Here is a 115,343-nt window from a genome sequence, read left to right as displayed (position 1 = left end):
GGGGCCTCGGCCTCGACGGTCACCGTGAGGCGAAGGTCCAGCGCCAGGGCCCGCACCGCGTCGACCAGTCCGCGCTCGGTCAGCACCGGCGGGCTGATCCCCTGGATCAGCCCTCGCAGTTCGGCCAGCGAGGCCTTCGCCCCGGCCTGCGCGTCCCGCATCAGCGCCTTGGCCTGCTCCGGGTCACGCTCCACCAGCCGCTGCGCGGTCGACAGCGAGAGCCCGAGCGCCACCAGCCGGGCCTGCGCCCCGTCGTGCAGGTCCCGCTCGATCCGGCGGATCTCGGCGGCCTGGGCGACCGTCGCGTCCGCGCGCTGGGCGGTCAGCTCCGCCACCCGCTCCGCCAGCGCCATCGCCGCCGTGGGACGCAGGAAGCGCACGGCCACCGGCGTCACCACCCGCCAGGCGTACGGGGCGCAGCCGACGGCGAGCACCGCGCCGAGCGCCCCGACCAGCCGGGCCGCGGGCCCGGGCCGGCCGAGCCCCATCACCGCCGCGGCCACCCCGGCGGGCGGCAGCGCGGCGACCAGGCCCGCGGTGAACGGCGCGATCACGACGAACCGCAGGTCGCGCAGGTTGGCGGGGTCGCGCCAGCGGATCCGCCAGTGCTGGTCCGTCAGGGCGTCGCGGCGGGTCTTCTCGTAGCCGAAGCCGTTCCACCAGAACCCGGTGGACATCCGGACCACCGGCGGGGCCTGCCGGTACCCGGCGTCGAGCACGGTGCCGTCCCACCGCGCGACCAGGGAACGCACGGCCCGGCACACCGGGCGGCCCAGCGCCAGGGTGCCCGCGCACACCAGCACCACCGGCAGCAGCCAGGACCACGGGTTCGCCTGCCCCCAGTGGACCCCGAGCGCCACCGCGCCCGCCCACACCGCCGGGACCGGCAGGGTCACGGCCGCGACCACGCACGCCCGGCCGAACCCCACCGCGGCCCCCGCCGCCCACGCCCCCGCTCGCCCCATGGCCACCCTTCCTCGCCTTCCGTCGGTGCTCCCCACTGTGCACCGCGCGGAGACCGCGTCCGCCCCGTTCGGGCGGGGAGTGTGGCCAGCCCCACCCGACCGTGCGTCCAGCCGGACACCGGCACCCCCGACCCGGCCGCAGCAAGATCCCCGACCGACATCATGACGAGTGCGATCACCGGCGTCGACCCTCACCCGGGCGAACCGGCGGACCGGCGGACCGGCCCTGCCCGACAGACCGGCCGGGCCGGGGCACCGGTTAGGCTCGGGCCGTGTCCGAAGCCCTGACGACCTCCCCCCTGCCGAGCGTCACCGAGCCCGGTCCCGAGCATCCGGCCCGTTCGGCCCGTTCGGCCTGGTGGCGGTTCGGTCTGCTGGTGCTGCTGCTAGGGGCGTGCGCCGGGTCGCTGCTGCTGTGGAGCCCGACGGACCTGCTCTCCGGCGGCCTGGCGGACCGCATGCCCGGCTACTGGTTCGCACCGCTGTTCACCCTCGTCTACGCGGTCGGCACGCTCGCCTTCGTCCCGCGCCCCGCGCTGAACGCCGTCGCCGGACTGCTGCTGGGCATCCAGCAGGGCGTGCTGCTCGCCGTGCTCGGCACCACCCTGGGCGCGGCGATGGCCTTCGCCCTGGGCCGCGGCCTCGGCCGGGAGGCGCTGAAGCCCTACCTGCGCGGCAAGGTGCTGGGCGCCCTCGACCAGCGCTTCACCGAGCAGGGCTTCCGCAGCGTCCTGGTGCTGCGGCTGCTGCCCGGCCTGCCGTTCCAGGCCGGCAACTACGGCGCGGCCTTCTCCGGGGTCCGTTTCCTCCCCTTCCTCCTCGCCACCGCGATCGGCGTGGTGCCCACCACCGCCGTCTACGTCACCGCCGCCGCCAGCGCGGACCAGCCGGGCTCGGCGGCGTTCCTGGTCTCCGCCGGGGTGATCGCCCTGCTGGTGATCGGCAGCCTGGTCGGCCTCTGGCGCGCGGCCGCGGCCCGCCGCCGGGCACTGAGAACCGGTTGACCCAGGGGCCGGCTGACAAATCGGTCGCGCCGCCGCGCCGCCGGGGCCACGATGGCCGGCATGACCGAACTCAACCCGCGGGTGGACCCGCCGATGGCCGCCGACGAGGCCGCCATGCTCACCTCCTGGCTCGACTACCACCGCAGCACCCTCGCCCTCAAGTGCGAGGGCCTGACCGACGACCAGCTGCGACTGCGCTCCGTCCCGCCGTCCACGCTGTCCCTGCTCGGCCTCGTGCGGCACATGGCCGAGGTGGAGCGGCACTGGTTCCAGGGCGTCCTGCGCGGCGAGGAGGTCGCCACCGGCCACTACTGGACCGAGCAGGACCCGGACGGCGACTTCGACAACGTCGACACCGCCGACGTCGCCGCCGACTTCGCCGTCTGGCGCGCCGAGATCGCGGCCGCCCGCGAGGCCTCGGCCGGCCTGCCGCTGGACACCGTCGGCAAGCGGCTGCGCCACGACCGGGAAGTGACGCTCCGCTGGATCCTCGTCCACATGATCGAGGAGTACGCGCGACACAACGGCCACGCGGATCTTCTGCGCGAACTGGTGGACGGCTCCACCGGCGAATGAAATCGTTTCCGCATTGTTGACAGAAGGTCAATTAAGCCGTGACCGCTACCGATATGGTCTACGCGCGCAACCGTACGGAGCTGCGCCGCGTCGCTTCCTTTGCCCGGTCCGCCCGGGTTTCCGGCGCGGCACGACTCGTACGGGGGTCGCGAGCGGGCACGGGACCGGTGAACAGTGCGATACTCGGACAGTTCCGACGAGTGGATGACGTGTCAAGAAGGACACGCGCCCCCGGGGGACCAGGACGGGACGAGGCAGGGAGGCGCGGCATGGGAGCACTTCGCGACGAGCACCACAACGGGTGGCTGATGCCCTCGGGGAACTACCCAGCCGCTGTGTACGACGACGAGTGGGTGGATCAGGAGACGGTTCCCGCCGTCCCCGCGCCCGCGAAGATCGTCTCCCTGCGGCCGACGGGCTTCGAGGCGGCGCGCACGGTCGGCGAGCACATCCGGGCGAGCACCCCGGTGGTCATGGACCTCACCGAGATGGAGGAGGCGGAGGCCAAGCGCATGGTCGACTTCGCCTCCGGTCTGGTCTTCGGCACCCGGGGCGGCATCGAGCGGATCGCCCGCCGGGTCTTCCTGCTCACCCCGGCGGACGTCGAGGTCATGGTGATCGACCGCCCGCTCGACGAGACCGGGTTCTACAACCAGAGCTGAGCCGGCCGTACGGCCACCCAGCGCCCCGACCGGGGACGGCATACCCGCCGTCCCCGGTTTTTGCTGCCCGGGGCCGGGGTGGCGTGGATCATATGAGACGACGGAACTAATTTTGAGACATTGGTGTCTCAAATCGTCTAGACTCGATGCATGGCCACCGACCGCGACACCGTCCTCGAAGCCGCCGTCGGCGTGCTCTCCCGCCGCCCCACCGCCCACATGGACGAGATCGCCCGAGCGGCGGGCATCAGCCGCGCCACCCTGCACCGGCTGTTCCCGGGGCGCGAGGTGCTGATCCGCGAGGTCGGCCGACTCGGCCTGGAGCGCTTCGCCGCCGCCCTGGACACCGCCGCGACCGAGGAGGGCGGCGCCGAGGCCGCGCTGCGCCGCCTGGTGGACGCCTCCGTCCCCGACGCCATGCTCTGCGCCTTCCTGGCCGGCGAGAACCAGCTCTACGACCACGACGACATCAACGACCTCTGGGAGGTCCAGATCGCCCGGCTGCACGCGCTCTTCCTGCGCGGACAGCAGCAGGGCGTCTTCCGGATCGAACTGAGCGCCGCCTGGCTGAGCGAGGCCTTCTTCGACCTCGTCGCCGGCATCGGCTGGGCCATCCAGGACGGCCGGCTCGCCCCGCGCGAGGCCGCCTTCTCCCTCGCCGAACTGTTCCTCGGCGGTGCGCTGCGCCGGCCGGGCACCCCCGCCCCCGCAGCTCCCATCCCCATGGGCCCGACCCACAGCACCTCGGACCGGAAACCGGAAACCGATATCCCATGAGCTCTACAGCTCCCGCCCTTCTGACCGCCCGCCAGCGCTGGACCGGCCTCGCCGTCCTGGTGCTGGCCGTCACCGTGGTCGCCCTGGACGCGACCGTGCTGTCCCTCGCCATCCCGTCCATCAGCGAGACGCTGCGCCCCAGCGGCACCCAGCTGCTCTGGATCGGCGACTCCTACTCCTTCGTGCTGGCCGGCCTGCTGGTCAGCATGGGCGCGCTGAGCGACCGGATCGGCCGCAAGAAGCTGCTGCTGTCCGGCGCCACCGCCTTCGGCGCCGCCTCGCTGCTGGCCGCCTACGCGCCGAGCCCGGGCTGGCTGATCCTGGCCCGCGCGCTGCTCGGCGTCGCCGGGGCGACGATCATGCCCTCCACCCTGTCGCTGATCCGCAGCCTGTTCCCGGACGACCGGGAGCGGGCCACCGCGATCGGCATCTGGGGCGCGGCCGCCACCGCCGGCGCCGCGCTCGGGCCGGTGGTCGGCGGGGTGCTGCTGGAGCACTTCTGGTGGGGTTCGGTGTTCCTGCTGAACATCCCGGTCCTGCTCCTGCTGCTGATGTCCGGCGCCTGGCTGCTGCCGGAGTCCAGGGACCCGAAGCCGGGCCGCTGGGACGTGCTGAGCGTCGCGCTGTCGATGGCCGGTGTGATCGGCGTGGTGTACGCGGTCAAGGAGGGCGCCGCGCACGGCCTCGCCCGCTGGGACGTCCCGGTCACCTTCCTCCTGGGCGCCGCCGCGCTGACCGGCTTCGTCCGCCGCCAGCTGCGGCTGGAGACCCCGCTGCTGGACGTCCGGCTGTTCCGCGACCGGCGGTTCACCGCCGCCGTCACCGCCTCGTTGATCTCCCTGGTGGGCCTGAGCGGCGTGATCTTCGTGGTCTCGCAGTACCTCCAGCTGGTCCGCGGCTACGGACCGCTCCAGGCGGGCCTGGCGGAGCTGCCGGCCTTCGCCGGCTCGGTGGTCGGCGGTCTGCTGACCGCCCGGATCGCCCGGCGCTTCGGCGTCCGCAAGGCACTGGCGGCCAGTCTGCTCGCCATGGGTCTGGCCGCGGGCGTGCTGGGCTGGCTGCAGCAGGACACCACCTACCTGCTGCTGGCCGTCTCGTTCCTGCTGACCGGCACGGCCGAGGGCGTGGTCTACACGCTCGGCGCCGACCTGGTGCTGAGCGCCGCGCCCGCCGACAAGGCCGGGGCCGCCTCGGCGGCCTCCGAGACGGCGTACGAGCTGGGCACCGCGCTCGGCATCGCGCTGGTCGGTTCGGTGGTCGGCTCGATCTACGCGAACGGGCTGTCCGTACCGGCCGGGGCCTCCGCGGAGACGGCGGCCGAGGCCGGTGAGTCGCTCGGTTCGGCCGTGGAGGCGGCGCACGGGCTGCCGGCCGAGGTGGCCGAGCCGCTGCTGGCGAGCGCCAAGGACGCCTTCGTGCACGGCATGAACAGCGCCGGGCTGGTCGCCGGGGTGCTGCTGGTGGGCGCGGCCGTCCTGGCCTGGCGACTGCTGCGCGGGCTGTCCGCCCCGACGGCTGCCGAGCCGGCCGAGCCGGCCGAGGTCGCCGAGCCGCAGAAGATCGACGCGTAGGAACGCGAACGAGAACGGCCGTTTCCATCCGGGAACGGTCGTTCTCGCCTTCGGAACGCCCGTTCCCGAGGGCCTGCGGACACGCCTCAGGACGCCCCGAAGGGCAGCTCCAGCTCGGCCCAGACCACCTTGCCGTCCCGGGTGAGCCGGCTGCCCCAGCGCTGGGCCAGTTCGCTGACCAGGAACATCCCGCGCCCGCCCTCGTCCTGCTCGGCGAAGGGGCGCAGCTGCGGGGTCTGGCCGCCGGCGTCGGAGACCTCGACGGTCAGCACCCGGTCGCGGAACAGCCGCAGTCGGCGCGGTGCCTCGGCGTGCAGCAGGGCGTTCGTGACCAGCTCGCTGACCATGAGTTCGGCGTAGTCGGACAGCGCGCCCAGGCCCCAGCCCTCCAGGGTGGCGCGGGTGAAGCGGCGGGCCCTGCCGGGCAGCGTTCCGCCGCCGGTGAGCGGGAGGGTGGCGATCCGGTCGGCGGCCACCGGCAGCGCCCGCGCCATGATCATCGCGATGTCGTCCTCGGTGCCGTCGGTGACCAGCGCGCCGAGGACGGCGTCGCTGCTCTCCTCCAGCGTCCGGCCGGTCCGGGACAGGGTGCGGGCGAGCAGGTCGATGCCGTCGTCCAGGTCCTGGCCGCGCCGCTCGACCAGGCCGTCGGTGTAGAGGGCGAGCATGCCGCCCTCGGGGAGGCTGAACTCGATCGACTCGAAGGCGACCCCGCCGACGCCCAGCGGCACGCCGGGCGGCACCTCGATCGTGCGGGCGGTGCCGTCGGTGTCGACCCACACCGGCGGCAGGTGCCCGGCCGAGGCGACCTGGACGGTGCGCTCCAGCGGGTCGTAGACCGCGCATATGCAGGTGGCGAACTGGCTCTCGCCGATGCCCGAGGCGGTCTCGTCCAGCCGGGTGAGGACCTGCTCGGGCGGCATGTCCAGGGTGGCCAGGGTGCGGGCGACGGTGCGCAGCTGGCCCATGGTGGCGGCGGCCCGGATGCCGTGGCCCATCACGTCGCCGACAACCAGCGCGACCCGGCCGCAGGACAGCGGCACCACGTCGAACCAGTCGCCGCCGACCTCGCTGACCACGCTGCTGGGCAGGTAGCGGTAGGCGATCTCCAGGCCGAGGGTGCGGTGGATCTCCTGCGGCAGCAGGCTGCGCTGCAGGGTGAGGGCGGTCTCCCGCTCGCGCCGGTAGAGCCGGGCGTTGTCGAGTGCCAGCGCGGTGCGGGCGACCAGTTCCTCGGCGAGCGCGACGTCGGCGTCGGTGAACGGCTCGGGGTTGCGCATCCGGATGAACTCGGAGCCGCCGAGCACCATGCCCCGGGCGGTGATCGGCACCATCAGGTACGAGTGGATGCCGGCCGCCATTCCGGGGGCGACCCGGTCCTCGCTGGACACCAGTCCGCGCAGCACCTCCTCGTCCACGTGGGCGCGCAGCAGCGGCCGCCCGCTGCGCAGGCACTGGGTGTAACTGCGGTCGGGGGCGTACTCGGAGGTCTCGCCGACGACATCCACAGCGTGCGCGAGGCCGGACTCGTAGCTCTCCCCGACGGCGACGGCGCGCAGGGTGACGGGCCGGTCGGAGGGGATCGCGGTGGGCTCGGCGCCGCGCAGGACGGGTTCCAGCAGGTCGACGGTGGCGAAGTCGGCGAACCGGGGGACGACGGCCTCGATCAGTTCCTCTGCGGTGCGCTTGAGGTCGAGGGTGGTGCCGATCCGGGCGGTGGCCTCGGCGATGGTGGCGAGCCGTTCCTGGGCGCGGGAGGCGCGGGCCTCGGCCTGGAAGCGCTCGGTGACGTCGATGATCGAGGAGGCGACGCCGAAGACCTTGCCGGTGGAGTCCTCCAGCCGGAAGTAGGAGGCGGACCAGGCGCGGTCCCGCTTGGGGTCGCCGGGGACGCGGCCGTGCGAGCGGGCGTCCACCACGGGCTTGCCGGTCTTGAGCACCTGTCTCATGATCTGCTCGATCTCGGCGGTGTTGATCCCGGGCAGCACCGCGGATATCCGGCGGCCGAGGTGGGCGGCGACCGGAACACCGTTCATCTTGGCGAGGGCCGCGTTGATCCGGACGAAGCGCAGGTCGGTGTCGTAGACGGCCATGCCGATCGGTGAGCGGCCGAAGATGCCGTCCAGCACGGCCAGGTCGGCCTCGACGGCGTGGAGGGCGCGGGTGTCGGAGGCGGTGGCGAGCAGCAGCAGGGTGCCGTTCGGGCCGGCGATCGGGTAGGTGCGGAACTCCAGTTCGACCCGGTGGCCGTCGCGGTGGCGGACCCGGAAGACGAAGGAGGTACCGGTGCCCGCCATGATCCGCTGGAAGATGCCGAGCACCTCGGGGCGGTCGGTGTCGTCGGTGAGCAGCTGGGCGGCGTAGCTGCCGACGGCCTCCTCGGCGGTGTAGCCGAGCAGGGCCTCGGCATCATCGCTCCAGTGCAGGATCAGGCCGTCGCTCTGGAGCAGGGCCGTCGCGAGCGGGACCAGGCGATGGCCCTCCGGGCGCGCGGAGGCGCCGCCCGGTGCGAGGCCGGCGGCGTCGGTCGCGTCCCACTCGTGTCCGTGCATTCAGGCAGCACCCCGGTTCTGCTCGTGCCCGGCCGGGTGGGCCTCGCGGTCCGTGCCGGCCGTGGTTCTTCTCCAGACTGCACGGACATCGGCCGCCCGGCGACCCCTTGGTGAGGGGTGTCCGGCCGCTCCGGTTGTACGGGCGTCATGGGCGTACCGGGCGCAGCGTACTCTCCAGAAGGCCCGCCCACTGCCGGATCACTCCGGAACGTCGAACACTGTCGTCGGTCAGCAGGTTGGCCAGGCCCAGTCCGCGGGCGAGGTCGAGGGTGGCCTGTACCGATTCGCGCACGCCCGGGCGCGTCTCGTCGGCTCCGAGGAACTCCACGGCGGCCCGGTGGGCCTCCCGGCCGACCCGGCCCTCCAGGGCGACGATCCGCTCGCGCAGGGCCTCCTCGGTGGCGGCGGCGGTCCACAGGTGCAGGGCGGCGCGGAAGTCCGGGCCGGTGTAGAGGCGGACGATCATGTCGACCACGGCCCGGGTGCGGTCGGGGCCGGCGGCCGGCAGGTCGTCCGCGTGGGCGCGGACGGCTGCCAGCCGCTCGGCGGTGACGTACTCGACGGCCGCGGTGAAGAGGTCCTCCCGGGTCGGGAAGTGGTGCTGGGCTGCGCCCCGGGAGACGCCGGCCCGCTCGGCGACCACGGCGACGGTGGAGCCCTGCCAGCCGAGCTCGGCCAGGCAGTCCACGGCGGCCGCGAGCAGCCGGGCCCGGGTCGCGCGGCTGCGGTCCTGCTGGGGGGTGCGGACGGCGGGGTGGCTGGTCATGGCGGGCGGCAGTTCCTGTATCGATGGGGTCTGTTCCGGTCGGGGCGCGGCGGGTCGATCCTCACAGACGAGCCGCGGTCTTCGCCGGTCAGGGCCCCCGTTCAGCTCGCCGCCTCGGTCCGTGCGGCCTCGCGGGCGCGCAGTTCGCGGCGGAGGATCTTGCCGGCTGCGGACTTGGGGACGGCGTCGACGAACTCCACCGCGCGGACCTTCTTGTACGGGGCGACCTGCCCGGCCACGTAGCCGGTGACCTCCTCGGCGGTCAGGGCACTGCCGGGGGCGCGGACCACGAAGGCCTTGGGGCACTCGGTGCCGTCGGCGTCCGGGACGCCGATCACGGCGGCGTCGGTGATCTGCGGGTGGCCGAGCAGCACGGCCTCCAGCTCGGCGGGGGCGACCTGGTACCCCTTGTACTTGATCAGCTCCTTGACCCGGTCGACGATGTGCAGGTAGCCGCGCTCGTCCACGCAGCCGATGTCGCCGGTGTGCAGCCAGCCCTCGGCGTCGATCACGGCGGCGGTGTCGGAGGGGCGGCCGAAGTAGCCCTTCATCACCTGGGGGCCGCGGATCCACAGCTCGCCGCGCTCGCCGGCGCCGAGGTCCCGGCCGCTGCCGTCCAGGGCGGTGACCCGCAGTTCGGTGGAGGGGACCATCCGGCCGACCGAGCCGGGTGAGGGGTCGTGGTCGGTCGGGGAGACCACGTGGGTGACCGGGGACAGCTCGGTCATGCCGTAGCCCTGGAGCAGGTGCGGCAGGCCCAGGCGCCGGGCGCAGGCCTCGGCGAGGGCCTGGTCCAGCGGGGCGGCCGCGCACAGCAGGTACTCGACGGAGGAGAGGTCGAAGCCGTCCACCACCGGGTGTTTGGCCAGGGCGAGGGCGATCGGCGGGGCCACCACCAGGGCCTGTACCCGGTGCTGTTCGATCGCGCGGCAGAACTGCTCCAGGTCGAAGCGGGGCAGGACGACCACGGTGGCGCCGCACCGCAGCGGCTGGTTGAGCAGGGCCGCCAGGCCGTAGATGTGGAAGAACGGCAGCACGGCGAGCACCCGTTCGCCCACGGCGGGGCGGTAGAGGGCGTCGGTCTGGGCGAGGTTGGTGGCGATCGAGCGGTGGGTGAGCATCACGCCCTTGGGCAGGCCGGTGGTGCCGCTGGAGTAGGGCAGCACGGCGATGTCCTCGCCCGGGTCGATCGCGGTCTCGGGGGCGGGGCCGGTGGCGGCGAGCAGGTCGGCGAGCGAGCGGTGGCCGTCGGCGCCGTCCAGCACGATGATCTCGGTCAGCGGGCGGCCGTCGGCGGCGAGCTGTTCGGCGGCCGAACGGGCGGTCGACAGGAACGGGGAGACGGTGATCAGCCAGCGGGCGCCGCTGTCGCGGAGCTGTCCGGCCAGTTCGACGGGGGTGGACAGCGAGGACACCGTGGTGACGGTGGCGCCGGCCCGGGTGGCGCCGTAGTAGGCCATCGGATAGACGATCGAGTTGGGACTGAACAGGGCCACCACGTCGCCCTTGCGCACCCCTGCTCCGGCCAGTCCGGCGGCGACCCGTTCGACCGAGGCGGCGAGCCGCGCGTAGCTGACCTGCTCCCCGGTGAGGCCGTCGATCAGGGCCGGCCGCTCGCCGTACTCGGCGGCGGAGCCGAGCACCGCGTCGTGGATCGGCAGGTCGATCACGGGGACGTCCGGGAATTCACTTCGGAACACCAAGGTGAGCCTCCAGCAAGGAAGTTGATGCAGCAACAAAACCGGTGACGGCGTCGGTACGGGGCGCGCTCAGGAGCATACGGACAGTCAGGGGAGTCGCTGGTCCATTGTGAGGAACCGGGGGTGGAGCGCGCGTGGCAAAGTTGCTACCGGGGGCGCCCTTCCGGACGGGCACTACACGCTCGAATGGACGTTCTCGGGCGAGAACGGCACGGCGACGCAGAAGTTTTCGAGGTCTCCTGCGCCACCTCCTCGCCGCCGCCCTCGCCGTCGCCTTTCGCCCTCCCCCTCCCGCTCGCCCTCGCCGTCCGGTTCACCCTCGCACCCGAGTCCAACACCGTGGTGTTCGCCCGCCTGAGCGCCGTGCGGTGCCCCGGGCCGGGGCGGCGGCGCCTCAGGACGGTCAGTACGACTTGGGCAGGCCCAGGGTGTGCTGGGCCACGTAGTTGAGCACCATCTCCCGGCTGACCGGCGCGACCCGGCCGACCCGGGTGGCCGCGAGCAGCGCGCCCAGCCCGTACTCCTGGGTGAGGCCGTTGCCCCCGAGGGTCTGCACCGCCTGGTCGACGGTACGGGCGGCGGCCTCCCCGGCGGCGTACTTGGCCATGTTGGCGGCCTCCCCGGCGGCCAGGTCCTCCCCCGCGTCGTAGAGCAGCCCGGCCTTCTGGGTCATCAGCCGGGCCAGCTCGATCTCCACCGCGCACTGGGCCAGCGGGTGGGCCAGACCCTGGTGGGCGCCGATCGGGGTGGACCAGACGGTCCGGGTCCTCGCGTACTCGACCGCCTTGCCGAGGGCCTGGCGGGCCAGGCCGAGCGAGAAGGCGGCGGTGAGGATCCGCTCCGGGTTGAGGCCCGCGAACAGCTGGAGCAGGCCGGCGTTCTCGTCACCGACCAGGGCGTCGGCGGGCAGCCGGACGTCGTCCAGGAAGACCTGGAACTGCTTCTCCGGGGCAACGAGCTCCATCGGGATCGCCCGGTACTCGAAGCCGGGGGTGTCCCGCGGGACGACGAACAGGCACGGCTTGAGCTTGCCGGTGCGTGCGTCCTCGGTACGGGCGACGAACAGCACGGCGTCCGAGTGGTCGATGCCGGAGACGAACACCTTGCGGCCGGTCAGCAGCCAGTCCTCGCCGTCCCGGCGGGCGACGGTGGAGATCCGGTGCGAGTTGGAGCCGGCGTCCGGCTCGGTGATGCCGAAGGCCATCTTGCGACTGCCGTCGGCCAGTCCGGGCAGCCAGCGCCGCTTCTGCTCCTCGGTGCCGTAGCGGGCTATCACCGTGCCGCAGATCGCCGGGGAGACGATCAGCAGCAGCAGCGGGCAGCCGGCGGTGCCGAGTTCCTCCAGGACGATGGCGAGGTCGGTGATGCCGCCGCCTCCGCCGCCGTACTCGGCGGGCAGGTTGACGCCCAGGTAGCCGGCCTTGCCGGCCTCCGCCCACAGTTCCTCGGCGGGCTCGCCGGCCCGGGCCTTGGCGAGGTAGTAGGCGGAGCCGTAGCGGCGGCCGAGGTCGCCGACGGCCTGGCGCAGGGCCTTGCGTTCGGGGGTTTCGAGGAGCTGACTGCCGATGGCGGACATACGGGGTCCTTCCTCAGGCTTCGGTGGTCTGGACGACGGCCAGCAGGGTGCCGAGTTCGACCTGCCGGCCGGGGGTGGCGAGGAGTTCGACGAGGATGCCGTCGGCGGGGGCGGTGACGCGGTGCTCCATCTTCATCGCCTCCAGCACGAGCAGCGGTTGCCCGGCGGTGACGGCGTCCCCGACGGCGGCGGTGGTGCGGAGCACGGTGCCGGGCATCGGGGCCAGCAGGGCGCCGGGGTCGGTCTGGGCGGTCGGGTCGGGGAAGCGCGGCAGGGCGGTGAGCGCGGTGCTGCCGGTCGGGGTGTCGACGTACACCTGCTGCGCCCCGTCGCCGTAGCGGGCGACGCGGTACGGGCGTCGGACCTCGCCCTCGCGCAGCACGACGCACTCGGCGGTGGCCTCGACGAGTTCCACGTCCGGGTGGTCCTCGGCCAGCAGGCCGGCCCGGGTGTGGCGGTAGCGGACCTCCGACTCCGTGCCGTCGGCGGCCCGGTAGCGCTTGACCTGCGACTGGGAGGGCAGGTTACGCCAGCCGGAGGGGAGGGCGCCGGCACGGGCGGCGGCGTCGGCGAGGGCGGCGGCCAGCGCGGCGCGGCCGACGCCCTTGGTGTCCGGGGCGGTGAGCTCGGCCGCGTGTTCGGTGAGGAAGCCGGTGTGCAGGCGTTCGGCGAGGAAGGCCGGATGCCGCAGCGCTCGGACCAGCAGCTCCCGGTTGGTGGACGGGCCGTGGATCCTCGCGCGGGCGAGCGCGTCGGCCAGCTTGCGGGCGGCGGCGGCGCGGGTCGGCGCCCAGACGATCACTTTGGCGAGCATCGCGTCGTAGTGCGGGGTGATCTCGCTGCCGGACTCGACGCCGGAGTCCAGGCGCAGGCCGGAGCCGGCGGCGATCCCGGTCCCGGTCCCGACTCCGGCTCCGGCTCCGGCTCCGGCTCCGGCTCCGGTGAACTCCTGGTGGTCGTGGGCGAGTTCGAGAAGGTGCAGGGTGCCGGTGGCGGGCTGCCAGTCCTTGGCCGGGTCCTCGGCGTACAGCCGGGCCTCGATCGCGTGGCCGGTGGTCGGCGGCGGGGTGGGCCCGGGGAGCTCCTCCCCCTCGGCGACGGCGAGTTGGAGCGCCACCAGGTCCAGCCCGGTGACCGCCTCGGTGACCGGGTGCTCGACCTGGAGGCGGGTGTTCATCTCCAGGAAGTAGCACCGGCCGTCCTCGGCGAGCAGGAACTCGGCCGTCCCGGCGCCGACGTAGCCGATCGCCCGGGCGGCGTTCACCGCCGCCCCGTGCAACTCGGCCCGGACGTCCGCCGGGAGACCGGGGGCCGGGGCCTCCTCGACCACCTTCTGGTGCCGCCGCTGGAGCGAGCAGTCGCGGTCGCCGACCGCCCAGACCGTGCCGTGCGCGTCGGCCAGCAGCTGGACCTCGACGTGCCGCCCGGTGGGCAGGTAGCGCTCGCAGAACACCTCGTCCGAGCCGAAGGCCTTGGCCGCCTCGGCCCGGGCCGCCGCCAACTCGGCGGGCAGGTCCGCCAGTCGACGGACCACCCGCATGCCGCGGCCGCCGCCGCCCGCCGCGGCCTTGACCAGCACCGGCAGGTCGGCCTCGGTCGGCTCGGCCAGAGCCCCCAGGACGGGCACCCCGGCCTCGGCCATCAGCCGCTTGGCGGCGGTCTTCGAGCCCATCGCGGCGATCGCGGCCGGCGGCGGGCCGACCCAGACCAGGCCCGCGTCCAGCACGGCCCGCGCGAACTCGGCGCTCTCGGACAGGAATCCGTACCCGGGGTGGACGGCGTCGGCCCCGGCGGCCAGCGCGGCGCGCACGATCAGCTCGCCGCGCAGGTAGGTGTCGGCGGGCGCGGCGCCGGGCAGCCGGACGGCGGCGTCGGCCTCCCGCACGTGCGGGGCGGCGGCGTCCGGGTCGGAGTGCACGGCGGTGGTCGCGATGCCGAGCTCCCGGCAGGTGCGGAACACCCGGCGCGCGATCTCGCCTCGATTGGCGACCAGCAAGTTGGTGATCGGAGTCTTGGAAGTCATCGTCGGTAGCCCTCTCACATCCGGAAGACGCCGTAGCCGCGCGCGCCCTCGACCGGCGCGTTGTGGATCGCGGACAGGCACAGGCCGAGCACCGTACGGGTGTCGCGCGGATCGATCACGCCGTCGTCGTAGAGCCGACCGGACAGGAACACCGGCAGCGACTCGGCCTCGATCTGCTGCTCGACCATCGACCGGATCGCCGCGTCCGCGTCCTCGTCGTACGGCTGCCCCTTGGCCGCGGCCGACTGCCGGGCGACGATCGACAGCACCCCGGCGAGCTGCTGCGGGCCCATCACCGCGGACTTGGCACTCGGCCAGGAGAACAGGAAACGCGGCTCGTAGGCCCGGCCGCACATGCCGTAGTGGCCGGCGCCGTAGGAGGCGCCCATCAGCACGGACAGGTGCGGGACCTTGGAGTTGGCGACGGCGTTGATCATCATCGCGCCGTGCTTGATGATGCCGCCCTGTTCGTAGTCCTTGCCGACCATGTAGCCGGTGGTGTTGTGCAGGAACAGCAGCGGCGTGTCGCGCTGGTTGGCCAACTGGATGAACTGGGCGGCCTTCTGCGACTCCGCGCTGAACAGCACGCCCTGGGCGTTGGCCAGGACGCCGACCGGGTAGCCGTGGAGGCGGGCCCAGCCGGTGGCCAGGCTGGTGCCGTAGAGCGGCTTGAACTCGTCGAAGTCGGAGCCGTCGACGATCCGGGCGATCACCTCGCGCGGGTCGAAGGGCACCTTGAGGTCGCCCGGGACGATGCCGAGCAGTTCCTCCTCGTCGTACTTCGGCGGCTCGGCCAGCGGGTCCGCGCCCGGGCCGGGCTTGCGGTGGTCGAGCCGGGCGACGATCCGGCGGGCGATCCGCAGCGCGTCCGCCTCGTCCACCGCGAAGTGGTCCGCCAGCCCGGAGGCGCGGGCGTGCATCTCGGCGCCGCCCAGCGACTCGTCGTCGGCCTCCTCGCCGGTGGCCATCTTCACCAGCGGCGGTCCGCCGAGGAACACCTTGGCGCGCTCCTTGACGAGCACGGTGTGATCGGACATGCCCGGCACGTAGGCGCCGCCGGCCGTCGAGTTGCCGAACACCACGGCCACGGTGGGGATTCCGGCGGCGGACAGCCGGGTGAGGTCGCGGAAGAGGGCGCCGCCGGGGATGAAGATCTCCTTCTGACTGGGCAGATCGGCGCCGCCGGACTCGACCAGGTTGACCAACGGCAGGCGGTTGTGCAGCGCGATCTCGTTGGCCCGCAGGGCTTTTCGCAGGGTCCACGGGTTGCTGGCGCCGCCACGCACCGTCGGGTCGTTGGCCGTGATCACGCATTCCACGCCCTCGATCACGCCGATGCCGGTGACCAGGGCCGCGCCCACCGGGTAGTCGCTCCCCCAGGCGGCCAACGGGGACAGCTCCAGGAACGGGGAGTCCGGGTCGACCAGCAACTCGATCCGCTCGCGGGCCAGCAGCTTGCCGCGCTTGCGGTGGCGCTCCACGTACTTGGAGCCGCCGCCGGCCAGCGCCTTGGCGTGCTCGGCGTCGAGCTCAGCGAGCTTGGCGACCATCGCGGCGCGGTGCTCGGCGTAGTCGGGCCCGGCCGGGTCGACGCGGGTGGTCAGGACGGTCACAGCGGCGCCTCCGGGCTGTCGAGGAGCGTGGTCGGGATGTCAACGAGCCCGGTCGGGCTGTCGAGGAGGGTGGTCGGGATGTCGAGGTGGCGGGAGCGCAGCCACTCCCCCAGGGCCTTGGCCTGCGGGTCGAAGCGGTGCTGGGCGGCGACGCCCTCGCCGAGCAGGCCGGTGACGGTGAAGTTGACCGCCCTGAGGTTCGGCAGCAGGTGCCGGCTGACGGTCAACCCGGCTGTTTCGGGGAGGAGTTCGCGCAGCCTGTCGACGGTGAGGGTGTGCGCGAGCCAGCGCCAGCCGTCCTCGCCGCGGGCCCAGACACCGAGGTTGGCGTCGCCGCCCTTGTCCCCGCTGCGGGCACCGGCCACCAGGCCGAGCGGGGCGCGGCGGGTCGGCCCGGTCGGGAGCTCTTCGGGCAACTCCGCGGCGGCTTCGGTCGGTTGGGAGGTCACCGGCGCGGGCGGGACGGCGATCCGGCGACCGTCCGACAGGACGGCGGTGTGCTCGACCGCCTTGGCATCGACGTACGCGGCGGTGAACACCCCGTACGGCGCGCCCGGGCCGGGCGGGGCGGTCAGATGGAAGCCCGGGTATCCGGCCAGGCCCAACTCGACGGCGGCTTTGCCGAGCTCGCGGCCGACCTTGGCCGGGTCGGGGTCGCGGGCGGTGAGCCGCAGCAGCGCGGAGGCGGTCTCCTCGGTGGCCGCGTCCGGGTGGTCGGTGCGGGCGAGGGTCCAGCGCAGTTCGGCCGGGCGGGCCTCGGGCGGCAGGGCGGCGGCGAACTGCCGTTGCACCAGGTCGGCCTTGGCCTCGATGTCCAGGCCGGTGAGTACGAAGACCACCTCGTTGCGATGGCCGCCGAGGCGGTTGAGCCCGACCTTCAGGGTGGGCGGCGGGGCCTCGCCGCGCACGCCGTCGATCCGCACCCGGTCCGGGCCCTCCTCGTTGAGCCGGATGGTGTCCAGTCGGGCAGTGACGTCCGGGCCGAGGTAGTGCGATCCGCCGGTCTCGTAAAGGAGTTGGGCGGTGACGGTGCCGACGGTGACGGCGCCGCCGGTGCCGGGGTGCTTGGTGATCACGCTGGAGCCGTCGGCGTGCAGTTCGGCCAGCGGGAAGCCGGGGCGGGTCACGTCGTGCTCGCGGAAGAAGGCGTAGTTGCCGCCGGTGGCCTGCGCTCCGCACTCCAGGACGTGCCCGGCCACCACCGCCCCGGCCAGGGCGTCGAGGTCGGCGGCCGTCCAGCCGAAGTGGGCGATCGCGGGCCCGGCCACCAGCGCGGCATCGGTGACCCGTCCGGTGACCACCACGTCCGCACCCTCGGCCAGGCAGGCGGCGATGCCGAAGCCGCCCAGGTAGGCGTTGGCGGCCAACAGGCCAGCGGGCAGGCCCAGTTCGGACCGGTGCGGCAGCAGGTCGTCACCCTCGACGTGGGCGACGGCCGCCCCGATGCCCAGGCGCTCCGCCAACTCCCGCAGCTCGTCGGCGAGTCGGGCCGGATTGAGACCGCCCGCGTTCACCACGATCTTCACGTCCCGCTCGCGCGCCAGGCCGAGGCACTCCTCCATCTGGCGCAGGAAGGTCCTCGCATACCCGAGCGACGGATCCTTCAGCCGGTCCCGGGCCAGGATCAGCATGGTCAGCTCAGCGAGGTAGTCTCCGGTGAGCACGTCCAGCGGCCCGCCCGTGAGCATCTCCCGCACCGCCGCGAAGCGGTCCCCGTAGAACCCCGAGGCATTGCCGATCCGCAGTACCGAGCGTGCGCGCGCCAATGCGCCTCCCCTGCCGGTGGGTTGACGACACCCCGCACAAGCGCCGCCGGGGCAGCAGCGTGGCACCGGCCGGAGAAAAAAGCAATCACGCCTGCTTGTTTTGCTGCAGTATCAGCCACAGCCCGAGCGAGGAAGATGTGTGTCCGTTCTCGGGCGATGTGGCGGAGTCTCAGATGATCTGGCAAGACATCTGGCGAGTTCTCACCCGATCTGGCGAGCCTGATCGTGAACCAGCACCACCGCACCGCCTTCACCGGTAGATGAGAAGCGAGCACAGGCCGGCTGAGGCGAGTAGGCGAAGCGTGGGCGGAGCGCCAGTTGGTTCCGGCGGCACACCGGAGCACATCAGAGAGTTCGAAGTGGGTTACGTCGATGAGCACGGCGTGGAGCGCAGAGAGCCGCTCGCCCGTGCCTGTGCCGTGCGGTTCGAGGATCGGCGCCCCGTGCGGGCGTTCCCTTCGTATCGCGGGCAGCGAAACTATCCGGGCCTGTACTGGTCGGCCACGGTCGGCGGCCATGTTGGCTTCGAGTCCTGGTTGGAGCGGGATCACGCCGTTGCACTGGACTTCGACCGGTCGGTGATCGGGTACGCGTCGCAACCTCTCTGGTTGTTCTGGGCGGACAAGGACGGGCGGCCCCGCGCACATGCCCCGGACTTCTTCGCACGGCTGGGCGACGGCCGAGCGGTATTGATCGACTCCCGCCCGGTTGACCGCCGATCCGCCGAGCGCGACGTGGAGGCATTCGGTGCTACCAAGAAGGCCTGTACGGCAGTGGGTTGGGAGTATCGGCTATGGGGAGAGGTCGATCAGGTCTGGTCTGCCAACGTTCGCTGGCTGGCCGGCTACCGGCATGCCCGGTGTCATGAGCAGTCCGTAGCGGCGCGGCTGCTGCGGCACTTCTCCCAACCTGGCAGTCTGCTCGATGGGGCCGTGGAGGCCGGCGAGCCTCTCGCCACACTTCCTGTTCTCTACCACCTGCTGTGGCGCCAGGAGTTGGTTGCGGACCTCTCAGTGCTTCTCGGCGACCGCACGGTAGTACAGGCCAGCATGGCTCTGGCAGGCAGCCGATGAGGGCATCGGCCGGGCCTTCCGTGCTGAGGGTAGGGGATCGTGTCGTCTTCGGCGGCCAGGAGCAGACGGTGGTGGCCCTCGCTGGAACCTCAGTGCGGCTGTTGTCCGCTTCCGGGGACCAGAGCGTGGTGCTGCTGTCCTACCTGCAGAGTGCGCCGGACTTCACCGTTGTTGGTTCGGGACCTTCGCCCAGGATCACAGCCTCCGGGCTGCTGGACAGTGTTCCGGCTGAGATAGCGGAGCGAGCCCGCTTCTGGGAACGGCACCTGGTGGAGCTGGAGACAGGTTTCCTGCCCGGCGCTCCCGCCGGCGCGCCGCCACGAGACGCGTACGACCCTGCGCGACTCAGCATCACCGAACGGGAGTTGGCCAAAGCCCGCGAGCTGACCGCTCTCGGCGTTCCGGCCGAACTGCGGACCGTCCAGCGGATGCGGCGCCGGTATCGAGAGCAAGGCGTGTGGGGGTTGGTCGATGGCCGCTTCACGCAGCGGCGCAAGGTCACAGGAAACGTCGATCCCCGGGTGGTCGCCGCTGTCACTGCGGCAGTGGAGCGGCAGACGTCCGCATCCACCGGAACGAAGGCGCGAATCCTGCGCCAGGTGACGGACCAGCTCTCAGCAGAGTACGGACCTGGCACAGTTCCCTTGCCTTCACGTGCCACGTTCTACCGGCTGCTAGAGGCACTGGCTGTGGGGCGCCACACCTTCGGGTCGGCAGCGACTCGTCGGCAGACCGCCAACCGTCCCGAAGGGGTCTTCACGCCAACGATGGCTGCCAGGCCTGGCGAACAGGTACAGATCGATACAACTCCGCTCGATGTCATGGCCGTTATGGACGATGGGGTAGTCGGTCGACCGGAGCTGACAATCGCGCTCGACGTCGCCACCCGGACGATCTGCGCGGCCGTGCTGCATCCCGCACAGGCCAAGGCCGTTGACGCGTCGCTGATGCTTGCCCGGATCGTGGTTCCAGAGCCGATGCGTCCGAACTGGTCGGATGCTCTGCGCATGTCGGCGTCGCGGCTCCCGTATGCCCGGTTGGTCGACATTGACACCCGTCTTGAGCAAGTGGCGGCCAAACCGGTGATCGTCCCGGAGACCATTGTCATCGACCACGGGCGGATCTTCGTCTCGGAGACCTTCGTTCGAGCTTGCCGGACGCTGGAGATCTCAGTACAGCCGGCGCGGCCCAGAACGCCCACGGACAAGGGCGTGGTCGAGCGCACTTTCTCATCGATCAACACACTGTTCTGCCAACACGTCGCCGGCTACACCGGAAGGGACGTGACCAGGCGTGGCGCAAATGTGGAGGAGACGGCAGTGTGGTCCGTCTCCGAACTCCAGGATCTGCTGGACGAGTGGATCGTGGCCGGCTGGCAAACACGGCCGCATGAGGGCCTGCGGCATCCCTACATCTCCGACCGGCCGCTCTCCCCCAACGAAGCGTATGCCGCTATGGTCGCCGCTTGCGGCTACGTTCCGCTGGCGCCCAACGGAGACGACTACATCGAGATGCTTCCTGGTGTCTGGCGGACCGTGAACGATTACGGCATCCGTATCGATCACCGCACCTATAACAGTGCAGATCTCACGCCGTACCGGCGCCAGCACTCTGGCGTAACCGCCAGGAACGGCCAGTGGGAAGTCCACTACGACCCTTACGACCTCAGCCGGGTTTGGGTCCGCGACCACCGCCGAGGCGGCTGGATCACAGCCCAGTGGACCCACCTTCCCATGGTCCAGCAGCCGTTCGCAGAGTTCACCTGGCGCTATGCGCGACGGATCGCGGCCGAACGCGGCATGGACGACAGCAACGAAATGGCCGTGGCTGTGCTGCTGGCCGGCGTGCTCCGACGCGCAGAAACGGGCCCCGGTCCCGAGCGTCGCGCGACCGCCCGCGCCCGGGCGGCCACCGCGATGCCTCGCCGATTCCCGCCCGCGCTCATGCCTACACAGCCACCACCACCGGATGAGCGCTCACCGGCGGACGGCGCCGAGATCGTGGATGCCGAGGTCATCGAAACTGACGACGTCGTGCCCTTTGGGGTCTTCGACCCGTTCGAGGAAGGTGGAGCGTGGTGAACACCGATGACGGTATCGACTTCCAACCGCTGGTCACCCGAGAGGGCTGGAGGGCCTTTGCCGACGCCCCGCGACCTGAGGCACCACCACTGCTACCTCCCGCCGCATGGGAGTGCTTGGACCCGCTTGAGCGTGACGCCTACAACCAAGCGCGGATGACCCACCATATGAAGCTCTTGGTCATCGCCACTCCAGCAATCCGGCACATCACCACCACCGGCCGGAAGTTGCTCGCCTACAACGCGCCCAAGACCACCGGCCGCAGAGGCCTCATCGTGTCCGGCCCAAGCGGCACCGGCAAGTCCACCGCGGTGCAGCAGCTCGGCAAGAAATACCACGCCGACGCCATGCGGCAGGCGAACCCTCACAGCGACCGAATTCCCGTCGTCTATATCGTCGTACCGTCCGGCGCGACATCCAAGACGCTATCCATCGAACTCGCGTCATTTCTCGGCCTCCCGATCCGTGCTCGTGCAAGCCAGCACGAGATCACCAATACGGTTTGTACCGTTCTGCGGAAGGTTCGGTGTGGACTGGTGATTGTGGACGAGATCCACAACCTTGACCTCTCAACGCGGGCCGGGGCCGAAGCCTCCGATCAGCTCAAGTACTTCTACGAGCAGATCCGCGCGACCTTCGTCTATGCGGGGATCGATGTCGCAGATCACGGCCTGTTTTCGGGATTGCGCGGCCGCCAGATCGCAGGGCGATTCCTGACCATCCACACATCGGTGTTCGGTCATTCCACCGTTGAGGAGCGGTCGGATTGGAAGAAGGTCGTGGCCACGATGGAGCAGTCCCTACGCCTCTACCGGCACATTCCGGGAAGTCTCATCCGGCTCGCCGCGTACCTCCATGAGCGATCCGCTGGTTCGATCGGCGCGCTGGACCAGCTGATCTACCAAGCTGCGAACGACGCCATCGCAGACGGCACAGAGCGAATTGCCAAGAAGCACTTGGACGCGATCTTGTTGGACACTGCGTCTCAGGGCGAGCCCTGGGCCCTGCCAACTCCGCGGGGCCGTTCACGAGAGCGGGCCGCGCGATGAGGACCTGGGAACAGCCGCTCCGCCAGCTCCCGCTCACGGTCCGGCCGTTTTACCGCGAGACTGTTGTCTCACTAGTATCCCGGCTGGCGGACACCAACGCGATGCGGTTTACCGATCTGTTCCGGCTGCTGGCACCCTGCACTCCCGGAAGACATGTCTTAAACAAAGACGCGATCCTCTCTCCTGTCTCCCTTTCTCGACTCGCCACACTAATCGACAGGGACACTAAAATCCTTCGCATGGTGCTACCCGGACAAGATCACACACCGCATTCCTGGCTAGATCCCACGCAGCCTGGATTGCGATGGTTCAGGACCAGTCCCCAGCCTCAGCCAGCATGCCGAGAATGCACACTACGCCACGGCTCCATCGAAACAATTTGGATCCGAGTCAACAACTGGCAACGAATCTGCCCCATTCACCGACGTTGGATCGATGGCACGCAGCGCGATCTGCATCGGCTACATGAGGTCACCGTTGCTCATAAACGTTACCGATCCCTGCTCGACGGCCCCCATCAACTTCGCGCATCCGAGGCCGTATTCCAAGCCGAAATAATCGTTCTGGAATGGGCCAAGGACCGCCAACACGCAGCATTGACAAGAAGATGGAACTCGCGGGCACAAGCGTTTCGATCCGGGGGACCAAGCAGCCCAGCAAGTATGAGGCTTATCGGATTCCCCGAAACCGTCGCACTTGCCGAAATCATCGCCGACCCTCATTGGCGTCGCCATATCGGTATGGCACTCGATCTCGACCTCGGCCGCTTCTATAGACACGTGGTTCACAAGGTCGGAACGACACTCATCGACGGCGAGCTCCCTTACGGTGACCCACTCACCCGCTGGGTCCATGGATTTCGGGAACGGCATCGAGGTCGGCGCAACACGTACTGGATCAATCGCGACCGCCTCGATCACGTCGACAACCCGTATCCAGACCGCCGCCACTTCGCCTGAGGATACCGGGGGTCGAGACTGGTGAGCTCGCATGTTGAGGTGTCGCGTGTTCCGGACGGATGCGGGCTGTCGTCACTCTTCGTCCGCCACGGATGCGAGCCCACCAGCGCTGAGGCCGTAGTAGAAGGGCGAGGGCCCTTCGATCCCCGCCCGTTCCAGGAACAGCCCCTCGTAGTGCTGCAGCAGCTCCATGTCGAAGTCGACCTCCGGGGCCGTCCCGTCCTCGTTAGGGCTACCGAGAAGAAGCTGTGTCCAGCGCTGCTCGACAGCCGACCACACGACAAGGTGAAAGGGCGCGAAGAACACCCACATAGCGTCGATCTCGTCTGGCAGCGTCGGGGCGGTCAAGGTGTTCGCGATCACCAGGTCGAGACATTCCACGTAGGGCCGGTCGAGAAAGTGGTACACGATGAACACCACCCGCGCCCTGTCGGGCGAGGACTTGTCTCGCAGCTGCTTCGTGGCCCTGGCGATCACCGGCTGGGCGGCCTCGATGACATCGTTTGCTGACATGAACGTCGCCCAATGAGCGTCTGGGTTCTCACCTCGCTTCAGTGCCCGCGAGACCGCAGCTTCGTGCTCGCGGAAGTCACCAGGTATCGACTTCACTTCGAAGTCGACGAACTCAACACCGTTGCGGCCAAGCAGCGACGACAGTGCGCCACTGTCCGAGTCCGCCACGCGGTAGACGAGATCCACGCCGCCATGGACGTCTACGGCGACCGGCACGATGCGGAGATAGGCGGTTGTCAGCATCGCCGCGAGGTGCTCGCCGGAGGCCAGCTTCAGCTTCTTCAAGTCGTCCGCCGGTACGTGCGCCGGCAGCGCCTCCGTCGCCCAGTCCATCACTTCGTAGGTGATGGCGATGATGTGGGTGCCGATGGCTCCGTCGAGCCTCTTGGCGCTGTCGTCGCTCATGGGGGCGAGTGTGGCAGCACCGTGACGCGGTCGCGACGGGTTTCGGGGCCAACTGGTAGGCCCACGTTGAGGCATCGCGTCTTCCTCCGGGGTGGCAGAAGCCCTGTCAGCGTGTGTGGTCTCCGGGCGCGTATCGGCTCCAGGTGCCGCTGGCTTCGGTGACCAGTCGGGTGGCGAGCTTGTCGTGGTAGCCGAGGGGCTTGGCGATGACGGGTGCGGGGCCTGGAGGACGAGGGGTCGGATGGCGGAGGTGCGGGCTCGTTGATTGGGGATGCCGCGGTTGGGGTCAGCGTGGACGAGAGCAGACCCGCGGTTGAGGTCGCCAACATTGCGAACCCGGTCGTACTCGCCGACTTCCTTGCTACGTTGCGAGCGGATCGTCAGCGTTGCTCGTGACTGGCCCCCTGGAACGGAGAGCTCTACTCAACGTCCCAGAATTCCATGAGCCGCTACGCCGTGGTTGTCGTCCTTCCAAGTCAAGCACGGCACAGACCTGCCTCAAGGTCAGCCCCTGCGCTCGCAGTTCACGGGCTCTGTTCAGTGTGGCCTGTTCTCCGAGGTCCATGACCAGGGCGCCAGCATCCGATCTCCAGCCGAACGGCGGTGCGCCGTAGGCATAGCCACCAGCCGCAGCTTTCTTCTGTCTCGCGACCTGAGACGGCAACTCCCACCGTTTGCCCAGTGCACGCGAGATGATCTCTGCGGCCTCGTCATCTGAGATCCGGTGCCGATCTCGCCAGAACTTGGCCTCAGCTCGACGAGACTGGAACTCGTCCGTCCAGTCACCAACTCCGGGGGCGAAGACACGTACGCCCGCTACGACGCCGCCCACTGCCACGAGGCCGTGGTCGTTGAGCCGACGATCAGCGAGAACGATCCCCTTCGCTCGCCCCACCACGTCAGCGTCTTCAACCCTAATGTCCAGACGGTGGATCGCCACCAACTCGTGGCTGAGCTTCCGCACCCACCTGCGGATTGACCGCTCCTGATCTAGCCCATGTCGACCGAACCCCTGCTGAAGACCTTCAGCAGGGGTAACAATCCCCACGACGCGCATGTGCCCCCGACCTTGCTGCAGTTATTACTGGTGGCGCGAGACTTGTGCTCCGCTTCACGATGGCAAGACCGAAGCCCCCGCGTCGAGTCCCGCCAAGAACTCGCGACGCAGGGGCCTATCGACAATCCCTGGAGGGACCGTCATGTCCAACCGTACGCAATCTCGCACCGGTCGGCCATCCGAGCACCACCCCGACTCATGCAAGTGCTATAGCGGAGGACGGAGCCAGCGGCGTGGACTGCTCCTGCACGTCAACTCACCCTCGTTCTCTGCGTGCACGGCAACCCTCGGAGCAAGCTCCGTCGGAGCCGTCCTCATTGACGGAATCGTGCCCCCGAGTTCGCCGCTGGTGTGGCCGTTGGTGGTCCTGGCGCTCGGGAGCATGGCTTACGACCTTGGCGCACGAGCGTTGAGGCGACGGAACACCTGAGTGGCCACCCGCAGCTCAACCCGGCTATGCCTTGGGCCTGCCAGAGTCTTCCGCGTCGCTGACATGATCCATCGCAGTGCCAGACTTGCGGTACTCACGTGGCAGTCCCAAGGTGGCCAGGCCCATGCTCTGTGCCCGTAGCCGCATACCGAAGTCGTCGGTCAGTACCCGGGCTCCAGCCTGTGGCTGGAGCTGATCGATTGCCACCGCGCACCGAAGGATCTCGACATCGGCCTCACCACGGCGGTGCCCCGGTGGGTCCAGTCGAATCTCAAGAGTCACGCCCTTGCGCAGCGTTACCGCCTCGCCTGGGTTGGCACCGACGAGCTTCCGCTCAAGGTAGCGGATGGCGGTCGCCGCCTTCTTGGCAAGGTCCCCCGCGCCATACTTCTGCTTGTCCAACTCGTCGATCACCACCAGCGGCACCACCAGACGGGCCAACTTGCCCTCAAGGCCCTGATCTATGAGCAGACTTCGCCAGTCGATGTTCTCCGGCTGCTGCCAATGGTTGAGCATGTTGGTGTCATAGACGATCGGAACACCCGGGCGATGCGCGTAGGCACGAAGCTCCCGCAGGTCCGCCTGCGCCTGCTCCAGAACGTTGAGTTGCGCATCCATCTCGCGATAGACCGCCGCAACCACGCCGGGGCCGATGCCACCAGTACCGAAGATCTGCCAGTAGGCCGGCGACTGCAGACTGCCAGCCAGGTCGGGCTCGGCAAAGGCCTGCGCCAAGGTGGGCACGAGATTGTTGACCGTCCGCAGGTAGGTCTCGACGGCGCTTCCGCCGGGCGAGCCGGCCGAGCGGGCATTCGACCACTGGTTGACTGCGTCGGAGAGGTAGCGCTCGGCAGTTTCCAGCGCGATGAGAGGCTTGAGGCGCATAGCGGCGATCCTGGCACAACTGCCGATACGACACTCCTACATGGTTGGCATCACAGTCTTGACCAACTTCTCGCCAGTTGGGCTGAGACACCATGAGGAGCAAACGTCTCAGAGCGAGTGGCGACTCCCAGACCAGAAGCCGGCCGCTCGCCAGTTCTCTTGGGAACGGACAATGTGGCTGGTGTCCGTTCGCTCGTGACGTGGCAGACGCCCCGCTGACCTGTCGAGCGCCGTGGCAGGTTCTCACCCGATCTGACGAGGTTCTGCCCGATTCCCTGCGCCGGTCAGAGCCCTGCCAGTACGGATGACGTGCCTCGGACCCTGCCGGTTCGCCGGCTCCCGCTGACCGTCCGGCCGGTGCCTGATGAGACGGTCGTCTCGTTCAGGCCCATGCCCGCTACCGATCGCTCCTCGACGGCCCGCGCCACCTGCGCGCGCCGAGTGCCCTCCGGTCAGCCGAGCACATCGTCCTCAACTGGTCCTGGGACCGAATGCACCCTGAACTGGACCAGCGCTCATGAGAAGCGCGGAATCGTGACCGCAGACGACCAGACGACCGGACGTCAGAGCCCCCGTGCTTCGCCATCGGTGGACCCGATGCTGATGGGGCTCTTCGAATTTCCCCACCCGCCGCTCAGGTGCTGGCCAGACATGCTCACTTGGATTTCCCATGCTGGAACAGGCGGTGGGTACACCGATGGCGAGAGCGGAGGTCGCCGCTGAGCGGGTTGGGAAGGAGAGCAGCTACCTATGGCTTACCTGACAAATGATCATCTGGCGGGTTCGTGGGACCAGGAGCACGGCCACGGGCGCGACGCAGAACGGCCGGCTCGCTGGATACGGAGAGCGAGCCGGCCTGCGGTTGCCCGGCTATCGATGTACTCGTCTCTGATCGTGCGGGGTCGTGAGTTCGAGCTCTGACCAGGTAGACGGTCCGCTTGGTGACGCCCCGAGGCCGCCTCGCGGGTTTGAGCCCGGTGCCGCGACTGACGAACCTGGCGAAGAGTCGTGTCCTACCGGCTCGAGGCGCGGCCAACCGCCCCCGCTACGTCCTACTTCTCCTCCGGCTCCCAGGCGCGGAGCAGGTCGAGCAGCCCTGCGTCTCCGTCAACGTGCAAGGAGCCGGCCGGGATACGGTCGTACAAGTAGAGGACCAACTCACTGGCCGTGCCATGGACGGAGGCGCCGGCCGCGTCCGAGTCCTCGCCGGTCGCGGCAATGGGTGCGGGGATGCGGGTGACGCGTGCACCGTCGCCGTCGACCGTGAGGCGCCAGGAGCGGCCCTCGGAGGCGTGGAAGTCGAAGGCCGTGGGCTTGTGCGGCCAGGCACTCGGCGTTGCGCAGACGGTGAACAGGAACTCCTCCACACCGTCGAGTGTCACCTCGACCGGCAGCGGCTGCGGGGCGCCCCCGGCGAGTTGGGCGTCGTACGTGTGCACCGCGCTCTCCTGGACCCGGTGCCGGGCGACACCGCCGGAGGTTTGCGGTGACTGCGACGCAGGCCACCACGTCCAGCAACCGCTCTCCGGTCCTGCCTCGCGCAGGGCGCTCAGCAGAAGCTGCGTCGACGCGGCCAGCCAAGCCAGCAGGGCCTCACGCTCCTGCGGCACTTCCAGAGCGGCGCGCGCAGCGGTGGCCTCGGCCGGGGGAGCGTCGGCAGGCCCCGCGCCGACGATGGCGGCCCAGAAACGGTCTCCCCCACCCAGGTGCTTCACCAGATCGAACAGCGTCCACCCGGGGCAGGTCGGCACCTGTGCGTCGAGACTGGGCGCGGCGGCGACCGCGGCGCGGAAGGCGGTCGACCGTTCATCGATCAGTCGCAGCAGGTCGGGGAACTCAAGATTCTTTTCCACGCCGGATGTCTATCACCGTGCTCCAGGCGACCGCACGCGGATTTTCACAGCCGACGCGGCGGGCGCGCGGCACGGCCCGCGCACCCTCGGGTGGCGCGGTGCCCTGTTCTCATGCGCAGCATCGGTCGAAGTCGCCCGATCGGGGATTCCCGTTCGACCAACACCCCTCAACATCGGAACGACAACAGCCACTGATATCTGAGTGGCTGTTGTCTTTCCGGGCTTGAGGGCTGCGTTTCCGCTGGTCAGGAATAGGGTCGGTGGTCTCGGGGAGTGGTGAGGTGTCGAGTCGTCGCTCTGGTGGAGGTCGGGATGCCGTCGGTCGTGGGGCTGCTGGAAGATCGTGAGCTGACCGCTCGTCGTCGTGTGGCCGCGCTGCGGGAGGAGGCGGACCGTATCCAGGCCGAGCTGGTCGCGGCCGAGCGGGAGTGGAACGAGTGGGTCATCGCCCGTTCACGCGTCGGTGAGGTGCTGTCCCCGGGCGAAGGAGACGCCGCCGAGGAGTCGTCGGATCGCGGTGAACCGCCGACACCGCCTGCGTCTTCGGAGGCGGCGAGCCGAAGTCGGTGGTGCCGATGTGGCGTGCGGGGCTGGCCTGGTCGGCACTGTCGGCGGACTATCAGCGCATCGTGCAGGTTCTCGCGGACCGGAACCGTCTGGGTCAAGGCCCGCTGACCTGCCAGGAGATGGCCGCCGGCTTCGGTCTGGACCCGGTGCCCGCGAAGATCGAGGCGTTGCGGTCGAAGGCGAAGCGGCTGACAGCGCGCGGATGGCTGGCCGAGCCTGCGCCGGGCCGGTTCACGCTCGCGAAGGCCGTGGCCGGGCCAGGCGGCGGGTCATGAGCTGCGTCATCGACCAGTGGACCATCGCCTCCGCGCTGCCGGTGGATCGCTCGAAGTCCCGCACGAGGCGGCGGCTTCGCATCAGGTGAGCGAAGAACCGCTCCACGATCCACCGCTTGGGCAGCACGACGAAGCCGCGCATGTCGTCACTGCGCTTGACGATCGCCAGGACCAGCGCGAGGACGGCCAGGCAGTACTCGACGAGGCTGCCGGTGTAGCCGCCGTCGGCCCAGACCAGCGCCAGCCGGTGGTGCGCGGCGGCGACCTGAGTGAGCAGGACCTGGGCTGCGGCGCGGTCTCCGGTGTCGGCGGAGGTGACCATCACGGCCAGCAGCAGGAGGCCGAGGGTGTCGACCACGGCGTGCCGCTTGCGGCCGTTGATCAGCTTGCCGCCGTCGAAGCCGCGGCTGTCATGGCCGACGACGGCGTCCGCCTTGACCGACTGGGAGTCGATCACGCCCGCGCTCGGCTCCGGATCCCGCCCGGCCTGCTCGCGGACCCTGCGGCGGAGCCGGTCGTGGAACTCGCGGACCAGGCCGTGGTCGCGCCAGCGGCGGAAGAAGGCGTAGACCCGGTCCCACGGCGGGAAGTCGGCCGGCATCGCCCGCCACTTCGTGCCGTTGTCGACCAGGTAGCGGATCGCGTCCAGCATTGCGCGGTGGCAGTACGCCTCCGGCTGCCCGCCCCGGCCCCGAAGCCAGCCCGGCACCGGCAACAGCGGCCGCACCACCGCCCACTCCGCCTCGGACATGTCCGTCGGTAGCGGCGCGCACGGACCCCGTGGTCGGCGGCGTTCCCGAACCGGTGTGCCAGGCAGTCACACACGAGAGTGACCGAAGTGGACCCCGCTTCCGCGATGCCGTAGAACTGCGACAACAGGGCCTCCTGGATCGCTCTTTGGCGTAGACACCCTTCGAGCTACCAAGAGGCCCTGCTTTCATGCGCGGCGGTCACCGCACTCACCCGATCGAGACTCCCGTTCGACCAGCACCCCTCAAGATCGGAACGACAACAGCCACTAACAAACCACCGGTAACCGCGATGTCCTGACCGCGCCGCATTGGCCCGGGGGTGTACGCCCCCGGGCCAATGCATGCGCCCTGGATCGATCCGGCGGGCCGATGTGGCGGGAGTGGCGTCCGGGACATCGTTGTCCCCATGGTTCTCCGCACACTGATCTCGCGTCACCGGCCGTCGGGGCGGCTCGGCACCGGACTGGCCGCGCTCTGCCTGGCCTCCGTCGCCGCCACCCTGCTTCCGGGGCAGGCCGTCGCCGCCGGCCAGGACGGCCAACTCGGCGGCCGGGAAGGCTATTCGGCGCAGATCCGGCGCACCGAGTACGGCATCCCACACATCCTCGCGCACGACTTCCGCGGCCTCGGCTACGGCTACGGCTACGCCTTCGCACAGGACGACCTGTGCGAACTCGCTGACCAGGTACTGACGGTACGCGGCGAGCGCGCCCGCTACCTCGGCGCGGACGCGAAGGCGTCGAGCGGGTCCGACAACCTGACGAGCGACGTGTACCACGAGGGCCTTCGGCGCGCCGGTACCGTCCAGCGGCTGATGGCCGAGCCCGCGCCGCTCGGCCCGACCGACGACGTCAAGCGGCTGGTCGAGGGCTACGCGGCCGGGTACAACCGCTACCTGCACGACACCGGGGTGACCAACCTGCCGGACGAGGGCTGCCGGGGCCAGGACTGGGTGCGGCCGATCACCGCCGAGGACGTCTGGGGGCTGGTCTACGAGGTCAACACGTCGGCCGGCCTCGCCGGTGCCCAGGGCGCCATCGCGGCCGCCACCCCGCCGACTCCGGGCACGCCGTCCGCTCCCGCCCCTTCCGCCCCAGCCCCGTCCACCGCCGCCCGTTCCGCTGCCCCTGCCCCTGCCCCTGCCCCGGCGCCCGCGTCTCCGACGGAGGCTCCCGGCCGCGACCCGGAACTCGGCAGCAACGCCTGGGCGCTCGGCCGCGACGTCACCCGCGACCACGACGCGATGCTGCTCGCCAACCCGCACCTGCCGTGGACCGGCTCCGACCGCTTCTACCAGGCGCAACTGACCATCCCCGGCGTCCTGGACGTCTCCGGCGCCGGTCTCTACGGCACCCCGCTGCTCCAGATCGGCCACACCCGGAGCCTGGCGTTCACCGCGACGTCGAGCTTCGCCCAGCACGCGGCGCAGTTCCGTCTGACGCTGGCGCCCGGCGACCCGACCAGCTACCTGGTCGACGGCAAGGCCGAGCCGATGGGCCGCCAGGAGGTCCCGGTCACCGTCCGAGGCGCGGACGGAACGCTCTCCACTGTCACCCGCACCCTGTACACCTCCCGCTACGGCCCGGTGCTGGGCGGCAGTTGGAGCACCGACCACGCCTACGCCCTGCGCGACGCCAACGCCGGAAACCTGCGCTCGATGAACGAGTGGCTCGCGATGGACCTCGCGCAGAGCCTCGCCGAGTTGAAGCAGGCGCAGGACACCTACCAGGGCGACCCGTGGAACTACACGACCGCCACGGACTCCACCGGTGAGACGTACTTCACCGACGCCTCCGCCGTCCCGCACCTCACCGACGCGCAGGTCAAGCACGCACCTGGCCAACCCCGACGCCCCGCTCACCGGCTATCCGGCGGTCTACGGCACCTTCCCCTGGATCGGGACGCGCGCCCAGTTGGGCCTGCGGATGATCGCCGACCGGCGCGACGGCAGTGACGGCCTCGGCGCCCCGGGCTTCACCCTGTCCACCCTGCAGGCCACCATGGTCGGCGACCGCGTCTACAGCGCCGAGCTGGGCCGGGACGACGTGGTCGCGATGTGCCGGGCCAACCCGGTGCTGAACGACAAGGACGGCCACCCGGTCGACGTCAGCGCGGCCTGTGACGTCCTCTCCGCCTGGAACACCCGGGCCGATGCCGACGGCCACGGCGCCGTCCTGTGGGGCGAGTTCGTCAACGACCTGTACCGGTACCGGACCGACGCATGGGAGCGAGTGCCGTACGACCAGGCGAAGCCGCTGACCACCCCGGCCGGCATCCGGGGCGACAGCACCACCGCCCGGACGGCCCTGGCCACCGCGGTGGCACAACTCACCACGGACGGGACCGCGTTGAACGCGACCACCGGCGACGTCCAGCGCTGGGCGGGCATCCCGCTGCACGGCTGCGACTCCGGCGAGGGCTGCTTCGACGTCGTCCGGGCGGGCGCCGACTCCGGCAGCACGGGCGCGGTGCACGCGGACGGGACCGCTCCCGCCTACGGCTCCAGCTTCGTCATGGCCACCGAGCTGACGCCGCAGGGTCCGCGCACCCGGACGGTGCTCGCCTACGGCGAGTCCGTGAACCCCGCCTCGCCGCACTACACCGACCAGACCGAGCTGTTCTCCCGCAAGCAGTGGGTGACGGAACGGTTCACCGAGGCCGAGATCAAGGCCTCCCCGCAGCTGGAGGTCACCCGCCTGCGCGGCTGACCCGGACCGGACAAGCTCTGGGCCGGGCCCTACTGCGGGCCCGGCCCCGCGCCGACGCTGACCAGTCCGCTCTCGTACGCGGTCACCACCGCCTGCGCCCGGTCCCGCAGCCCCAACTTGCCGAGGAGCCGCGCCACATGCGTCTTCACCGTCGTCTCGGACAGCTAGAGCCGGGCGGCGAGTTCGGAGGCGGCACGAGCGGGCGCGACAGACTGGGACAACAGGGCCTCTCTGTTGCTCGGTAGGACTTCGACAATCCCCGAACTGTGCAGGAGGCCTGCCGCTATGCGCCCACTGGACCGTGATCACCCGATCGAGGCTTCCGTTCGATCGGCAAGCGCCGTGATCGGTACGACAAAGTTCGACTGCCGAGCGCACCTCTCTTGGGACGATGACTTATCAGGCCAGGAACCTGGCCACCCGGTCGCCCCAGGCGCGCACACCCGCCGAGTCGCTCGACACGTGCAACTCAGCGCCGGGGAGTAGGTCAGCGAGCTGTTCAGCGGTGGACCTCGGGTGGCCGGGGTCGTCCGCGAGGGCCAGGATCAGGGTGGGCTGGGTGAGTTCGCCGAGCTTCTCGCGGGGCGGCAGGTCCGAGGCGGCCAGCCCCTGGAAGAGCGCAGGCAGCAGCTCCGGCTGCACACCAAGCTTCCGCGGCGGGTAGGGCAGGCCGGACAGCGAGGGCGGAATCGGAGCGGCCGGCGGCGGCCGCCGCGGTGAACGCGCCGACGCCGTGCTCCGCCACCAGCCCGGCAGCCATGCGGTAGTTGTCGGCCTGCGCGGCCCGCGTCTCCCATGCGGTGGGCGGGATGACCAGCACGAACCGGTCGAACTGCGCCGGGGCGTTGACCGCTGCGTGCAGCACCGTGGCACAGCCCAGCGAGGCCCCCATCCCGGTCACCGGTCGCGTCCCGCCCAAGTGGTCGAGGAGTTCGACGAGGTCGGCGGCGAAGCGTTCGAAGCGGTAGTCCTCGGGATCCGGGCGGCCGGTGGATGCGCCGTGTGCCCGTGCGTCGTATCGGACGAGCCACCGCTCAGGCAGGCTCGCGACGGCCTCCCAGTTGAGCATGCCCAGCTCGTCCTCGGCCTTGCGGCTGAGGAGCGCGCCGTGGGCGTAGACGGCAAGGGGGCCTTCGCCCTGGTCGTCGTAGTCGATGCGGATGCCATCGTGAAGGGTGAAGTGCGTGATCACGGCAACCGGACATCGAGCACATTCATTCCGGGCGTCAGTGTCGCAGGGGGCGACGGCAGGCTCGCTGAGGGTGCGCCAGGTGTCTGCAGCCCGACCGCCAACGCTCCGGCGCCGGATACCGTCTGGACGGTCCGGACAATCGACCGGGTTCCTGTATTGGTGGGCCAGAGGTGGGAAGACCTGCCTTCACACCCGGGCCGGCGGAGAATCACCCAACCGGGAAACCCTGTTCGACCACCAAGCACCCCTCTCGGTACAACAACGGCTCCTGAGCAACCCCCAGGCACGGCAAAGGCCAGTTCGCGGCAGGCCAAGCGATCCAGGCCTTGCCTGCAACGAGGCCGAGGCGCTGCCACGGCCTGTCGGCGGGCGGCCCGCGAAAAACGAGTTGTTCGCGGGCCGTGGCCTCGATCATGATCGCCTGCATGGACCTGTAACGGCTGCCACGTAGCAAAGCCAACCTGTCGCGCGGTTGACCCCGGAGCCTGACGACTCGGCCCCGAGGCGATGACTCGCGCCCTCGTGTGCATCCGTCATATCCCAGGAGCCGCAGCCTCGCCTGCGAGAGCTCCTGGTCAGTCCTGAAAGCAGCCACATCCATGAATACCGACCGCAAGGCCCTGTGGGCCGTGCGTGAGTCCGCGCTGCCCACCGTCGTACGCCCCTGCCCGGACTGCTCCGGCAGCCGGCACCGTCCCTCGGGCAAGATCCGTGTCAACGCGAGCGGCAAACTCCTCGACGTCTGGCTTCTCCTGAGCTGTGCAGGGTGCGACCGGACCTCGAAGGTGCCCGTCCACGAGCGCGTCCACGTCTCGTCACTGGAGCCCGCTCGCCTGGTGGCGTACGAGAACAATGACCCAGCCGTGGTACGGGAGCTGACGATGAGTGCGTCGCTGGCCGCGAAGAACGGATACCGCCTCGACTGGACCGGTACGTGGGAGGTGGAGACCCGCACGCCCCTCTACGCACTCGACGACCCGGCGCCACTCAAGGTCCTGGTCAGCTTCGAGCTGCCCGCGCCGGTCCGGGTCGAACGACTGCTCATGCTCGGGCTCGGTCTCAGCCGCAGTGGGGTACGACGCATGGTCGGGGACGGGCGTATCCACCTGCCGCTGGCCCTGGACGCCAAGGCGCATCGTGACTTCGAGCTCACCATCCACGATCTCGGTTCCGTCGATGCTGCGAAGCACTCGAAGCTCCTTGGCGCTCCGACCGACGTGCGCACCGACCTGAGCCGCGTCGGGTTGCACGACACGCCACAGCACGTGTCGCGATCGGCGGCGGGAGCGTAAGAGCGGGGCAGCAGGGCCTTCTGGACAGCCTGTTGGCGTAGACAACCTTCGAGCTGCCAGGAGGCCCTGCTCTGTGCGGCACCAGCCACAGTCACCCAATCGAGACTCCCGTTCGACCGACACCCCACAGGATCGGAACGGCAACAGCCGCTCAAGATTCGCTGTCGCAGGTCACCTGTGCAACTGCCACGGGGCTGATTGTGCCTCATGTGACAGAACGCCTGATTTCTCTCTGACCAGCGAGTTCAGGTTGACAACCCCAGATAACGCTGGAGCCCGTCTCGGAGGGCTTCGTCGCGGAGTGCCCTGACTTTTCCTGACAGCCGGGGCATTCTTGCCGAGCCTTGGCACTATCGACATGAACGGGGGAACGTCTCACACCCAGTACCCCAACATTGGCCACTTCACTTGAGAACCGAGAGATCTACATCTCTCGTCCGATCTGGTGAGTCACAGCTCATGGGCTCACCAGGTCGCCAGACCTACTGAGAACGGACAGCTGGAAGCGATAGACGGCGGTTGGGACCGATGGGTGGCGGTTCCGCGACCTCACCACATCGACGCAACCGTTACCTGAGTGCTCGTCTCACGCTCCGTCATCGACGGCCGCGAAGGCCGCCAGCTATCACTTCCAGAAAACGCCAACTACCTGAGCCTGGAAACGATAGGTGGAACCGGCGGGGCATGATTAGCTGGCGGTCTCTGGTCGATGGGACACGCTTGTTGGCACCAAGTGGTCACGCTTCTTGCCACCAGCCGCGAGTTGCCATCGAGGTTACCGAGGAGGGCTTCTGATGCGCAGCGTGACCTACTCGATGGGTGTCTCACTCGACGGCTACATCGTCGGGCCGGACGGCGACTTCGGCTGGGCGGCGCCGGACGAGGACGTCTTTCGCTTCTGGCTCGACGAGATCCGAGAGGTCGGCGTCCACCTGTTGGGACGACGGCTGTACGAGACGATGCTGTATTGGGAGACCGCCGATCAGGATCCATCGCTCGACGACTCAATGCTGGAGTGGGCCGCGCTCTGGAAGCCGCTCCCGAAGGTGGTGTTTTCCACCACGCTGTCGGCGGTGCAGGGCAATGCCCGCCTGGCTTCCGGCGGTCTGGCGGAGGAGATCGAGCGGTTGCGAGCCGAGCCGGGGGAGGGCGACATCGCGATCGGCGGCGCGACTCTCGCCGCCGAGGCGGCCGGATTGGGTCTGATCGACGAGTACCGGGCCATGGTCTACCCGGTGCTGGTCGGCGGTGGTATTCCGTTCTTTCCCCAGCACGAGCGCCGGGTGGATCTCGAACTCGTCGAGACCCGCACCTTCAGCTCGAGAGTCGTCTACCTCCGCTACCGCGTGGCGTGCTAGCCAGGCTCGTCGCGGAGCGACCCCGCCCATGAACGGGGTCCCGCAGAGCACAGGGCTGCCCGGATCCTGTCCGGTTCCACCTTGCGTGACCAGGTTCCAACTGACGTGTCACGGCTCACTTGAGCCGGGACACGTCAGTTGGAACCATGGGGGTGTGGTGACCGTGCGATTCGGATCCCCGGGTCACGATTGTTGGAACCAAATGGTCACGCTGCTTGCAACCTGCGGTGAATTGCCATTCATGTTGGAACCAGTAGCGGCGCGGAGCGTTGCCCCGGGCACCGGAGCGTCGGCCGGGGCGGCCGCCGCAGTCGATGAACCTGTTCGAGACGCGCGGGCGAAGTGGCCTCATCCCGGCGGGTGATGACCGCCATGCAGATCACCAGGGAACTACGCCGGCGTCGTCGAAGAACTGGCCGGTCGGGCCGTCGTCGGGCAGGGTCGCGAGTTTGATGGCGATTGCCGCGCCCTGTTCGGGGGTGCGCACGCCGCGGAAGCCGTTGAGGTCGGTCGCGACGTAGCCGGGGCAGCCGACGTTGATCAGGATGTTCGTGCCGCCAAGCTCCCGGGCGTACTGGAGGGTGACGGCGTTCAGGAACGTCTTCGACGGTGCGTACGCCACGGACACCGGACCTGTCGTCTGCTCGGCAGCGGGTCCTGACTGCCGGGTGAGGGAGCCGACGCTGCTGGACATGTTCACGATCCGTGGTGAGGCGGAGCGGCGTAGCAGCGGCAGCATCGCGTTGGTGACGCGGATGACGCCGATCACGTTGGTCTCCACGACCGTTCGGATGGTGGCGGGATCGACCCGGGTGGGCTCCTGCGGCATGCCGCCGGTGATGGCGGCGTTGTTGACGAGCACGTCGAGGCGTCCGGCCTGTTCCTCGATCAGCCGTGCGGCGGCGGTCGCGCTCGCGTCGTCGGTCACGTCCAGTGGGACGCCGAACGCGTCGACGCCGGCTGCGCGCAGTCTCTCCACCGCGGCCTTACGGCGCTCATCGTCGCGGGCGCCGACGCCGACGCTCCAGCCGAGGGCGCCCAGGCCCGCGGCGATCTCGTAGCCGATTCCCTTGTTCGCGCCGGTGACCAGCGCAATCGTTCGTTCACTCATGAGAACCATGCTGCCCTCGGACCCCGGCGGGGGTCCAAGACCGATGGAGTGGGCAACGATACCGTCCGGGTATTGATCCGGAGTACCGTGGCCGGGTGGAGACCCGGGAACTGCGCTACTTCGTTGCTGTCGCTGAAGAACTGCACTTCGGGCGCGCCGCGCAGCGCCTCGGGATCGCACAGCCGCCTCTGTCGCGGGCGATCCAGCAGCTCGAACGCCGACTCGGGGCAGCGCTGCTGGATCGGACCAGCCGCACCGTCAGGCTGACCGAGGCCGGCTCGGTGCTGCTGGTCGAGGGCCGGGCGGCCCTCGACGCGGTCGACGCCGCCGAGCGTCGGACCCGCCGCGCCGCCCTTTCCGTGACCGGCCGCCCCGGCCTGGTCCTGGTCACGAAGGCCAGCGCGTCCCGTGAACTGCTGGCGAGACTACTCGACGCGTACGCCGCCGAACCCGGCGCGGTCCCCGTCGAGGTCATCCTGTGCGGTCCTGCCGAGCAGGAACGACTTTTGCGCGAGGGCCGGGCCGACGTGGCGCTGCTGCACCGGCCGTTCGACTCGACGACCGGGTTCGACACCGAGGAGCTCAGCATGGAGGGCCAGGTGGTGGTCCTGCCAGCCGGGCATCCGCTCACCGCCCGGGCACATGTGCACATGGCCGACATCATGGAGCTGCCTGGCCTGCCGCTGCCACGCTGGCCCGATCGCGACGGCAGTTACCCGCCCGGCTCCGGCCCGCGGGTCCGCGACCACGCGCAGTTGTTGCAGCTCGTCGCGCTCGGCCGTGCTTGCGCGGTCTCACCCGAGTCGTGCCGAGCCCAACTGCACGGTGACCTCGCGGCCGTGCCCGTGCTGGACGCGCCGACAGTCACCACCGTGATCGCCTGGCCACCGCACAGCCGGTCCAGAGCCCTCGCCGACCTTGTCCGGACTGCGACACGTCTCCAGTAGTTCCAACATGCCTGGCCAGGTTCCACCTATGGTGGCCCGGCTCATCACTGCCACTGCCAACTCTCGCAACGACCTGCACGAATAGCGAACCTGCCCGCCACCTACCGCTCCGCTTCCAGTCACAGAAGGTGCGACCGGAAAGTCCCGGTTGGCGACTGGAAGCTGCAGTTGGCGGAGCCACTGGCCAGCTACGGACCGTCATCGCGTGCCGCTCTGGAAGAGCTGCTACACCGATCACGACTCGGTCGGACGGACCGATCAGGATTCGAGAAGCGCCCGGGCCGGGGGCACCCCTAGCGTTGCGGGCATGGACGACATCACCATTCACTGGACCTTCCTCCCCCACACCGACCCCGAGGCCTCGCTCGCCTTCTACCGCGACCTGCTGGGCTTCGAGGTGCGCAACGACGTCGGCGGCGGCCCGATGCGGTGGATCACCGTCGGGCCGGCCGGGCAGCCGAGCGTTTCCCTGGTGCTGGAGCCGCCGACCGCCGATCCGGGCGTCACCGAGGACGAGCGGCGTACGATCGCCGAGATGATGGCCAAGGGGACCTATGCGCGGCTGGTGCTCGCCACCGCCGACCTGGACGGGGTGTTCGACCGGCTGAAGTCCGGCGGCGCCGAACTCGTGCAGGAGCCGACCCTGCAGCCGTACGGCATCCGCGACTGCGCCTTCCGCGACCCGGCGGGCAACATGATCCGCTTCAACGAGGTGCGCTGAGCCTCCGCCCGCCCCGAGGGGTGACCCCTCGGGGCGGGCCCCGATCGACCTACACAGAACCCGCCCGACAGCCAGGGAGCGAAGACAACGATGGCCGAGCCGCACGTCGCCGACAGCCACGACCTGATCCGCGTGCACGGAGCGCGCGAGAACAACCTCAAGGACGTCAGCGTCGACATCCCCAAGCGCCGCCTGACCGTGTTCACCGGCGTCTCCGGCTCGGGCAAGAGTTCGCTGGTCTTCGACACCATCGCCGCCGAGTCCCAGCGGCTGATCAACGAGACCTACAGCGCCTTCGTCCAGGGCTTCATGCCCACCCTGGCCCGCCCCGAGGTGGACGTCCTGGAAGGGCTGACCACCGCGATCATCGTCGACCAGCAGCGGATGGGCGCCGACCCGCGCTCCACCGTCGGCACCGCGACCGACGCCAACGCGATGCTGCGCATCCTGTTCAGCCGGCTCGGCAAGCCGCACATCGGCTCCCCCAAGGCGTACTCGTTCAACGTCCCCTCGATCAGCGGCGCCGGCGCCGTCACGGTCGAGCGCGGCGGCAAGACCGTCAAGGAGCGGCGCAGCTTCAGCATCACCGGCGGCATGTGCCCGCGCTGCGAGGGCCGCGGCAGCGTCTCCGACATCGACCTCACCCAGCTCTACGACTCTTCCAAGTCGCTCGCCGAGGGCGCGATCACCATCCCCGGCTGGAAGCCGGACAGCTGGTGGACGGTCGGCGTGTACGCCAACTCGGGCTTCCTCGACCCGGACAAGCCGATCCGCGAGTACACCAAGAAGGAGCTGCAGGACTTCCTGTACCGGGAGCCCACCAAGGTCAAGATCAACGGCGTCAACCTCACCTACGAGGGCCTGATCCCCAAGCTCCAGAAGTCCATGCTGTCCAAGGACAAGGACGCCCTGCAGCCGCACATCCGGGCCTTCGTCGAGCGCGCCGTGACCTTCACCGCCTGCCCGGACTGCGAGGGCACCCGACTGAGCGCGGCCGCCCGCTCCTCCAAGATCGGGGCGGTCAGCATCGCCGACGCCTGCGCGATGCAGATCAGCGACCTCGCCGACTGGGTCCGCGCCCTGGCTGAGCCCTCGGTGGCGCCGCTGCTCACCGCGCTCCAGCAGACCCTGGACTCCTTCGTGGAGATCGGCCTCGGCTACCTCTCGCTCGACCGCCCCTCCGGCACGCTCTCCGGCGGCGAGGCACAGCGGGTCAAGATGATCCGCCACCTGGGCTCCTCGCTCACCGACACCACGTACGTCTTCGACGAGCCCACCACCGGCCTGCACCCGCACGACATCAGCCGGATGAACGGCCTGCTGCTGCGCCTGCGGGACAAGGGCAACACGGTGCTGGTGGTGGAGCACAAGCCGCAGACCATCGCGATCGCCGACCACGTGGTGGACCTCGGCCCGGGCGCCGGTGCGGCGGGCGGCGCGGTCTGCTTCGAGGGCGGCGTGGACGGACTGCGCGCCAGCGGCACCGTCACCGGCCGCCACCTGGCCGACCGAACGGCGCTGCGGCAGACCGCCCGCCAGCCCGGCGGCACGCTGGCGATCCGCGGCGCGAACACCCACAACCTGCGGGACGTGGACGTGGACATCCCGCTCGGGGTGCTGACCGTGGTCACCGGCGTCGCCGGCTCCGGCAAGAGCTCGCTGATCCACGGCTCCATCCCTTCCGACGAGGGCGTGGTGTACGTCGACCAGGGTGCGATCAAGGGCTCGCGGCGCAGCAACCCGGCGACGTACACCGGCCTGCTGGACCCGATCCGCAAGGCCTTCGCCAAGGCGAACGACGTGAAGCCGGCCCTGTTCAGCGCCAACTCGGAGGGCGCCTGCCCGACCTGCAACGGCGCGGGCGTGGTCTACACCGACCTGGCGATGATGGCCGGGGTGGCCACCACCTGCGAGGACTGCGAGGGCAGGCGCTACCAGGCCTCGGTGCTGGAGTACCGCCTCGGCGGCCGGGACATCAGCGAGGTGCTCGCGATGTCGGTGACCGAGGCGGAGGAGTTCTTCGGCGCGGGCGAGGCCAAGCTGCCGGCCGCGCACCGGATCCTGGAGCGGCTCGCCGACGTCGGCCTCGGCTACCTGAGCCTGGGCCAGCCGCTGACCACGCTGTCCGGCGGCGAGCGGCAGCGGCTGAAGCTGGCCACCCACATGGGCGACAAGGGCGGGGTCTACGTCCTGGACGAGCCGACCACGGGTCTGCACCTGGCGGACGTCGAGCAGCTGCTCGGGCTGCTGGACCGGCTGGTGGACTCCGGGAAGTCGGTGATCGTGATCGAGCACCACCTGGCGGTCATGGCCCACGCGGACTGGATCATCGACCTCGGCCCGGGCGCCGGGCACGACGGCGGCCGGGTGGTCTTCGAGGGCACCCCGGCCGAGCTGGTCGCGGCCCGCTCCACGCTGACCGGCGAGCACCTGGCGGAGTACGTGGCCGGCTGACGACGTACCGACGGCCCTCTCGCGGGCGCTCCTGCGGGCCCTCCTGCGGGCTCTCCCGCAGGCTCTCCCGCGCGGGGGATCACTCCAGCGGGAGGGCCATCTCCAGGATCCGGGCGTTCTCGTCCAGCACGTACGGCGTCTCGCCGCCGGTGTACGTGAAGCCGCGCCGTCGGTAGAAGGCGGCGGCGCGGTGGTTCTCCTCGTGCACCCCGAGCAGCATCCGCTGCGCGCCGCCGACCCTGGCCCAGTCGATGACGGCGTCCAACAGGGCGTCGGCGACGCCGAGTTCGCGGCCGCGGTGGGCCGGGTCGACCCAGACGCCGATCAGGTCGACGGCCCCGGGCTGCTCCTTGCCGGGGATCGACAGCATGGTGGCGACCCACTCGTCCGTGTCGTCCACGGCGACCAGGCCGATCTTGCCGGGCTCGTTCAGCCAGTCCGTCCGGGCCCGCCAGTTGGCCTCGCCCTGGTGCTCCGCGTACTCGTAGGGCTCGCCGAACGCCATGGGGGTGTCGAGGAGCTGGGCCAGCCGCACCTTCCGCAGCCGCTGCCAGTCGTCCCGGCCGATCCGCTCGATCCGGTACCCCATGCCGCCCCCGTTGTACGGAACATCGCCAAGCCACGATGAAACGCCTCCGCCGCCGGCGGTCACCGGCGGCGGAGGCAGGATAGCCGCAGCTCGGGTCAGGGCTTGATCCGGACCACCTGCGGGTCGTGGTCGCTGGCCTGCTGGGCGAACTCGGCGTTGATGTGCACCACGTCGTACTTGGCGTAGCCGACCTCGGGGCTGACCAGGATGTGGTCCAGCACCTGGGAGTTGCCCTGGTAGACGTAGGAGTACTGCTCGGTCTCCGGCAGCTCGTTCACCAGGTCGCGCAGCACGCCGTTCTTGGTGAGCGCGGCCAGCGCGGGCGAGAACTGGTAGTCGTTGTAGTCGCCGACCGAGACGATCCGCGCCTCCTTGTCGGCGGCCAGCAGCTTGGCGACGAAGGCCTGCTCGACGGTGGCCTGCTTGATCCGCTGCACCTCGGAGCTGCGGGTCGGGGCCTGGAAGCGGCTGTCGATGCCCTGGTCGCCGCCCTTGCTGTTGAAGTGGTTGGCGATCACGAAGACCTTCTGGCCGCGGAAGGAGAACTGCCCGACCAGGGGCTTGCGGCTGTTGGTCCACGCTTCGTCGGTGGGCTCGATCCGGCCGGGCGAGGCGGTCAGCGCGGTGGCGGCACCGGTGCCGGTCACGCCGACGGCGGTGGTGGCGTTGCCGCCGGGGATGTCGGTGAAGGAGACCCGCTGGGGGTTGAACAGGAAGACCTGGCGGATGTTGCCGCCGGGTTCGCCGCCGTCCTTGCCGTCCTGCGGGTCGACCGAGCGCCACTCGTAGGCCGGGCCGCCGGCCGCCTTGATCGCGGCGAGGAACTTGGCGACGGTCTGGCTCGCGTCCACCGTGCCGTCGTTCTTGGCGCCGTTGTCGTCCTGGATCTCCTCCAGGGCGACGATGTCGGGCGAGCGCAGGTTGGTGACGATGCCCTGGGCCAGCTCGGCGAACTTGGCGTCCGGGTTGGTGGCGGCCAGGTTCTCCACGTTGTAGGTGGCGATGGTGAGTTCACGCTCGCCGGCCTTGGCGGTCACCTCGCGCTGGAGGTGGTTGTCCTTGAGGGTGCCCATGGTGCCGGCGACGAGGGTGTAGCCGCCGAAGGAGTTGTAGTCCAGCGGGCCGGTGGTGGTGCCGGTCAGCTCGTCGCCGACGTTGGCCACCGGGAAGGGCTGCTGGGAGACCGGTGCCTGCTGCTGCACCATCAGGCGGCCGACGTTGGGCTCGCGGTAGGACTCGTACAGCACGCCGCCGCGCTTGCTGCGCTGGTCCTGCCGGTCGGCGGCGACCCACAGCTCGTTGTACTTGTCGGTGGCCTGTATCACCCGGACGTCCTTGACCTGGACGAGCATGCCCTCCAGTGACTCGTAGAAGTCCAGGGCGTACTTCTCCGGGTTGAGCGGCACCGGGTCGACGGTGCCGTCGGGGCCGGCCGGCGGGGCGTAGGTGCCGGGGATGTCGCGGGTGTCCACCACCACGGGGGCGGGCAGCGGGTTGCCGGAGGAGACGACGGTGACGGCCGGGCCGGACAGCTCGGTGACGGACTGCGAGCCGCCGGAGTAGTTCGGGTAGTACTCGGTGACCTTGCCACTCACCAGTACCGAGTCGCCGACCTTGACGGTCGGGGCGGCGCCGGTGAAGACGAAGATGCCCTCGCTGGTGGCCGGGTCGCCGTCCGGGTTCGGGTCCTGCATCCAGAAGCCCTTGGAACTGCCGTACGCACGGAGGCCGGTGACGATGCCGGGCACACCGGTGACGGGCTTGCCGGCCTGCGGGGAGATCCGGGTGGTGCCCTGGATGTCGTGGATCCGCAGCGGCCCGGCCTCGGTCGGGGCGGTCGGGGCGGGCGTCGCCGCGCCCGCCGCGTTCGCCACCGGCAGCGGGACGAGCCCCAGCGAGGCGGCCAGCGCGGCCGGGAGGATCGCGGCGCGCAGCAGGGCGGCTCTGCGGGGGCGGGGTGCGGGGGCGGTGGTCACCGGGCATGACTCCTAGCTCGTGCAGCGGGCGCTACTGGCTCGCGTAGCGGGCGCTACTCGCGTAGAGAGAGGGGGAGAGAAAGCGGGGGACGAACACCCGCCCCCCGCGACGCCCTCAAGATACGCGCGTAGAAAAAGCCCCGACAAGACCCCGTCAATGAACTGCCGGTTCCGGCCAAGTGACTTGATGACGCGTCAATTCAGCTGATTCCCAGACACCTTCCAGCTTTCACTCAGCTTGACTTGCTTTTCCTCAGCTTTGCCCGATCCGCTCCACGATCAGCTCGCACAACTCGTGGGTGCGCAGCGCGTCGTGGGCGTCGATCGTCTTCCCGGCGCGGACGGCGTCCAGGAAGCCGGTCGCGCACTGCTCGATGCCGCGCTGGCGGGCGACCGACACCCAGTCGCCGCGTCGGCGGACGGTGGGCTGGCCACGGTGGTCGATCACCTCGGCCAGGTTGCGCACCTCGCGCTTGGAGTCGCCGCCGGAGACCTCCAGCACCTCCTCGGTCGAGCCGGAGACCCGGTTCATGATGCCCAGCGCGGTAAAACCCTCGCCGGCCAGCGTGAGTACCACGTGCTCCACCAGACCGTCACGCACCCGCGAACGGACGTCGACGTGCTCGATCTCCCCCGGAGCCAGGAACCGGAGCACATCCACCACGTGAATGAAATCGTCGAAAATCATCGTCCTCGGCGCCTCAGGAAGGCCTTCGCGGTTCTTCTGCAGCACGATCAGGTCGCGCGGCCGCTCCAGCGCCTGCGCGTAGCCGGGCGCGTGGCGCCGGTTGAAGCCGACCATCAGCGAACGGCCCGTACGGTCGGCCAGATCGACCAGCTTGCGCGCGCCGTCCAGGGTGTAGTCCAGCGGCTTGTCCACGTACACATCCACGCCCGCTGTCAGCAACTGCTCCACGATCGGCACATGCTGGCTGGTCGCGGCATGAACGAACGCCGCCCGGATACCACTCCCGATCAACTCCCCGAGATCGGTGAACCGCTTCCCGGCCGCGATCCGGTACCCGTCCCCGATCCGGTGCAGCTTCGCCCCGTCCCGGGTCATCAACCGCACATCCAACCCTGGCAACCCGCCCAGAACCGGCAGATACGCCTTCTGCGCAATGTCACCAAGCCCAACAACCCCAACGGGAAGAAGGCCGCCGCCAGAGACAGGGGTCGAACTCATCAGCTTCTCCACAAGTACGTGCCGACGCCGTCGCCCCCACCCTATTCACCAGCTCCCGTACGCCACTCACCCGCCGCCGGAGCCCCCGAAACGGCCCAACAACAGAACGTCTCCCACACGACCAAACCCAGCCCCACTCACGGACGACCTGAAAGCCGAGTGAACAACCTGCAAGCCCAGCGGGCACCAGGAGGACGACTGATCCGATCCTCAGATGATCTAGGCGTATGGCGAGCAGGTGCCCCAAGCGCCCGCCGCCGCCCGGGCTCGTGCGCCGGCGTGCTCGGCGGCGGCCAGGAGTTCCGCGGCGGCCTTGGGTTCCCCGCGTTCGGCCCGCCAGTGGCCGGCGGCCCCCCACGCTTCCTCCGGCTCCATCCCCGCGATCAGGTCCAGCACCTCGGCGGCGGACAGATCGGCCGTCACCTTGCTCGGCAGCTCGGCCCGCAACTGCACGGCGGCCCAGCGGCCCAGCACGGTCAACGTGGCACTGCGGAACTCGCGGCCTCCGAACCGGTCGTCCACCGGTTCGCCCAACTCCACCGCGCCGAAGGACTCCAGGAGCAGGAACCAGGGGGCTCCATCCGACCAAGGCCGGCGCAGCAGTTCGCCGAACCGGTAGCCGGGCTCGCGCCAGCCGATCCGGTAGCGCACGTTCTTCACCTGCCACGCGCTCATCGGCTCCGGGGCCGTTCCGATGGCGTCCAGCAGCCCGACCGTGTAGCCGACCGCCTCTTGCCGCTCCGTGTCTCGGACCGCCTCCCCGAACGCGGCCACCAGCGATTCGAGCCACAGCGCCGGCCAGGCCGGGTCGGTCTCCCCCGGCAGGGAGGCCCCAGGCACCGTGCGGACGCGGTCTCCGTCCCGGCGCAGCAGCCCGAGTGCCAATGCCGCCGCCCACGGTCCCTGGACCTGCGGCAGGTCCGCCACCGACCGCACCTTGCTGGGGACGTCCACGCCCAGTACCCGCCTCGTCACCCTCCGGGTGCCGTCATGGTCGGCCGACCACCCAAAGGGTGGGCCCGGCGGCAAGGAGCCGCCGGGCCGAACGTTCGACGGACCAGGGGTCAGCTGGTCTGGATCGCGGTGTCGTCGATCACGAAGCTGGTCTGGAGGGAGGAGTCCTCCACGCCGTTGAACTTGAGGGTGACGCTCTGCCCGGCGTAGGCCGACAGGTCGATCGTCTTCTGTGCGTAGCCGGTGTTGTGGTCGAGGTTGGAGTACGTGGCCACCGTGGTGCCGTTGACGGTCACGGTGAGCTTGTCGTACTGGGCGGTGGTGGTGGTTTCGGCCGTGTCGATGTGCAGCCAGTAGCTGAGGCTGGCCTTGCAGCCCGACGGGATGGTGACGGTCTGGGACAGGCTGTCGGTGTGCGAGGTGCCGTAGCCGTCCAGCCAGGCCTTCCAGGAGCCGCTGTGGGCGGGCTCGGACGACGAGTTGTCGATGACACCGCTGGTCGCGGTCCACGGCGCGGCGGTGCCGGTCTCGAAGCCGGGGTTGCCGAGCAGCTGGGCCGGGGTGCAGGAGCCGCCGGTGCCGCTGACCGTCCAGCCGAAGCTGGTGGAGCCGGTGGCTCCGGTGGTGTCCTTGGCGGTGACGGTGACGTTGTAGCTGCCGGCGGTGGTGGCGGTGCCGGTGATCAGGCCGGTCGCGGAGTTGATGGACAGACCGGTCGGCAGGCCGGTGGCCGAGTAGGTGTAGCTCTGGCCGGAGGCCGAGTCACTGGCCTGGATCTGCAGGCTGACCGAGGCGCCCTGCGCGGTGGTCTGGTTGCCGGGGTTGGTGACCGTCACCGTGTTGCCCGTCGAGCCGCCGCCCACGATCGGGTGGGAGATCGCGCAGGAGTTGGTGTCGTTCGACCAGCTGGCCTGCTCGGCCCAGGTGCCGAAGCTGCCGAAGGTGATGTTGGCCGCGCCGCCCGTGGTGCCCGGGGACAGCCAGGCGCACTCGTCGGAGTTCTCCTGGCCGTTGAACGAGCTGCCCGACACGTGGTTGGTCCAGCCGCCGGCCGGATTCTGGTCCGACATCGTCTCGTGCCACTCGTGGCCGAGGGTCATCGTGAAACCGTCCAGCGTGCCGGGCGAGTTGACGAAGCCGACGCCGCAGCCGGAGCCCGAGTCGATGTTGTACGGCTGGTTACTGAACGCGACGTCGCCGTACGGGGAGTTCACCGCGCCGCCGGTGAGTGTGGTGTCACCGTTGTAGTCGTGCCAGGCGCAGTACTGGCCCTGGTAGTTGTCGGGGTTGGTGCCGTGCGGCGACAGGATCACGTAGTAGGCGTCGCGGTTGGCCGCCGCCGTGGTGTTGCCGAAGTGCGCCGCGGCGTTGACGGCTTCCTGGCCGAGCTGGTGCCCGGTGGCGGCGCTCGGCGACGCCGCCGCGTTGTCGTACCACACGCCGGCGAGGACGCCGCCGGCCTGGTACGGGATGAAGTTCGCGTTCGAGGGGCAACTGGTGGCGCCCACAGCGACGTTTGGCCCGTCGCACCACTGCGTCAGGTCCGCGGACCACAGCTCGTTGCCGGTGCCGATGCCCTTGAACATCTGCTGGGCGGCGCCCGCCGCACCGGCCGAGTCCCCGGAGAACTTCGCGTTCCCGTTGGCGTCCGTGCTCTGGGTCCCCCACTGGTTTCCGTAGAAGACCAGGTAGACCTTGGAGTGGCCGCTCTGGACACCGATGCCGTCGATCCCTCCGCCGTAGGAGAGGGTCTGCGGGCCGGTGGCCGCATCGGCGCTGGTCTCCTGGTGGGTGGCGGCCCACTGCTTGATCTTCTCGTTCTGCGCGATGGTGGGCACCGCGCCGTGCCGGTAGGGATGCTGGTAGGCGGGGCTGTACGGGTTGGTCACGGTGCCGCTCTGCGACGACACCGGCTGGTCCGCCGCCTGGGCGGCGCCGCCGGTTGTCAGCGCGGCGGTGACGAGGGACAGCGAGGCGACGGCGGCCAGGGCCAGCCTTCTGCTCGCGCGGCTACGGGGAACGCCCATGTGTGGGGGATCCTCTCTCCCGCCGTCTCCGGCGCCGGTCGGCCCGGATGACGGCTCGTGGCATGACGGGGTACGGCGATCACACGGGCGAGAGGCGCGTAGAATCGAGGGCGGCCCGTGCTAGCCGGTAGTGCCGTGGGGGGCTGACGCGCAATGACCGACGCCGCGTCAGCGAACTGAGCACCAAGCGATGGTGGAACAGCGGAACCAGCGCCGGCCGCCGGCCCGAGGGCTTCGGCAGAGGGCGTGAACCGAAGAAAAGCAGCGGTGACAGGCCTCAGTCAACGGATAGCGCAAAATAAGGATGTGCGCGCCGCCGAAACCATTGACAGGGGAAGAATCTAACGAGAAATCAGCAAAGAGATACTCTGATAGATCGCCAGGACCTGGTCGGCGTGCTCGGGCGTCATGGCGGTCGTGCTCACGATCGGGGCGTCGTTCATACGGCGGCCTCGACGCCGAGGTCGGCGAGCAGGCCGCGGATGCGCTGCCGATCTGGTCGCGGATCGGGCGGACGGTGTCGATGCCCTGGCCGGCCGGGTCGTCGAGCTTCCAGTCGAGGTAGCACTTGCTGGGGAAGAACGGGCAGGCGTCGCCGCGGTCCACGGTGATCACGATGTCGGAGGCCTGGACGGCTTCGGCGGTGAGGATCTTCGGAGTCTCGGCGGAGATGTCGATGCCAACCTCGGCCAGGGGCTCAAGATTGACGCCGGACCGGCCCGTCAGCCCGCCATGATCGTCACCGGGTCGAGGGAACCGGTCCTGGCCTGGTCGAGGAGGTCGCGGAACTGCTCGGTGTTCCGGTTCGCCAACAGCCCGGCCTGCGAACCGAATTGCGAAGCCGCAGGCCCTCGGCCACATTCGGCCGCTGAAACAGGTCCACTGCGGGGGACGAGTACTGCTGCTCGGCGGAGACGAGCGACACACTTCCCTCGATCGCCGGAGATCAACCCCGAAGGTTAAGTTAGGCTTACCTTGTTTTGGTGATGCCGACGCCTGAGGAATGCGCGTGACCATTGCCCCAGAGATCCCTCCTGCCTCCGCGGCCTCCGCCCCCGCCTTGCTGGCCGACGCCTACCGGCGCCTCGCCGTTCTCTGTGAGGCGCTCAACGTGCGCGTGGCCGAGGCCGGGGCGGCATCAAGTCAAGCGCCGGGACCGTCCGGCTCCTGGGTCGACGCAGCCGAACTGACACGGAACCCTGAGGCGCTCGACGCCCTCATCGATGCCGCGGACGCCCGTCTCCGCGCGCGCCACCAACGCCCGCGCAGGGACGTCGCCGCCTCCCGGGCCCTGCACGACTACGTGTGGTCCGTCAGTCTGCTGATGAGTGGTCCCTGGTACCTGCAGCATCGCGTGCCGTGGATCCATCCAGACGGCATCAGGGTGAACCTGGCGACCGGCACGGTCGAGGTCGCTCCGGAATCCGGCCTCGCCTGCCTCCCCGGCGACCCGGCCGCTGCCCGGTGTCCCGGAGTCCAGACGCTCCCTCACGAACAGGCCTTGCGCGCCGAACTCCGCGCCGCCGTCGTCAGCCACATGCGCCCGCTCCTGGCCGCCATCGCCCCCCATGTCCGACGCGGCCCGCGTGCCCTGTGGGGCATGGTCGCGGACGACCTGATCTCCGGCATCTGGTACCTGGGCCGCGCACTCGGCCAGGGGGAGCGAGCCGCGCAGGCCGCCACCGATCTCCTGCCGCAGGCCATCGCACCCTTCCCCGGCGGGGCCGGCTTCCGGCGCCTCTCCGGCAGCGACGGCCGGTCCCACCTCACCCGGACCCGACTCGGCTGCTGCCTCTCTTACACGATCCGCCCCGAGGCGTGCCTGACCTGCCCCCGCACCTGCGACGCGGAGCGCGTCCGCCGACTGGAGTCCTGAGAGATGGCAGCCACACATGATCCGAGCACGTGGCTCGGATCAACTTGTCGAAACCGTGGCTTCCGTTCTCGGTTGCCGAGGTGGCTGTCATTCACCTTGCCGAAAACAACGTGGACTCATTGCGGCTCCCGCGAGATCGGCCTACCCGAGTCACTGGACGCCCACGGTCGCTACCGCCCACGGTCGCTACCAGCCTGTCGCGGGTCCGCGGAGGGCGAGGCGGCAGCAGGGCCTGCCGAGTCACGGTCTGTCGAGGACGCGCAGCACCAAGCCGGTGGTCGGCTTGGGGCCGAAGGAGGTGGACTTCCGCGGCAGAAGGACCCCTGCCGCGGCCAGGTCCCGCACGACGGCCTCGGTCATCGGGGGCAGCAGGACGGCGGTGCCGCTGCCGGGCGCTGCCACGGCGGCCGTGGCCTGCCCGGCGTCGTGCACGTGGTGCACGGCACCGGGCAGGTCGGCCACCGACCAGGCGCGGCGCAGCAGCAGATGGTCGGCGACGGCGGCTGGCACCTGGCGCCACTGCGGGGGCATTCCGGCCAGGGCTTCGCCCAGCGCCTGCGGATCCGGGTCGCTGACGGCCCAGGCCCGTCCGCCGCCGGTGAGGATCAGTTCGCCGGGCTCCGGGCGGCGCGGCCCTCCGGGCAGCCACCGCACCCGTGCCACGTCCGCCGCCGCGGCAGCGGCCTTCTCCGCCTCGATGCCGGGAACGAGGCGGTGGATCGTCGCCACGTGCAAGGGATGCGTGGCGGTGTCCACCAGCAGGGCCGGGACGCGCTGCCAGGGGTTGGCGCCGGTGCCGTTCCGGTCCCGCAGCAACTGGCAGGCCGCGTGGCGGTGGTGGCCGTCGGCGATGAGGGCGTGACGTCCCGCCAGCTCCGCGGCGATGACGGCCTGGTCGTCGGTGCCGGTGCAGGCCCAGAGCGTGTGCGTGATCGCGCCGGTGCGGGCGGTGGCCACGGGCGGCAGGCCCGTGACGCGGTCCAGGACCCGGGCCGTGTCCCGTCGGGCGGAGCCGCCCGAGTCGTACGTGAGCAGCAGCGGCTCCGGCTGGGCGCGCAGTTCTGCCATGAGCTCGGCGCGGGCCGCGACCACCTGTGGCTGTACGTCCTCGTGCGGCAGCATCGCGGTGTCCCCGCTGCCGGGCAGTTCCACGGTGCCGATCACGCCTTGCTGCAACACCCTTTCGCCGATGCGCTGTTGGTAGACGTACAGGGCGGGCTGGGGGTCGCGCGCCAGCACGCCCCGGTCCAGCCACCGGTCCAGACGGGCGGCGGCGGCACGCGGATCGGGGTCGTGCAGCAGTTGGCTGATGTGGTGGGGCCTGGAGCGCAGGGCGTGGACGCCCGTCGCGCCGATCTCGTCGTACGGAGGGCAGACCACCGTGGAGAGGTCACCGGCGTGGCGGACGTCGTACCGAACCGCGCGGAAGGGGTGCAGCCATACGCCCACCCGGTCGCGGGCAGGGGAGAGCATCAGCGGGACTCCCCGCGTTCCGTCAGGAACACCTGGTCCGGGTGGGGGTGGGAGAGGAAGTCGTGGTGCGAGATCTCCCAGCCGTAGGCGCCCGCGTGGCTGAAGACCAGCACGTCCCCCACCCGCACCCGGGGCACGAGCACCTCGCGGGCGAGTACGTCCTTGGGTGTGCACAGCTCGCCCACCACGGTCACCGGTTGGTCGCGCAGCTCCGGACGGGGTACCTCCGAGTGCCATTCGTCGACCGGGTGGACGGTGAACGGGTGGCTGTGCTGCCAGGACGACGGGAGCCGGAACTGGTGCGTCCCACCGCGTACCAGGACGTAGGACACGCCGTGGTTCCGCTTGATGTCGAGCACTTCGACGGCGTAGCGGCCGCACGCGGCGGTCAGGAAGCGGCCGCACTCGAAGTCGATCTCCCGCCAGTGCGAGCGGAAGGTCTCCACCAGCGGGGCCAGCCCTCGGGTGAAGGCCATCCAGTCGAACTGTGCGTCCAGGTCCTGGTAGTTGACGCCGATTCCGCCGCCGACGTTGAGTACCTCGCACCGGATGCCGAACTCGCGTTCCCAGCCCATCACCTTGTCCCGGTACAGGCGCAGCATGTCCAGGTGCGCCTCCGGGGAGAGGTTGTTCGACAGCGAGTGGAGGTGGAAGCCGGCCAGTCTCAGCCCGGGCAGGGTGGTGGCGGCGCCGACGGCGTCGGCGAGCACGCTCTCGTCGATGCCGAACTGCGTGGGTCGCCCGGCCATCGCGAGGGTCGCCGTGGGGAACGGTCCGGCCAGGTTCACCCGCAGCAGCACGTCCGCCGTGACGCCGGCCTCGACGGCGGCCCGCGAGATCCGGTGGAGTTCGAGCACGCTCTCGGCGTGGAAGCGGGTGATCCGGTGGTGCAGGGCCTCGGCGATCTCGGCGGGGGTCTTCGCCGGTCCGCCGAAGATCACCGGGAGGTCGGCGTCGACCGCTCGGGCCTTGGCCACCTCGCCGCCGGACGCCACCTCGAAGCCGGCCACCACGGGCGCGAGCGCGCGCAGGATGGGTGCGGCGCTGTTGGCCTTCATCGCGTAGAACATCCGGCATCGCTCGGGCAGCGCGGCGACCACCTGTTCCACGTGAGCGGACAGGGCGTCGAGGTCGTAGCCGTACAGGCACACCGGCTCGTTGCGGCCCGCGCGGTCGGCGATCGTCTTGGTCAGTGCGTCGGTCATTCCGCTGTCCCGTCCGTCGTGCCGTCGTGCGTGCGGTGCTCATCCAGGTGCCTGCGCAGGGCACGGGCCGCCAGTCCCCGCTCCTCGCCGAGGACGAAGGCGGTGACGCCGGCCTTCCGCCATACCTCGTGGTCCTCCCGGGTGCGGGGCAGCGCGCAGTACGGCACGCCGTGCTCGGCGCACGCCGCGTGCATCTGCCGAAGGGCCCCGGTCACCAGCGGATGGCGGGTCTGCCAGGGCACCCCGTAGGACTGGGAGAGGTCGGCCGCGCCTTCGAGGACGAGGTCGACGCCTCCGCCGGCCAGGATCTCCGGCAGCGCCTCGACGCCCTCGGCGTCCTCGATCATCGCGATGACCATGACTTCGTCGTTGGCCAGCCGGACGTACTCGGTGAGGTCGATCAGCCCGAAGCCGGGAACCCGTCCGCCGTTGAGGCTGCGCATCCCCTCCGGCGCGTAGCGGGCGGCCCGGATCGCCGCGTCGACGTCGGAGCGCGACCGGATGTGCGGGACGACGATCCCCATCGCGCCCGCGTCCAGCGCGCGCAGGATGGCGCCGGGATCGGACTCGGGAACCCTGACGAACGGGGTCAGCCCGACCGCTTCGGCGGCGCGGATCAGGTTCTCCAGGGTCTCGGGGTCGACGAGCGTGTGCTCGCTGTCGAGGATGACGAAGTCGTATCCGGCGCAGCCGATCACCTCCACCAGGGCGGGGGCCGGGATCGAACAGAACAGGCCGTGGACCTCCTGCCCGTCCAGGAGTCTGTGCTTGACCGCGTTGGGCTTCAGCATCGGCGCTCCTGCGGCCCGGCCAGCGGGTTCGCCACGGCGTGCACTCGGAGCTCGGTGTCGGGCAGCAGTCGGCGGGTGGTCAGCTTCTCCACCTCGATGGTCGGCTTGAACACGTCGAACAGCTCGAAGCGGTCGTCGAGTTCGGGGAAGCGGTGCTGGTAGGCGCGGATCTCGTTCCGGACGTCGGACCAGAAGTCCCGCTCGTCGAGCTGGTAGGCGTCGGCCAGGAAGAGGCTCAGTTCCCCGAAGTTGATGAAGAAGAACGCGTCCAGCAGGAAGTCCGCCACCTGGTCCAGGTCGTCGGTCTCCAGGAACGAGTTGGCGTTGACGTGGTGGCCCGGGGGCGCCTCCAGCGCCGGGCACGCGTCCGGCTCGGCGAGGTGCTTGCGGGAGAAGCGGACGCCGTCGTGGAAGTCCTTCAGCGCCACGCGCTTCGGCATCGCGCCGTCGTGCACCAGCACCATGTTCTGGGCGTGCGACTCGCAGGCGATGCCGTGCTGGAAGAGCAGGTGCAGCAGGGGCAGGACGCTCGCCCGCACCAGGTGGCGCAGCCACGTCCGTACGCCGAGTTCGCGCACCCACGCGTCGATCAGCGGGGTGCCGTCGAGTTCGCGTGCCGTCAGCCCGGTGAAGGGCACGGCCCGCTCGCCGGGCTGGAGGAAGGGGTGCAGGCTCTCGCGCCAGATGCACGCCAGGGTGCCGTAGCTGTCGGAGCGGACCAGGTCGGCGGCGGGTGCGGGGGTGACGGCGGTGCCCATGACCTCGCCGAGGACGACCACCCGGCACTCGTCCCGCAGGTACGGGTCGCGCGCCACCACGCCGCGCAGCCAGTCCGACACCGCCGGCGCGTTGGACACGGTGTGCGGCGCGAGGACCCGGCTCGTCGAGGTGTTGACGATGGACAGGGCGAGCTTGAGGTAGGGGCGCTCGGGTACGTCGCGGCAGCTCAGCGTGCGGATGGACTGCTGCGCGGCGAAGGTGTGCGGGTCCTCCCCGAGCAGGATGACCTCCTGGCGGCGCAGTTGGTCCGCCCAGGTCGGCGCGATCTGTTCGCGCCACTGCCAGGGGTGGACGGGCAGGAGGGTGTAGTCCTGCGGGTCGCGTCCCGCCTCGGTGACGAGGAGCCTGAAGGCCGCAAGGGTGTCGGCGCCGAGCTGGGCGGCCAGGAAGTCGTCCTCGGCCAGCGCGTCGGAGGCGGCCACCCGGGAGATGTCTCGACGGGCCGCCACCCACAGCGGGCGGATCGGGCGCAGGAACTCCGGCCCGTACGCCAGGTTGTCCTCAAGGTCGAAGCCGATCCGGGACTTGTAGGCGGGGTGGTACCGGTGTCCGTCGGTGACCGTGCCTTCCAGGGTCTCGTAGTCGTGGTCGGCGAGCACGTCGCCCCGTTCGGTGCGGGCGTACTGGGCCAGTGCGTCCTTGACGAGCGTGGCCTCCAGCTCGCGGCAGAAGCGGGCAAGGCACTGCGGGTCGGCGGTCAGCGCCTGCCGTACCTCTCCCAGGAACCGGGTCACCGAGTCCGCCTCGGCGCTCGTACCGTCGGCGAGGCGACGGACCGGGTCCGGCCCGAGTGAGACGCGGTCGAACCCGTGCCTGCGGCGGGCGGTGAACACGTACTGGACCGCACGTCCCTGGTCGTCCGTGCCGTCCACGACCGAGGAGCCGTCCTCGGCGGTCGTCACGCGGATCGCGTCCTCGTAGACGAGGGATTCCAGCAGCTGGCGGAACAGCCTGCGCCGGACGGACACGTACGTCGGTGCGCGCAGCGCGTCGGCCACGAGTCGCGGGGTGGAGAGGGTCATCGGGTCACCTCGAAGAGAAGGTTGGGGACGTCCACGTAGCGGGGGTTCTCGCCGCGTCCGGCGAAGTAGCTGACCAGGTTGGCCTTGGCGGGCAGCACCGGGCGCTCCAGCAGGTCGGCCGCCGACGGGGTGTTGCTCGCCGCGAGTGTTTCGCGGGCGGTGCGCCAGAGCAGGGGCTCGTCGGCGTCGGTGTACCGGCCCAGCACGCTGATCAGGTGGCCGAGGTGGTTGGTGACCGCGTAGTACCGCAGGCGCAGCCAGGCTTCGGCGTCGTCGTAGAGCAGGGGGCTGTCCGGCGGTACGGTGCCCCGGCGGAGCCGTTGCCTGCTCACGGCGGCGCCTTCCAGGTCCCTGACCCAGTAGCGGGTGGGCCACCCGCCGTCGGTGTGCAGCAGGGAGTTCTGTGCGTGGGCCTCGAAGGCGACGCCGTCGCGGTCGAAGATCTCCAGCAGCGGGATCAGGGAGATGCCGAGGTAGCGGCGCAGCCATTGCGTCACGTGCTCGGCGGCCTGGGGTGCGCCCGGGTCCGGGGCGCAGCGGCGGACCTCATGGATCAGGTCCGGTATGTCGCCGTCCCGGTCCTCCAGCAGGCCGGCGAGCACGCGCGGGGCGGCCGAGCCGTCGGTGAAGGGGTTGTCCCGGTACAGCACGGAGAAGTCCGCGGCGAGCTCGTCGCCGACCATAGCCGGGTCCACGGTGCGGAAGCCGGTCTCGACCAGCGCGGCGAATCCCGCATGGTGCCAGCCGGGCGCGAGCTCGGCGACCAGGGCGCCGGCGTCGGTCGCGCGCATCAGGTGCGGGACCGGGTTGTTGCGGACGAAGTTGGTGATCCGCACGTGCAGGGGGAGCTTCCACGAGGCCGGGAAGGCGGGGTCGCAGACGGTGCGCACGGAGGAGGTCGGGTAGACCTGCGGGCCGATCGCGCCGAGGTCGGTGAGCAGCCCGTCGGCGGCGAGGCGGGCCACCGTCGGGTTGCTCAGGAGATACCTCGCCTGCCACGGGTGCACCGGGAGCAGCGCGTGGCCGTGGTCGTCCCCGAGCGCCTTCGCGGCCGTGGCGGCGACCGGTTCGGGAGTCCACTGGGCGGGTGCCACCCGGCGTTCGAGCAGGATGCTGTGGTGCACGGCGAACCAGTGCGGGACGAACGCGGCGCCGAGTTCGGGCGCGTAGGTCTCCAGTTCGTCGCCGAAGCCCTGGGTGCTCTTCGGCGTCGGGTGGAAGGGGTGGCCCAGCAGCACGGACTGCTCGGCGCGGCGGGTCAGTTCGTGGGGGGTGTCCGGGCGTCGGGTCCGCCGGTGCCCGAGGTAGCGTGCGGTGGCCGCGACACTGCTCTCGACCTGCTCGACGAGTACGCGCTTGCGCTCGGCCCCGTCGTCGGCCGGTCCGAACTCCTTGGCGGCGAGGGCCTCCGCCTCGTCCAGCACCAGCCGTACCAGTTCGTCGTGGCTCAGCGGGACACGCTCGCCGTCCGACTGTTCGAGCCACACCTGGCCGTCGAACGCGTGGTGGCCGAACACCGAGCGGTGGGGTACGGCCACGACGAGCGCGGTGCCCGCGACGGGCAGGCCGATGCGGCCGAGGCCGTCGCCGGCGGTGGTCAGGGGTACGCCGGACTCCCGGAGATAGCTGTTGAGCAGCCGCTGGTGCGCGGCCTGCTCCGCGCGGGACCGCGCCGCGGTGGTGTTGACGGGGGATTCGGTTGATGTCATTGCTTCACCTCGGAGAGGGCCGGGACGGCGAGCGCCGCCCGGAGAGGACGGTGGGGCCGTGGCCGGCGCGTGCTGAGTGCGGCAAGGCCCGCCGCCGCGATCAGCAGCGCGCCGATGACGGCGAAGGTGCCGGACGGGGGCAGCAGGCCGGCCACGGCCGCGCCCAGCAGCGGGCCACACACCTGGCCGCCGTCGAGCAGGCCGCTGGTGCTGCCGAGCGCGGCTCCGCGGGCCCGCTCGGGCACCACGTCGCAGACCACGTGCAGCACGGACTGGGCGAGCGCGGCGAAGCAGAACCCCTGCACCACCCGAAGCGGCACCAGGAGCCCCGGGGTCTCCGGGAGCCCCTGCAGGGCGACGGCCAGCGCGCAGCCCGCAGCGGCGACCGCGAAGCTCGTCGGCGCCGCCCTGCGGTCGTTGCGCCTGCCCCACCACGGGCCGCCGGCCAGGGAGGCGGCCCAGGTCGCGGCCTGGAGCACTCCCACCCAGACGGTCGCCGAGGACACCGACGTCGTCAGGTGTTGCACCCGCGGCGCGAAGACGACGACCAGGGCGTAGACGGCGGCCTGGCCCAGCAGACCGGCCAGGACCAGGGTGCGGCTGCGCGGATCGGCCGCGATCCGGCCGACCACCTCCCGTAGGGCGGGGCGCTCGCGCTCCCAGGACCGTTCTGCCTTCGGTGGCCTGCGCTGGGGCAGCATGGCCAGGGCCAGGACGGCGGCGACGGACAGCAGTACGGCCACGCAGCCGAACAGGGCGTCGAAGCCGAACCGGCCGGTGAGCAGGCTGCCGGCCAGAGGGCCCAGCAGCGATCCGGCGCCGGTCGCGCCGAAGAGGCTGCCCAGGGCGCGCCCGCGGCGGTTCGGCGCGGCCAGCGAGCTCGCGTAGGTCGCGGCGGCCGCGACGACCCCTCCGCACGCGCCCTGGAGGAGCCGGCAGGCGAGGAACTCGCCCGGGGTGTCCGCCAGGGCCATCAGGCCGACGGCCACGGCGAGGCCGGCGTGTGCGCGCACCACCATGGCCTTGTGGCCGTACCGGTCGCCCACCATGCCCCACAGCGGTGCGGTGACCAGCTGGGCGACCGCGGGCGCGGCGAGCGAGACCCCGGTCCACCAGGCCAGTTCGCCGTCGGGCAGCCCGAAGCCGGCAAGGTAGAAGGGCAGGAGTGGCACGACGACGGTGAGCCCGGCGATGGCGGCGAACTGACCGAACCACAGGATGCGTAGCGCCCGGCGGTCGGCGGCCTGCGTGTCCGGTATCACGGCAACACCGCGCTGACCGGCACCAGTGGGTTCGGCACGCGCCCGATGCCCGCCGGCATGCTGACGCCTGAGGAGCGGCCCTGGCGCAGGAGCGGTGTGAGGACCTGCCGGCTGGGCCACTGCCCGGCGCGCAGCACCTCGTCGTCGACGAGGCCGGCGACGTGCGCGGGTAGGTCGAGCCGGTCCAGGCAGGTTTCGACGGCCGCGCGCAGCTCGGCCCAGAGGATCCGCTCGTCGAGCCCGTGGTGCCGGGCGAGGGCGTCGGCGATGCCGTACAGGTTGACCTGGAAGCCCAGGGTCTGCAGGAACCCGAGCAGGGCCCGGGGTTCGGGCAGCGTCAGCGACTGCGGGGCGCCGGGCTTGATGCGGTATCCGGGATCCTCGGTGCCCGCCGCCGCCATCCACTGCGGGCACAGCCGCAGCGTGTCGTGGTCCCGGAGGACGAACTCCCGCACCCCGCCCCGGGCCAGGACGACGACGACGTTCTGTCCGTGCAGCTCCGGCAGGACGCCGTGGCGCAGGAATCCGAGGCCTATCGCGCAGAACGCCTCCGCGACGGTGCGGAACAGGCCGACGGGGTCTCCGTCGTCGAACCCGGCCGCGCCCAACGCCGGTGCCAGGACATCCCATTCGTGAGCCGCCAGAGCGGCCATCGGCAGCACCAGCGCATCCGGGTCGTCGAACAGGCCGGCGGGGTAGCGGCGGATCTGGGCGGCGAGCTGCCCCGGCCGGTCGGCGAACTCGTCGTCGCCGTCCGGGCTGCGCCAGCCGCACCAGGTGCGCTCGTCACAGACCCGCACGAGGGCGCCGAGGCGGGCGTCTGACCTCAGCAGGCGCTCCATGCAGTCCTGCGCCCGCTCGCCGTTGTCCAGGTAGCGGGGCGGCAGGAGCCGGGTGGCACCCAGCGTGGCGACGCCGAGCGGCAGTTTGAGGTGCAGGCCGGACTCCGGCGAGGTGGCGAGGGTGCGCAGCGAGGACGTCGGGTGGAAGCCGCCGAGCCCCCGGCTCAGCGGCACCACCTGGCGGTCCGCCAGCTCGGCCGCGAACTCCCTCGGCAGGACATGCTCGAACTGCCAAGGGTGGAGGGGCACATACCGGTACTCCTGCGCGTCCGCGCCGGCCCGGCGCGCGTCCTCGGCCAGCACGCTCAGTTCCCGCTCCTCCAGCAGCAGGTGGGCCAGTGCGCCGGAGGCCTCGCCGGTGCCGAGCCGCAGGCAGTCGCGGCGCACCGCGACCCAGTCCATGCCGAGCGGTGCCCGGCGCATGGGGCCGTACTGGTCGAGTTCGGCGGCCGACCAGCCCGCCGCCGCCCGCGCCGTCGGGTGGAACGGCCGGTTCCTGGTGGCCGCGAGGCGCTCGCCCGCCAGCACCCCGCCGGGGCGGGGCGCTGGGTCGGGCAGCGCGGCGTAGCCGCTCAGTGTCACCGTCGCGTGGTCGACGGCGGCCCGGAGGTCGCCGCCGACATCGGCCGTCCGTACACCGTTGTCCGCCTGCCCGGTGTCGAGGGCGGTCAGGACCTCGTGCGGCGCGAGGGGCTGCGGGAGCCCCGCGCCGTCGATGCGCCAGACCGGCCCGCGGGAGATCCGGTGGCGCTGCAGCGCGCCGCCGTCCCGTCCGCGGAACGCCAGGTTCCCCATGCGGCACCAGAATTCGCCGTCGACAAGCTCCGCCCCGGTCACCGGAGCGGTGTCCGTGACCGTCAGCGTGTCCGCGGCCCCGGCCGCGTTCTCCTGCACCAGCGTGTCGACCAGGTCGCGAAGGACCAGTTCGGTCGGATCGGAATACGTCATCGGCCGCATCTGTCAGTAGAGGTCCAGCCAGGTCCCCGCGCCCGCTTCGAGGGCCCGCCGGTACACCTCGGCGGCGCAGGCGATGTCCTCGACGGCCATGCCCATGGGGTTGAGCACGATGAGCTCGTCGTCCCTCTCGCGGCCCGGGCGCGTTCCCGCCAGGATCTCGCCGAGTTCGGCGTGCAGCTGCTCGCGCGAGAACTTCCCGTCGAGCACCAGCTGGTTGATGATCTTCTTCTCGCGGTTGCTCTGCTCCCAGTCGTCGACCACGACCTTGTCCGCCGCGAGGAAGACCTCCTTGTGGACGTCCATGATGGAGATGTTGGACAGGAAGGCCCCGTGCCTGAGCCAGTCGGCCTCGATGTAGGGCTGGTCGGTCACGGTGCAGGGGACGACGACGTCGCCCGCGCGCACCGCCTGCTCGGCGCTGTCGGCCACCACGGTGGTGACGTTCGGGTACTCCGCGCCGATGCGGTCGGCGAGCCGCTCGGCGGCCTCGCGCTGCTGGTCGTACAGGTGCACCGTCGCGATGTGGCCGAACTGCTCCAGCATGGCGAGGATCTGGGTGGTGCCGATCACGCCGCAGCCGACCAGCGCGACATCGGTGAAGCCCTCACGCGCCAGGTGGCGCGCGCCGAGCACGGTGACGCAGGCGGTGCGCCAGGCGTTGATCAGGCTGCCCTCCAGGAGGGCGACCGGGTAGTTGGTGGCCGGGTCGTTCAACACGATGACCGCGCTGGCGCGCGCCATTCCACGCGCCGGGTTGTCGTGCTTGCTGCCGATCCACTTCAGACCGGACATCCCCGGCTCGCCGACGTGAGCGGGCATCGCGATGATCCGGTCGGCGATGTGCCCCTCCTTGCCGTGCACCCGCAGGTACGGCTTGAGCGGCTGGACCGTCTTGCCCTGGGCGTGCAGCACCAGGGCGTCGGTCAGGGCCTGGACGTAGAGGTCGGAACGGTCGCCGCCGACGGAGGCGACGTCGCTGCGGCTGAGGTAGAGGATGCGGGGCTTGTCCGCGTCGGACGGCGTCGTCGAGCTGGTCACGGGTTCTCCTTGGTTGATGGGGTGGCGTGGTGACGGAAGGTCAGTGCGCTGCCAGGGCGGCGGCGGATGCCCGGCGGGAGCGCATCCGCTCCAGCCAGTCGTCGTCGTAGACGAGGTCGAGGTAGCGGTCACCGCGATCGGGGAAGATCGCCAGTACGCGGCCGGGCGAGGGCAGTCGGGGCAGCGTGCGCCGGACCGCGGCGACGACCGCGCCGCTGGAGCCGCCGGCGAAGATGCCCTCCCGCTCCAGCAGTTCGCGGCACGCCTCGGCGGCCTCCACGTCGTCGACGTGGACGACGTCGTCGATCTCCTCCGGCCGCAGCAGTTCCGGGACCCGGCTCGATCCGATGCCCGGGATCTCGCGCGGCGCCGGCGTGCTCCCGAAGATCACCGAGCCGACCGCGTCGACCGCGATGACCCGCAGGTCGGGGAAGCGTTCCCGGAGCCGGCGGGAGCAGCCGAGGATGCTGCCCGTGGTGCTCACGGGTGCGAACAGGTAGGACGGCGGCCGAACCAGCTGCTCGACGAGCTCGCCGCCGACGCCGTGGTAGAAGGCCTGCCAGTTCCGGTCGTTGGCGTACTGGTTGATCCAGATCGCGCCGGGAATCTCGGCCACGAGCTCCTTGACGCGGCGGATCCGGGTGTGCAGGTAGCCACCGGCCTCGTCCGGTTCGGACACGGCCTCGACGGTCGCGCCCAGCTGACGCAGCAGGGTCACGTTGGCGCTCGTCACCTTGGGGTCGACGACGCAGACGAACCGCAGTCCGTGGACGAGGGCGGCCATCGCCAGAGCGATCCCGAAGTTACCGGAACTGCTCTCCACGACAGTACTGCCCGGCTTGATGGATCCCTCGGCAAGCCCCGCCTCGATGATGTAGCGCGCCGAACGGTCCTTCATGCTCCCGCCCGGGTTCATCAACTCCAGTTTGGCCAGCACCTCGACGCCGGGCTCGGGGAAGAGCCGCCGCAGGGCGACGACCGGAGTGTTTCCCACACAATCGAACACGGACTCGCGGACCGACTCGCGGACGGATGGCACATGGGCAGTTTCGATGACAGCTTCGGCGGTCACGGTGATCCTCGATTCGATGTCCCGGCTCGGAGGCGGGACATGACGATGGACGCGGACATGTCGACGACGTCCACGGAAACGTTTAGTAAGGTAAGCCTATCCTTGCTAACTGTCAATGCGGCCCAGGTCACGCGGGGTTACCCGGCGGTATGAGGTGCCGAGAGAACTTAGGGATGCCTAACATTGCCTTCCATGTCCACCCCGAGGCCATCACCGCATCTGCGGCTCGCCATAGGTGCGCTCGCCGCATTTCTCCTACTCGTCGTCACCATCGGATTCGGTATCGCCGTTGGCAGTCGCGCCCTGCCGCCGTCCGAGGTGCTGAGTACCCTCACCCACCGCGGTGAGACGGACGCGTCGGTCATCGTGTGGCAGCAGCGGATCCCCCGCACGCTGCTCGGCGTCCTCGTCGGCGCCGCACTGGCGGTCGGGGGAGCCCTGGCCCAGGGGATCACCCGCAACCCACTGGCCGACCCGGCCCTGATGGGCGTCTCGTCCGGGGCGGCGCTGGCCCTCGTCCTCGGTTCGTACGTGTTCGGCGTGAGCGCGCTCGCACCCCAGATCCTGATCGCGGCGTTCGGCGCCGCGGCGGTGGGAGGAGTCGTGCTGTCCCTGGCCGGTTACGGGCGTGGCGGGTTGGCGCCCACCTCGCTGGCGCTCGTCGGGCTCTCCGTGTCGGCGCTGATCGTCGCGGTCATCTCCGTGCTGGTCCTGCTGGACGCGCAGACCCTGGACGAGTACCGCTACTGGCTCGTCGGGGCCCTGGCGGGCAAGGGGGCCCCGACGGTGACCGTCGTCGCTCCGGTGATCCTCGTCGGCCTGCTGATGCCCGTGTTCGCCGTACGCGGCCTGGACGCCCTGGCGTTGGGCGAGGACGTGGCGCGCGGCCTCGGCATCCGGGTCGACCGCGCGCGCCTGCTCGCCGGGGCCTGCGTCGTCCTGCTGACCGCGACCGCCGTGGCGGCGGCGGGCCCCATCAGCTTCGTCGGCCTGGTCGTTCCGCATGTCGCACGGGCCGTCACGGGCCCCCGGTACGGATGGCTGCTGCCCTACGCGGCGCTGTTCGGCGCGAGCCTGCTGGTGGCGGCCGACGTGGTCGGCCGGCTGGTGGTCCGCCCCGGGGAACTCCAGGTGGGCGTGGTCACCGCACTGGTCGGAGCTCCGCTCGTCCTCGTCCTGCTGAAGCGGTCGAAGGTGGCGGGGGCGGCGCTGTGAAAACCTCTCAGGTTGCGCTGGTCCGCTCCGGACCGTCACTGGTGGCCCGGGTCCGCCTGGGCTCGGTGAGCATGCTCGTCCGCCCACGTGTGGTGGCCGTCAACGGCGCACTGTCGGTCGTGGTCCTCGGCCTGTTCTGCGTCGCCGTCGCCGTCGGCACCCGCTGGATCCCGCTCGACCAGGTGCTGGCGGCGCTGGTCGGGAAGGCGGACCCGGCAACGGCGCTGATCGTGCAGCAGTTCCGCCTGCCACGCGTGGTCGTGGGGGCCCTGGTCGGTGCCGCACTGGGCCTGTCGGGGGCGCTGGTCCAGGCGGTCACGCGCAATCCGATCGCGGCCCCGGACGTCCTCGGAGTGAGCGCGGGCGCCAGCCTCGGCGGGGTGCTGGTGCTGCTCGCCTTCGGCGGGACCACGTTCGGGTCCGGCGGCGCGGCGGCCGGGCTGTCCCGGATCGGAGTGCCACTGGGCGCGATCGTCGGGGCGTTCGTCGCGGCAACGCTCATCCTCGTGGTCGCCGGTGATCACGGCGGCAGCGGAGGCCATCTGACGTTCAGTACGCACCGGGTGGTGCTGGTCGGAATCATCTGCCACTCCGCCTTCATCGGCCTGCTGCACTGGGGACTGGCCGCCGGGGACGTCGACCAGGCGGCCAAGGCCTCGGTCTGGCTGGTGGGGAGCCTGCACGGCCGCGGCTGGGAGCACGTGACCGGGGTCGCAATGGCCCTGGCCGTGCTGTTCCCGATCGCCCTGGTCCTGGGCAGGCGACTGAACGCGCTGGCCCTCGGCGAGTCGTCGGCCGCCACCCTCGGCGTGCCGGTCGCGCGCAGCCAAGTCGCGCTGTTCGCCGTCGCGTTCGCGCTCACCGGGACGGCCGCCGCGGCGGCGGGGCCGGTGGCCTTCGTCGCGCTGCTCGCCCCCCAGATCGCTCGGCGGCTGGTGCGCTCGCCCGCCGTACCGCTCGTCACGTCGGCATTGACTGGTTCGGCCATGCTGCTCGCCGCCGATCTGCTGGCACGCCTCGCGGTCCCCGGCATCGAACTCCCCGCAGGCGCCGTGACGGCCCTGGTGGGAGCCCCCTACCTGTTGTGGCTCGTCATTCGTTCAGGAGGCACCCGATGACCTCGACAATCCGGACACCGGTCACCGGCTCGACTGCCACGTCGAGTCTGCGCACCGAGGGACTGCGTCTCGCCTACGGACCGGACCGTGTGGTGGTCCCCGGCCTCGACCTCGACCTGCCCCACGGCGCCGTGACCGCGGTGATCGGGGCGAACGGCTGCGGCAAGTCGACGGTCCTGCGCGCCCTCGCCCGCCTGCTGCGGCCCGTCTCCGGACAGGTGCTGCTGGACGGACACGACGTGCACCACCTGCGCACCCGCGAAGTGGCCAGACGCCTGGGCCTGTTGCCACAGTCGCCCGTCTCCCCCGAGGGCCTCAGCGTGCGCGACCTCGTCCGCCGCGGTCGGACACCCCATACCTCGCTGCTGCGCCAGTGGTCGGAGGAGGACGAGGCCGCCTTGACCGCGTCCCTGGAGGCGACCGACCTGGTCGAGCTCGCCGACCAGCCGGTCGACGCCCTCTCCGGCGGCCAGCGGCAGCGCGCCTGGCTCGCGCTGGTCATCGCCCAGGAAACCCCCTGGCTGCTGCTGGACGAACCCACCACCTTCCTCGACATCGCGCACCAGATCGACGTGCTCGAACTCGTCCAGCGGCTCAACCGGCAGCAGGGGCGTTCCGTGGTGATGGTGCTCCACGACCTCAACCAGGCCTGCCGGTACGCCGATCACCTCGTCGCCATGCGAGCGGGCAGCGTGGTCGCCGCCGGCCCGCCCGCCGAGATCGTCACCGAGGAACTGGTGGCGACGGTGTTCGACCTGCGCTCGCGGATCGTGCCCGACCCTGTCACCGGGACCCCGCTGGTCGTCCCGGTCGGTCGCGCGCGGTGATGTCTTCCCACTGTCGATCACGGCCGGAATGCCGTACAGTCCTCACGTTACTTAGGTTTGCCTAGCCTAAGTCAGGAACCGAGAACAAGGAGACGTCATCGTGCGTTCACGCTCCCGACGGCTCGGCACCCGGGTGGCCGGCGTGCTCGCCGCGCTGGCCATGACCGCGGGTCTCGCCGCGTGCGGCAGCAGCGCGGAGCCGAACCAGGACTCGAAGCCCAAGGCCGGTGCCGAGGCGGACGCCGGGTTCCCGCGAACCGTCAAGCACGACAAGGGCGAGACCACGCTGAAGACGCGCCCCGAACGGATCGTCGCCCTCGACCCCAGCCTCGTCGAAGCCACCCTCGCGCTCGGCGGCAAGCTGGTCGGTGGCGTCGGCAGCTACAACAACAAGCGGGACTTCCCGCCGTACCTGGGCGACAGCGTCAAGGACGTCAAGAACGTCGGACCGCTCGAATCCCCGGACCTCGAAGGGATCGCCGCGCTCAAGCCTGACCTGATCGTCTCGGCGAGCGTCCGTCACGAGGCCATCTACGACAAGCTCTCCGCGATTGCGCCGACCGTGTTCGTCAAGACCACCGGCCCGACCTGGAAGGACAACATCACCAAGCTCGGCGAAGCGCTCGGCGCCGAGAAGCAGGCCGCCGACTCGCTGGCCGCCTACCAGAAGCGGGCCGCAGCGGTCGGCAAGGAGATCAACGACAAGGCCGGCAACCCCCAGATCTCGGTCGTGCGCTTCATGAAGGGCTCCACCCGGCTGTACGGCAAGGCGTCCTTCACCGGCATCATCCTCTCGGACATGGGCCTGGCCAGGCCGAAGTCCGAGGACGTGGACAAGTTCGTGGTGGAGGTCAGCGAGGAGCAGATCCGCGAGGCGGACGCCGACCACATCTTCGTGTCCACCTACGACGGCGGCAACGAGTCCAAGGAACGCTTCCTCCGCAACCCCCTGTGGGGTCAGCTCGACGCGGTGAAGAAGAACCAGGTCCACGAGGTCGACGACGCGACCTGGATCCAGTCGGTGAGCCTACAGGGCGCCACCATCACGCTGGACGACCTGGCCAAGACCTTCGGCGTCGACCCCCAGCGCGGCTGAGCCGCCCTGGCGCGAGGGGTGGCGGTTCGGAGGAAGCGCCACCCCTCGCGGTTCATCACGAGGGTCGAGGTCATTCAGGGCGGCGGGTACGGCCGCCATCCCTCTTCCCAGAGGTTCCATGAGACCACGTCAGTTCTCCCCCGAACAGAACGGAGGACTCGCATGAGCCACGCCCGCCCCCTCTGTCCGCTCCCCCAGCCAATCGACAACCCGGAGCAAATCGCCCGCCTCGACATACGCCGAACCGACCGACTCGGCGGCCTCTTTCACGAGTACCAACATGCGGCCTGAGCAGGGCGGATGACATTTCCGGCAAGAACAGGCCTGCTGGCGACGCTGCGGCCCTGAACTGCGTTCGCCCGCAGGCCGGTTGGTCAGGCCCCGTCGGCCGCCGCCGCCGCGAGGGAGTCCAGCACCGGGCGGATCAGCGGGTGCCCGTCGGCCCCCGCGCGGACGGCGGCGAAGACCCGGCGGGTGGCCAGCTCGCTGTCCACCGGCCGGACGGCGACCCGGGCGAGGTCGACGCCGCGCAGCGCGGAGCGCGGCACCAGGGCGACACCGGAGCCGGCCGAGGCCAGCGCGACCACGGCGCGGAAGTCGTCGGAGGAGTGCAGCAGCCGGGGCTGGAAGCCGGCGTGCTCGCAGGCCAGCAGCACCACGTCGTGGCAGGGGTTGCCCGGGTAGGGGCCGATCCAGGGATCGCCGGCCAGGGCGGCCACGGCGAGCGGCCCCTCCTCGGCGGCCAGCGGGTGGACCAGCGGCAGGACGGCCTCGAAGGGCTCGGCGTAGAGCGGGACCCGGGTGAGCCGGGCGTCGTCGGCGCGCGGGGCGCCCCGGTACTCGACGGCCACCGCGAGGTCGGCCCGGCCGTCCAGCACCATCGGCAGGCTGGCGTCGCCCTCGGCGTCCAGCACCTTGAGCCGCACGCCCGGGGCGCGCTCGGCGAGCAGGCCGATCGCCGGGGCGAGCACGTGCGAGATGCCGGTGGCGAAGGAGGCGACGGTGACCTCGCCCGCGACGCCCGCGCTGTACGCGGCGAGGTCGGCCTCGGCGCGCTCCAGCTGGGCGAGCACGGCGTCGGCGTGGCCGAGCAGGATCTCCCCGGCGGCGGTCAGCCGCACGCCCCGGCCCTCGCGGGCCAGCAGGTCGTGGCCGGTCTCCTGCTCCAGGGCGGCCAGCTGCTGGGAGACCGCGGAGGGGGTCAGGTAGAGGGCGGCCGCCGCGGCGGTCACGGTGCGGTGGTCCGCCACGGCCCGCAGGGTCCGCAGCCGTCGTGCGTCGATCACGGACCAATTCTGCCAGCGCGGCGGAGTGGACCGGCCGGGAGCCGTTTCGGGCCGCAGTACCACCGGTGGCGTATTTCGGGCGGAGATCGCTTCGGCCCGTTGACCGTCGCGCTCGATCGGCGCTTGGCTCTTGGCCGGGCCGGGCCGCTGGGGATCACAGGGATTCGAGGGCCCGGCACTCGTCATCAGGGGAGGATGTCCATGACCACCGCTCGTTCCCGCCGCTGGCTGGCCCGTACCGGCTGCGTCCTGCTGGCCGCCGTCGTGGCCGGCGCCGCGATGCCGGCCGCCGAGGCCCGCCCGCCCAAGGGCGACACCGCCCGGGTCAGCGAGGGCACCAAGGGCGAGCAGCTCAACGGCCCGTCGAACACGCTCGGCCTGAGCGCCGACGGCCGCTCCGCGCTGTTCTCGTCGGCCGCGACCGACCTGCTGCCCGTCGACGGCGCCCCGAACGCCAGCGAGGTCTACGTACGGGACCTGCGCAACGGGCACATCGAGCGGGTCAGCGTCGCCGACGACGGAGCGCAGCTGAACGCACCCACCTCGGACGCCTCGATCAGCGGCGACGGCCGCTACGTCGCGTTCAGCACCACCGCCACCAACGTGGTGCCCGGCCAGGCGAAGCACCAGAGCGACGTCTTCGTCCGCGACCGCTGGACCGGCCGCACCGAGCTGATCACCACCGGCAACCTCACCACCACCGACGACGAGACCATCCGCGGCGCCGACAGCCCCACACTGAGCCGGGACGGCCGCTACATCGCCTACGCCTCCAACCGCACCGACCTGGCCCCCGGCGTGCGACGCGGCAAGCAGAACGTCTTCGTCACCGACCGCTGGACCCACACCACCCGGCTGATCACCACCGGCTTCGACGGCAACACCGCCGACAACAACTCCTTCGGCCCGACCATCAGCGCCGACGGCAGCACCGTCGGCTTCACCTCCCGGGCCGGCAACCTCGTCCCGCCGCCGCCCGCGACCGCCCCGGCCGCCGCCGCTGAACTGGCCGGCCCCCGGTTCTACCCGTACTTCGTCTGGAAGGCCGACACCGGCAGGACCACCGGCGCCAGCCTGGACGACACCGGCTCCCTGGCCGGCACCGGCATCGACGCCCGGATCAGCGCCGACGGCCGCTACGCCCTCTACGGCCTGCCGGTCTACGGCGCCGGCAAGCCCGGCTCGCACGGCATCCGGATGGACCTCTACGCCCTTGAGCTGGCCACCGGCAAGCGCACCCGGCTCAACACCTTCCTGCCCGGCACCACGACCACCGGCGGCTCCTACGACCCGGTGATGACCTCCGACGACCGCTGGGTCTACTTCGACTCCGACGCCGACAACCTGGTCCCGGGCGACACCAACCAGCAGACCGACGTGTTCCGCCGCGACCTGTGGACCGGCCGGATCGAGCGGGTCAGCCTCACCGAGGACGGCGCGCAGGCCACCGGCGGCTCCTACAACCCTCGCGTCGACGCCAGCGGCGACACCGTGGTCTTCGACGCGGAGGACGGCAACCTGGTGGCGGGCGACACCAGCACCTTCACGGACGTGTTCCTGCGCCGACTGTGATCCACGCCGGTGGGTGGGACCGGGCCGCCACCCGACCCCACGCCGCTTACAACAGTTGACGTATCTTCCGATCGAGTTCATCTCAGCTGTTGACCAGCGGCCCACGACCAAGGCGAGGACGACCGACCCCGGAAACCGCGAACGGGGGTGGGACGCCGGTGCGGGCCGGCGCCCCACCCCCGTGGCGGGAGGGTGCGGCAGGTGGTTGGCGGGCCGTGTGGTGGAGGCGAAACGATTCGCCTCCACCGCACGGCGGTTGTTCGCCCGCGGGCCGGTCCGGTTCCGAGCGGTCCGGCCCGCGGGCAGTCGGTGCGGGCCCCTGCCGGGCCCGGCGGGGGCTACTCCCCCAGTGCGGCGCGCGCGTCCACGAAGGCCGCGACGGCGCGCTCGACGTCCTCCGTGGAGTGCGCCGCGGACAGCTGCACCCGGATCCGGGCCTGGCCGTGCGGGACCACCGGGTAGGAGAAGCCGATCACGTACACCCCGCGCTCCAGCAGGAGCTCGGCGAGCCGGCCCGCCTTGGCCGCGTCGCCGATCATCACCGGGGCGATCGGGTGGTCGCCGGGCAGGATCTCGAAGCCGGCCTCGGTCATCCTGCCGCGGAACAGCGCGGTGTTGGCCGCCAGCTTCTCGCGCAGCTCGTTGGACTGCTCGACCAGGTCGAGCACCTTCAGCGAGGCGGCCGCGATCACCGGGGCCAGCGAGTTGGAGAACAGGTACGGGCGCGAGCGCTGGCGCAGCAGGGCGACGATCTCGCGGCGGGCCGCGACGTAGCCGCCGGAGGCGCCGCCGAGCGCCTTGCCGAGGGTGCCGGTGATGATGTCCACCCGGTCCATCACGCCGTGCAGTTCCGGGGTGCCGCGGCCGCCCGCGCCGACGAAGCCGACGGCGTGCGAGTCGTCGACCATGACCATCGCGTCGTAGCGGTCGGCCAGGTCGCAGATCTCGCGCAGCGGGGCGACGTAGCCGTCCATCGAGAACACGCCGTCGGTGACGATCAGGCGGCGGCGGGCGTCCTGGGTCTCCTTGAGCTGCTGCTCCAGGTCGGCCATATCGCGGTTGGCGTAGCGGTGGCGGCGAGCCTTGCTGAGCCGGATGCCGTCGATGATGCTGGCGTGGTTCAGCGCGTCGGAGATGACGGCGTCGCGGCCGTCCAGCAGGGTCTCGAAGACACCGCCGTTGGCGTCGAAGCAGGAGGAGTAGAGGATCGTGTCCTCCTGGCCGAGGAACGCCGAGAGGCGGTCCTCCAGCTCCTTGTGCACGTCCTGGGTGCCGCAGATGAAGCGGACCGAGGCCATGCCGTAGCCCCAGCGGTCCAGGGCGTCCTTGGCGGCCGCCACCACCTCGGGGTGGTCGGCCAGGCCGAGGTAGTTGTTGGCACAGAAGTTCAGCACCTCGCCCGGGCGGCCGCCGCCGGTGACGGTGACCGCGGCACTCTGCGGGGTGCCGATGACCCGCTCGGGCTTGAACAGGCCGGCCTCGCGGATCTCGTCGAGGGTGGCGGCGATGTCGGCGCGCACGTTGTCGAACACAACAGGCTCCTTTTGCGTCAGCGGGGTGCTCAGGCGGTCCAGTCGAGGATGATCTTGCCGCAGTTGCCGCTCGCGGCGTCGTCGAAGGCGGCCTCGAAGGCGTCGGCGGCGTAGCGGCCGGTGATCACCGGGCTGAGGTCCAGGCCGCCCTCCAGCAGCACGGACATCGCGTACCAGGTCTCGAACATCTCGCGGCCGTAGATGCCCTTGATGGTGATCATCGAGGTGACGATCGAGGCCCAGTCCACCGGGAACTCCTCGGCGGGCAGGCCCAGCATGGCGATCTTCCCACCGTGGGTCATGTTGGCGATCATCGACTGCATCGCCTCGGGGCGGCCGGACATCTCCAGGCCGACGTCGAAGCCCTCGCGCAGGCCCAGCTTCTGCTGGCCCTCCTCGATGGTGTGCTCGGCGACGTTGAGCGCCAGCGTCACGCCGACCTGGCGGGCCAGGTCGAGGCGGTACGGGGAGACGTCGGTGATCATCACGTTGCGGGCGCCGGCGTGCTTGGCGACGGCGGCGGCCATGATGCCGATCGGGCCGGCGCCGGTGACCAGCACGTCCTCGCCGACCAGCGGGAAGGACAGCGCGGTGTGCACGGCGTTGCCGAACGGGTCGAAGATCGCGGCCACGTCCAGGTCGACCGGCACCCGGTGCACCCAGACGTTGGAGGCGGGCAGGGCCACGTACTCGGCGAAGGCGCCGTCGCGGTTGACGCCCAGGCCGACGGTGTTGCGGCACAGGTGGCGGCGGCCGGCCAGGCAGTTGCGGCACTTGCCGCAGACCAGATGGCCCTCGCCGCTGACCAGGTCGCCGACCGCGATGTCCGCGACGCCGGCGCCGATCTCGGCGACCTCGCCGACGAACTCGTGGCCGAGCACCAGCGGGGTCTTGATGGTCTGCTGCGCCCAGCCGTCCCACTTGCGGATGTGCAGGTCGGTGCCGCAGATGCCGGTCCGCAGCACCTTGATCAGCACCTCGCCGGGGCCGATCTCGGGCTTCGGGACGTCGATCATCCAGAGACCGGGCTCGGCCTTGTGCTTGACGAGTGCCTTCACGGGCGACGGCTCCTGACGTGCGGGTGGGACGGCCTTCGAGGGTCGGGCAGGCCGAGTGGCCCGGTTCGGCCGCCGATGACGGGCGCACTCCGGGCAGGCAGAAATCTGCCTGGTCAGGGCGGGTGTGGTCCATCGAGGAATTCTTAAGGGCGGCCACAGCTGGGCTAAACGATCGTGCCCGAGCTGGGGCCCGGGATGGGGGCGGCATGCCGGTGCTCACCCGTTCAGCCGAGCGCGGGGCGCCGTCCGCGACACCAACCGGCGGGCGGGCCGGGGTACTTGACAGCTGGGGCGGGTTGCTTGGGCCCTTGCCTGGGCCGTTGCCGGGCCGTTGCCGGGCCGTTGCCCGGGGCGCCGCCCGGGACCTTGCCGGATCCGACGGAATCCACGAGACACGCCGTGGCCGCCGGCCGGACCGGTCCACCCGGGTGGGGGTTGGGTCCGTTCGGGTCACCACGACCGCGGCCGACGCGCGGGCGGCCGGCGGCGGTGCTTACGGTGGCGACGCTCCCCCACGGCCCCGTGGAGCAGCGCTCCGGAGCCGCTTCGCCAAAGGGCCGACCGCCCCAGAGAGGCGCTCTCGACACATGACCCAGACCCGACGGCCACGCCCGGCCACTTCCCGCTCCGCCGGCCGCGCGACCGCGGCCGCCCTGGCCCTGACCGGACTGCTCGCCACCGCGGCGTGCTCCGGGGACGCCGAGCCCGCGCGACAGGCCGCCAAACCGGCGGTCACCGCCGAACCGGCCGCGCTCAGCCCGTCCGCCACCGCCTCGATGAGCCCCTCCCCGGGCAACGCCTCCTCGGGCGCGGTGGTACCGCTGACCCCCGACGTCACCTCCCGGCTGGACGCCGCGATCCAGCGGGTGATGGGCCAGGCCTCCGTCCCCGGCATCTCGGTCGGGATCCTCACGCCCGGCGGGACCTATCAGAAGTCCTTCGGCGTCGCCGACAAGACCACCGGAACCCCGATGGACCCCGGGCTCTTCAGTCGGATCGGCAGCGAGACCAAGACCTTCACGGCGACCGCAGTGCTGCGCCTGGTGGACCAGGGCAAGGTGGGCCTGGACGACCCGATCTCCACGTACGTGGACGGCGTCCCCGGCGGCGACGGGATCACCGTACGCCAGCTCGGCGACATGCGCAGCGGCCTGTTCCCGTACAGCTCCGACCCGGACTTCGTGAACGCGCTGATCAGCGACCCGAACCGGGTGTTCACCCCGGACCAGCTGCTCGCGTACGGGTACAAGCACCCCGCGGTGTTCCCGCCCGGCACCAAGTTCCAGTACAGCAACAGCAACTACATCCTGCTGGGCAAGCTGATCGAGAAGGTCGGCGGGCAGCCGGCCGGCGACTTCCTCAAGGACCAGGTGTTCACCCCGGCCTCGCTGGGCAAGACGAGCTTCCCCGTCGACGGGAGCATGCCCGACCCGCACGCCCACGGCTACACCAACCAGACGCCCAACGGGGACATCCGGGACGCCACCGACTTGAACCCGTCCTGGGCCTGGACCGCCGGAGCCGTCATCTCCACCCTCGCGGACCTGGAGAGTTGGGCGAAGACGATGGCCACCGGCGCCCTCCTGAACCCGGCCACCCAGGCCCAGCGACTGAAGACCCTGCCGACCGGCGACCCCGGCGTCACCTACGGCTTCGGGTTGTTCGACAACAACGGGTGGATCGGGCACAACGGCTCGATGCCGGGCTACGAGAGCGTGGCGGTGTACCTGCCGGACGCCCAGAGCACGCTGGTGATGCTGCTCAACACCGATGTGCTGTACCGGGGTTCGGAGCCGTCCTCACTGTTCGCGAACGAGATCACCAAGATCATCTCGCCGAAGAACGTCTACTCGGTCCCGCCGGCCACCGCCGCGCCGTCGGCCCCGGGCTCGGCGTCCGGCTCACCGTCGACCCCGAGCTCGCCCTCCGGCTCGGCGTCGGGCTTCGCGCCGGGCTCGCCCTCGGTCCCCCCGGGTGGAGCGTCCGGCGGCGGCTCGCCCTCCCTGCCGACCGGCAACGCGCCCTCCACGGTGCGGGCTTGATCCCTGCGGCACGCCTGAGGCCCGACCCGGATCGCCGGGTCGGGCCCTCCTGTTCTGATGTTCCGTCACATACCCAGCACCTTGGCGAGATCGTACGAGACCGGCTCCTCCAGCCGCGCGTAGGTGCAGCTCTCCGGCGATCGGTCCGGCCGCCAGCGGCGGAACTGCGCGGTGTGCCGGAACCGGCTGCCCTCCATGTGGTCGTAGGCGACCTCGACCACCCGCTCGGGGCGCAGCGCGATCCAGGACAGGTCCTTGCCGCCGGTCCAGCGGCTGACCGCGCCCGGCAGCCTCCCCTCGGCGTGCGCGGCCTCCTCCGCCCAGGCGCCCCAGGGGTGCTCGGACAGCTCGGCCATCCGCAACGGGGCCAGTTCCTCGACCAGTTCGCGGCGGCGAGCCATCGAGAATGCGGCGCAGACGCCGACGTGCTGGAGCTTGCGTTCGTCGTCGTAGATGCCGAGCAGCAGCGAGCCGACCACCGGGCCGCTCTTGTGCTCGCGGTATCCGGCCACCACGCAGTCGGCGGTGCGCTCGTGCTTGATCTTGAACATGGTCCGCTCCCCCGGCCGGTACGGCTGGTCCAGCGGCTTGGCCACCACCCCGTCCAGCCCGGCGCCCTCGTACTCGGCGAACCAGGTCCCGGCGAGGTCGCGGTCGGTGGAGGCCGGGGCGGTGAACACCGGGTCGGCGGCCCCGGCGAGCGCCGCCTCCAGAGCCGGGCGGCGCACCGACAGCGGCTCGTCCACCAGCGAGTCGTCACCGAGGGCGAGCAGGTCGAAGGCGACGAAGGAGGCCGGGGTCTGCTCGGCGAGCAGCCGCACCCGGCTCGCCGCGGGGTGGATGCGCTCCAACAGCTCCTCGAAGCGCAGCCGGCCCTCCCGGGCGATCACCACCTCGCCGTCCAGCACGCAGCGGGGCGGCAGCTCGCGCCTGAACGCCTCGACCAGCTCGGGGAAGTACCGGGTCAGCGGCTTGCCGGTGCGGCTGCCGAGCTCGACCTCGTCGCCGTCGCGGAACACGATGGTGCGGAAGCCGTCCCACTTGGCCTCGTATTGCATCCCCGGCGGGATCTCGGCCACCGACTTGGCGAGCATCGGCGCCACCGGCGGCATCACGGGCAGGTCCATGTGACCGATCCTCGCCCGGTTCGCCTCGGGACGCGCGCCGGGCGCGGCGCGCTTAGCGTGTGAGACATGGGCGCAGCCGTGGAACTGGAAGTCGCCGGGCGGACCGTCCGGCTGTCGAACCCGGACAAGGTGTACTACCCCGAGCGCGGCTTCACCAAGCTGGACGTCGCGCAGTACTACCTGGCCGTCGCCGACGGGGTGCTGCGCGGGCTGCGGGACCGGCCGACCACGCTGCAGCGCTTCCCCGACGGGGTGGACGGCGAGTTCTTCTACCAGAAGCGCGCACCCAAGGGCCTGCCGGACTGGCTGCCCACCGCCCGGATCAACTTCCCCAGCGGCCGCTCCGCCGACGAGATCTGCCCGACCGAGCCGGCCGCCGTGCTGTGGGCGGCCAACCTGGGCTGCCTCACCTTCCACCCCTGGCCGGTTCGGCGCTCCGACACCGACCACGTGGACGAACTGCGGATCGACCTCGACCCGCAGCCCGGCACCGACTTCCGCGACGCCGTCCGCGCCGCCCACGAACTGCGCGCCCTGTTGGAGGAGTACGGGCTGCGCGGCTGGCCCAAGTCCTCCGGCGGACGCGGCCTGCACGTCTACGTCCCGCTGGTGCCCGAGTGGACCTTCACCGACGGCCGGCACGCGGTGATCGCCCTCGGCCGGGTGCTGGAGCAGCGGATGCCCGGGAAGGTCACCACCGCCTGGTGGAAGGAGGAGCGCGGCGAGCGGATCTTCGTCGACTACAACCAGATGGCCCGCGACCGCACCATCGCCTCCGCCTACTCCCTGCGCGCCCGTTCCCGCGCCACCGCCTCCACCCCGCTGCGCTGGGAGGAGCTGGACGACGCCTCCCCCGAGGACTTCGACCTGCGCACCGTCCCCGCCCGCTTCGCCGAACTCGGCGATCTGAACGCGGAGATGGAGCAGCAAGCGTTCCGGCTGGACGACCTGTTGGAGCTCTACGACAAGCAGCTGCACGATGAGGGCCTCGGCGAACTCCCGTACCCGCCCGACCACCCCAAGGCGGAGGGCGAGCCCACCCGGGTGCAGCCGAGCCGGGCTCGGAAGAAGTAGCGGCGGGAGGCAGTGGGCCCTGGCATCCTGGCGCGATGCCCTTCGATCACAACGACCACTACCACCGGCTGCTGCTGCACACGCTCCCGCCCGGGGCCCGCCGGGCGCTGGACGTCGGCTGCGGGACGGGCGCCTTCGCCCGGGCCCTCGCCCGGCGGGGCGTCGAGGTGGAGGCCGTGGACCGCGACGCCGCCGTGATCGCCGCCGCCCGGGCCGATGCGTCCGGGATCCACTTCCGCCAGGCGGACATCGAGGACCTGGAGCTGCCACCCGGCCGCTACGACTACATCTCCTGCCTGGCCAGCCTGCACCACCTGCCGATCGGCACCCTCGACCGGCTGCGCGAGGCGCTGGCGCCCGGCGGGGTGCTGGCGGTGCTCGGCTGCTACCGGGAGGAGACGGCCCGGGACCGGCTGATCAGCCTGGCCGCCGTACCGGTGAACGCCGTCTGCCGCCTGGCCGTCCACCTGCGCGAACGCGGCGCCCGGCCGGGCGTGCCAGCCCCGGTCGCGATGCCGACGACCTCCCTGGCCGAGGTACGGGCGTACGCGGCACGGCACCTGCCGGGCTTCACGCTGCGGCAACTGCTGTTCTGGCGCTATCTGCTGGTCTATCGGCGCGCACGGTGATCAACTGGGCGGGACGACACTTCCGGGAGGGGACCGCGATGGGCGTACGGGCACTGGCCGAGATCCTGGCGGACGCGGCGGGCGGGGTGTTCCTGCCGCCGGACGGATCGGTGACGGTGGTGCCGCAGCCCTCGCCCCGCGAGGCCGGGGTGGTGTCCTTCGCCGCCCATGCCGTGGTGTTCACCGACGAGGACCCGGCCTGGGTGCACGACACCCTCACCGCCGACCCGGGCGACCCGCTGGCGGCGCCGCTCTGCCCGCCCTTCCTGACCGCCTTCGCCTCGCGCACCGGGCGGACCGTCAACAACATCGACCTGCTCTCCGTCGCCGACCGCCTCCCCGGCGAGCCGCCGCTGCCGCTCAGCCCGGTCGAGGACCGCGAGCACCCCCGGGTGGTCCGGGCGCTGCGCTACCGCGAGGACGTCCGGGTGTTCGAGGCCGACGGCGGCGTGCTGATCCTCGGCCGGGGCGTGGCCGGGCGCTGGGAGGCCGCCGTGGAGGTCGACCCGCACGCCCAGGGCCGCGGCCTCGGCCGCGCGCTGGCCACCGCCGCCCGGCACCTGCTGCCGGAGGGCGGGGTCGTCTGGGCCCAGCAGGCCCCGGGCAACGCCCCCAGCGTCCGTGCCTTCCAGGCGGCGGGCTACCGGGCGGTCGGCGCGGAGGCGCTACTGGTGGTGGGGCGGCCGTAGGGGGGCCCGGGCCCGGGTCAGTCGGCCGGCGGGGTCCCCAGGACCCGGACCCTGTCGGCTGCGACGTCGTACCCGAGGAACGGCGGTCCCGTGGTGGTGCCTTCGAAGTACAACGGCACCGACTTGCCCAGCCGCCGGCCGATCGCGGCCAGGAACCCACAGAGGATGTCCAGCCGCTCCTGCCCCTGAAGCTCCCGGAGGTCGACGTCGAAGTCGATCTCCTCGTCCCCGAGAAACCGGAAGATCGCGCAGACCTCGGGATCCGGCCACACCCGCAAGGTCGGGCACTCAGCGTCGGCGGGCCGGGACAGTACGGTCTCGGCCCGGGGCAGCGGCAGGACCGTGTTGCCCTCGGCGTACTCGAAGGCCCAGCCCTGCTCCTCGACCAGATCGAGCACGGCCTGCCAGTCCGCCACCGTCGTGTCCGCGATGTACACGTCGGGCAGGCAGCTCCCGTCGGTCGGATCGAGCAGCCACGCGACGTGGTCGTCCCAGAGCAGTTCAGCCATGCCGCCATCCTGCCCGGGAACGCCCCTCCGGCCGAACGACTATTCGCCCCGCTATTCGCCCCGCGCACCCGCCGGCGCCAGCTCGGCGATGATCCGGACGGCGTCCGCGATCTGCCCGTCCGTCAGGTCTCCGCGCGCCGTCAGCCGCAGCCGGCTGACGCCGTCCGGGACGGACGGCGGGCGGAAGCAGCCGACCGCGAGGCCGGCCCGGCGGCAGTCGGCGGCCCAGGCGACGGCGGCCTCGGGGCCGGGGGCGCGGACCGAGACCACGGCGGCGTCCGGCTCACAGGCCTGCAGCCCGGCGGCGGTGAGCCGGGCGGCGAGGCTGCGGGCGACCTCGCGGGCGCGGTCGGCGCGCTCCGGCTCGGCGCGCAGCAGGCGCAGCGCGGCGAGGGCGGCGCCGGCGGCGGCCGGGGCGAGGCCGGTATCGAAGATGAAGGTGCGGGCCGTCTCGGTGAGGTGGCGGATCACCCGGCGCGGGCCGAGTACGGCGCCGCCCTGCGAGCCGAGCGACTTGGAGAGGGTGACGGTGGCGACGGTGTCCGGCTGCCCGGCGAGCCCGGCGGCGGCCAGCGCGCCGCGCCCGCCGGGGCCGAGGACGCCCAGCCCGTGGGCGTCGTCCACCAGCAGCGCGGCGCCGTGCGCGCGGACGGCCGCGGAGAGCCCGCGCAGCGGTGCGGCGTCCCCGTCCACCGAGAACACCGAGTCGGTGACCACCAGCGCCCGCCGCTGCGTCCGCCCGGCCAGCACCTCGGCCACCGCCGCCGGGTCGCTGTGCGGGGCCCGGTGGACGTCGGCCCGGGAGAGCCGGCAGCCGTCGATCAGCGAGGCGTGGTTGTAGGCGTCGGAGACGATCAGCGTGTCCGGGTCGGTGAGCGCGGTGAGCGCGGCGAGGTTGGCGGTGTACCCGGAGGAGAACACCAGCGCCGCCTCCGCCCCGCAGAACTCGGCGAGTTCCTCCTCCAGTTCGGTGTGCAGCGCGGTCGTCCCGGTCACCAGCCGCGAGCCCGTCGACCCCGCGCCCCACCGCAGCGCGGCCTCCGCCGCCGCCTCCGTCACCACCGGGTGGCGGGTCAGCCCCAGGTAGTCGTTCCCGGCCAGGTCCAGCACCGGGTCCTCCGCCACCCGGCTGCGCAGCGTCCGGGTCAGCCCGGCGTCGGCGCGCAGCGCGGCGGCCTCGTCGAGCCAGTCGAAGACGTGCCCCGGGGCGAGCGCGGCGGTGTGCGGTTCGGACGTGAGGGGGAGGGTCATGCCCGGCACTCTGGCACGGGCGGCGAACGGGGATCAATGTGCCACTCGGCACATGATCGGTGCGGTCCACTGGCCGGTCGCGACAACCGGGGCACCGCCTCCCGCCGCTGCGAGGCTTTGCCCGGGGTGGCGGCGAGCAGGCAAGATAGCGGGGTGACCCTCCTTGATCTGATGCCGAAGCCCGCCACGCCCGATGCGCTGTACGAGACGTTCGCAGCCTGGGCGGAGGAGCGGGGGATCACGCTGTACCCGGCACAGGAGGAGGCGCTGATCGAGCTGGTGTCCGGGAACAACGTGATCCTGGCGACGCCGACCGGTTCGGGCAAGAGCCTGGTGGCGGCCGGGGCGCACTTCGCGGCGCTGGCCGAGGGGCAGCGGACCTTCTACACCGCCCCGATCAAGGCGCTGGTCTCGGAGAAGTTCTTCGACCTGGTGAAGATGTTCGGCACCGAGCAGGTCGGCATGATGACCGGCGACGCCAGTGTGAACCCGACCGCGCCGATCATCTGCTGCACCGCCGAGGTGCTGGCCCAGATCGCGCTGCGGGACGGCGCGCGGGCGGACATCGGCCAGGTGGTCATGGACGAGTTCCACTTCTACGCCGAGCCGGACCGCGGCTGGGCCTGGCAGATCCCGCTGCTGGAGCTGCCGCAGGCGCAGTTCCTGCTGATGTCGGCGACGCTGGGCGACGTGCGCCGGTTCGAGGAGGACCTGACCCGGCGCACCGGCCGTCCGACCACGGTGGTGCGCAACGCGACCCGCCCGGTGCCGCTGTTCTACGAGTACCGGCGCACCACCATGCACGACACTCTGGAGGAGCTGCTGCAGACCGGCCAGGCGCCGGTCTACGTCGTGCACTTCACGCAGAAGGAGGCGGTGGAGCGGGCCCAGTCGCTGATGAGCATCAACATGTGCTCGAAGGCGGAGAAGGAGGCCATCGCCGCCCTCATCGGCAACTTCCGCTTCACCACGAAGTTCGGCCGCAACCTTTCCCGGTTCGTCCGGCACGGCATCGGCGTGCACCACGCGGGCATGCTGCCGAAGTACCGTCGACTGGTCGAACGCCTCGCCCAGGCGGGCCTGTTGAAGGTGATCTGCGGTACGGACACGCTCGGTGTCGGCGTCAACGTGCCGATCCGCACGGTGCTGTTCACCGCCCTGTCGAAGTACGACGGGCAGCGGGTGCGGATCCTGCGCGCCCGGGAGTTCCACCAGATCGCCGGGCGCGCGGGCCGGGCCGGCTTCGACACGGTCGGCCAGGTGGTCGCCCAGGCGCCGGAGCACGTGATCGAGAACGACAAGGCGATCGCCAAGGCCGGGGACGACCCGAAGAAGAAGCGCAAGGTGGTGCGGAAGAAGGCGCCGGAGGGCTTCGTCGGCTGGACCGAGGAGACCTTCGACAAGCTGATCGCCGCCGACCCGGAGCCGCTGGTCTCCCGCTTCAAGGTGAGCCACGCGATGCTGCTGTCGGTGATCGGCCGCCCGGGCAACGCCTTCGAGGCGATGCGCAAGCTTCTGACCGACAACCACGAGGACAGGGCCGCCCAGCGCCGCCACATCCGCACCGCGATCGCGATCTACCGCTCGCTGCTGGAGGGCGGCGTGGTGGAGCGGCTGCCGGAGCCGGACGCCGAGGGCCGGATCGTCCGACTGACCCTGGACCTCCAGGAGAACTTCGCGCTCAACCAGCCGCTGTCCACCTTCGCGCTGGCCTCCTTCGAACTGCTCGACCCGACCTCGCCCTCGTATGCGATGGACGTGATCTCGGTGGTCGAGGCGACCCTCGACGACCCGCGCCAGATCCTCGCCGCCCAGCAGAACAAGGCGCGCGGCGAGGCGGTCGGCGAGATGAAGCGGGACGGTATCGAGTACGAGGAGCGGATGGAGCGGCTCCAGGAGATCACCTACCCGAAGCCGCTGGAGGAGCTGCTCACCCACGCCTACGAGGTGTACCGCCGGGCGCACCCGTGGATCGGCGACCACCAGCTCCAGCCGAAGTCCGTGGTGCGCGACCTGTACGAGCGGGCGATGACCTTCTCGGACTACGTCGGCTTCTACGAGCTGGCGCGCACCGAGGGCATCGTGCTGCGCTACCTGGCCGGGGCGTACAAGGCGCTGGAGCAGACCGTCCCCGAGGACGTGAAGACCGACGACCTCAAGGACGTCATCGCCTGGCTCGGCGAGCTGGTCCGCCAGGTCGACTCCAGCCTGCTGGACGAGTGGGAGCAGCTGGCCAACCCGACCGAGGCGGCCACCGCCGAGGTGACCCTGGACGACAAGCCGGCGCCGGTGACGGCGAACGCCCGGGCGTTCCGGGTACTGGTGCGCAACGAGATGTTCCGCCGGGTGGAGCTGTGCGCCCTGGAGCACTGGGACGAACTCGGCGAGCTGGACGGCGAGTACGGCTGGGACGCGGACCGCTGGGCGGACGCCATGGACGGGTACTGGGAGGAGTACGACGACCTCGGCACCGGCCCGGACGCGCGCGGCCCCAAGATGCTGATCATCGAGGAGGAGGACTCCGCCTGGAAGGTCCGGCAGATCTTCGACGACCCGGAGGGCGACCACGACTGGGGCATCAGCGCCGAGGTCGACCTCTACGGCTCGGACGAGGAGGGCCGGGCGGTGCTGCGGGTGACTTCGGTGGACCGGCTCGGTGGCTGACTTGCCGTCAGGTATGCGAAGGGGCCCGGCACTTGCCGGGCCCCTGGCCGTTCTCGCGCAGCCGTCAAACCGCTGGTTGCGCCCTCCGATCGTTTGTCACATCCAGACAAAGGGCTGACCGGCCACATAGGAGAGGGCGCGGGTGGCGTCGTCGAGGTTCGGCTCCCCGCCGGTCCCGGAGGCGGTGGGCGCCGGGACGGGGGCGGTGGCGCCCGGGGTGGCGGCGGGGCCGGGGTGGGCGTCGGTCCGCGAGCTGGTGACGGTCACGTAGTGCCCGACCGCCTCGACCCGCGGATCACTGGCCGGCCTGGCGGAGGCGGACGGCGCGGGCGCGGTGGAGGCGTCGGCGAGGATGAAGGCGACGGCGCCGGGCTTGGCCCGCAAGGCGTCGGCGGTCTTGGCGGCGGAGGCCTGGTCGGCGAAGCGCAGCAGGGTGACGCTGCTGAGCACCGGGCGGTCGACGCCGGAGAAGCTGACGGTCAGGTAGGCCTGGCAGCCGCTGTCCCGGAACAGCTCCTGGGTGCGGTCCTGCAGCACCTCGGCGCAGTTCTCGCCCTGCCGGATGCCGTTGCGCCGGGCCTTGTACCCGGCGGCCTCGACCGGCCGCTGGGCGGGGAAGAGGCTGTCGGCGTTGAGGCCCTCGGAGTCGGTGGGCGGCGGCGGGGTGCCGACCACCGGGGGCGTCCTGGCCGCGTCCTTGGTGGACGGGCCGAGGCCGGGTATGTAGTCGCCGGGCATCGGGCGGGTGATGATCCATCCGCCGGCCGCGACCACGCCGACCATGACGACCCAGCCGACCGCGCGGCGGCCGGTCAGCCGTCGGCCGCGCTTGCGGTCCGTCCCCCCGGTCGAGGACTCCCGGGTCGCGGCGTCCCGGGTCGCGGCCTCCCCTATAGAGGCCTCCCCGGCCGGGTCGGCGCCCCCGCCGGTCCGCTGTCCTGCCTGGCCGTCCTGGCCTTCTCCCGGAGTCGGGGTGCGCTCCCCCTGCGTGGTCATGGCGCAGATTCTAAGCACCCTCCGGGTGGCCTGGATCACGGGGTCGGGGGTTGTCGATCTTCCTCCGCCGGCCGGTTTCACTACCCGTCGGTAACCTCTGTCTCCGGTCACCGTCAAGCGCGTGACCAGCGCCGACGCCGTGAGTTTCGACACTGTGGCAATCGGCACATCCTTCCGGCGATCTTCTGGTGGGTTTGCTCTGGCGCCATTCGAGCGGCAACAGGCAGGATCGGCCCCATGGATCTGCTCGATACCCTCACCGCCAAGGGCCTGCGCGGCGAAATCCCCACCCGCGAGGAGGCGCTGGCCGTCCTCGCCACCACCGACGACGAGCTGCTCGACGTGGTCGCCGCGGCCGGCAAGGTGCGCCGCCGCTGGTTCGGCCGCCGGGTCAAGCTCAACTACCTGGTGAACCTCAAGAGCGGACTCTGCCCCGAGGACTGCTCCTACTGCTCCCAGCGGCTGGGGTCCAAGGCCGAGATCCTCAAGTACACCTGGCTCAAGCCGGACCAGGCCGCCGACGCCGCCCGTGCCGGCGTGGCCGGCGGCGCCAAGCGGGTCTGCCTGGTCGCCAGCGGCCGCGGCCCGACGGACCGTGACATCGACCGGGTGACCGACACCATGGCCGCCATCAAGGAGTCCGACCCCGAGGTCGAGATCTGCGTCTGCCTCGGCCTGCTCTCCGACAACCAGGCCGAGCGGCTCAGGGCGGCCGGCGCCGACGCCTACAACCACAACCTCAACACCTCCGAGGGCACCTACGGCGACATCGCCACCACCCACACCTACGCGGACCGGGTGGACACCGTCCAGAAGGCGCACGGCGCCGGCCTGTCCGCCTGCTCCGGCCTGATCGCCGGCATGGGCGAGAGCGACGAGGACCTGGTCGACGTGGTCTTCGCGCTGCGCGAGCTGGGCTCGGACTCCGTCCCGGTCAACTTCCTGATCCCCTTCGAGGGCACCCCGCTGGCCAAGGAGTGGAACCTCACCCCGCAGCGCTGCCTGCGGATCCTCGCGATGGTCCGCTTCGTCAACCCGGACACCGAGGTCCGGATCGCCGGCGGCCGCGAGGTGCACCTGCGCTCGATGCAGCCGCTCGGCCTGCACATCGCCAACTCGATCTTCCTCGGCGACTACCTGACCAGCGAGGGCCAGGCCGGCCAGGCCGACCTCGACATGATCAAGGACGCCGGCTTCGAGGTCGAGGGCGCCGGCGAGGCCACCCTGCCGCGCCACCGCGCCGACATCGCCGAGGCGGCCCAGGCCGGCGGCTCCTGCGGCACCGCGGCCTCGGCCTGCGGCAGCGGCGGCGGCTGCGGCCCGTGCGGCGGGCACGCGCACGCCGCGGACGGTGGCGAGGCCACCACCGAGGAGAGCCCGGCCTCGGAAGGCTTGGACGACGGCGAGCTGCGCAGCGACCTGGTCAAGGTCCGCCGCCGCGGCGCCGGCACCGAACTCGCCCCCAACGCCTGACCTTCCGGAGAGACCTCACCATGTCCCAGCTGTCCGCGGACACGCTGCTCGCCCTCGACCGGGCGCACGTCTGGCACCCGTACGGGCCGATGCCCGGCACCGTCACCCCGTACGTGGTCGAATCCGCCTCGGGCGTCAGACTGCGCCTGGCCGAGCCCGTCGCGGACGGCCGGCGCGAGCTGGTCGACGGGATGTCGTCCTGGTGGGCGGCGATCCACGGCTACCGGCACCCGGTCCTGGACGGGGCGGTGCGCGAGCAGCTGGGGCGGATGAGCCACGTGATGTTCGGCGGGCTCACCCACGAGCCCGCCGTCCGGCTGGCGGCGAAGCTGGTCGAGATCACCCCGGAGCCTCTGCAGCACGTCTTCCTCGCCGACTCGGGCTCGGTGTCCGTCGAGGTCGCGATGAAGATGTGCCTGCAGTACTGGCAGTCGATCGGCCGCCCGCAGAAGCGCCGCCTGCTGACCTGGCGCGGCGGCTACCACGGCGACACCTTCCACCCGATGTCGGTCTGCGACCCCGACGGCGGGATGCACCACCTGTGGGGCGGGGTGCTCCCCGGGCAGCTCTTCGCCCCACAGCCTCCGGCCGGCTTCGACGCCCCGCTCGATGCCGAATACGCCCTGTGTTTCGAGTCGTTGATGGAACGTCACGCCGACGAGCTGGCCGCCGTCATCGTCGAACCGGTGGTCCAGGGCGCGGGCGGGATGCAGTTCCACTCCCCCGCCTACCTGCGGATGTTGCGCGAACTCTGCGACCGCTACGGGGTGTTGCTGGTCTTCGACGAGATCGCCACCGGCTTCGGCCGCAGCGGCGCCCTGTTCGCCGCCGACCACGCCGGGGTCTCGCCGGACGTGATGTGCCTGGGCAAGGCCCTCACCGGCGGCTACCTCACCCTGGCGGCCGCCCTGTGCACCAGCGAGATCGCCGACGGCATCAGCCGCGGCGAGATGCCGGTGCTCGCCCACGGCCCGACCTTCATGGGCAACCCGCTGGCCTGCGCGGCCGCCAACGCCTCGCTGGAGCTGCTACTCGGGCAGGACTGGGAGGTCGAGGTCAAGCGCATCGAGGGCGGCCTGCGGGACGGCCTCGCCGCCGCGCACTCCGTTCCAGGCGTGCATGACGTACGGGTCCAAGGCGCCATCGGCGTCGTGCAGTTGGACCACCCGGTGGACGTCTCGGCGGCGACCGAGGCGGCCGCGCGCGAGGGCGTCTGGCTGCGGCCCTTCCGGGACCTGATCTACACGATGCCCCCCTATGTGACGGAGGACGAGGACGTGGCACGGATCGCCGCCGCCGTGACCGCCGCGGCGGTGGCCGGGTGAGCGCGCGCATCCTGTTCGTGACGGGCACCAACACGGACGTCGGCAAGACCGTCGCCACGGCGGCCATCGCCTCGGCGGCGCTGCAGGGCGGCCTGAAGGTCGCCGTCCTCAAGCCCGGGCAGACCGGCGTGGCCCCCGGCGAGCCCGGCGACCTGGCCGAAGTCCAGCGCCTGGCAGGCGAACTGACGACCAGTGAGCTGGTTCGCTATCCCGAGCCGCTGGCCCCCGAGACCGCCGCCCGGCGGGCCGGTCTGCCGTACCTGTCCCCGGCTGCGGTGGCCGGGGCCGTCGCCGAACTGGCCGCCACCCACGACCTGGTGCTGGTCGAGGGCGCGGGCGGCCTGCTGGTCCGCTACGACGCTGAGGGCCGAACGCTGGCCGACCAGGCGCGGGCGGTGCGCGCCGCCGGGCTGAACGCCGAGGTGCTGCTCGTCGCCTCGGCCGGACTCGGCACCCTGAACATCGTCGCCCTGTCGGCGGAGGCCCTGGCGGCCCGCGAGCTCCCCCTCACCGGCGTCCTCGTCGGCTCCTGGCCCTCCTCCCCCGGCCTCGCCGACCGCTGCAACCTCGCCGACCTGCCGCGCTCGGCCGGCGCCCCGCTGCTCGGCGCCCTGCCGGAACGGGCGGGCGCGGCCGAGGACTTCGCCGCCCTCGCGGTGGCCTCGCTCGCCCCCGAACTGGGCGGCAGCTGGGACGCGGAGCACTTCGCACACGTCCAGCGGCCGGAATAGGCCGGAACAGCCCCGCCTTCGCTCGAAGGTGTGAAGCCGGTCCCCGAACCGTGCACGGCGCGGATACCGGCTCAATACCGTTCCGGGTATGACAGACGGGCTGACCGTGGACGAGGCCCTGCGGGCCTTGGCCGCCCTGGAGGCGGCGTGGAAGGACGACGACGAGGCGCTGTCCGCCCTTGCGGCGGGCGGGGCCGATGAGCGGCCGCTGCCGGCGCTGGTCGCCGCGTACGGCGAGCACGCGATGGACACCCTGATGGCCCTGGCCTTCGGCCTGCGGTCCAGCATGAGCGACGAGGAGATCGCCGAACTCTCGGACGCGGTCAGCGCCAACATCGGCGCCCGGATGAGCGCCCTGCTCACCCAGACCCTCAAGGCCTGGGGCACGGTCGCCGCCCCGCACGACCTCAAGGTCACCAAGATCCTCGCCCACACCGTGATCGACGCGATGCGGGCCGTCACCGAGGATCCCAGCAAGACCGAAGTCCTGCCGCTGCTCGCGACCTTCCGCAGCTACGCCCTCAACGACAACTGAGGGATCGGAATTCGGCGCGGGCTTCGAGCATCCTCGAAGCCCACGCCCCACACCCGGCCGCTTTCTGACCCGGGCCTGGCGGGAACGCCTATCGCGATATATCGTGAGTTCCCAGCCGCGCCGCCGACGGCGTCGCGCGGAGACCTTCGTCGACCTCAGGACGGGAAGTATGCCGGGAGAGATCTCGCCCGCCGGGATGCGTTCCGACAGCTCGCAGCCCGAGATGCGGGCCTCGCATGCGGAGCGGGACCGGGTGGTCGACCTGCTGAGTGTCGCGGCGGGCGAAGGCCGACTGACCGCAGAGGAATTGGACCAGCGCCTGGAGGCCGCCCTGTCGGCGCGCACGGTCGGCGAGCTGGCCGAACTCACCGCTGACCTGCCGCCCGCGCCGGTCCGTGCCGGAGGGGTTGCAGCGGAGGCCAAGGACGTCCTCCGGATCGACCAGATGTTCAGTCCGGTCCAGCGGGTGGGGCGCTGGGTGGTGCCGCGACGGCTGGAGCTCTGCACGCAGTGGTGCGAGGTGACACTCGATTTCACCCAGGCGGTGATCACGCACGACACCTTGCAGATCGATCTGAACATGGTGGGCAAGAACCTGACACTGGTCGTCAGGCCCGGCGTCGTGGTCGATCCCTACGGCCTGAGTCTGGAGTTCAGCAAGCTGAAGAACAATCAGGCTCCTGACCCCGATGTGCCGGTCGCGCTGCGGGTGGAACTGGTCGGTCATAAGAGCTTCGGTCGTGTGGTGGTACGGCAGCCACGGAGGACGGCCGGCCAGTGGCTGCTGCGAAAGCCCGCGGCCCTGCCGGCCGGCGACTGACCGCTGTTCTGACCTTCGGCGCGGGCTTCGAGTGTCCTCGAAGCCCGCATTGTTGCTAGGTACCCAGCCCTCATCCACCCGGCGGCGAGCGCGAATCCGCCCGTCGAGGGCGGTCGTTCGCGCTCGGCCTCTTCACTTCGGACCCTGTTCGATATACGGTACAAAACGCTTGTTACGTACCAGGCAGGTCAGCGTAGCGAAGCGCACCGCAACCCCCGCCCTCATCTGGAGAGTCCGCAGTGACCGAGCCCACCGAGCCCATTAAGTACCGGAAGAACGGTCTCACCCGCGGGGTGACCGAGGAACTCGCCGAGAACATGAAGCAGGGCTGGGCCGACACCGAACGCCACGGCCTGGAGCCGATCCCGCAGGCCGCGCACACCGAGCGGCGCAGGGCCGCGCTGTCCGCCGCCTTCCCCGGCGAGCTGCTGGTCGTCCCGTCCGGCAACCCCAAGGTGCGGGCCAACGACACCGACTACCCGTTCCGCCCGTCCTCCGACTACGTCTACCTGACCGGCGACCAGTCCCAGGACGGCGTGCTGGTGCTGGAGCCCACCGGGGAGAGCGGCCACCGGGCCGTGGTCTACCTGCGCGGCCGCTCCCGGACCGACAACGGCGAGTTCTGGCTGGACGGCCACGGCGAGCTGTGGGACGGCCGCCGCGACAGCCTGAACGAGAGCGAGCAGCTGCTCGGCCTGCCCTGCCGGGACGTGCGCACCGTGCGCGCCGACCTGGCGGCGGCCGCCGGCCCGGTGCGGGTGCTGCGCGGGCACGACGCGGGGGTGGAGGCGGCGCTCCGCGACCGGACGGGAGCCGAGCAGGACGCCGAGTTCGAGGTCTTCCTCTCCGGACTGCGCCTGGTCAAGGACGAATTCGAGATCGCCGAGCTGCGCTTCGCCTGCGACGCGACCGCGCGCGGCTTCGAGGACGTGGTGCGCGTCCTCGGCACCGACACCGAGACGCCGGAGCGGCTGATCGAGGGCACCTTCTTCCTCCGGGCCCGGATCGAGGGCAACGACGTCGGCTACAGCACCATCGCCGCGGCCGGTCCGCACGCCACCACCCTGCACTGGGTGCGCAACACCGGCCAGGCCCGCCCGGGCGACCTGCTGCTGCTCGACGCGGGCGTGGAGACCAACAACCTCTACACCGCCGACGTGACCCGCACCCTGCCGGTCTCCGGCCGCTTCACGGACCTCCAGCGCAAGGTCTACGACGCGGTGTTCTCCGCCCAGGAGGCCGGCATCGCGGCGGTCCGGCCCGGCGCGGACTTCCGCGACTTCCACCACGCGGCGCAGCGCGAGCTCGCCGAACACCTCACCTCCTGGGGCCTGTTCGGCGACCTGACCGCCGAGAAGGTGTACGAGCTGGGCCTGCACCGCCGCTTCACCCTGGCCGGCACCGGCCACATGCTCGGCATCGACGTCCACGACTGCGCCCACTCGCGCACCGAGGAGCACGTCGACGGGCAGCTGCTGCCGGGCATGGTGCTCACCGTCGAGCCGGGCATCTACTTCCAGCCCAACGACCTGACGGTGCCGGAGGAGTACCGGGGCATCGGAGTGCGGATCGAGGACGACATCCTGGTTACCGAGGACGGCAACGAGAACCTCTCCGCCGCCCTCCCCCGCCGCTCGGACGAGGTCGAGGCCTGGCTGGCCGAGCTGCGCGGCTGACGGCGCAGGCGCGGCCCCCGACCCTGGGGGCCGCGCCCCACGGCTACTTCAACTTGCCCAGCGCCGTCGCCATCCGCCCCACCGCGTCCACCACGTCCTTGGCCGGGCGGGCGGTGAAGCAGAGCCGGTAGAAGCCCGGCGCGGGGTTGTGCATGATGCCGCCGGGCAGCAGGCTCACCTCGGTGGGCTTGGCGGCGAGGTAGTTGAACAGCCACTCCTCGTTCGGGTCGAGCCCGTCCGGTCCGATGACCGGCAGTTCACCGTGGTCGTAGTCCGCGCGCTTGCCCAGGTACGCGGTGAGGTCGAGCCAGAAGAACTGGGCGGCGTTGTCCCCCTTCCGGTGGACGTACTTGATCCCCTTCTGGTCCAGCGCACCCTTGACGGCCTTGAAGCTCTCGCTGAGGAGCTCGGGGTACCTCTCCATCGCATACGTTGTGTAGGGCTTCCCGTCCTTGGTGGCGCTGAGCAGCTCCCCGATGACGAAGGTCTTCAGCGAGTCGAACGGGGTGAACCAGGGCAGCGGGTGGGTCCGTTCGGCCGGGTCCTTGCTACCCAGCATGGCCCGGTGCACCGCCGGGTTCTGGGAGAGCACGAAGCCGGTGCGGAAGCCCGAGAGCCCGAAGTCCTTGGCGAAGCCCCACACCACGTGGATCCGGTTGGCGAACTTCCGGTACGCCTCCAGCGTCACCGCGCTGGTGAACGGCGTGGTTGAACCCTTGAGTTGGGAGTGGCAGTAGATCTCGTCCGAGATGATGTGCATGTCGGTGTAGGTCATCGCCCAGTTGTAGATGTCCTCCAGCAGCTTCTTGCCGTAGTTGACGCCCAACGGGTTGTGCGGGTTGGTGAGGACGAGCAGCCGCGGGCGGTGCCCGGCCTTCTGCCGCGCCTCGTAGGCCTCGACGATCAGCTCCTTGGTGAGCTGGTACGGCTTGTCGCCGGTGGTCGGCAGGTTCACCGGGACGCACTTCAGCTTGGGCCGCTCCTCGAAGGACCAGTTGAAGCCCTGCCAGTACGGCGCCGGGATCAGCACCTCGTCCTTCGGCTTGAGCGCCGGCGTGCCCGCGCCCTTGCCCATCAGCCCGAAGGCGATGCACTCCAGCGCGGACGAGACGCCGGCGCAGCCGAAGACGTCCTCCTTCGAGACGGTGCGGCCGAACGCCCGGCCGAGCAGGTCCGCGACCTGCTGGCGCAGCTGCGGGGTGCCGGCCGAGGCCATGTACTGGATGTTCCGCTCGGGGATCAACTTGATCTTCTTGAAGACGTCCGTGTCCATCGACTCCTGGTACAGCAGGACGTTCTCCGCGACGGACAGGTTGACCGCGGTGTCCGGCGCCAGGTGCTGGTGGTAGAAGGCGAGCGCCTGCTCGAAGTCGCTCAGGCCGGCGAACACGTCGGCGGCCGCCTCGGGCGAGTCGAGCCTCAGGCCGTTCTCGATCATGGTCATGGTGGCCCCTTGTCGGGTGGGCGGGTCGGGCTGCGTGACGGAACGTGACTGTTCGCGCGCGCATCGTCCCCAGCGGACCACGCGCCGTGGACGGCCGCCAGCGCTCGGCGGCCGTCCGAACGGAAGGCGGGATCGGGCGGGATCGGGCGGGCAGCGGCGGCGCGCAGCGCTATCCGTGCGGGCAGGGCGGCTTGTTCGGTCATGCCGGCCTGCCGGCCGGCCTGTTTCGTCGCGCCGCCGGGAATTCCGGCTCATGGACGGTCAGCCCAGCCGCCACACCGTGGTGGTCTTCACCGCCGTGTCCTCCAGGTCCGCCACCACCGGCACCTGGTAGGCCGCCACCGCCGTGAACCGCTCCCGCGGCAGGTAGGCCCGCCCCGGGTCCCCGACGATCACGGTGGCCCCGCGCGCCGCGGCCCGCTCCAGGAACGGCAGGAAGCGCGCGGCCATGGCCCGTTCATAGAACACGTCCCCGGCCAGCACCACCTCGGCCGGCGCGCCGTCCCCGTCCACCAGGTCCACCAGCGCGCCGTCCACCCGCACGCCGTTGGCCTCGGCGTTCAGGCCGATCGCGGCCACCGCGTAGGCGTCGATCTCGGCCGCCCGGACGGCCGTGGCGCCGCGCAGCGCGGCCGCCACCCCGACCAGTCCGGACCCGGCCGCGATGTCCAGCACCGCGCGCCCGTCGACCAGTTCGGGATGGTCCAGGACGTAGCGCGCGACCGCCACCCCGCCGGCCCAGGCGAACGCCCAGAACGGCGGCGGCAGTCCGACTTCGCCGCGCTCGCGCTCGGTGGTCTCCCACAGGGCGATCGCGTCCTGCGCCATGTGGAGACGGATCTCGGGCACGAAGGGGACGGGCGACAGCGCGGTCTCCCGCCGGATGAGGGCAAGGTCGGCGCCCACCTGAAGAGTTCGCAGCTCAGTCGGCATGCCCGCAGCATAGGGCCACGGCGGCGGACCTCCCGCCCGACCTGCGCGCGACCGCACGCCCGGCCGGCGGCGTTCTCACGCCCGACCGGCGGCCTTCTGGGTGCGGCGGGCCAGCGAGTCGACCACGACGGCGGCCAGCAACACCGCGCCGGTGATCATGAACTGGATGGCGTTGCTCAGGCCCTGGATGTTCATACCGGACTGGATCGAGCCGATCACCAGCGCACCGAGCAGTGCCGACCAGGTCTTGCCCCGCCCGCCGAACAGGCTGGTGCCGCCGATGACGGCCGCGGCGATGGCGTTCATCAGCAGGTTGCCGCCGCCGGAGGTCTGACTGGCCGACTGGATCTGCGCGGCCAGGAACAGGCCGCCGACCGCCGCCATGGTGGAGCAGATGGTGAAGACGCTGATCCTGATCCAGGCCACGTTGATGCCGGCCCGGCGGGCGCCCTCGATGTTGCCGCCGAGCGCGAACACCTGTCGCCCGTACGAGGTGCGGCGCAGCACGAAGTCCAGCACCACGATGAAGATCAGGAAGATCAGCAGCGCGAGCGGCAGGCCCTTGTACTGGTTGAGCGTGTAGGCGGCCAGGAAGGCGATGATCGCCAGCAGCACTGTGCGCAGCACGATGTCGGCGACCGGCCGGGACGGGACGCCCGCGGCCTGCCGCCGGCGGGCGTCGACCAGCGAGGCGCCCAGGAACAGCGCCACGCCGGCCACCGCCGTGCCGTAGGCGGCGATCTGCTGGCCGTAGATGGTGCTGTAGAGCCTGGAGACGATGTCCTTGCCCGACAGGTTGACGGTGCCGGTGGCGCCGAGCACCTGGAGCATCAGGCCGTTCCAGCCGAGGTTGCCGGCCAGGGTGACGACGAAGGCCGGGACGCCGATCTCGGCGAAGAAGATTCCGTGGATCGCGCCGACGATCGCCCCGCCGGCGATCGCGGTGATCAGCGCGACCCACTGGTTGACGCCGTTGGACACGTTGAGGACGGCGAAGATCGCCGCGCACAGACCGCTGACCGAGCCGACCGAGAGGTCGATCTCGCCGAGCAGCAGCACGAAGACCACGCCGATCGCGATCATGCCGGTGCCGACGATCTGCTGGGACAGGTTGGAGAGGTTCTGGGCGGACAGGAAGGCGCTGTTGAGGCTGCCGAACACCGCCCAGATCACGATCAGGGCCAGCACCACGGGCAGCGAGCCCAGTTCGCCGCTGCTCATCCGGCGGCGGAACTCGCCCAGGTAGCCCTTGAGGCCCTCCTGGCGCACGATCAGCCGGGGGTCGACGGCGGGGGTGGCGTCCGGGGCCACCGGGACGGGCGCGTTGACGCCGCCGGTGGGCATGCTGTCCTCGGGCAGCGGGGCGCGATGGCGTTCGGATTCGCCGCCGGGGATGCCCCCGGGGATGTCCTCGCTCACTGGGAACCCTCCTGGCCACGGGCCTTGCGGCGGGTCACGGCGTTGTCCGTGGCGCCGGTGATGGCCGAGATGATCTCTTCCTGGTTGGTGTAGCGCTTGTCGAAGACGCCGTTGTTGCGGCCCAGGCGCAGCACCGCGACGGTGTCCGCCACGGCCATCACGTCCGCCATGTTGTGGCTGATCAGGATCACGCCGTGGTCCTGCTCACGCAGCCGCTCGACCAGGTCGAGTACCTGGGCGGTCTGCTCGACGCCCAGGGCGGCGGTCGGCTCGTCGAGCAGCACGACCTTGGGCGAGCCGATCAGCGCGCGGGCGATCGCGACGACCTGGCGCTGGCCGCCGGAGAGCGAGGCGACCGGGATCCGCACGCTGGGGATGCGGATGGAGAGGGTGTCCAGCAGGGACCGGGAGCGCTTCTCCATCGCGACCTCGTCGAGGACGCCGAAGCGCCGGATCTCGCGGCCGAGGAAGAGGTTCCCGACCACGTCGAGGTTGTCGCAGAGCGCAAGGTCCTGGTACACGGTCGCGATGCCCAACTGCTGGGCGTCCTGCGGGCGCTGGATGCCCACCGGCCTGCCCTGCCACTCGATGACGCCCTCGTCCGGCTGGTGCACCCCGGCGATCGCCTTGACCAGGGTGGACTTGCCGGCGCCGTTGTCGCCGACCAGGGCCACCACCTCGCCGGCGTGCACCTCCAGTTCGATGTCGGTGAGCGCCTGGACGGCGCCGAACCGTTTGGAGACCCCGCGCAGGGCCAGTACGGTCTCACCTGCCACAGTGACCAACTCCCTTGCCCCGCCTCCACCCTGGAGGCGGGGCGTGTTCGGCTTTCGGCTTTCGGCTTTCGGCTTCGGAGGGATGCCGGCGGCTACTGGAGGCCGATGGTCTTGCAGGCGGCGGCGTAGTCCGGCGTGCAGATCTGGGCGACGGTGTAGAAGCCGTCGGCGACTACGGTGTCCTTGATCTTGTCCTTGGTGACGACGATCGGCGTGAGCAGGTCGGCGGGCACCTTGTTGCCGCTGCCGTTGGTCACCGTCGTCGGCACGAGCGTGGAGTCCAGAGACTTGCCCGAGGCGAGCGCGACCGCGATCTGACCGGCCGCTTCGGCCTCCGGCTTGAGCGGCTTGTAGACCGTCATGGTCTGGGTGCCCGCCACGATCCGCTGGATGCCGTCGAGTTGGGCGTCCTGACCGGTCAGCGGAACGCTGAGACCGGCCGCCTTGAGCGCGGTCGCGACGCCGGCGGCCATGCCGTCGTTGGCGGCGTAGGCGCCGACCACGTTGGGCCCGCCGATCGCGGTGATGGCGGCGGCGGCCTCCTGGTTGGCCGTGTTCGGGTCCCACTGCGGGGTGTCGAACTCCTTGCCGATCTTCAGCTTGCCGTCGATGGCGCTGTGCGCGCCGGCCTTGAAGTCGGCCGCGTTGGGGTCGGTGGGCGAGCCGTTGATCATGAAGATCTCGCCCGCTTTCGCCTTGTCCCCCACCGCGGCCACCAGCGCCTGGCCCTGCAACTCGCCGACCTTGTGGTTGTCGAAGGAGACGTACGCGTCGACCGGGCCCTGGGCGAGCCGGTCGTAGGCGAGCACCTTGACGCCGGCGTCGTGGGCCTTCTGGACGGAGGACTGGATCGACTTGGAGTCCACCGGGTCCAGGATCAGCACCTTGTCGCCCTTGGTGAGGGCGGTGTCGACCTGGGTCTGCTGGAGGGTGGCGTCCTGGTTGGCGTTGTAGTAGTCGATCTGGGCCTGCGGCGCCAGCTCCTTGATCTTCTTCTCGATCAGCGGGCGGTCGAACTGCTCGTAGCGGGTGGTCTTGGTCTCCGGCAGCAGCAGCCCGATCCGCACGGCCCCCACGGCGACGCTCGCGCCCGCGCCACCGGACGACCCGCCGCTGGAGGCCTGCTTGGCACTGCCGCAGGACGCCGCGCCCAGGCCGAGGGAAACCACTGCGGTCACCGCGAGGACGCGGCGAAGCCCGTTGATCATGAGGATGCCTCTCCGGTTGAGTCCACCCCCTCCCCTCAGAGTCTGGGAAGCTCCGGGCCGCACCACGATCCGGATGCGCCGAACGGGTCGAGGCTGGACGTCCCACCGGGTGACCGTCTACATTTCTGTAGACGTCGGAGGCGCACGGCATCACCCCCCGGACAGCCGTGCGCCTCCGACCACTCCTGCGTTCACCACCGCTCGTCGATCACCCGTTTGATCTTCCCGACCGAGCGCTCCAGCGTGTACGGCTCCACCACCTCGGCCGCGACCGTCACGCCCACGCCGTCCTTCACCGCGCGGACGATCGCCGCCCGCGCCGCCTCCCACCGCTCGGCCGGCGCCTCCGGGCGGGCCTCGACCCGCACCGTCATATGGTCCAGCCGCCCCTGCCTGGTCAGCCGCAGCTGGAAGTGCGGGGCGACGCCCGGGGTGCGCAGCAGGATCTCCTCGATCTGGGTCGGGAAGACGTTCACCCCGCGCAGGATGATCATGTCGTCGCTGCGCCCGGTGACCTTCTCCATCCGCCGGAAGGACGGCCGCGCGGTGCCGGGCAGCAGCCGGCTGAGGTCGCGGGTGCGGTAGCGGATGACCGGCAGGGCCTCCTTGGTCAGCGAGGTGAAGACCAGCTCGCCGCCCTCGCCCTCCGGCAGCACCTGGTCGGCCCCCGGCTGATCGGCCAGCGGGTCGACGACCTCCGGGTAGAAGTGGTCCTCCCAGATGTGCAGTCCGTCCTTGGTCTCCACGCACTCCTGGGCGATGCCGGGGCCGACCACCTCGGAGAGGCCGTAGATGTCGACGGCGTGCAGGTCGAGCCGCTCCTCGATCTCGCGCCGCATCTCCTCGGTCCAGGGCTCGGCGCCGAAGATGCCTACCTTCAGCGAGCTGGCGCGCGGGTCGACGCCCTGCTTCTCGAACTCGTCCAGCAGGGTCAGCAGGTAGGACGGGGTGACCATGATGATCTCGGGCCGGAAGTCCTGGATCAGCTGGACCTGGCGGGCGGTCATGCCGCCGGAGGCCGGGATGACGGTGCAGCCGGCCCGCTCGGCGCCGTAGTGCGCCCCCAGCCCTCCGGTGAACAGCCCGTAGCCGTAGGCGATGTGCACCTTGTCGCCGGGCCGGCCGCCGGCCGCGCGGATCGAGCGGGCGACCACGTCGGCCCACATGGACAGGTCGTTCTCGGTGTAGCCGACCACGGTCGGGCGCCCGGTGGTGCCGCTGGAGGCGTGGATCCGGCGGACCCGCTCCATCGGGACGGCGAACATGCCGAAGGGGTAGCCCTCGCGCAGGTCGGCCTTGGTGGTGAAGGGGAAGCGGGCGAGGTCGTCCAGGCTGCGGCAGTCCTCGGGGCGCACGCCGGCCGCGTCGAACTTGCGGCGGTAGAGCTCGACGTTGTCGTACGCGTGCCGCAGGGTGGCCCGGAGCCGGTCGAGCTGGTGGGCGCGCAGTTCGTCGACGCTCATCCGCTCCCCTGCGTCCAGGAGTGCGGGTGGAATCGGCTCCCCCAGGCGTCGACGCGGGTCGGATGCGCTGGCGGTCATCGTCGCTCCTTCGCAGGTCGGCCGATCCAGGAAGCCCTACCGATCGTTCGGTCAGGGCAAGCCCAGGCCAAGTAACCCAGCACCCGAACCACCTGTCAAGGGATCGCGCAAGGGTTCCGGAATGTGAAGTTCCATCACCTTCGTGCCGGGATCGCTCCACTCGCTTGGCTGGCCGATATGAAAATCATTACGGAATTTTGACCCGTAGGCGGCCGCTTCCGGCCCGGACGCATGGTTCAGTAGTGCGGCTTCTCCCCCGCACCCCGGAGTGATCACCTTGGCCTCGACTCCTGCGCTGGTCAGCGCGCTGCGCGAGCTCGGCGACCGGCCCGCCGTCGTCGCCGACGGGCGCGCGATCAGCGGCATCGGCCTGCTGCTCGGCGTCTCCCCGCCGGGCGGCCTGCCCCGGGCCCTCGCCGAACGCGTCGCCGAACACGCCGCGATGCCGCCCTCCGCCGCCCGCACCGCCGAACAGCGGCTCCGGCACTGGGCGGGCGTCCTCGGCCCGCCGCCGATCCGGCACACCGTGCTGCACCCCGCCACCGACCTCGCCGTCGAACTCGCCCTGGCCACCCTGCTGGCCGGCGGCACCGTGCACTGCGCCGACCCCGAACAACGGGCCGACGAGCAGCTCGCCGCCCTCGCCGCCAACGGCACCACCCACCTCAGCCTGCCCTCCGCCCTGCTCTGGCGGCTCAGCCGGCAACCCGGCCTCACCGAGCACGACCTCGGCGCGCTGCGGCTGGTCCTGCACGTCGGACCCGAGCCCCGCCAGGACGACGTGTACGCCGCCGTCGACGCGCTCGGCGCCGTCCTCGCCCACGTCCGCGCCCCGCACAGCCAGGCCGAGGCCGCCGACCGCCGGCTGCGCGCCGACGCGCAGGCCGCCACCGCCGCCGCCTGGAAGCACAGCATCGGCGTCACAGCCGAGCAGGTCACCGAGTTCGGCGCCCACCTCGACCGGGCCGTCCTCACCTCGCTGCTGCACACCCTCCAGCAGGCCGGCGTCCTCACCGACCCCGCGCGCGGCTGCTCCGAGCCCGAGCTCCTCGCCACCGCCCTGGTCACCCCCGCCCAGCGCCCCCGGGTCGGCCGCTGGCTGGACGCCCTCGCCCGGCACGGCCTGATCGCCCGCCAGGACGGCGGCGCCCAGGGCCCGATCTTCCACGGCGCGCCCGCACTCACCGCCGCCGAGGTCCGGGACGCCTGGCGCCCCGCCGTCGAGGCCTGGGCCGACGGGCTCGGCCCGGCCGCCGCCCTCGACCGGGCACGGCGCGGCGCGCTGCGGCTGCCCCGGCTGATCGCCGGCGAGGAGGCGCCCCGTCCGGCCGCCGCCCCGGTCCGCTGGGCCGCCTCCCGCGGCTACCTCGGCACCGCCGTCGGCGCCCTGGTGCGCGGCACCGCCGAGGCCCACGGCGGGACGGAGCCGCTGCGGGTGCTCGAACTCGACCGCGACGGCGCCGAGACCGGGATCACCCGCACCCTGGCCGCCCGCCCCCGGCAGAACGCCGAGCACCACCTCGCCCCCGACGGCGGCCGCTACGACGTCGTGGTCGCCACCGCGACCGGACGGCCCGAGGAGGAGGTCCCGGCCCTGGTCGACCTGCTCTCCCCCGGCGGCCGGCTGCTGCTGCTCGCGCCCACCGTCGAACAGCTCGACCTGCTGATCACCGGCGACGCCCGCGGCCTGACCGCCCACCCGGCCGAACGCTGGCAGACCGCGCTCACCGCGGCCGGCTGCCCGACCGTGCTCACGCTGCCGGAGGACGGGCACCCGATGGGGCTGCTGGGGCAGCGGCTGTTCGCCGCCCGGGTGGACTGACGCCGAGCCACGGCTACGATCGGGCCCATGGTCGCTTCCGTGCGCTCGATCCGCTCCCGGGCCTCACTGGGCTCGATCGCCTCCATCGGTTCCATCGGCTCGCTGCTGTCGATCGGCTCGGTCGGCTCGGTGCTGTCCGTCGGGTCGGTCGGCAGCGTGCTGTCGATCGGCTCGGCCGGCTCGGTCTTCAGCGCGCTGTCGGCGTGCTCCTGGCTGAGCGTCGGCTCGCTGCTGTCGGTGCGTTCGCGCTGGTCGGTGCGGGGGCTCCGGGCGGTGCGCTCGTTCCCGGCGGTACGCCCGGCCGGCCCGTGCGGTCAGCTGGTGGGTAGGGGGCGGCGCCCGGGTCGCGGGCCGTCCGACATCGGGCGGTGAGGCCCGGGGCTGCCGCGTACCAGCCGTCCGAGAGCGGGCGGTGACGTCCCGGACACCCGGATGCGGGCGGCCCGTGAGCGGCTCGTGAAGCGCGGATCACGCGCCACCACCCGATCCGTACCGTTTCGATACCGAAGCCCGGATGAGCTGCGGGAATCCTCGCCCCGCGGGGCGGTCCCCGGGTAGGCTCCGGCATGTCCTCCGGGCCCTCGCGCGGGCGGCCCCCGCGCCGCCGGTGCCGCGTTCCGGGGGCACCTCCCCGCGGGCCATTCGGTGGGCTCCGCGCACTCGACACCGCGCGCCAGGGCAGTCGCGCGAACGGCGAAGGGCATCGCATTGGCGGATCGGCTCACCGGAGGAGACTCCTCGCTGCTGCGGCGGATCAACGCCGCGGTCACGCTTCGGGCGCTGCGGGCCGGCCACTCCGTGACCCTCACTCAGCTCGTCGGCGAGACCGGGCTCTCCCGGCCGACCGTCGAGGGCGTGATCGAGGGTCTGGTCGAGACCGGACTGGTGGCCGAGGTCGAGCAGCCCCGCGAGGACGGCCAGTCGGGCACCGGCCGCCGCGGCCGCCCGGCCCGCTGGTTCCGCTTCCGCGCCGAAGCCGGACACATCCTCGGCATCGAGATCGGCGTGCACGACATCCGGGTCATCCTCGCCGACCTCACCGGCGAGGTGGTGGGCAGTCACTTCAAGCCGGTGGACGAGACCCTGGACGCCGAGGACCGGCTCGCCGCCGTCCGCACCGCCGTCGCCGAGGTGCTGCGCAAGGCCGGGATCTCCCGGGACAACCTGTGGGCCGTCGGCATCGGCACCCCCGGCATCGTGGACCGCGAGGGCACCGTCCAGCTCGGCACCGCGATGCCCGGCTGGACCGGCCTGGACCTCGGCGCCCGGCTGCGGCGCTCGTTCCGCTGCCCGGTCCTGATCGAGAACGACGCCAACCTCGCCGCCATCGCCGAGCACTGGCAGGGCGCGGCACTCGGCGCCGACGACGTGGTCTTCGTGATGGCGGGCCTGAGCCCCGGCGCCGGCTCGCTGATCAACGGCAAGCTGCACCGCGGCTACGGCGGCGCGGCCGGCGAGATCGGCGCGCTGCACCTGCTCGGCCAGGAGGTCACCCCGGAGAGGCTGCTCTCCACCACCGGCAGGCCGCTCAACCCGCTGGACGAGGCGGCGGTCGCCCGGGTGCTGCGGCTGGCCCGGGAGGGCGACGAGGTGGCCAAGGTCGCCATGGACCGCTTCCTCACCCGCCTGGTACAGGGCGTCGCGGCGCTGGTGCTGGCCATCGACCCGCAGCTGGTGGTGATCGGCGGATGGGCCGCCGGACTGGACGGCGTGCTGGGGCCGCTGCGCGAGCGGCTGGCCCAATTCACCCTGCGCGCCCCCGAGGTGGCGCTGGCGGCGCTGGGTTCGGAGGTCGTCGCGATGGGCGCCCTGCGGGTCGCCCTGGACCACGTCGAGGACCAGCTCTTCGCTGTCGACCCGCCCCGGATCTGACCGGCGCCGGGCCCAGACCCCTACCCCCTCAACGGCAACGGCAACGGCCCGGACGCCACTTGGGCGCCCGGGCCGTTGCCTGAGGGTGTGGGATTGGTTCAGGAGGCGGTGCGTACCTCGGCCACCGCGCCGACCGGGGTGACCTCGACCAGGCCGGCCTCGCCGAAGGTCAGCTTGCAGGTGTCCGCCCGGTAGGTGGCGACGGCGAGCGCCACCAGCCGGCCCGCCGAGGCGTACTGGGTGGTCATGACCAGCACCGGGGTGCCCGGGGGGCGCTCCAGCAGCAGGGCCTCCTCGGCCTCGGCGACACCGAGCTCGACGGCGCGGGACTCGCCGTCCACCTCCAGTCGCTCCAGCTGGCGCAGCACCGAACGGGCGCGGTCGCTCTCGGCCCGGAAGCCGGGCAGGTGCGGCAGCGCGGAGGCCGGGACGTGCAGCGACTCGCAGGCCATCGCACGGCCCTCGACCAGTCGGACCCGACGGACGGTGTGCACGGTGGCGCCCTCGGCGATGCCCAGGTTCTTGGCCAGCTGCGCGGAGGCGGGGGCGGTGGTGCAGTCGACCGTGCGCCAGGCCTGGCTACGGCCGACGCCGGGCCAGCCCTCCTCCTGCCGGTTCACCGGGACGCCGACCCGCGGGGCGGCGATCAGGGTGCCGATCCCCCGGCGGCGGACCAGGCGGCCCTCCAGCTCCAGCTGGTCGAGCGCCTGCCGCAGCGTGGCCCGGGCCACCCCGAACCGGGCGGCGAGCTCGCGCTCGTTCGGCAGGACCTGGCCGGTGGAGAACTCCGAGTCGATCGCCCGCAGCAGCACCGTGCGCAGGTGCCAGTACTTCGGTTCCGGCACCGGCGAAAGCTGTCCTGTCGTTCCCACCGTGTCCTCCACCCTGCTGTTGTCCGCCCTGACAAGGAGGGCGGATCCCCGGCCCGCTGCCCGCTGTTGCGGCAGGTGGGAGAGCGGGCCTTTATCCGTCCTTCTTTATTAAAGGTCCTTGCAGTAAGCGACCCTAGGTGTTGCGTCCGGAGATGGTCAAGACCAATGGCGCAGCTTGATGCGGCCGTCGCGGAGATTCATGCCGCGTTCACGACAGCTGTTTTCCGGCGGCCCGACACCGCCTGCGGCAGCGCGTCACGCTTCGGTGCGGGCGAGGCCAGTCGGTAGGCTGCCCGGGTGATCGTGGTGACGAGTGTGAATGTGAACGGAATCCGGGCGGCGGCCAAGAAGGGCTTCGTCGAATGGCTGGCCGGAACCGAGGCGGACGTGATCTGCCTCCAGGAGGTGCGCTCCGAGCCCGGGCAGCTGCCCGTCGAACTGCGCGACCTGGACGGCTGGCACGCGGTCTGGGCCCCCTCCGTCGCCAAGGGCCGGGCCGGCGTCGCCGTCCTCTCCCGCCAGAAGCCGCAGCGCACCGCCATCGGATTCGGGTCGGAGGAATTCGACAATTCGGGCAGATATGTCGAAATCGACCTGCCCGGCCTGACGATCGCCAGCCTCTACCTCCCCTCCGGCGAGGTCGGCACCGAGCGCCAGGACGAGAAGGAACGCTTCATGGCGGAATTCCTCGACCACCTCACCGCCCTGCGCGCCCGCGCCGCCGCCGACGGCCGCGAGGTCGTGGTCTGCGGCGACTGGAACATCGCCCACCGCCCCGAGGACCTCAAGAACTGGAAGGCCAACCAGAAGTCCGCCGGTTTCCTCCCCGAGGAACGCGCCTGGCTCTCCCGTGTCTACGACGAGGCCGGCTACGTCGACGTCGTCCGCGCCCTCCACCCCGACCGCACCGGCCCCTACTCCTGGTGGTCCTACCGCGGCCGCGCCTTCGACAACGACTCCGGCTGGCGGATCGACCTGCACTGTACAACTCCCGGCATCGCGGCCAAGGCGGTCGAGGCGTACGTCGAACGCGCCGCCACCCACGCCGAACGCTGGTCCGACCACGCACCCGTCACCGTGGTCTACAACCACGACTTCTGACGCGCCTCCACGGGAGAGGGCCCCGCCTAGGCATGAGTGGGTGCGGGCTCCGCCCACAACGGGGCGGCTCCGTTCGCTGCAGGGCGGCCTGAACTCCGCGTCTGCTACTTCAGGATCAGCGTTGCCGTGAAGAACATCTGCCGAAGATCCGTCAGTGACCAGATTTCGGGACGCCACCGCGACGACGCGACCAGTCCCAGTTGGCCGCACCCGTTCTGCGCTGCGGCCAACCGACGCGGCCCGGGCGGGATGACGGGTCCGGTGCCGTCCGGTCGCGACGGCGACCGGACGGCACCGGCCTCACAACGTCGACGGTCAGGACAGGTAGTCCTCCAGCCCGCCGTCGCGCCGGATGTCCAGGGTGACGCAGTGGAAGCCGCCTCCGAGCACCCGGGAGTGCCGCAGCCGGTGCGGCAGGACGGTGATCCCGGAGTGCTCCAGCAGCTTGATCAGGCCCTCCTGGCCCGACTCGACGATCGCCGTGTCCGGGGAGACCATCAGCAGGTTCATACTGATCCAGCTCTCGCTGAGCGCGTGCTCGGGCATGTCGCCGGACGGCTCGGCCGGCGGGCACCACAGGATGTCCCAGCCCCGCAGCGGCTCCGGGACGGTCTCCGGGCTGATCCGCTCCGGATTGAGCAACACCAGCCCCGGCCGCAGCAGCGCGATGGTGCTGTCGATGTGGGTGTAGCCGTAGATGTCGCGCAGCGGGTGCAGCCGCAGGCCGCCGTCGCCGAGCAGGCCGAGGGTGGACTCCAGCCACTGCAGGCCGAGTTCGTTCCCGCTGCGGGAGACCTGGTAGAACACGTCCCGGCCGAGCCGCAGCACGTTCGCGGCGTCGAAGACCGGCTCGGCTTCGCCCAGCAGCGGGAGCCCGTCCGCGTCGAACTCGAAGAGCTCGTCCCTCAGTTGCGGCCTGGGAGCGGCCAGCCAGCGCGCGCCGCGGCGCAGGTAGTCCTGGAAGAGTCCGCGCAGCCCGAAGACCTCGAAGTAGCGCTGCCGCATCGGGCTCGCCACCTCGATCACCGTCTCGCCGACCACCAGCGTCAGGTCCCGCGGGCAGTAGGAGTGGAAACCGCCGTCGGCCTTCCAGGACGGAGAGGAGAACTCGGCCGCGTGGTCGATGACTCCTGGCTGATGGACGGTGACGCCGAGGTCCCGCAGGGTGGCCACCAGCGCGTCCAGGTCCTCCTCGGTCTCCTCCACGACCTGCTGCGGGTAGGGGCCGACCTCGATGGAGGCGAGGTCGGCGGCGCTGGTCTTCGGGAAGCAGGACAGCCAGGAGGACGGCTCGGTCTGCTCGGGCAGCCGGGCCCCGACGGCGGTGCCGACCACGACCTCCCGCAGTGTGGTGAACTCGTCCCAGCTGTGGACCGGACGGGCCGAATTGGACATGACTCCCCCTTGACACGGGTTTAGGGAAAAGCGGATACGGCGGCGAACGCGACGGCCTTGAAGTGCACGGCAGGACGGCCCGGCGGGGTGAGCGCCGAGCGGCCGCCGGCCGCCGACGGAGCGAGGTGCCCCGAACAACGCGGAACCGGCAGTGGAAATCGGTACGGATTAATCGCCGGACCGCCTCCGGGCCGATCACGGCGTACGGGAAATCACCGACCGGGCAGCCGAATTCGCCTTTCGACGGGCCGGGATCGACCGTCAAGCTACCCGCCCGGCCGACGGCGGCGCAAGGACCGTGATCGGCACCGAATACGCCGCCGCGACGAACCGACGGTTGATCCTCCCGTTGTTCGACTCCCCCATTCCGGCGCCGATCAATACCCGGGTGACGGCACGAACGAGGCGCTCGCGGGAACGACCGGCCGCCGCACCGCGCGCGGCCCGGCGCTCACCACCGCCAGGCCCGACGGATCCGGCTCCCGCCCGCCAGGGCCAGCAGCGCCCCACTGGCCATGGCGACTCCGGCCACCGCCAGGTTCTGGCGCTGCGCCCGACGCCGTTCGGCGGCGGCCGCCCGCGCCGAGGCCGCCAGGAAGGCCCGCTCGACCCCGGCCGGGGCCAGCTTGCCGGCCGCCACCCGCCGCCTGAGCTGGTCCAACCGGACGCCCCGGTACAGCAGTTCAGGGTCCCGGTCGGCGGCCGCCCAACCCCGCGCGGCCGCGGTGAGCCTGCGCTGTTCCCCCAGCCCTTCGCGGCCCTCCGCCAGCCATCCGCGCAGCCTGGGCCAGGCCTGCGGGAGCGCGTGGTGGGACAGCTCGACGGTGTCCCGGTCCACCACCACGAGCCGCGCCCGGACCAGCCGTTCCATCACCTCCGGTACGCCGGGATCGTCGAACTCGGCCCGCCTCACCGGCCTGCGGGTGCCCTCGTCGCCGCCCGACACCAGCTCACCGCCGGGCGTCAGCGCGTCGCCCAGTGCCGTCCCGCCACCGGCGGGGTCCTCACCGGCACCGAGCAACTCCCCGCCGAGCCGCAGGAACACCGCCTGCGCCCGCGTCCGGTCGGATGCCTCCAGCCCGTTGTACAGCGCCTCCGCCGTCCGGGCCAGCGCACCCTCGAAGCCTCCCGTGGCCTGGAACCCGGCCAGGGTGAGCGCGTTGCCGCTGCGCCGCCGCCAGGTCTCCAGCAGCGCCGCGGACAACAGCGGGAGCGCGCCGGGCTGTTGCGCGGCGGTCGAGATGAGGACGGCCAGCAGGGCACCCTCGACGGTGCAGCCGGCCCGTAACGCCGGTTCGGTGATCGCCCGCCGCAGCTCGTCCGGCGCCGGACGCCCCACCGACAGCACCCCGTGGCGACCGGCATCGGCCAGCCCCGGGTGCTCGGCGAGCAGCGGCCCGCTCTGGTCCGAGCGGACCACCAGCACCACCCGGCACCGGGCCGGCGCCGCCACCGGCAGCTCGGCCAGCGCCTCGCCCGAACCGCCCGAGGCCGTCGCCACCAAGGCGTCCAGGAAACGCGCCCGCTCGGCGGTGTCCCGGCAGCGGGTGCGCAGTTGCTCCCCCTGGTCCACCACCAGCACCGGGTCGCCGGCCGTCGCTCCGGGCGCGCCGTGCGTCGCCTCCCCGACTCGCTGCCCGAGCCGGGCGAGCGCGAGCGCGTACGCCTCCATCGGTCGTTCGCCCGGCGTCAGCAGTGCCACCGGGACACCACCCCCGCCGGCCGGGGACCGCCGTGCTCCGCCCCTGGCCCCGCTCCTCCCGGCAGCCGCGCCGGCGGCGGGAGCCCCGCCGAGCCGGTCCAGCAGACCGGCTCTGACCAGCGAGGACTTCCCCGCCCCGGACGCCCCGGTGAGGATCACAAGCCGCCGTTCGGCCAGCAGGGCGACCAGCCGGTCCAGCATCGCCTCGCGGCCGAAGAACCGCTCGGCGTCGGCCGCCTCGAACGCCGCGGCTCCGGGGTAGGGAGCCCGTCCGGCGTCCTGGGCGCGCCGCCGGGCGGCGGTGTCGGCGGCCAGGTCGGCGGCGAGCAACTGCCAGCGGTGCCGCCACTCCCGCACGTCCCCGCCGCAGGCCTGCACGTAGGCGAGGGTGACGGCGAGGCTGGGCAGCCGCCGACCTCCCGCGGCGACCGACAGGCTGGCCGCCGAACAGTGTGCCCGAACGGCGAGTTGGCGGTACGGCGGACTTCCGGCGCGCTCCCGCAGGGCCCGCAGATCGCCCGCGAATCGCAGCAGCGGCCCGTCCCCAGGGCCCAGTGGACTTTCCCCACGCGGCACTACAGCCCCCTTCTTCGTTGAAGCGGTGTCCTGACACCCTTGCGTGCCCACGCGCCCACGCGCGACGCGCGTCTCTCGTGTCCATCCCCCGGTCATTCATCATGCACAGCGCGGTTGGCGTCAAACAATGGTGCGTGCGGGTCGGTTGTTCCGAGTTGATGTTCAATGTCCAGCCGCACGGCGCCGAACAAAGCCGGTGGGATAGAACCGGGACCCGCAGCCTTCGCTGACTTCGGAGATATCCATGAAGTTCACGCGGTACTGCCGTTCCCTACTGTCCACACCCGCGATGGCGGTGGAGCGGTACAGCAAGAGCCACCAGTCCGGGGCCGACATCGCCATGGTCGACCTGGAGGATTCGGTCCCACCCGCCCGGAAGGAGGAGGCCCGCCGGCTCGCCGAGGAGTTCTTCACGCTCCCGTCCACCAAGCTCGCGCGCAGCGCGGTGCGCATCAACACCCTTTCCGGACCGGACGGTCTGCGCGACCTGATCGCCATCACCCGGTACCGCGGCAAGCCGGACCTCGTGCTGATCCCGATGGCGGAGTCCCCCCGGGACATCGAGATCGCCGCCGGCGCGCTCGGTCCGGACTGCCCGGAGACGGAGTTCCTGGCCGTCGTGGAGACCCCGCTGGGCATCGAGCGCGCGCCCGCCATCGCGGCCGCCGGACACCGGCTGCGCGGGCTGGTCTTCGGCTCGGCCGACTACGCCTTCGCGGTCGGCGCCCGGCTCTCCTGGGAGGCCCTGGCCCATGCCCGCGCCCGGGTGGTCAACAGCGCCCGCGCCGCGGGGGTGGAGGCGATGGACGCACCGTTCTTCGAGGTCACCGACCTGACCGGGCTGCGCCGGGAGGCCGGGCTCGCCCGGGACTTCGGGTTCAGCGGCAAGATCGCCGTCCACCCGCGCCAACTCGCGCTGATCAACGAGACGTTCAGCCCGGACGAGGAGCTGCTGGCGCGGGCCCGCCGGGTGGTCGCGGCCGGTCTGGAGAACGGCCGCTCGGTCACCGTCGTGGACGGGGTGATGGTCGGCATGCCGTTCTTCGAGGCCTCGCAGCGCCTGATCGAGCAGTTCGACCCACCCCGGCCCGAAGGCCACCTGCCCACCGACCCCCCGAACCACGCGACGGAGAAGTGACCATGACCGAAGAATCCATCCTGGGCCCGCGCCGGTACCGCAACGCCGAGACCATGCTGGCCGCCGCCGACCCGGTCTGGCAGGCGGCCGCAGCCAACGGCCTGATCGGCATCACGGTGGACTCGGAGTCCAACAACCGGCTGATCGTCCGCGAGAGCGGCCACGAGTTCGCCAACATGGTCTCCTGCGCCTACCTGGGCCTGAACAACCACCCCTCGGTAGCGGCCGCCGCGGTGGACGCGCTGGCCGAGTCCCGCAGCACCTGGCTGGTCACCTCCACCACCCGGATCCGGCACAACCTGCTGGTCCGCCTGGAGGAGGAGCTGGGCGAGCTGTTCGGCGCGCACATCCTGCCGGGAGCGTCCTGCACCTCGCTCACCGCCGGCATCCTGCCGCTGATCGCCTCCGGCCACCTGGACGGCACCTGTCAGAGCGGCGGCGGGCCCCGGGTGATGGTCTTCGACCGCTTCTGCCACTTCTGCATGGCGTACGTGAAGCCGATCTGCGCGGACGAGTCGCTGGTGCTGACCTGCCCGCACAACGACCTGAACTACCTGGAGGACATCTGCCGCAAGTACCCGCGGGTCGCCTACGTGGCCGACGGCGCGTACTCGATGGGCGGTGCGGCGGCCCTCGACGGGCTGCTCGAACTCCAGGACCGCTACGGGCTGTTCCTCTACATCGACGACTCCCACTCGCTGTCCATCATGGGCGAGCGCGGCGAGGGCTTCGTCCGCTCCCGCCTGGAGATGAACCCGCTGACGGTCATCGTCGCGAGCCTCGGCAAGGGCTTCGGCACCGGCGGCGGCGTCGCGATGCTCGGCAACCGCGAGCAGTTCGAGTTCCTGCACCGGCACGCCGGCCCGGTCGGCTGGTCGCAGAACGTCGCCCTGCCGCTGGTCGGCGCCTCGCTGGGCAGTGCCGCCATCCACCGCTCCCCGGAACTGGGTGAGCTTCAGGCCAGGTTGAACCGCAACATCGATCTCTTCGACGAACTGCTGCCGACCACCTTCGCGGGCAACGGCCTACCGGTGCGCCGGGTCGACGTCGGAGACGCCGAGCGGGCGGTCAAGCTGTCCGCCCAGCTCTTCGAGCGCGGCTTCTACAGCTCGGCGGTGTTCTTCCCGATCGTGCCCAAGGGCGAGGCCGGGCTCCGGCTGATGATGCGCGCCGACATGGACGAGCGACTGATCCGTGAGTTCGCCGGCCACGTCAAGGAACTCACCGCCGAATAACAGGAGTTGGGGGAAACCGCGATGGACGGAACCGAACCGGCCGGCTACCGGCGGATCGGCGAGCGCCGCTACCGCGAGGTGGTCGGGCGCTACTACGAGGAGTTCGAGGTCGGCGAGGTGGTCGAGCACCGCCCCGGGCGGACCGTCACCGAGCTCGACAACGTGCTGATGAGCATGCTGAGCATGAACGACGCCCCGCTGCACATAGACGCCGCCTACAGCGAGCACACCCCCTGGGGGCGGCCGATCGTCTCCAGCCTGGTGACGCTCAGCATCGTCGGCGGGATGACCGCCCGCTCGACGAGCGGGCGCACCATCGCCAACCTGGGCTGGGAGAACATCCGGATGACCCACCCGGTGTTCGCCGGCGACACCCTCTACGCGGAGACCGAGACCCTCGCCAAGCGGCTGTCCAAGAGCCGCGCCGGGCAGGGCATCGTCAGCTGCCGCACCACCGGGAGGAAGTCCACGGGAGAGGTCGTGGTGGAGTTCGAACGCAGTTTCCTCGTCCCGCTGCGCGGCCACGGCCTGGACGAGGTCGCCGGGTATTGACCGGGCACCGGGCCCGACAGCGGACTGTCGGGCCCGGTGCGCACGCAGGCTCAGCCCTAGCGGTGGACGTCCACCAGCACCTTGCCCATGGTCTCCCGCGCGGCCAGCGCCCGGTGCGCCCCGGCCACCCCGGCCAGCGGTACGGTCCGGTCGATCCTGGCCACCAGCCGCCGCTCGGCCGCGAGTCGGAAGAGGCGATCGGCGATGCCGGTGAACAACGCCCGCTCCTCCAGGACGTGGTGGAGCCAGAAGCCCAGCAGCCCCGCCGAGCGGTCGGCCAGTTCGTCCACCGAGAAGCTCTCCTCCGGTCCACCCCGGGCCCCGACCGACAACAGCCGCCCGAACGGCGCCAGTCCGGCCAGCCCGGCGCGCAGCACCCGGCCGCCGACCAGGTCCACGAACAGGTCCACCCCACCCGACTCCGCGATCCGCCCGCCCAGGTCTGGATCCTCGGGGTCGAGGGCCGGATCGGCTCCCAGCGACCGCGCGAACTCCCGCTTCGCCGGGGTGGAGGCCACGGCGAGCACCCGGCCCGCGCCCAACTCCCGTGCCAGCTGCACCGCCAGGTGGCCGACCCCACCGGCGGCGGAGGTCACCGCGACGGTCTCGCCCGGCCGCAGCCGCCCCGCCAGGGTCAGCGCACCGTAGGCCGTCGCCCCCTGTTCCAGCAGCGCGAGCGCCTGCTCGTCGCCCACGGCGTCCGGCACCTCCACCGTGTACGCCGTCTCGGCGCAGGCCACTTGGGCGTACCCGCCGCCGGCGCGCAGCAGGGCGGCGACCCTCCGCCCGTCCCCGCGCCGCCGCCCGACCACGTCGGCGCCGAGCACCGCCGGCAGCGGGTAGCGCGCGTACTCGCCGGTGCGGCACTGCAGGTCCGCGTAGTTGAGCCCGGCCAGGGTGACGTCGATCAGCGCCTGACCTGGACCGGCCACCGGCTCCGGCACCGTCTCGGTGCGGAACTCCTCCGGCCCGCCGTAGCGGTGGATCACCGCCGCGCGCATCCCGCTCACGGCCGCGTGGGGTCTCATCCGGCGAAGAGCGCGAGCAGGTCGGCCTCCAGCGCGCGGGTGGCCTCCGGGCTCTTGGCGATCACGCAGTACATCACCGAGCCGTCGGCGGGCGCGAAGTCGCAGCTGTACACCACACCGGTGCCGGTCTCCGGGTCGAAGGCCAGGCCGGCCGCGTCGATCGCCGCCACGGCCTCCGCGAAGGACGGCACCTTGAGGCCGGCGAGCTCCAGGATGTAGCGCGAGTCGCGGTGCTCCTCGCGCAGCAGGCGGCCGAAGTAGGCGTCGTGGAGGTGGCTGGAGCCGGTGAGCCGGCCGTTGGTCTCGTGGAAGTAGATCTCGCCCTTGGGGGTCAGCACGGCGTCCGCGCTGACCGTGCCCCGGTAGCCGATCACCCGCAGCGACTCGCACAACCGGGCGGCCTGGCCGACGAGTTCGGCCCGGGCGTCGGAGTCCGGGGTTACCGGCGGGGTGATCTCCCCGACCACCACCGGCCGCATGACCATCTCGCCGCAGCCGGAGAGCACCACGGCGGTGTCGTCGATGACGAACTGTGCGTACAGCGGCGCGGAGTCGGCGAAGTACCGCTCCACCACCACCCGTTGGCCGCGTCCGCCGGTCAGCCAGGTCCACCGCTCGGCCACGTACGCGGCCACCGACGCCCGGTCCGGCAGCGGCACCACCCGCTCGGCACCGGCCGCGTCCACCTGCTCGTCCCGGGAGAGGATCTCGTTGCCGAAGCCGCCCGCCTGGTACTCCACCTTCACCATCACACTGTGCCCCTGCACCAGCAGGTGCTCGATGGCGGCCTCGACCTCCGCGGGCGAGCCGGCCACCGTCCCGGGCGGGATCGGCACCCCGGCGCCCGCGGCCAGGGCTCGGAACCCCGCCTTGCTGTTGACCAGGGCGTTGCCGCCCTGCGCCGCGAAGGGGTGGCCGGGCATGGCGTGCGCCATGCCGAGCGCGGCCGCCAGCTCCGCCACCGCGCCGTTCGGCGAGATGGCCAGCACCTCGTCGACGGTGCGACCGTCCAGGGCGCGACGCAACTGCGCGCGGAAGCCCGGGTCGACCAGGCGGTCGGTGGTGAGCATCTGGTCGCCCTGCTCGCCCGGCGGCGGCACCACGAAGGTCAGGCTGTCGGCCCGCACGCCGGTGAGCCCGGTGACGTACGCCAGGTACTCCGGGTCAGGGCCCCAGGGCAGCACCAGGACGTCACCGTCCTCGGCCCACCACAGCATCCGCTGCGCCCCGCACCCGGCGAACCGCTGCTCCAGCGGCGTCATCCCGGTGAGGTCCCCGACCATCTCCTCGGTGCGGTTGTTCGCGATGCAGAGCGTCGTCATCTGGTGAACTCTCCCGGCGTTCGGCGCTGTTGCGGCCCTGGTCCGACGCACGACACGGGTGTGGCGTGCGCTACCGGTGTAGCGCACCGGGATTGTTCTGGTTCGGCCCTCGGTCATTGAACAAAACGCCGAACAACCGGCGGCCCGCCGCGCTCCCCCGGTGACCGGCCCTGACCTGCGCCGACGTGCGGGGCGTTTGACCTCCCCCCACTACGGCGCAGCCTCCTCGCCGCCACTGCAGACGGCTCCGGCGTACCGGCTGGGCCACGGCGACACCTGGAGCGCGACCGCCTTGGACCACGCCTGATGCATCGACTCGACCTCCTCCCCGGTGTGCCCCTTGGCGGTGTGAGACCCTACCGTCGGCTACCGAGCGGTGGCGCTTGAGGCGGTTGATGCCGCACTCCACGGCGTGGCGCTACCGGTACCGGTACCGGTAGCGCCTGCCTGCCACGGCTCGGCAGACTTCGGCTACGGCAGGTCGCACACACAGCTCTACAAGCGACTGGCGCCGCGCCGACGCCGGGGGAACTGGTCCCGGAGCTGCCACGACGACCACTCCCGCCGGGACCGCCGAGAACCGACACAAGATCACACGCCGCTTCCGGCAAACGAGTTACTGTGGTGAGGGATGGTCGGGGGAGGGCCTGAGATGCGATTGGGCGTGCTGGGGCCGCTTGAGGTCGAGACGGGCGGCGGAGATCGCCTCGTCGTTGCCGCGCCCAAGCAGCGCGCCCTCCTGGCCTGCCTGGCGCTGCGTGCCAACCTCACCGTCTCGACCGGCGCCCTGATGGAGGCAGTCTGGCCGCACCACAAGCCGGTGAACGCCAAGCCGGCGATCCTCAACTACGTGGCCCGGCTGCGCCGGAACCTGCTGGAGGTTGCCGACCGTCTGCAGACCACGGCCGGCGGCTACCGGCTGGAGGTCCGCGAGGACGCCGAGCTCGATCACCTGCACGCCGCAACGCTGGAGACCCGGGCCCGGAAGGCGGTCTGCGGTGGGGACTGGCGGTCCGGCGAGCGGCACGCGGACGCGGCCCTGGCCCTGTGGCGCGGTGAGCCCCTGGAGGACGTGCCGTGTGAACGCCTCCAGGCCGACTGGGTGCCCTCGTTCGACACACTCCGGCTGCGCCTGGAGGAGGTCCGGCTGGACGCGCTGCTGAGCGGTACCCACTTCGACCGGGCCTTGCCGCGGCTGATGGATCTCACGGTCGCTCACCCGCTGCTGGAGCCGATGTACGAACGCGCCATGGTGGCCCTGTACGGCACCGGGCGCCGCGCCGAGGCGCTCAGCTGCTACGGCAGGGCCCGACGGACTCTGCGGGACGGCATCGGCGCCGACCCCTCGCAGTGCCTGCAGGAACTGCACGGACTGGTACTGCGGGACGCCCCGCTGTCCGAGCTGATGGCGGTATGGCACCGGGCGCACGCCCTTGCCCACTCCGGTGGCCGATCCGTGGTTCGGGCAGAGGCCGAGACGACGGGGACCGGACGGGCGCCGTCCCGAGTACGGGTGGCTGCGACGGCCACGGCCCGGGTCACAGCGGGGACCGAAGCGGCGAGCGTCGCACCTTCGCGGGACGACCTGACGGATGCGGTGCGGGGCGACACGCCGGGCGGACAGTTCGTCGGATTCCCGCTGTCGCAGCTGCCGCGCCCGCCGCGGCTGGTCGTCGGTCGTGAGCGGGAGCTGCGGGAGCTCACCCGGCTGCTGGCCGCACCCGCACCGCCGCCGGAAGCGGCAGCCGCCCCGCATGCCCTGATCATCGGTGTCGGACCCGGCCTCGGCGTGGCCGTGGCCCGCGCCTTCGCCGAGGCCGGCCACGCGGTCGCGCTGATCGGCCGGACCGGCCCCAAGCTGAAGGAGTTGGCCGCACGGCTCCACGAGGAGGGCCACACCGCGCACGTCTACCGGGCCGATGCGGCGGACCCGGCGCAACTGGGTTCCGCACTGGACGCCGCCGTCACCGACCTGGGCGCGCCCGAGGCGCTCGTCTACAACGCCGCCCACGCCCGCCCCGACACCCCCACCGCGGTCAGCCCGGAGGGCTGGGCGGCCAGTCTCGCGGTCAACGTCATCGGCGCGACGGTCGCGGCCGGTCACGTGATCCCGGCTTTCCGTGGCGGGCGCGGGACCGTCCTGTTCACGGGTGGCGGCTTCGCACTCGCGCCGTCCCCCGACTACACCACCCTCTCGGTCGGCAAGGCGGCGCTACGCGCCTACGCACACGCCCTGCACGAGGAGCAGCGCGACGCGGGCGTGCACGTCACCACGGTCACCGTCCGCGGCTTCATCCGCCCGGGCGACGAGCGGTTCGACCCGGCGACCATCGCCAAGGTCTACGTGGAGCTGCACCAGCGGCCCCGGGACCAGTGGCAGCCGGAGTACGTCTTCGCGTGAGGCGGGCGTGGTGGCCGAGGAAGGAAGCTGCCCCGGCCACCACGCCGCAACGTCCGCCATGGCAGCCAGATCCGCCGCCGACAGGTCTGTCTCGTACGCACGGGTCTGCTGCCCGGCGGGCGTGACGACGAGGTGCGTCTCGACGCCGGCCTTGCGCGCCAGCTCCAGCACCCGCAGCCCGTACACGATCCCGGTCGCACCACTGATACCCACGACCAGCCGACGTCTGTCCATCCGTCCTCCTCCAGTGCGAGGACGACGTTAGGCAGCCGCACCAACGCCCCTCTATCGCGGCACTATCGCGAAGGGTCCTCGCAACCCGGGTCCAAGCTCGGCGCGCTGATGACGAACGTGGCCTCCTCCGGTGGGATCGCGCGCTTCCACGTCACCGCGGCCGCTCAGGCCCGACGCACCCGGACTCCGCACTCGGCGATCGCCCGCTCCTCAGCGTCCGGGAGTCCGGTGTCGGTCACCAGGTCGTGGACGTCGGTGAGCGGGCAGATCGAGGCGAAGGTGACCCGGCCGACCTTGGTCCGGTCGGCGAGCACGACCGTACGGGCGCTGCCGCGCAGGAAGGCGCGGTCGGTCTGGGCCTCCATCTCGTCGTGGGTGGTGCAGCCCTGCTCGGCGGTCAGGCCGTCCACGCCGATGAAGGCGAGGTCGAGGTGGTAGCGCTGGAGCATGCTGTCCGCGGCCGGGCCGACCAGTTCGTAGCTGGCCGAGCGGGCGATGCCGCCGATCACGACCAGCCGGACCTCGGGACGCACGATCAGCTCGGCCGCGATGTTGACCGCGTTGGTGACCACGGTGACCTTGCCGCGCTCGGCCAGCACCCTGGCCAGTTCGGTGGTGGTCGTGCCGCCGGTCAGGCCCACCACGGCGCCCTCCGGCACCAGTTCGGCCGCGGCCCGGGCGATCCGGCGCTTCTCCTCCTGCTGCCGATCGCCCCGGTGCCGCAGCGGGATCTCCAGGTTCACCGATCCCGTCACCGCACCGCCGCGGGTGCGCTGGAGCAGCCCCTGCCCCTGCAGTTCCTGCAGGTCCCGACGCACGGTCGCCTCCGAGACCCCGAGCAGTTCGGCGAGCGTGTGCACGTCCGCGCTCCCCGCCTCGGCGATGTGCGACACGATCCTGGCGGCGCGATCAGCTTTGAGCATGGACGGAGTGTAGATCAGGACTGGTCACCTGGCCGAACACGCAGCATTCCACCCGGACCCCTGGCATTACGCCGCCCATTCTGTTCATAATTGCTTACACTTTGAAGCATTCGAACAATTATAAGCAGTGATGGAGACGAGTGTGATCGACACGGGTCGTATCGCCCTGGCCGGCGCCCGACTGGTCCTGCCCGGCGGCGTCGTCGAGGGCGACCGGATCGCCGTCCAGGGCGAGCGCATCGCCGGCTTCGGTGGTGCGACCGAGCCCGGCGACCTGGACCTGACCGGCCACACCGTCGTCCCCGGCTTCGTCGACCTGCACGTCCACGGCGGCGGCGGCGCCTCGTACGCCTCGGGCATCGCCGAGGAGGCCCTGCTCGCCGCCCGCACCCACCTCGACCACGGCACCACCACCACCGTCGCCTCCACCGTCACCGGCGAGATCGACGACCTCGTCCGCCAGGCCCACGTCCTCTCCGAACTCGTCGAGGACGGCGTCCTGGCCGGCATCCACTTCGAGGGCCCCTTCATCTCCCACAACCGCTGCGGCGCCCACCGCCCCGACCTGCTGCGCGACCCCGACCCCGCCCTCGTCCGCAAACTCGTCGACGC

The 115,343-nt window shown here is 71.4% G+C and carries 90 protein-coding genes and 4 pseudogenes (1 of these 94 running past the window's edge); 43 read left to right on the top strand and 51 right to left on the bottom strand.

Annotation, left to right across the window (positions count from 1 at the left end; translation table 11 throughout):
* Positions 1-965, bottom strand: the 5' portion of a protein-coding gene (locus ACZ3UD_RS20905; RefSeq protein ID WP_465589513.1) for a sensor histidine kinase. It extends 295 nt beyond the left edge of the window; the window shows 965 of its 1,260 coding nt (coding positions 1-965); it begins with the start codon at positions 963-965; its stop codon lies off the left edge, out of view.
* 272 nt (positions 966-1,237) lie between these two features.
* On the opposite strand from ACZ3UD_RS20905, the gene ACZ3UD_RS20900 reads away from it, so the two are divergent.
* The 5 genes from ACZ3UD_RS20900 (at position 1,238) to ACZ3UD_RS20880 (ending at position 5,555) form a co-directional block, all read left to right on the top strand.
* Positions 1,238-1,969 carry a TVP38/TMEM64 family protein gene (locus tag ACZ3UD_RS20900; RefSeq protein WP_465589510.1) on the top strand — a complete coding sequence of 244 codons (732 nt, stop codon included), beginning with the start codon at positions 1,238-1,240 and terminating at the stop codon, positions 1,967-1,969.
* Between the two features lie 60 nt (positions 1,970-2,029).
* The gene (locus tag ACZ3UD_RS20895) at positions 2,030-2,545 is read left to right on the top strand and encodes a DinB family protein (RefSeq protein ID WP_465589507.1); all 516 of its coding nucleotides are present in this window, start codon (positions 2,030-2,032) and stop codon (positions 2,543-2,545) included.
* A gap of 269 nt (positions 2,546-2,814) precedes the next feature.
* Positions 2,815-3,207: a cell division protein SepF gene (locus ACZ3UD_RS20890; protein ID WP_465589504.1), complete on the top strand. Its 393-nt coding sequence runs from the start codon at positions 2,815-2,817 to the stop codon at positions 3,205-3,207.
* A gap of 150 nt (positions 3,208-3,357) precedes the next feature.
* A complete protein-coding gene (locus tag ACZ3UD_RS20885; RefSeq protein WP_465589502.1) occupies positions 3,358-3,984 on the top strand; it encodes a TetR/AcrR family transcriptional regulator in 627 nt (208 codons plus the stop codon).
* Positions 3,981-5,555 carry an MFS transporter gene (locus ACZ3UD_RS20880; RefSeq protein WP_465589499.1) on the top strand — a complete coding sequence of 525 codons (1,575 nt, stop codon included), beginning with the start codon at positions 3,981-3,983 and terminating at the stop codon, positions 5,553-5,555. Before ACZ3UD_RS20885 ends, ACZ3UD_RS20880 begins: the two co-directional genes overlap by 4 nt.
* An 86-nt stretch (positions 5,556-5,641) precedes the next feature.
* On the opposite strand, the gene ACZ3UD_RS20875 is transcribed toward ACZ3UD_RS20880, so the two are convergent.
* From ACZ3UD_RS20875 to ACZ3UD_RS20845, 7 genes are all read right to left on the bottom strand, one after another.
* A complete protein-coding gene (locus tag ACZ3UD_RS20875) occupies positions 5,642-8,107 on the bottom strand; it encodes a SpoIIE family protein phosphatase (protein WP_465589497.1) in 2,466 nt (821 codons plus the stop codon).
* Between the two features lie 145 nt (positions 8,108-8,252).
* Positions 8,253-8,873, bottom strand: a complete 621-nt coding sequence (locus ACZ3UD_RS20870; RefSeq protein ID WP_465589494.1) for a TetR/AcrR family transcriptional regulator — start codon at positions 8,871-8,873, stop codon at positions 8,253-8,255.
* A gap of 101 nt (positions 8,874-8,974) precedes the next feature.
* Complete coding sequence (locus ACZ3UD_RS20865) at positions 8,975-10,576, bottom strand: 4-coumarate--CoA ligase family protein (protein WP_465589491.1); 1,602 nt, start codon at positions 10,574-10,576, stop codon at positions 8,975-8,977.
* Between the two features lie 400 nt (positions 10,577-10,976).
* Entirely contained in the window at positions 10,977-12,149 is a 1,173-nt protein-coding gene (locus ACZ3UD_RS20860) for an acyl-CoA dehydrogenase family protein (protein WP_465589488.1), read from the bottom strand.
* Positions 12,150-12,162: 13 nt separating this feature from the next.
* The gene (locus ACZ3UD_RS20855) at positions 12,163-14,172 is read right to left on the bottom strand and encodes an acetyl/propionyl/methylcrotonyl-CoA carboxylase subunit alpha (protein WP_465589485.1); all 2,010 of its coding nucleotides are present in this window, start codon (positions 14,170-14,172) and stop codon (positions 12,163-12,165) included.
* A gap of 14 nt (positions 14,173-14,186) precedes the next feature.
* Positions 14,187-15,785, bottom strand: a complete 1,599-nt coding sequence (locus ACZ3UD_RS20850) for an acyl-CoA carboxylase subunit beta (protein WP_465589482.1) — start codon at positions 15,783-15,785, stop codon at positions 14,187-14,189.
* Positions 15,782-17,551, bottom strand: coding sequence for an acyclic terpene utilization AtuA family protein (locus ACZ3UD_RS20845; protein ID WP_465589479.1), 1,770 nt, complete (start codon positions 17,549-17,551; stop codon positions 15,782-15,784). The genes ACZ3UD_RS20850 and ACZ3UD_RS20845 overlap by 4 nt, the downstream gene beginning before the upstream one ends.
* A 359-nt stretch (positions 17,552-17,910) precedes the next feature.
* Between ACZ3UD_RS20845 and ACZ3UD_RS20840 the strand changes: the two genes are divergently transcribed.
* The 4 genes from ACZ3UD_RS20840 to ACZ3UD_RS20825 all read left to right on the top strand — a co-directional run bounded on the left by ACZ3UD_RS20840 (position 17,911) and on the right by ACZ3UD_RS20825 (position 22,713).
* Positions 17,911-18,624 carry a TnsA-like heteromeric transposase endonuclease subunit gene (locus ACZ3UD_RS20840; RefSeq protein ID WP_465589476.1) on the top strand — a complete coding sequence of 238 codons (714 nt, stop codon included), beginning with the start codon at positions 17,911-17,913 and terminating at the stop codon, positions 18,622-18,624.
* 125 nt (positions 18,625-18,749) lie between these two features.
* Positions 18,750-20,705: a transposase gene (locus tag ACZ3UD_RS20835; protein WP_465589473.1), complete on the top strand. Its 1,956-nt coding sequence runs from the start codon at positions 18,750-18,752 to the stop codon at positions 20,703-20,705.
* A complete protein-coding gene (locus ACZ3UD_RS20830) occupies positions 20,702-21,754 on the top strand; it encodes a TniB family NTP-binding protein (protein ID WP_465589470.1) in 1,053 nt (350 codons plus the stop codon). Before ACZ3UD_RS20835 ends, ACZ3UD_RS20830 begins: the two co-directional genes overlap by 4 nt.
* Before the next feature lie 662 nt (positions 21,755-22,416).
* Positions 22,417-22,713 (top strand): hypothetical protein, encoded by a 297-nt coding sequence (locus ACZ3UD_RS20825; RefSeq protein ID WP_465589467.1) that lies wholly within the window; start codon positions 22,417-22,419, stop codon positions 22,711-22,713.
* Between the two features lie 72 nt (positions 22,714-22,785).
* On the opposite strand, the gene ACZ3UD_RS20820 is transcribed toward ACZ3UD_RS20825, so the two are convergent.
* The 3 genes from ACZ3UD_RS20820 to ACZ3UD_RS20810 all read right to left on the bottom strand — a co-directional run bounded on the left by ACZ3UD_RS20820 (position 22,786) and on the right by ACZ3UD_RS20810 (position 27,856).
* The gene (locus ACZ3UD_RS20820; RefSeq protein ID WP_465589464.1) at positions 22,786-23,631 is read right to left on the bottom strand and encodes a hypothetical protein; all 846 of its coding nucleotides are present in this window, start codon (positions 23,629-23,631) and stop codon (positions 22,786-22,788) included.
* Between the two features lie 1,511 nt (positions 23,632-25,142).
* Complete coding sequence (locus tag ACZ3UD_RS20815) at positions 25,143-26,003, bottom strand: PIN domain-containing protein (RefSeq protein WP_465589461.1); 861 nt, start codon at positions 26,001-26,003, stop codon at positions 25,143-25,145.
* A gap of 1,052 nt (positions 26,004-27,055) precedes the next feature.
* A complete protein-coding gene (locus tag ACZ3UD_RS20810) occupies positions 27,056-27,856 on the bottom strand; it encodes a maleylpyruvate isomerase family mycothiol-dependent enzyme (protein WP_465589458.1) in 801 nt (266 codons plus the stop codon).
* Between the two features lie 312 nt (positions 27,857-28,168).
* Between ACZ3UD_RS20810 and ACZ3UD_RS20805 the strand changes: the two are divergent.
* Positions 28,169-28,698: pseudogene (locus ACZ3UD_RS20805) on the top strand (hypothetical protein).
* Here ACZ3UD_RS20805 and ACZ3UD_RS20800 read toward each other — a convergent pair.
* A complete protein-coding gene (locus ACZ3UD_RS20800; RefSeq protein WP_465589456.1) occupies positions 28,655-29,449 on the bottom strand; it encodes an IS5 family transposase in 795 nt (264 codons plus the stop codon). The pseudogene ACZ3UD_RS20805 and the gene ACZ3UD_RS20800 sit on opposite strands and share 44 nt — an antisense overlap.
* A 407-nt stretch (positions 29,450-29,856) precedes the next feature.
* Here ACZ3UD_RS20800 and ACZ3UD_RS20795 point away from each other — a divergent pair, with 407 nt between their 5' ends.
* Both ACZ3UD_RS20795 and ACZ3UD_RS20790 read left to right on the top strand, forming a co-directional pair.
* Complete coding sequence (locus ACZ3UD_RS20795) at positions 29,857-31,404, top strand: penicillin acylase family protein (RefSeq protein ID WP_465589454.1); 1,548 nt, start codon at positions 29,857-29,859, stop codon at positions 31,402-31,404.
* Positions 31,364-32,158, top strand: a complete 795-nt coding sequence (locus tag ACZ3UD_RS20790; RefSeq protein WP_465589451.1) for a penicillin acylase family protein — start codon at positions 31,364-31,366, stop codon at positions 32,156-32,158. Before ACZ3UD_RS20795 ends, ACZ3UD_RS20790 begins: the two co-directional genes overlap by 41 nt.
* A gap of 29 nt (positions 32,159-32,187) precedes the next feature.
* Here ACZ3UD_RS20790 and ACZ3UD_RS20785 read toward each other — a convergent pair.
* Both ACZ3UD_RS20785 and ACZ3UD_RS20780 read right to left on the bottom strand, forming a co-directional pair.
* Positions 32,188-32,346 (bottom strand): annotated as a pseudogene (locus ACZ3UD_RS20785) (response regulator transcription factor); the annotation flags it as partial.
* 311 nt (positions 32,347-32,657) lie between these two features.
* Positions 32,658-33,350 (bottom strand): alpha/beta fold hydrolase, encoded by a 693-nt coding sequence (locus ACZ3UD_RS20780; RefSeq protein ID WP_465589448.1) that lies wholly within the window; start codon positions 33,348-33,350, stop codon positions 32,658-32,660.
* A gap of 599 nt (positions 33,351-33,949) precedes the next feature.
* On the opposite strand from ACZ3UD_RS20780, the gene ACZ3UD_RS20775 reads away from it, so the two are divergent.
* Both ACZ3UD_RS20775 and ACZ3UD_RS20770 read left to right on the top strand, forming a co-directional pair.
* Entirely contained in the window at positions 33,950-34,642 is a 693-nt protein-coding gene (locus ACZ3UD_RS20775) for a DUF1062 domain-containing protein (protein WP_465589445.1), read from the top strand.
* 794 nt (positions 34,643-35,436) lie between these two features.
* Entirely contained in the window at positions 35,437-36,000 is a 564-nt protein-coding gene (locus ACZ3UD_RS20770; protein WP_465589442.1) for a dihydrofolate reductase family protein, read from the top strand.
* 379 nt (positions 36,001-36,379) lie between these two features.
* Here ACZ3UD_RS20770 and ACZ3UD_RS20765 read toward each other — a convergent pair whose 3' ends face one another.
* A complete protein-coding gene (locus ACZ3UD_RS20765; protein ID WP_465589439.1) occupies positions 36,380-37,111 on the bottom strand; it encodes an SDR family NAD(P)-dependent oxidoreductase in 732 nt (243 codons plus the stop codon).
* A gap of 95 nt (positions 37,112-37,206) precedes the next feature.
* On the opposite strand from ACZ3UD_RS20765, the gene ACZ3UD_RS20760 reads away from it, so the two are divergent.
* The 3 genes from ACZ3UD_RS20760 (at position 37,207) to ACZ3UD_RS20750 (ending at position 41,233) form a co-directional block, all read left to right on the top strand.
* Positions 37,207-38,058, top strand: a complete 852-nt coding sequence (locus tag ACZ3UD_RS20760; RefSeq protein WP_465589436.1) for a LysR family transcriptional regulator — start codon at positions 37,207-37,209, stop codon at positions 38,056-38,058.
* A gap of 307 nt (positions 38,059-38,365) precedes the next feature.
* A complete protein-coding gene (locus tag ACZ3UD_RS20755; RefSeq protein ID WP_465589433.1) occupies positions 38,366-38,779 on the top strand; it encodes a VOC family protein in 414 nt (137 codons plus the stop codon).
* 90 nt (positions 38,780-38,869) lie between these two features.
* Positions 38,870-41,233, top strand: coding sequence for an ATP-binding cassette domain-containing protein (locus tag ACZ3UD_RS20750; RefSeq protein ID WP_465589430.1), 2,364 nt, complete (start codon positions 38,870-38,872; stop codon positions 41,231-41,233).
* A 79-nt stretch (positions 41,234-41,312) separates the two neighbouring features.
* Here the strand turns inward: ACZ3UD_RS20750 and ACZ3UD_RS20745 are convergent, their stop codons facing one another.
* The 6 genes and pseudogenes from ACZ3UD_RS20745 to ACZ3UD_RS20720 form a co-directional block, all read right to left on the bottom strand.
* Entirely contained in the window at positions 41,313-41,822 is a 510-nt protein-coding gene (locus ACZ3UD_RS20745; RefSeq protein WP_465589427.1) for a GNAT family N-acetyltransferase, read from the bottom strand.
* A gap of 95 nt (positions 41,823-41,917) precedes the next feature.
* Complete coding sequence (locus tag ACZ3UD_RS20740) at positions 41,918-43,798, bottom strand: endonuclease/exonuclease/phosphatase family protein (RefSeq protein ID WP_465589424.1); 1,881 nt, start codon at positions 43,796-43,798, stop codon at positions 41,918-41,920.
* A 253-nt stretch (positions 43,799-44,051) separates the two neighbouring features.
* Positions 44,052-44,984, bottom strand: coding sequence for a Gfo/Idh/MocA family protein (locus ACZ3UD_RS20735; RefSeq protein WP_465589422.1), 933 nt, complete (start codon positions 44,982-44,984; stop codon positions 44,052-44,054).
* A gap of 219 nt (positions 44,985-45,203) precedes the next feature.
* Positions 45,204-45,938, bottom strand: a complete 735-nt coding sequence (locus ACZ3UD_RS20730; protein WP_465589419.1) for a hypothetical protein — start codon at positions 45,936-45,938, stop codon at positions 45,204-45,206.
* Positions 45,939-46,048: 110 nt separating this feature from the next.
* Positions 46,049-47,965 (bottom strand): Ig domain-containing protein, encoded by a 1,917-nt coding sequence (locus ACZ3UD_RS20725; RefSeq protein WP_465589416.1) that lies wholly within the window; start codon positions 47,963-47,965, stop codon positions 46,049-46,051.
* A 439-nt stretch (positions 47,966-48,404) separates the two neighbouring features.
* A pseudogene (locus tag ACZ3UD_RS20720) lies at positions 48,405-48,667 on the bottom strand (arsenate reductase/protein-tyrosine-phosphatase family protein); the annotation flags it as partial.
* A gap of 307 nt (positions 48,668-48,974) precedes the next feature.
* Between ACZ3UD_RS20720 and ACZ3UD_RS20715 the strand changes: the two are divergent.
* Positions 48,975-49,841, top strand: a complete 867-nt coding sequence (locus ACZ3UD_RS20715) for an iron-sulfur protein (RefSeq protein ID WP_465589413.1) — start codon at positions 48,975-48,977, stop codon at positions 49,839-49,841.
* 240 nt (positions 49,842-50,081) lie between these two features.
* Here ACZ3UD_RS20715 and ACZ3UD_RS20710 read toward each other — a convergent pair whose 3' ends face one another.
* The 9 genes from ACZ3UD_RS20710 to sbnA are packed head-to-tail and all read right to left on the bottom strand — an operon-like array spanning position 50,082 to position 61,914.
* The gene (locus tag ACZ3UD_RS20710) at positions 50,082-51,314 is read right to left on the bottom strand and encodes a DUF1015 family protein (protein WP_465589410.1); all 1,233 of its coding nucleotides are present in this window, start codon (positions 51,312-51,314) and stop codon (positions 50,082-50,084) included.
* Entirely contained in the window at positions 51,314-52,519 is a 1,206-nt protein-coding gene (locus ACZ3UD_RS20705) for a type III PLP-dependent enzyme (RefSeq protein WP_465589407.1), read from the bottom strand. The genes ACZ3UD_RS20710 and ACZ3UD_RS20705 overlap by 1 nt, the downstream gene beginning before the upstream one ends.
* Positions 52,516-53,310 carry an HpcH/HpaI aldolase family protein gene (locus ACZ3UD_RS20700; protein WP_465589404.1) on the bottom strand — a complete coding sequence of 265 codons (795 nt, stop codon included), beginning with the start codon at positions 53,308-53,310 and terminating at the stop codon, positions 52,516-52,518. The genes ACZ3UD_RS20705 and ACZ3UD_RS20700 overlap by 4 nt, the downstream gene beginning before the upstream one ends.
* Positions 53,304-55,112: an IucA/IucC family protein gene (locus ACZ3UD_RS20695; RefSeq protein ID WP_465589401.1), complete on the bottom strand. Its 1,809-nt coding sequence runs from the start codon at positions 55,110-55,112 to the stop codon at positions 53,304-53,306. Before ACZ3UD_RS20695 ends, ACZ3UD_RS20700 begins: the two co-directional genes overlap by 7 nt.
* Positions 55,109-56,821 (bottom strand): IucA/IucC family protein, encoded by a 1,713-nt coding sequence (locus ACZ3UD_RS20690; protein WP_465589398.1) that lies wholly within the window; start codon positions 56,819-56,821, stop codon positions 55,109-55,111. The genes ACZ3UD_RS20695 and ACZ3UD_RS20690 overlap by 4 nt, the downstream gene beginning before the upstream one ends.
* A complete protein-coding gene (locus ACZ3UD_RS20685; RefSeq protein ID WP_465589395.1) occupies positions 56,818-58,083 on the bottom strand; it encodes an MFS transporter in 1,266 nt (421 codons plus the stop codon). The genes ACZ3UD_RS20690 and ACZ3UD_RS20685 overlap by 4 nt, the downstream gene beginning before the upstream one ends.
* The gene (locus tag ACZ3UD_RS20680; RefSeq protein WP_465589392.1) at positions 58,080-59,873 is read right to left on the bottom strand and encodes an IucA/IucC family protein; all 1,794 of its coding nucleotides are present in this window, start codon (positions 59,871-59,873) and stop codon (positions 58,080-58,082) included. Before ACZ3UD_RS20680 ends, ACZ3UD_RS20685 begins: the two co-directional genes overlap by 4 nt.
* A 12-nt stretch (positions 59,874-59,885) precedes the next feature.
* Positions 59,886-60,920 carry a 2,3-diaminopropionate biosynthesis protein SbnB gene (gene sbnB, locus ACZ3UD_RS20675; protein WP_465589389.1) on the bottom strand — a complete coding sequence of 345 codons (1,035 nt, stop codon included), beginning with the start codon at positions 60,918-60,920 and terminating at the stop codon, positions 59,886-59,888.
* Positions 60,921-60,960: 40 nt separating this feature from the next.
* A complete protein-coding gene (gene sbnA / locus ACZ3UD_RS20670; protein WP_465589386.1) occupies positions 60,961-61,914 on the bottom strand; it encodes a 2,3-diaminopropionate biosynthesis protein SbnA in 954 nt (317 codons plus the stop codon).
* A 270-nt stretch (positions 61,915-62,184) separates the two neighbouring features.
* On the opposite strand from sbnA, the gene ACZ3UD_RS20665 reads away from it, so the two are divergent.
* The 4 genes from ACZ3UD_RS20665 to ACZ3UD_RS20650 all read left to right on the top strand — a co-directional run bounded on the left by ACZ3UD_RS20665 (position 62,185) and on the right by ACZ3UD_RS20650 (position 66,248).
* Positions 62,185-63,207, top strand: coding sequence for a FecCD family ABC transporter permease (locus ACZ3UD_RS20665; RefSeq protein WP_465589383.1), 1,023 nt, complete (start codon positions 62,185-62,187; stop codon positions 63,205-63,207).
* Positions 63,204-64,325, top strand: a complete 1,122-nt coding sequence (locus ACZ3UD_RS20660; RefSeq protein WP_465589380.1) for a FecCD family ABC transporter permease — start codon at positions 63,204-63,206, stop codon at positions 64,323-64,325. Before ACZ3UD_RS20665 ends, ACZ3UD_RS20660 begins: the two co-directional genes overlap by 4 nt.
* Positions 64,322-65,152: an ABC transporter ATP-binding protein gene (locus ACZ3UD_RS20655; RefSeq protein WP_465589377.1), complete on the top strand. Its 831-nt coding sequence runs from the start codon at positions 64,322-64,324 to the stop codon at positions 65,150-65,152. Before ACZ3UD_RS20660 ends, ACZ3UD_RS20655 begins: the two co-directional genes overlap by 4 nt.
* 100 nt (positions 65,153-65,252) lie before the next feature.
* Positions 65,253-66,248, top strand: coding sequence for an ABC transporter substrate-binding protein (locus ACZ3UD_RS20650; protein WP_465589374.1), 996 nt, complete (start codon positions 65,253-65,255; stop codon positions 66,246-66,248).
* A 374-nt stretch (positions 66,249-66,622) separates the two neighbouring features.
* On the opposite strand, the gene ACZ3UD_RS20645 is transcribed toward ACZ3UD_RS20650, so the two are convergent.
* Positions 66,623-67,534 carry a LysR family transcriptional regulator gene (locus tag ACZ3UD_RS20645; RefSeq protein ID WP_465589371.1) on the bottom strand — a complete coding sequence of 304 codons (912 nt, stop codon included), beginning with the start codon at positions 67,532-67,534 and terminating at the stop codon, positions 66,623-66,625.
* A 201-nt stretch (positions 67,535-67,735) separates the two neighbouring features.
* Here ACZ3UD_RS20645 and ACZ3UD_RS20640 point away from each other — a divergent pair, with 201 nt between their 5' ends.
* Positions 67,736-69,106 (top strand): TolB family protein, encoded by a 1,371-nt coding sequence (locus ACZ3UD_RS20640; protein WP_465589369.1) that lies wholly within the window; start codon positions 67,736-67,738, stop codon positions 69,104-69,106.
* A 338-nt stretch (positions 69,107-69,444) separates the two neighbouring features.
* Here the strand turns inward: ACZ3UD_RS20640 and ACZ3UD_RS20635 are convergent, their stop codons facing one another.
* Both ACZ3UD_RS20635 and tdh read right to left on the bottom strand, forming a co-directional pair.
* Positions 69,445-70,638, bottom strand: a complete 1,194-nt coding sequence (locus ACZ3UD_RS20635) for a glycine C-acetyltransferase (RefSeq protein ID WP_465589366.1) — start codon at positions 70,636-70,638, stop codon at positions 69,445-69,447.
* A gap of 29 nt (positions 70,639-70,667) precedes the next feature.
* Positions 70,668-71,696: an L-threonine 3-dehydrogenase gene (gene tdh / locus ACZ3UD_RS20630; protein WP_465589363.1), complete on the bottom strand. Its 1,029-nt coding sequence runs from the start codon at positions 71,694-71,696 to the stop codon at positions 70,668-70,670.
* 587 nt (positions 71,697-72,283) lie between these two features.
* Here tdh and ACZ3UD_RS20625 point away from each other — a divergent pair.
* A complete protein-coding gene (locus ACZ3UD_RS20625; protein ID WP_465589360.1) occupies positions 72,284-73,738 on the top strand; it encodes a serine hydrolase domain-containing protein in 1,455 nt (484 codons plus the stop codon).
* Between the two features lie 65 nt (positions 73,739-73,803).
* Here ACZ3UD_RS20625 and ACZ3UD_RS20620 read toward each other — a convergent pair whose 3' ends face one another.
* The gene (locus ACZ3UD_RS20620; protein ID WP_465589357.1) at positions 73,804-74,865 is read right to left on the bottom strand and encodes an ATP-dependent DNA ligase; all 1,062 of its coding nucleotides are present in this window, start codon (positions 74,863-74,865) and stop codon (positions 73,804-73,806) included.
* Positions 74,866-74,931: 66 nt separating this feature from the next.
* Between ACZ3UD_RS20620 and ligD the strand changes: the two genes are divergently transcribed.
* From ligD to ACZ3UD_RS20605, 3 genes are read left to right on the top strand one after another with little or no spacing between them, the layout of a single operon-like run.
* The gene (ligD, locus tag ACZ3UD_RS20615; protein WP_465589354.1) at positions 74,932-75,939 is read left to right on the top strand and encodes a non-homologous end-joining DNA ligase; all 1,008 of its coding nucleotides are present in this window, start codon (positions 74,932-74,934) and stop codon (positions 75,937-75,939) included.
* Between the two features lie 35 nt (positions 75,940-75,974).
* Positions 75,975-76,568, top strand: a complete 594-nt coding sequence (locus ACZ3UD_RS20610) for a class I SAM-dependent methyltransferase (RefSeq protein WP_465589351.1) — start codon at positions 75,975-75,977, stop codon at positions 76,566-76,568.
* Positions 76,569-76,606: 38 nt separating this feature from the next.
* Positions 76,607-77,257, top strand: a complete 651-nt coding sequence (locus ACZ3UD_RS20605; RefSeq protein WP_465589348.1) for a GNAT family N-acetyltransferase — start codon at positions 76,607-76,609, stop codon at positions 77,255-77,257.
* A 17-nt stretch (positions 77,258-77,274) separates the two neighbouring features.
* On the opposite strand, the gene ACZ3UD_RS20600 is transcribed toward ACZ3UD_RS20605, so the two are convergent.
* A complete protein-coding gene (locus ACZ3UD_RS20600) occupies positions 77,275-77,766 on the bottom strand; it encodes a hypothetical protein (protein ID WP_465589345.1) in 492 nt (163 codons plus the stop codon).
* A gap of 51 nt (positions 77,767-77,817) precedes the next feature.
* Positions 77,818-79,017, bottom strand: coding sequence for an 8-amino-7-oxononanoate synthase (locus ACZ3UD_RS20595; RefSeq protein WP_465589342.1), 1,200 nt, complete (start codon positions 79,015-79,017; stop codon positions 77,818-77,820).
* 171 nt (positions 79,018-79,188) lie between these two features.
* Between ACZ3UD_RS20595 and ACZ3UD_RS20590 the strand changes: the two genes are divergently transcribed.
* The gene (locus ACZ3UD_RS20590) at positions 79,189-81,681 is read left to right on the top strand and encodes a DEAD/DEAH box helicase (RefSeq protein WP_465589798.1); all 2,493 of its coding nucleotides are present in this window, start codon (positions 79,189-79,191) and stop codon (positions 81,679-81,681) included.
* A gap of 96 nt (positions 81,682-81,777) precedes the next feature.
* Here ACZ3UD_RS20590 and ACZ3UD_RS20585 read toward each other — a convergent pair whose 3' ends face one another.
* On the bottom strand, positions 81,778-82,677 hold the full coding sequence (locus tag ACZ3UD_RS20585; RefSeq protein WP_465589339.1) for a hypothetical protein: 900 nt from the start codon (positions 82,675-82,677) through the stop codon (positions 81,778-81,780).
* Positions 82,678-82,914: 237 nt separating this feature from the next.
* Between ACZ3UD_RS20585 and bioB the strand changes: the two genes are divergently transcribed.
* From bioB to ACZ3UD_RS20555, 6 genes are all read left to right on the top strand, one after another.
* Entirely contained in the window at positions 82,915-84,150 is a 1,236-nt protein-coding gene (gene bioB, locus ACZ3UD_RS20580) for a biotin synthase BioB (protein ID WP_465589336.1), read from the top strand.
* A 20-nt stretch (positions 84,151-84,170) separates the two neighbouring features.
* Positions 84,171-85,475, top strand: a complete 1,305-nt coding sequence (locus ACZ3UD_RS20575) for an adenosylmethionine--8-amino-7-oxononanoate transaminase (RefSeq protein WP_465589333.1) — start codon at positions 84,171-84,173, stop codon at positions 85,473-85,475.
* Positions 85,472-86,206, top strand: a complete 735-nt coding sequence (bioD, locus tag ACZ3UD_RS20570; RefSeq protein WP_465589330.1) for a dethiobiotin synthase — start codon at positions 85,472-85,474, stop codon at positions 86,204-86,206. Before ACZ3UD_RS20575 ends, bioD begins: the two co-directional genes overlap by 4 nt.
* 88 nt (positions 86,207-86,294) lie before the next feature.
* The gene (locus tag ACZ3UD_RS20565) at positions 86,295-86,741 is read left to right on the top strand and encodes a hypothetical protein (RefSeq protein ID WP_465589327.1); all 447 of its coding nucleotides are present in this window, start codon (positions 86,295-86,297) and stop codon (positions 86,739-86,741) included.
* Between the two features lie 169 nt (positions 86,742-86,910).
* Positions 86,911-87,561: a DUF1707 SHOCT-like domain-containing protein gene (locus ACZ3UD_RS20560; protein ID WP_465589324.1), complete on the top strand. Its 651-nt coding sequence runs from the start codon at positions 86,911-86,913 to the stop codon at positions 87,559-87,561.
* Between the two features lie 239 nt (positions 87,562-87,800).
* On the top strand, positions 87,801-89,237 hold the full coding sequence (locus ACZ3UD_RS20555; protein ID WP_465589321.1) for an aminopeptidase P family protein: 1,437 nt from the start codon (positions 87,801-87,803) through the stop codon (positions 89,235-89,237).
* 43 nt (positions 89,238-89,280) lie between these two features.
* On the opposite strand, the gene ACZ3UD_RS20550 is transcribed toward ACZ3UD_RS20555, so the two are convergent.
* The 7 genes from ACZ3UD_RS20550 to ACZ3UD_RS20520 all read right to left on the bottom strand — a co-directional run bounded on the left by ACZ3UD_RS20550 (position 89,281) and on the right by ACZ3UD_RS20520 (position 96,834).
* Positions 89,281-90,681 carry a pyridoxal phosphate-dependent aminotransferase gene (locus ACZ3UD_RS20550; protein ID WP_465589318.1) on the bottom strand — a complete coding sequence of 467 codons (1,401 nt, stop codon included), beginning with the start codon at positions 90,679-90,681 and terminating at the stop codon, positions 89,281-89,283.
* A 261-nt stretch (positions 90,682-90,942) separates the two neighbouring features.
* Positions 90,943-91,614, bottom strand: a complete 672-nt coding sequence (locus ACZ3UD_RS20545) for a class I SAM-dependent methyltransferase (RefSeq protein WP_465589315.1) — start codon at positions 91,612-91,614, stop codon at positions 90,943-90,945.
* Between the two features lie 75 nt (positions 91,615-91,689).
* The gene (locus ACZ3UD_RS20540; protein WP_465589795.1) at positions 91,690-92,958 is read right to left on the bottom strand and encodes a sugar ABC transporter permease; all 1,269 of its coding nucleotides are present in this window, start codon (positions 92,956-92,958) and stop codon (positions 91,690-91,692) included.
* A gap of 71 nt (positions 92,959-93,029) precedes the next feature.
* A complete protein-coding gene (locus tag ACZ3UD_RS20535) occupies positions 93,030-93,809 on the bottom strand; it encodes an ATP-binding cassette domain-containing protein (RefSeq protein ID WP_465589312.1) in 780 nt (259 codons plus the stop codon).
* A 92-nt stretch (positions 93,810-93,901) separates the two neighbouring features.
* Positions 93,902-95,017, bottom strand: a complete 1,116-nt coding sequence (locus ACZ3UD_RS20530) for a sugar ABC transporter substrate-binding protein (RefSeq protein ID WP_465589309.1) — start codon at positions 95,015-95,017, stop codon at positions 93,902-93,904.
* A 191-nt stretch (positions 95,018-95,208) separates the two neighbouring features.
* Positions 95,209-96,558, bottom strand: coding sequence for a phenylacetate--CoA ligase PaaK (gene paaK / locus ACZ3UD_RS20525; protein ID WP_465589306.1), 1,350 nt, complete (start codon positions 96,556-96,558; stop codon positions 95,209-95,211).
* Positions 96,559-96,609: 51 nt separating this feature from the next.
* The gene (locus ACZ3UD_RS20520) at positions 96,610-96,834 is read right to left on the bottom strand and encodes a hypothetical protein (RefSeq protein ID WP_465589303.1); all 225 of its coding nucleotides are present in this window, start codon (positions 96,832-96,834) and stop codon (positions 96,610-96,612) included.
* Between the two features lies 1 nt (position 96,835).
* On the opposite strand from ACZ3UD_RS20520, the gene ACZ3UD_RS20515 reads away from it, so the two are divergent.
* The 3 genes from ACZ3UD_RS20515 to ACZ3UD_RS20505 all read left to right on the top strand — a co-directional run bounded on the left by ACZ3UD_RS20515 (position 96,836) and on the right by ACZ3UD_RS20505 (position 100,252).
* Positions 96,836-98,380 (top strand): hypothetical protein, encoded by a 1,545-nt coding sequence (locus ACZ3UD_RS20515; RefSeq protein WP_465589300.1) that lies wholly within the window; start codon positions 96,836-96,838, stop codon positions 98,378-98,380.
* 27 nt (positions 98,381-98,407) lie between these two features.
* Complete coding sequence (locus ACZ3UD_RS20510) at positions 98,408-98,752, top strand: hypothetical protein (protein WP_465589297.1); 345 nt, start codon at positions 98,408-98,410, stop codon at positions 98,750-98,752.
* Positions 98,753-99,088: 336 nt separating this feature from the next.
* Positions 99,089-100,252 carry an ROK family protein gene (locus ACZ3UD_RS20505; protein WP_465589294.1) on the top strand — a complete coding sequence of 388 codons (1,164 nt, stop codon included), beginning with the start codon at positions 99,089-99,091 and terminating at the stop codon, positions 100,250-100,252.
* A 98-nt stretch (positions 100,253-100,350) separates the two neighbouring features.
* Here ACZ3UD_RS20505 and ACZ3UD_RS20500 read toward each other — a convergent pair whose 3' ends face one another.
* A complete protein-coding gene (locus ACZ3UD_RS20500; protein ID WP_465589292.1) occupies positions 100,351-101,124 on the bottom strand; it encodes a GntR family transcriptional regulator in 774 nt (257 codons plus the stop codon).
* A gap of 297 nt (positions 101,125-101,421) precedes the next feature.
* Between ACZ3UD_RS20500 and ACZ3UD_RS20495 the strand changes: the two genes are divergently transcribed.
* Positions 101,422-102,225 (top strand): exodeoxyribonuclease III, encoded by an 804-nt coding sequence (locus ACZ3UD_RS20495; RefSeq protein WP_465589289.1) that lies wholly within the window; start codon positions 101,422-101,424, stop codon positions 102,223-102,225.
* A gap of 315 nt (positions 102,226-102,540) precedes the next feature.
* Here the strand turns inward: ACZ3UD_RS20495 and ACZ3UD_RS20490 are convergent, their stop codons facing one another.
* Positions 102,541-103,620 (bottom strand): inosamine-phosphate amidinotransferase 1, encoded by a 1,080-nt coding sequence (locus ACZ3UD_RS20490; protein ID WP_465589286.1) that lies wholly within the window; start codon positions 103,618-103,620, stop codon positions 102,541-102,543.
* A 451-nt stretch (positions 103,621-104,071) separates the two neighbouring features.
* On the bottom strand, positions 104,072-105,898 hold the full coding sequence (locus ACZ3UD_RS20485; protein WP_465589283.1) for an nSTAND1 domain-containing NTPase: 1,827 nt from the start codon (positions 105,896-105,898) through the stop codon (positions 104,072-104,074).
* A 244-nt stretch (positions 105,899-106,142) separates the two neighbouring features.
* Between ACZ3UD_RS20485 and ACZ3UD_RS20480 the strand changes: the two genes are divergently transcribed.
* The 3 genes from ACZ3UD_RS20480 to ACZ3UD_RS20470 are packed head-to-tail and all read left to right on the top strand — an operon-like array spanning position 106,143 to position 108,823.
* Positions 106,143-107,036 (top strand): HpcH/HpaI aldolase/citrate lyase family protein, encoded by an 894-nt coding sequence (locus ACZ3UD_RS20480; RefSeq protein ID WP_465589280.1) that lies wholly within the window; start codon positions 106,143-106,145, stop codon positions 107,034-107,036.
* A gap of 2 nt (positions 107,037-107,038) precedes the next feature.
* Positions 107,039-108,271: an aminotransferase class I/II-fold pyridoxal phosphate-dependent enzyme gene (locus tag ACZ3UD_RS20475; RefSeq protein WP_465589277.1), complete on the top strand. Its 1,233-nt coding sequence runs from the start codon at positions 107,039-107,041 to the stop codon at positions 108,269-108,271.
* A 21-nt stretch (positions 108,272-108,292) separates the two neighbouring features.
* Complete coding sequence (locus ACZ3UD_RS20470) at positions 108,293-108,823, top strand: MaoC family dehydratase (protein ID WP_465589274.1); 531 nt, start codon at positions 108,293-108,295, stop codon at positions 108,821-108,823.
* Between the two features lie 56 nt (positions 108,824-108,879).
* On the opposite strand, the gene ACZ3UD_RS20465 is transcribed toward ACZ3UD_RS20470, so the two are convergent.
* Both ACZ3UD_RS20465 and ACZ3UD_RS20460 read right to left on the bottom strand, forming a co-directional pair.
* Positions 108,880-109,851, bottom strand: a complete 972-nt coding sequence (locus ACZ3UD_RS20465; protein WP_465589271.1) for a quinone oxidoreductase family protein — start codon at positions 109,849-109,851, stop codon at positions 108,880-108,882.
* Complete coding sequence (locus ACZ3UD_RS20460) at positions 109,848-111,173, bottom strand: preATP grasp domain-containing protein (protein ID WP_465589268.1); 1,326 nt, start codon at positions 111,171-111,173, stop codon at positions 109,848-109,850. Before ACZ3UD_RS20460 ends, ACZ3UD_RS20465 begins: the two co-directional genes overlap by 4 nt.
* A 652-nt stretch (positions 111,174-111,825) precedes the next feature.
* On the opposite strand from ACZ3UD_RS20460, the gene ACZ3UD_RS20455 reads away from it, so the two are divergent.
* Positions 111,826-113,574 (top strand): SDR family NAD(P)-dependent oxidoreductase, encoded by a 1,749-nt coding sequence (locus ACZ3UD_RS20455; protein ID WP_465589265.1) that lies wholly within the window; start codon positions 111,826-111,828, stop codon positions 113,572-113,574.
* Between the two features lie 87 nt (positions 113,575-113,661).
* On the opposite strand, the pseudogene ACZ3UD_RS20450 reads toward ACZ3UD_RS20455, so the two are convergent.
* Positions 113,662-113,808, bottom strand: a pseudogene (locus tag ACZ3UD_RS20450) (flavoprotein); the annotation flags it as partial.
* Positions 113,809-113,972: 164 nt separating this feature from the next.
* Entirely contained in the window at positions 113,973-114,731 is a 759-nt protein-coding gene (locus ACZ3UD_RS20445) for a DeoR/GlpR family DNA-binding transcription regulator (protein WP_465589262.1), read from the bottom strand.
* A 142-nt stretch (positions 114,732-114,873) separates the two neighbouring features.
* Between ACZ3UD_RS20445 and ACZ3UD_RS20440 the strand changes: the two genes are divergently transcribed.
* Positions 114,874-115,343, top strand: a 470-nt coding sequence (locus ACZ3UD_RS20440; protein ID WP_465589259.1) for an amidohydrolase family protein, incomplete at its 3' end; no start/stop codon positions are given.

It is taken from the genome of Kitasatospora sp. NPDC023118 (assembly GCF_055560875.1).
The sequence above is the reverse complement of the archived record's forward strand: the minus strand, read 5'-3'. Positions and strand labels throughout refer to the sequence as shown.

What these genes read in the sequence shown, in the direction of transcription:
- ACZ3UD_RS20510 (WP_465589297.1), top strand. Translation starts at nt 98,408, where the DNA reads ATGGTCGCTTCCGTGCGCTCGATCCGCTCCCGGGCCTCACTGGGCTCG.
- ACZ3UD_RS20710 (WP_465589410.1), bottom strand. Translation starts at nt 51,314, where the DNA reads ATGCTCTCCCCTGCCCGCGACCGGGTGGGCGTATGGCTGCACCCCTTC.
- ACZ3UD_RS20745 (WP_465589427.1), bottom strand. Translation starts at nt 41,822, where the DNA reads ATGGGGTACCGGATCGAGCGGATCGGCCGGGACGACTGGCAGCGGCTG.
- ACZ3UD_RS20565 (WP_465589327.1), top strand. Translation starts at nt 86,295, where the DNA reads ATGACAGACGGGCTGACCGTGGACGAGGCCCTGCGGGCCTTGGCCGCC.
- ACZ3UD_RS20765 (WP_465589439.1), bottom strand. Translation starts at nt 37,111, where the DNA reads ATGAGTGAACGAACGATTGCGCTGGTCACCGGCGCGAACAAGGGAATC.
- ACZ3UD_RS20470 (WP_465589274.1), top strand. Translation starts at nt 108,293, where the DNA reads ATGGACGGAACCGAACCGGCCGGCTACCGGCGGATCGGCGAGCGCCGC.
- ACZ3UD_RS20755 (WP_465589433.1), top strand. Translation starts at nt 38,366, where the DNA reads ATGGACGACATCACCATTCACTGGACCTTCCTCCCCCACACCGACCCC.
- ACZ3UD_RS20690 (WP_465589398.1), bottom strand. Translation starts at nt 56,821, where the DNA reads ATGACATCAACCGAATCCCCCGTCAACACCACCGCGGCGCGGTCCCGC.
- ACZ3UD_RS20870 (WP_465589494.1), bottom strand. Translation starts at nt 8,873, where the DNA reads ATGACCAGCCACCCCGCCGTCCGCACCCCCCAGCAGGACCGCAGCCGC.
- ACZ3UD_RS20490 (WP_465589286.1), bottom strand. Translation starts at nt 103,620, where the DNA reads ATGTCCAATTCGGCCCGTCCGGTCCACAGCTGGGACGAGTTCACCACA.
- ACZ3UD_RS20445 (WP_465589262.1), bottom strand. Translation starts at nt 114,731, where the DNA reads ATGCTCAAAGCTGATCGCGCCGCCAGGATCGTGTCGCACATCGCCGAG.
- ACZ3UD_RS20590 (WP_465589798.1), top strand. Translation starts at nt 79,189, where the DNA reads ATGCCGAAGCCCGCCACGCCCGATGCGCTGTACGAGACGTTCGCAGCC.
- ACZ3UD_RS20880 (WP_465589499.1), top strand. Translation starts at nt 3,981, where the DNA reads ATGAGCTCTACAGCTCCCGCCCTTCTGACCGCCCGCCAGCGCTGGACC.
- ACZ3UD_RS20825 (WP_465589467.1), top strand. Translation starts at nt 22,417, where the DNA reads ATGAGGCTTATCGGATTCCCCGAAACCGTCGCACTTGCCGAAATCATC.
- ACZ3UD_RS20475 (WP_465589277.1), top strand. Translation starts at nt 107,039, where the DNA reads ATGACCGAAGAATCCATCCTGGGCCCGCGCCGGTACCGCAACGCCGAG.
- ACZ3UD_RS20885 (WP_465589502.1), top strand. Translation starts at nt 3,358, where the DNA reads ATGGCCACCGACCGCGACACCGTCCTCGAAGCCGCCGTCGGCGTGCTC.
- ACZ3UD_RS20895 (WP_465589507.1), top strand. Translation starts at nt 2,030, where the DNA reads ATGACCGAACTCAACCCGCGGGTGGACCCGCCGATGGCCGCCGACGAG.
- ACZ3UD_RS20680 (WP_465589392.1), bottom strand. Translation starts at nt 59,873, where the DNA reads ATGACGTATTCCGATCCGACCGAACTGGTCCTTCGCGACCTGGTCGAC.
- ligD (WP_465589354.1), top strand. Translation starts at nt 74,932, where the DNA reads ATGGGCGCAGCCGTGGAACTGGAAGTCGCCGGGCGGACCGTCCGGCTG.
- ACZ3UD_RS20640 (WP_465589369.1), top strand. Translation starts at nt 67,736, where the DNA reads ATGACCACCGCTCGTTCCCGCCGCTGGCTGGCCCGTACCGGCTGCGTC.
- ACZ3UD_RS20455 (WP_465589265.1), top strand. Translation starts at nt 111,826, where the DNA reads ATGCGATTGGGCGTGCTGGGGCCGCTTGAGGTCGAGACGGGCGGCGGA.
- ACZ3UD_RS20625 (WP_465589360.1), top strand. Translation starts at nt 72,284, where the DNA reads ATGACCCAGACCCGACGGCCACGCCCGGCCACTTCCCGCTCCGCCGGC.
- ACZ3UD_RS20655 (WP_465589377.1), top strand. Translation starts at nt 64,322, where the DNA reads ATGACCTCGACAATCCGGACACCGGTCACCGGCTCGACTGCCACGTCG.
- ACZ3UD_RS20875 (WP_465589497.1), bottom strand. Translation starts at nt 8,107, where the DNA reads ATGCACGGACACGAGTGGGACGCGACCGACGCCGCCGGCCTCGCACCG.
- ACZ3UD_RS20795 (WP_465589454.1), top strand. Translation starts at nt 29,857, where the DNA reads ATGGTTCTCCGCACACTGATCTCGCGTCACCGGCCGTCGGGGCGGCTC.
- ACZ3UD_RS20820 (WP_465589464.1), bottom strand. Translation starts at nt 23,631, where the DNA reads ATGAGCGACGACAGCGCCAAGAGGCTCGACGGAGCCATCGGCACCCAC.
- ACZ3UD_RS20890 (WP_465589504.1), top strand. Translation starts at nt 2,815, where the DNA reads ATGGGAGCACTTCGCGACGAGCACCACAACGGGTGGCTGATGCCCTCG.
- ACZ3UD_RS20855 (WP_465589485.1), bottom strand. Translation starts at nt 14,172, where the DNA reads ATGACTTCCAAGACTCCGATCACCAACTTGCTGGTCGCCAATCGAGGC.
- ACZ3UD_RS20735 (WP_465589422.1), bottom strand. Translation starts at nt 44,984, where the DNA reads ATGAGTTCGACCCCTGTCTCTGGCGGCGGCCTTCTTCCCGTTGGGGTT.
- ACZ3UD_RS20550 (WP_465589318.1), bottom strand. Translation starts at nt 90,681, where the DNA reads ATGACCATGATCGAGAACGGCCTGAGGCTCGACTCGCCCGAGGCGGCC.
- ACZ3UD_RS20700 (WP_465589404.1), bottom strand. Translation starts at nt 53,310, where the DNA reads ATGCTGAAGCCCAACGCGGTCAAGCACAGACTCCTGGACGGGCAGGAG.
- ACZ3UD_RS20815 (WP_465589461.1), bottom strand. Translation starts at nt 26,003, where the DNA reads ATGCGCCTCAAGCCTCTCATCGCGCTGGAAACTGCCGAGCGCTACCTC.
- ACZ3UD_RS20695 (WP_465589401.1), bottom strand. Translation starts at nt 55,112, where the DNA reads ATGACCCTCTCCACCCCGCGACTCGTGGCCGACGCGCTGCGCGCACCG.
- bioB (WP_465589336.1), top strand. Translation starts at nt 82,915, where the DNA reads ATGGATCTGCTCGATACCCTCACCGCCAAGGGCCTGCGCGGCGAAATC.
- ACZ3UD_RS20620 (WP_465589357.1), bottom strand. Translation starts at nt 74,865, where the DNA reads ATGGACCTGCCCGTGATGCCGCCGGTGGCGCCGATGCTCGCCAAGTCG.
- paaK (WP_465589306.1), bottom strand. Translation starts at nt 96,558, where the DNA reads ATGACCGCCAGCGCATCCGACCCGCGTCGACGCCTGGGGGAGCCGATT.
- ACZ3UD_RS20605 (WP_465589348.1), top strand. Translation starts at nt 76,607, where the DNA reads ATGGGCGTACGGGCACTGGCCGAGATCCTGGCGGACGCGGCGGGCGGG.
- ACZ3UD_RS20595 (WP_465589342.1), bottom strand. Translation starts at nt 79,017, where the DNA reads ATGACCCTCCCCCTCACGTCCGAACCGCACACCGCCGCGCTCGCCCCG.
- ACZ3UD_RS20725 (WP_465589416.1), bottom strand. Translation starts at nt 47,965, where the DNA reads ATGGGCGTTCCCCGTAGCCGCGCGAGCAGAAGGCTGGCCCTGGCCGCC.
- ACZ3UD_RS20750 (WP_465589430.1), top strand. Translation starts at nt 38,870, where the DNA reads ATGGCCGAGCCGCACGTCGCCGACAGCCACGACCTGATCCGCGTGCAC.
- ACZ3UD_RS20800 (WP_465589456.1), bottom strand. Translation starts at nt 29,449, where the DNA reads ATGTCCGAGGCGGAGTGGGCGGTGGTGCGGCCGCTGTTGCCGGTGCCG.
- ACZ3UD_RS20530 (WP_465589309.1), bottom strand. Translation starts at nt 95,017, where the DNA reads ATGATCAACGGGCTTCGCCGCGTCCTCGCGGTGACCGCAGTGGTTTCC.
- ACZ3UD_RS20540 (WP_465589795.1), bottom strand. Translation starts at nt 92,958, where the DNA reads ATGCCCACCGGCGGCGTCAACGCGCCCGTCCCGGTGGCCCCGGACGCC.
- ACZ3UD_RS20480 (WP_465589280.1), top strand. Translation starts at nt 106,143, where the DNA reads ATGAAGTTCACGCGGTACTGCCGTTCCCTACTGTCCACACCCGCGATG.
- ACZ3UD_RS20560 (WP_465589324.1), top strand. Translation starts at nt 86,911, where the DNA reads ATGCCGGGAGAGATCTCGCCCGCCGGGATGCGTTCCGACAGCTCGCAG.
- ACZ3UD_RS20705 (WP_465589407.1), bottom strand. Translation starts at nt 52,519, where the DNA reads ATGACCGACGCACTGACCAAGACGATCGCCGACCGCGCGGGCCGCAAC.
- ACZ3UD_RS20775 (WP_465589445.1), top strand. Translation starts at nt 33,950, where the DNA reads ATGAATACCGACCGCAAGGCCCTGTGGGCCGTGCGTGAGTCCGCGCTG.
- ACZ3UD_RS20860 (WP_465589488.1), bottom strand. Translation starts at nt 12,149, where the DNA reads ATGTCCGCCATCGGCAGTCAGCTCCTCGAAACCCCCGAACGCAAGGCC.
- ACZ3UD_RS20460 (WP_465589268.1), bottom strand. Translation starts at nt 111,173, where the DNA reads ATGACGACGCTCTGCATCGCGAACAACCGCACCGAGGAGATGGTCGGG.
- ACZ3UD_RS20665 (WP_465589383.1), top strand. Translation starts at nt 62,185, where the DNA reads ATGTCCACCCCGAGGCCATCACCGCATCTGCGGCTCGCCATAGGTGCG.
- ACZ3UD_RS20770 (WP_465589442.1), top strand. Translation starts at nt 35,437, where the DNA reads ATGCGCAGCGTGACCTACTCGATGGGTGTCTCACTCGACGGCTACATC.
- ACZ3UD_RS20575 (WP_465589333.1), top strand. Translation starts at nt 84,171, where the DNA reads ATGTCCCAGCTGTCCGCGGACACGCTGCTCGCCCTCGACCGGGCGCAC.
- ACZ3UD_RS20585 (WP_465589339.1), bottom strand. Translation starts at nt 82,677, where the DNA reads ATGACCACGCAGGGGGAGCGCACCCCGACTCCGGGAGAAGGCCAGGAC.
- ACZ3UD_RS20600 (WP_465589345.1), bottom strand. Translation starts at nt 77,766, where the DNA reads ATGGCTGAACTGCTCTGGGACGACCACGTCGCGTGGCTGCTCGATCCG.
- ACZ3UD_RS20610 (WP_465589351.1), top strand. Translation starts at nt 75,975, where the DNA reads ATGCCCTTCGATCACAACGACCACTACCACCGGCTGCTGCTGCACACG.
- ACZ3UD_RS20545 (WP_465589315.1), bottom strand. Translation starts at nt 91,614, where the DNA reads ATGCCGACTGAGCTGCGAACTCTTCAGGTGGGCGCCGACCTTGCCCTC.
- ACZ3UD_RS20465 (WP_465589271.1), bottom strand. Translation starts at nt 109,851, where the DNA reads ATGAGACCCCACGCGGCCGTGAGCGGGATGCGCGCGGCGGTGATCCAC.